The organism is Orbaceae bacterium lpD04, from assembly GCA_036251935.1.
Taxonomy (GTDB): domain Bacteria; phylum Pseudomonadota; class Gammaproteobacteria; order Enterobacterales; family Orbaceae; genus Orbus; species Orbus wheelerorum.
This window is the reverse complement of the sequence record CP133967.1, coordinates 230,686-346,028: the sequence shown is the minus strand read 5'-3', so window position 1 is coordinate 346,028 and position 115,343 is coordinate 230,686. Positions and strand designations below refer to the sequence as shown.

Sequence of the window (115,343 nt, the reverse complement as noted above, 5' to 3'; positions counted from 1 at the left end):
CTTTTGCCGCAGGGCAAAGCGGTCAGTTAGATATCGTACGTATACCTGCAGCCGTTGCAACTGACGCTCATGATATAAAAAATATGAAATTAATCGAACGCCAAAGCGTCGAAAATCGAGGTATTTCATTTCCTATCCCTCCAGCAGGTGAAAAAAATGCACAAGGTGCGCCTATCGGTAATGATGTCACATCCGATGTAGCTATTCGCCGGGCAATAAACTATGCAATTGATCGAAAATTATTATCAAAATCTATTTTAGAAGGATTTGCAATTCCTGCTTATACCGGGGTTGAAGGACTGCCGTGGAATAGCCCTGATTCAGCCTTCAAAGATGGCGATATTACAAAAGCAAAAGCGGTACTAGAACAAGCAGGTTGGTATTTAAACCAAAATGGCTTAAGAGAAAAAAACGGTAAAATTGCAAAATTGACATTGTGGTATGCAAGTGGTGATACAACTCGTCGGGATTTAGCTCAAGCGATTAAAGCGAGCTTAAAGCCAATTGGCATTGAAATGGATCTAAAATCAGGAAGTTGGGAAACGGTTGAGCGTTACATGCATGCAAACCCAACGTTATTTGGTTGGGGAAGCTTAGATCCGATGGAGCTAGTACATAACTACAGCAGCAAGGCGGCGGGGATTGGCTATTATAATCCTGGTTACTATAAAAATCCTCAGGTAGATGAAATACTTGAACAAGCACTGCGCCAAGCCGACCAAAAAATGGCGATACCACTATGGCAAAAAGTTGATTGGAATGGTAAGACTGGAACAGGAATTAAAGGCGATGCGGCCTGGGCTTGGTTAGTTAATGTGCAGCATATTTATTTATTAAATAATTGTGTTGAATTAGGTAAAAGCGCTCCAGAGATCCATGGTTCTTGGTCTGTATTAAATAATGTCGATGAATGGCGATGGACCTGTAAATAATGCAAACATCAATCAAGCTTATATTTCGGTTTATTTGTTCATTGGTGATAACCGCTGCTGGCGTTTTTATTTTGCTAAGCTATTCGCCAATCGATCCGATTAAAGCTTATATTGGTAGTGATTTAATGTATATCCCCCCAGAACAGTATCCTTTAATTGCTGCACGCTGGGGGCTTGATCAACCCTTATGGCTACAATTTTGGCGCTGGTTTTCGCAGTTACTGCAAGGCGACATGGGATATTCCATGATCTATAATGCACCAGTACTACAGGTAATATCAGGTAGGCTTATTCCATCCTTGGCACTCTTAGTCTCAGCATGGATCTTTTCTGGTATTGTTGGCTTTGGTATGGGGCTGATAGCTGGCCGTTATTTAAATTGTTGGCCTGATAAAATCATTTCACTTCTCGCTTATTTATTAGCCTCTACACCTGTATTTTGGATAGGTTTACTACTACTCTATTTATTTGCGGTATCATTGCAATGGGCACCCATTTGCTGTGCTTGGCCAATAGGTTTAGATGAGCAAACATCTGACTTATCACAAAAGTTACATCACCTGATATTACCAGTCATTGCGCTTGGTATATCAGGCGTTGGATCAATTGCGCTACATACTCGCTCAAAAATTGCCGAAGTGATGAATAGTGAATTTATTTACTACGCCAAAGCTCAAGGAGATAAAGGATGGGCAATGATTTTTTTTCATATCTTAAAACATGCCATCACTCCAGCAATATGTTTACAATTTGCATCCATTGGCGAACTAATTAGCGGCTCTTTACTTGCTGAAAAGGTTTTTGCCTATCCGGGACTTGGGCAAGCAACCATAGATGCTGGGCTTCGAGGTGATATACCATTATTGATGGCAATCGTTATGTTATGTGCGATAGTCATCTTTTTTAGCAACAACATCGCGAATATTATGCTTAAAAAGGTAAATAAAGGAGTGATTAGAGAATCATGACTTATAATCCTAACCGAGCATTCATCAAATTAATTATCTCACTATTTTGTCTTGTGATATTAGGAAGCTATGGTTTTTGGCTTTCTCACATCGATGTTACGCTCAATTTACTTGATAGGCGTCAAGGCCCATCACTAGGGCATTTGTTTGGCACTGATAACTTAGGCCGTGATTTATGGCAACTGGTGTTTCAAGGCCTAAGTACTAGCTTACAAATTGGTCTAATTGCATCACTATCAAGCGGCCTTATTGCGCTTATTATGACCGGCTTATCATCGTTTAATAAAGCGATGGACTACCTTGTTCGTGGCATTATTGACTCGTTATTAGCATTACCACATCTATTATTGTTGATACTCATTTGTTTCACGCTAGGGGGCGGCAAAGCAGGCGTGATTTGGGCGGTAGCATTAACTCATTGGCCAAAACTAACGCTGATATTACGTTCTGAGCTGCTAAGAGTACAACAGGCGGACTATATTATGTTATCACGCCGCATTGGTGATGGTGCTTTTTATCGGTGCTGGCACCACTATATACCAATGATTCTTTCACAATGGATTGTCGGTACGTTATTAATGTTCCCCCATGCGATTTTACACAGTGCTGCATTAAGTTTTCTGGGTTTTGGCCTATCGCCTCATGACGCATCATTAGGCATTTTATTATCTGATGCACTGCGTTATCTCAATACTGGGGCATGGTGGCTTGCCGTATTCCCTGGCCTTGCATTAATGGGACTTGTTTTATTGTTTGACCAATTTGCCAAAGCCATACAACAATTATCGCTGAAAGACTCATCGTCTTAATAATTGATATCGTATGGCATTGGCTAAATTAGAAAACACCACCACTAAACTTATCGGCGGTGGTTAGGCATAATATCTTGGTTAGGTATTAAAAATAACCATGATGCTAAAACAAATGGCATAGTCAATGTTGGAATACCAAAAGGCTTCAAAACAACATCTAAAGCGCCTTGCACAAAAACGGTAAAAATAATACCGATAACGGCATAAATTAATCCTCGCCAACTAGGTTTATTAAATGTCGAGCCTAATGCTATTGCTGTTAATACCGCACTAAAAGAATATAGCCCGGCATGAATACTTGCGATATCAGCTTTTAATAATGACGCGATGCTAAAAGCTAAAAGTGAACCTAATATAGCAAAAATGGCAGCCCAAATAGAGCTAACGGCTAAACCGATAGTAAATATAACGCCAACGATCACACTATTTAATAAAAAGACCTCTGATACCCCTCGAAATACCACAACAACAAGATCAATTGATGGATGATGGCCAATAGGCTCAATGTACTGATGAGGAAGTGTTGGCTCTGGTAAAGACACACCTTTAATACCTAAAAAACTGTAGCTCGCTAATAAAATGGTCCATGATACTAATACAAAAGGGGCGGTTAATGCCGATACTTTCCAACTTCTTAAAAAATCCATTAAAGAGATCGTTGCAATAACCGATACAATACTACCTAAAATAACCGATAACCACGTAAACGGTGTATTTTCTAAAAAAGCAGGAAGCGCAACACCAACTAAACAGCCATTATAACCATAAAGCCCTGAACGCAATGAATCTATATCTAATTTACTAATATAAGCGGTCAATGTCGCAATTACCGTCCCTAATAAGCAGCCAAAAGCAACCTCGGGTATTTTTTCAAGAAAAGCACCGGTAAAAATAGCAATAAAAAAGAGTAATCCTGTTAATGGGTTATTTTGAAACATAACTTGTGCACAGCCACGTAACGTTACATCAAAAAATTGTATAAAAATATTTTTATCAACGAATCGCGCCCAAGCAGACTTGTTTGTTATTGAGGTTTCCATCATTTGCTCCTTAAATACAAATGTAAATAGAGTCGTATTTAGGTGCGACACTATTAATTATTAAGAAATAAATTAACATTTATAAAAATTAAGTATTAACGTTGCAATCTTATTGCCCCTAACTTAGCGCCATAGAAATGGCTTTTGTAATGAGACCCCTTTTATTTCTTCGCGCGCTATTTGCCAAAAATATCTCACGGCATCTTTTACTTTTGGGCTATTAATCCCTAATACCTTAAAGATGATCCCAGCGTCATTAGGTAATTGCGTTGCACCAAAAGCAATGTCATTTGTGAGATCATAAATGGCATCTAGGCGTTCTAAAATAGGACTATGATATTTTTTCGGTGTTAATAAAATTACATTACCAAATGTATCAAACGCGCCCATAACGGCGGCTAGATTTAATTGATTTTTTTTGGGTTCTAAAATATATTTTTCGACAAATAACGCTTTATTAGAAGATGACTCAGCTCTAATGAGTGATGAAAAAATATCAAAACCAAATTGTTCATCAAGGTGATGATACTTACGACCGGACATAAGTATTTCAGAATAAATCATCGTAGCACTTGGGTGAATAGTAATGTGAGTATCGGTAATAAATCGTGAGTTACGGTGAGGAATTATTGGATCGGGTAAATATTCTAAATAGCCATTTTCCTCAACGATAATATTTTGAAATTGGGTCGCATAATTCGCTTCCATCATATGAACTTTGGTTGCAGATTGCGTTGTCACATGGGCACAAGCACCTTTTTCAACGATTAAATCAAGCGCCTGGCGATCACCTTGTAACAAGCTTCCAGAGGTTGAAATCATAGTTACGCAAGGTAATTGTGGCATGAATTCATCCCAATATAATGCTTTTTGTACTAGCGAAGGTACTCGGCGCTCCATTTCAACGAGTTCACTACGATATTCACCACTAGCAAACCTTAATTTTAAGTAACCACTTTTACCAATAGCGCCACTTTGCATTTGCTTAGGTTCATCTTGATAGTTTGCAAGTTCGGGGGCATCATCGCCTAATTTATGAGCCTTTAAGCGTGTTGGGGTATTTGCAATTTCAGCCCGTAATTTAGTCATGCTCAAGCCTTTGTTGCTTGATGAGTAAAAAGAAATTTATCCATTATCATATCAACGAGTTCAATAACTCCTTGGCCAGTTTTACAATTAGTCATAACGTATGGACGATCACCCCTAACTACTTTTGTATCATGTTCCATCACATCAAGGCTTGCGCCAACATAAGGAGCTAAATCGATTTTATTAATGACTAAAATATCAGCTTGTACTAATCCTGGGCCGTTCTTACGTGGAATTTTTTCACCTTCAGCAACATCAATAACATAGATGTAAAAATCAGCCAGTGCAGGGCTAAATGTTAACGTCAAATTATCCCCACCACTTTCAATCATAATTACGTCACTATCAGGGAAACGCGCCTCCATATCTTCAACGGCTGCGATATTCATACTCGGATCTTCACGAACGGCAGTATGAGGGCATGCGCCGGTTTCAACACCTAAAATCTTATCCTCATCTAAAATGCCTTTTAATGTTCGTTTTACTTGCTTAGCATCTTCAGTAGTGACTATATCATTAGTAATGATTAGTGGCTTGATCCCGCGTTCAATTAAGATTGGAGTAATTACTTCAATAATTGCTGTTTTACCTGAACCAACAGGCCCACCAATACCGATTCGAGTCATTTTTTTCATTATCTTTCCTCAAAAATGTTAGTTAAACCCTTAGTTCATAAATAAGCGAACAAATGATTTTGTATGTAGCGCAGCTAAAACATCAATCACCGGTACATAAGAAGCCATATGCTCAATATTACCACTTGCGGCAATGTCACAATATGTTTGAATATCATCATTTAATTCAAACAAAATTTGCTGCGTCTCGTAATGTGTAATTCTCATTAACCTCATTGCAGCGCTTAAAATTGTCATGGCGATCCCGTATTGATGCATCACAACCACATCTTGCTCCTCAATTCCTTGCTCAGCCATTACAATGGCTTGAGCTACTGGCTGAGTACCGGGCGATGAATCATTCTTTATTTGTGTAAGCCACCATGTAATTAGCTGACTTTCAAAAATATGTACTGAAATTTCGGCTAATTTTTTCCCCATCCGAGTCGTCATTAGGCGAGCTTCTTCATTAAGCTTGCGGTTATGCACCGCCCAGTCTATTTTCACTAATGCATCATGATCTTGAGCAGTTGCAGCGCGGTGCGCTGCAACAACGGCAATACAATCTGAATTTGCCGCAACGTTAAGAGATGTGGCAACAAATGATTTTAATGTATGTTTATCATGTACAATGCCCTTTTGGATCGCAGACTCAACACCATTTGAAAAAGTAAATGCCCCTATTGGTAAGGCTGAGTCACCAAATTGCATAATCTTAATTAGGTCAGATGCATTCATCGCATATTCCTTGCTCTTAGGATCTATCCGTTATTATGGGTATGCTTGTGTATATGGGTATGACCGTGTTTATGGTTATGAGGATGATCTTGGTCATGGCTGTGATTATGTGCCTGTTGATGAATATGCCCAATTTCGACATGGACATGTGTATCGGTATCCTCCGCACCGCCAAATAATAAGCGCGCCTCGGAGTGTGTCAACTTAGGTAAAATGCTTTCACCTTTGACAAAAGCGAACGTTTCATTTGCAAAACCATGTGTTCGCATTACCGACTCCATGACCTTTTCACTAACGGTTAACGGCACGTAAACACAATTATCTTTCAATACTGCTTTCCAGTGCTGATTACCTAATGCATGCCCAAGCTCAAAACTAATGCGAATTTGCTCGTCAGAATTTAAATTTTTAAGGTGCTGCAAATTAACCATCATGACATCACGTAAGGAAATTTGCACAACAATCATTTTATGGGTAGTTTCATCAAATAAAATAACATCACCATCAGAAAGAAGGATATTACGATCTAAAGCGATACCAATATCTAGCCCCTGTTCAGTATTTTTACGGCAACGACTTTTTTGGGCTTCTCGCTGGTCAAGGATCAACATATCAACTTGCGCATTTTTACTGATTTCTTGCCAAACAGCATCTTTTTTAATATTTCCAAGAATATGCTCAATAATGATCATTCTATTACCTTTTATGTTAATTCTACCTGCTTTTTAGCAGGTAGAAGTAGGACATTGAAAATACTTCATTCATCAACAATATTAACTAAAGAAATAACGTTGATTCATTGATGCCTCAACAATTGGCTGACATGTTGCATGCTCACCATTTACTTTTACGGCAAATGTTTCAGGATCAACTTCAATATTTGGCGTGTTACTATTGCGCACCAGATCGCGTTTACCAATTGCTCGGCAATTATTTACCGCAATAACTTGACGTTCTAAACCTGCTTTTTCTTTGATACCATCGTCTAATGCCACTTGAGAAACAAAGGTAACACTCGTATCATTGACTGTTTTACCCATCGCCCCAAACATCGGCCGATAGAAGACGGGTTGTGGCGTTGGTAATGATGCATTAGGATCTCCCATAGCAGCCCAGTTAATCATGCCACCTTTGATCACCATTTTTGGTTTAGCACCAAAAAAACGTGGCTCCCAAAGAACCAGATCAGCCATTTTACCTACCTCAATAGAGCCCAAGACATGACTTATACCTTGTGCAATAGCTGGGTTAATCGTGATTTTCGCAACATAGCGTAGAACGCGGAAATTATCATTGCCTGCAGCGTCTTCAGGTAACTTACCTCGAGCAGCTTTCATTGCGTTAGCTGTTTGCACAATACGTAGCCAGTTTTCGCCTACTCGCCCCATTGCTTGGGAGTCACTGGAAAACATCGAAATAGCGCCCATATCATGTAATACATTTTCTGCGGCAATTGTCTCAGGACGTACTCGGCTTTCAGCAAAAGAGACATCTGATGGCACATTAGGATTTAAATTATGGCATACCATAATCATATCAAATAATTCAGCTTGGCTATTAATACCAAATGGTAATGTTGGATTTGTCGAACTCGGTAAAACATTAGGCTGACTGACAACTTTTATAATATCCGGAGCATGGCCACCGCCCGCGCCTTCAGTATGGAAGGTATGAATCGTCCTGCCCTCAAAAGCCTCAATCGTATCTTCAACATATCCCCCTTCATTCAAGCTATCAGTATGGACCGCAACTTGAATATCAAATTCATCAGCAATGCGCAGTGCATGGCGAATGGCGTTACCTGTTGCGCCCCAGTCCTCATGAACCTTTAAACCGGCCGCGCCTGCAACTAACTGCTCAATTAAGGGCCCCCTAGCATAAGAGTTACCTTTACCTAAAAGCCCAACATTAATTGGTAAACCTTCAATGGCACGTAACATTGCACGCATATTCCATGGGCCAGCGGTTACTGTTGTACCATTTGTCCCATCTGTTGGCCCTATCCCGCCACCAAAAAAAGTGGTGACCCCATTTGATAATGCGGCATATGCCTGCTGTGGAGAAATTAAATGAATATGGCTATCAATGCCAGCCGCAGTTAGAATTAAATGTTCACCTGAAATGGCATCTGTTGCAACGCCAACAACCATACCGGGAGTAATATTATCTTGAAGGTTAGGGTTACCGCTTTTACCAACACCTACAATTTTGCCATCTTTGATCCCAACGTCAGCCTTAATTACACCTAAACATGCATCAACAATAGTGACATTTGTGATAACTAAATCAAGTACACCGTTATCGCTTGTTAAGGTATTATTTGCTCCCATACCATCACGTAAGGATTTACCACCACCATAAACCGATTCTTCCCCGTAACCACGTAAATCTTTTTCTATTTCAACATATAAATTAGTATCGCCTAGCCGAATTTTATCGCCGACGGTTGGACCGAATAAACCGTTATACTCTTGTCTGGAAATCTGTGGCATGATCTTTACCTTTAAAGTTAAGATGGTACACCGTCATATGTCATGACTGACAAATGACACAATGACTATTTTTTATGTTTAAAACCACGTGCAATTGCTTGATTGAGCGCAATTGTCTTTGCTGGGCGGTCAGTGGCTGCAACGTTATCGCCCGCCCACCCATCAATAAGGTTATTAAATCCATAAACAGTTTGCTTACCGCCATAAGGAATGAGTGAGACTTCAATTTCATCGCCGGGTTCAAAACGTATTGCGGTTGTCGAGGCGATATTTAAACGTTTACCATAAGCGGCAAAGCGATCAAATTCTAGAGCGTGATTAACTTCAAAGAAGTGAAAGTGGGAACCTATTTGTACTGGCCGATCGCCTGTATTGCGGACTTTAAGTTTGGTTTCAGATTTGTCGGTATTAAATTCAATTGGTGCATCAGCTAAAATAACGCCGCCTAATGGTATTGGTGCTTTTACATCAGTTTTCGTGTTACTCATATACTTCACCTCATTATCGATTTTATTTAATCGGATTATGAACGGTAACAAGCCGAGTGCCATCAGTAAAAATAGCCTCAACTTGCACATTTGGAATTAAATCATCAACCCCATCCATCACATCCTTTTTAGTTAAAACAGTAGAGGCTTTTTTCATAACATCTTCAACCGTGTCACCATCTCGAGCACCTTCTAATGCTGTTACGGTAATAATGGCGACGGCTTCAGGATAATTCAATTTCACACCGCGTGCGCGACGTCTTTCTGCCACATCTGCGAGAGTGTAAACCATTAATTTTTCAATTTCCCTTGGGGTTAATTGCATAACTCCTCCTCGATTGATAAAACAGGTATTCATCAATACCGACTAACATCCGCGAACATTTCTATTTTATTGTAACAAACTCTATAGCAAAAACAACACAGAACTATATATAAAGCATAAAATTAAAGATGGCAAAAATACAGTTAATCCCTTATAAAATCATATGGATGTGAATTTCAATTAAAATAAATAATAAGCTAACAACTTCGCATTAGTATCTATTTCATCGGTTATTATGACAAAATAAATGGATATTAAACAAACACTTTAAGGTTGACTTGCATTCTGTTTTTTAAGGTATTTTATACAAAAATACAATAGGGATGATTATTCATTTAACAAATTTAACGCATAAAAAAACCGGTATAACCGGTTTGTCCTATATTAATACGAGCTAAAATAAAATCCCAAAATATTAATTTAGCAATATTGATACTCAATTAAATAATATGATTTAAATGTGCTTTATAGCGTTCAATATCGTGTTCAACATTTGGGTTTTTAATCACATCAGTACATAAAAATGTCGGCAAGGCGGTTAACCCTAAAAATTCATTAGCCTTATGGAAGTGAAAGTAAACCATGTCAACGCCTTTACCTTCAAAAAACTGATCCGGCTCTGAAAATGCCTCAATAGGTGCATTCCAAGTTACGGATAACAGGTATTTTTTACCTTGTAATAACCCACCAGAACCATACTTTTTACTCGCATCAGAGCGAGTTCTACCATCACTAGCATAAAGGCGAGTATGTCCTTGGGTAAAGACCTCATCGATATATTTTTTCATAATCCAAGGCTCCCCCATCCACCAAGCGGGCATTTGATAAATAATAATATCAGCCCATTGATACTTTTGAACTTCTTGTTCAACATCATAGCCATTATCAATAATGGTAACTTTTACCTCATTACCTTTATTTGTAAGATATTGCTGAGCTATATCTGCTAATGTAGTATTTAAATGTCCCTCAGAATGGGCAAACGCTTTCATTGAATTTAAAATTAAAATACCACTCATAAGCAACCTCATAATTGTGTTAACTAAAACGAATAGGCTAAAATAGCTTACTTCTTAGACTTTTTAAGTAAAAGATAGATGAAAAGTAAGTATAACGACACTACCAATACCTATTTACATACTGGCCGGCTTATATCCATCTGCTTAACGGCCTTATTCATTTGCTCAATAATCTGCTGATGATTTTGGGCAATAAAAACTTTTCCGCCGGTCATATTTGCCACACAATCAATTCGATGCAGGCCGGCAATATCGATTATATTAATCTTTAATCTCGGTTTTTGTGCAGAAATAGAAAGAGCTAACGTACAAATATTATTATCTGAACAGTTATCTTCGCCATCACTAATGATTAAAATATAATCATCTTGATTTACACCATCAAGCATTGAACTTGCAATTTGTACCCCACTATATAATGGCGTGGCACTATTGTATTGTAGCGGCTCTAGTTTTGAAATTTTGTTCTTTAATACGCTTCGATTACTACTGCTATAAAATCCAGTTTTATCAGCATTTGGGCATTTATTTAATATAACTAAACCAATATCGACGTTAGATTGAATTTTATCAATACTTGATGCCGCTACTTTTTTACTTGATGACAACCGATTGGGTAAACGGGTCATTTTTTTATCATAGTCTGCAATTTGTTGCCGAGTTAAATAACTAAAGTCAGTATTTTGATAGCGTTCAATTTCGGCATTGGATTCAGCAAGGGTTAAATACATTGACGCAGAGTTATCAAAAATCAATACCATACGAGATGGATGCTTATTTTTAATTATTTCCTCTTTGGTAATACAATTTGGATCGTTATTAACAACCGGTACTTGAGGTTCAATTTGGGGGATCGGTTCAGGTTCAGGCTCTACTTTAGGTATAAATTCAGGTTCAATCACTGACTCAATAACCGGAACATCATCAATAAGCTCCAATTTTTTGGACTGTGGGCAAAACAGATACCAAAGTAGCCATAATAATCCTAACAATACCAGTGCTAACAGTGCAAAATGCCACCAACGCGAAAATAACTTAGCGCCATTGATAACGGTAGGTAATAATAAAGGCTGCTCAAAATCATAAATCACTACGGGATCATTATTAATGATGTAGATTGGATTATAATGAGTTGCGAGTCGAGGAAACCAATTGGATAATATATTTTTTTGTTCGGTACTGAGGGATGTTGATACCAATAATTGTTTAATTACTATATCGATATCATTCAACCGACTTTCTAATGTTAACTTGAGATCACGTAGCTGAGATTCATCAGTAATATTTTTTAATAGTGCCGGTTGACCTTCAAGTTTGGTATACCAACCTAATTGGTTAGAATCCTTTAATAACTTCGGCATTGCTAAAACAGATAATGTACGAGTCGATATATGAGGTTCCAACAGTTGCAAAAACTCAGTATATTCACTTAGCAATTTGTTTTTTTCTGCATTTTGCTGATCAAACGTCACACTCTGGATTCTTTGCATTTTGCTTCTCTATTACTGTTTATGCTTGCTTATCAGGATTATAACAATATCTGGCCATCACATTGATTCTACAAACTTAATGCTTTTTGTAATTTTTTTAACTTATTATTAAGCGAATCCAATTCAACTTGTTTTTCAATTTCAGAGCTAGAACTATTTTTTACTGTATTAAGTTGCTGATCAATATCTTTAATTTGCTGTTGTAAGTCATCTCGCCCGATCGCTTTTTGTTTTAGCTCATCAGTCAATTGCGTTAAGTTTTTTTGTAATCGATTTAAGTCGGCTTGCTTTTGCTTCACATTTGCTGACGAATCATTTTTTTGTTTTTCAATTTCTGCATATAGTGCTTTAAACTGGCTGTTTGTGGCTTGTTCATCGATTAATATTTGCGTTTTTTGATCAACACGTTCTTGATAGTGCCCCGAAAAATTACAGCTCATTTTATCCAAAATGCCTAAATTCTTATTAGTTGGATCACAAATTGTCGTATCAGTTGTCGTGCAACCAACCAAACTAAGACTAGAGATAAATAGTAAACTAATCATTTTTTTCATTATGCAATCCTTAATGCTGAGCGCTGTTGAGTAACAAGATTAATCTGTTTCTCTAATACGGTAATTTGTTTATTTAACTGAGTGATTTGTGCATCAAGTTTAGCAACATTAACTCCTGATCCTTTTTCTTTGGTAGAAATCGTACGCCAATCTTTTTCTGTCGTTTTCATATTCGCTAATTTTTCATTAAGATAAGAAATATTAGCATCAATACTTTTTAATTGTTGTTGAGCTTCATCGGTATTAAGCTTGTTTTCTGCAATTTGTTTGTCTAATATTTTTAACGTTGCTAAATTTTTATCAAGTACCTTTTTGGCACTATCACTAACGAGTTTTACTTGTGCAGTATTTGCCTTTACATCCTCGATATAGGCATTTAAACGCTGTTCTTCGTTAGCATATTGAGATCTTTTAGCATCTAAATAATAATTTCCGCCCATTGCAATACCACACGAAACGGCAGCTGCAACCAAACAAGCCGCAGGATTTTTTTGATTAATTAAATAGCACCCTATTCCACCAATACCTGCACCCATAGCACATGCCTGCCAGCCAGATTTACTAAAAAACTCTGCAGAGTTATTATTAGTTAATTCAGGATCAACAGAAGAGTTATTCATTGCTTGGCAGCCCGATAGTATTAATGCAAAACAAAATACTAATACCAGTGGCGCTTTTGCTACTATTTTGAAATTTTCTATCATAATTTACCCTATTATTTATTTTTTATATCATTACATTGCTGCAACCAAATACTGCGATCAACCTTACCTGTTTTAAAATAAGTATTAATATGCTTAATATGTAATTTTAAATAATCGGCGATATTCGCTTTGCCATTTTTATCTAATATGAAAGTTGTTGTGATCACTTGATCATCGATATTATTTTTGGCGTAGTTAGATGAAGTATTAACAATTGTATCTGCGTAATATTTTAAGATAAAATCACGAGCAGCTTCTGACTCCGCAACCGTCGATTTAAGATTATTTAATTTAGCTAAAGAACATATATTTGACTCATCAAGTGAATCGGCTTCAGCCATATCACAAATATCGCTAGTCATTAATGAGTACAAATTATTATTATACTCAAATTTACTCTGTAGATCAGATACGTTAGCACATAAAAAAGCACCTAACTGTAATGCAGATTGAATGGAGCGATCTCGCTGTTCATCACGAGCTTGGTTTGCACTACGAAGTAAGTTATTTAATTGATTTAACTCTTTCTTGGTTTTTTCATCATTGACTTTATCGGTGATTTTTTCTAATTCGCCAACCACATTATTATCATTGCCTGATGTATTACCTAGTGCTAGCCATTCTTTATCTAGCGCTTGAATTTGAGTATTAGATGCTATCACCTCGGATGTAAGTGCAAGACGAAAGCCTAAATCTTTGCTTTGATAAGCAAGCCCGGTATTACTATCATAATAAGGTTTTTCTAAACGTAGTGAAGAAGCCAGCTGAGATTCAGAGGTTAAATAACTTCCGCCTCTAACCGTCATTGCCCCTTGTTGCCCATGATAACGATCGAGTTTATTCATTTTGAAAGAATCAAACATCATTTCGCTAGCATTACCTAACATATCATGAAGCCCTAAAGGATTTGGTTCTAATCGTCCAATTAATTGTAATTTACCATTAGCAGATTTAGCGCCAGAAAACCAAGCATACTGTTCAATTGAGCCCTTTTGCATCGGAAATCGCTGTTCTCTAAATTCTGACTCACTCACATTTACGCCACCGCGAAGCGCATATTCCCACTCATTATTAGTAGGTAAGCGTAAATAGCCAGGAACCTGATTATAATGAGGTATCACTTTAGGATGATGTTTTAGTAGCCATTGTGTGTATTTATTTGAAAAACTCACAGCGTCAAACCAACTTATTCCAGTAATTGGCATCAAAAGAGATAATTTAGGTGTCGGGCACTTATCATTCATGACCGATTGATATTGCAATTGAGATATCTCATATTTACCTAATAAATAATAACGAGCATCGGTAGTATCAATAAAGCTACCAGCAATATAATTAGGTGTTGCATATTCAGCAAATCCAAGCTCTTTATTATCGTTACCGAGTATAATTTTAATATCATCAAGTGGTTTTGCAGTTGGGGTATATATTTTACGCATCACAAAGCTGCCGTCACAAGGCATTGGCAAAATGACATCATCAGCTAATGGCTTTGGATTAAAAAATTTAATGTCCCATGCGGCAGCATTTGCAACGTTGATGCATAAAATTAGAGCCGAATAAAAAACCGCACTTCGTTTTATTATTTTCTTAAACTTCTCGCAAGCTTTCTGCGGGTTCGATTTTAACTGCACGCACTCCTCCTATACCAACAACGAGTAACGAAATAAGTAATGTTGTAATAAAAGCAATACCAAAATGATATAGCTGTAATTGACTTACCATCGGTTGTGAAACGAGATTATCGCCTAATACGACATTGAAAGCATAATTACCTATCAAAAATAGTAAACATGAAATAATGAAGGCAATGCAGCTAAGTACTACCGATTGTATGATCAAAAAACCAATAATCGATAAAGGCCCCAAGCCAAGTAATCGCATAAATGCAATATCCTTACGCTTACGCTCTATATTAACCCAAAAAGTCCCGACAAAAGCTAAGATACATCCTAAAATCGATGTGACAGCAATAACACTAAAAATAAATCCTAAGACCCGATCGATAGCTTGCATGTTTTCAATGGCCGTAGCCTGCGTTCGCGTTTCAATATTTTGAGATCGAAGTTTAAATGCAAGGCTCGCAACATTTTCAAGTGATTTTGCATAAATTCTTGCTCTAGCAAAATCTGAGTGCTTTGGTGCTACCGTCTTTCCCGTACCTGTTAAAAAGGTATCACTAAGATAGCCATCATAAAAATCTTCTGTTGTAATTAATAAATCAAGGGAAACAAAAACGGCAGCGCGACTATAACGCTGCTCTGGTAGAATACCTATTACGGTTAGCGCTGTTAATCCCTTCTCAATTTTTCCATCTAATTGGCGAGTAATCACTAACTTGATAACGTCACCGACTTTAGCACTTAGCTTTTCAGCTGTAAGCCCACTAATAATGACTTGATCAGGCATAGTAATAGACGGTAGTCCCTTTGTGATTGGATCGCCGTTAGCTGTTGGGATCATTTCGGCATTATTAACAAATAAATTACGGCCTGCCATCAAATCCGCTTGTGTATTTAAAGAACGAGTTAGGGGGATCACAAATGCCGTTTCTGGCTGCGCTTGTATCCAAGTAAAGATCGCATCATTAAGCTGTAAATTACCTACAACTTTAATTTCAAGATTTTGAGGATCGTTCATCAACTGATGCCGTAACTGTGATACGACACCAAATTTTAGGCTAAATAGTAGTAATAATGGCGTGATAACAGAGATAATCAAAGCACAGATACAAAATGAGACTTTTTTATCATAATAAAGATCTTTGAGCGCCAATCGTATAATTAACAAATAAGAGAGTGAATGCTTAGTCATTATGACTCCCCTGCTCCTTAAGCGAAAATATTGCTTTTTGCTTATTTATTAATTGAGGCTCTAACACGGTTAACCCTTTTTGTTTTACTAGGTGTTGCTCATGAGTCACAATAATTGCGGCGATATTATCTATTTTGGCCTGCTCGATGATGAGATTAAATAAAAGATTTGCATTGTATGGGTCAAGAGCTGAAGTAGGTTCATCAGCTAATAATAACAATGGTTTATGAATAATTGCACGAATAAAAGAGGCTCTTTGCCTCTCACCAATTGATAGCTGTTTTGGATATTTGTTTAATAGATGTGCAATACCCAATTTTTCAATAAGAACCTGCAAACGCTGTTGATCCAACCGTTTCCGTAACAATTGTAATGGTAACAAAATATTATCTTTAACCGTTAAAAATGGCAGTAATCCACCCGTCTGTGGCACAAACCCAAAATAAGCGGCTCGAAGTTGAGCAAGCTTATCTTGCTGATTATGTTTGATAATATTTGCAATATCAATACTATTATCCGCAAAAGATAGCCGATAACTCGCAACTTGATCGGGTTTTAAAATCATGCCGATCATTTCAAGTAAAGTACTTTTACCGCAGCCACTATCCCCTTGTAAAACGACAATATTACCCAATTCAAGTGATAGTGAGGGTAGGCTAACTTGAAAATCAGTACTGCCCGCATGGCGCGATATACTCAGTTGCTCAATTGATAACATTTATGGCAACATCTCTAAAGGAACGGGATAAACATTTTCACGCGCATCGCTACCTTCTGACAACGAGATCCAACGATCAACATCCGCATTACATTTTTGATAATAACGAATTTTGCTATGCAAATTGCGGATAAATTTCTCTTGTTCAAGTCCGCTCATACTTTTCCATGACTCTTCATCAAGGCTCGTAACATCACTTCTATAAGGAATGTTATCTAAATATTCACCTAATAAACCCAGATCAGCAATTTTAGTTACATCTCCTGATTTTAACTTATTAGGATCTTGCCCCATGGCAGCTGCAATTGAACGTAACTGAGCAAACATATCATTTGAGGAGATTAATCCATCATTTGCAGCATTAGCGATTTTATTCACAATATCACTTAGATCACTTAGTTGCGATTTAGTTAGAAGAATTCGTGGTTCTGCAGTAGTGACACTTGGCTTAACAAAATCTTTATCACTGATCCAAGCTTTAAACACCGTTGGTGCTTTAGTGCCTTTTATAGAGCCTAAATAAGCCAATTGCATCGCTTTACCAAGTAATAGTGAATCTTGCACGATCACATCATCTTTAGCATTAAGTGCATTACCAATAGAAGATTCACCTTCATAGGCGAGTTTTACTTGGGCAGCTAGAGATTGCGCTAAGGTATCAACTTTTTTGCCAAAGTCTTGTACATTACCAGCATTAACTGGGTAATACAGTGATTTATTGATAAAGTCATTATAAGAAAGGTCTCTATATTGTTTCTGACCGATTTGATGATCCTTACTACCCGCATCTGTTTTTAGGTGTAATACATAAATAGCAACGCCTTTATGTTGAGCCTCTAAACGTAGCTGCGCTGAATCAAGTCCTGTACTTGAATATGGATCATCACCTGGTATAGCACTCGCATCAGTGACAAGAATGATATAACGTGCGCCAAAATTTTTCCAATTGATATCATTTAAGGCCATATCAATACCTGCGTAAGAATCCTCTGCAAAGTACGCTGAGGAAACTGAGGCTTGCTTTAATGACTCAGCACGTTTTTTAAAATCAGCACCATCAATCACGTCATTAGGATCAGCAAAGATTTTTGATACAAATTCTAACTTAGATGAAGCTTTTAAACTTGAGCGAAATGAGATTAAACCAAATTTAACTTGGTCTTGTAATCCGCCTTTCTCAATTTGTTCATAAACGCGTTGTACTGCATCCCGGCTACGATTAATATAAGGTTGCATCGAAATAGTTGAGTCAATTACAAATACAATAGCAGCTTTAAATGGCACCACTTGCTGAGTGTCATCATCTTGGTTTAGCAATTGACCTTTAGTTTGGCTGTTTTTCACCAGATTATCTTGTTTACTAACAGAGGCGACTTCAAGAATTCGCTGATAAAAACCTTGCCCATTCATAACTTCCTCACCGCTTAAAATCGGTAGCAAGTAGAAATTCTCTTTAAAATCGATATATTCTTTAGGTTCTTGAGCTAGTACTTCCTTTGTTTGCAGTTGTTTGGTCAATTTATTTCGAATCGGCTGTACGACCTTAGCGGGATCGTCTGATTCAATAATTGTATCAATGTCATTCTTATCTTTAAAAAATAGTAACGGATCACGATCAACGGGATTAGTAAAAACCAGTGTCATTTGCATATTCCAATCCACACTACAATTACTATCAATCCAGCCGACGGTTTTACCATAAGAGTCAGGACCGACACTTAACCATTCTTTATTTTTATCTATTTTACGCTCGTAAACATAATATCGAGAAAATGCAGGAATTTGACGCCCTTTCAAATCACTCGTTTTTGCCATAAGCTCGCAAGAAGGGGTACTTAATACACGCTGATAAAGTGTCGTTTTTCCCTCTTGCTTCAATGGCTCAGCTGCATATGCCTTGAAGCAAGGCCCCATCATACCAATAATCATCAAAATTGGCAGGCAAGAGAACTGTAACTTTTTCATGATTAGTAACCTTACTGTGCTTTTAGTTGCGTCAATCTTGTTTTAGCTAAATCACTATTGGGATCTAAGGCTAAAGCGGTTTCATACCAATAAATAGCGGTATCTTTATCGGTGACAAAGCAGCTATTTTTTTGATAGAATTTATCATCATATTCTTTAGCGTAAACTACTGCAATGTTTGCATTTTGCTGTGATTGATTTGCATATAATCGCTGAGCAATATTGCATTTATCTTGAGCTTTTGCCTCAAGAATTAACTTTAAAATCTGCTCGGTAGACGGCTTATCACGTAAGCAAGTTTGAATAAAATCCATCTCATTATTACCGAGCTGACTTAATGCACAACTACTTGTATCTACATCATCAGAAATACTTTTAGTCGGTTGTTCGCTGCGATTAAGTAATAAAAAAGCAACCAAAGCTGCAATAAGCAATATGGCAATAATTACGATCATAGCAATAATTCCTTTACCTTTTTTCTTACTTGGCTCAGGATTTGAAGTGTCAATTACGGGTGAGATAGGCTCGATGGCAGCGGTAGTCGCCTCTTCAGTAACAGCTTCAGTTGTTGGTTCAGCTACCTGTTCAATGATTGATTCAACTAGTGTCGGCTTTACCGCCACCTCTTCAATGGGTAAATCAATAGACACGGCACTTGATGGCAATACATTACCTTTAATGGTAATAACGCCTCGATCAGTAATTGTCGGATTATTACATTCGCGAATTTGCATCAAGAATTTGCAATTACCGCCAAGCGCTAATAATGAGTCGGTAAGCCAAGGACCAATTTGGCCCTCTAAGCGGTCATCATTGACGATAAGATCTGCGATAACATGCCAGCTAGTTTCAGGGCCCCACTGGTTACTTTGCGATAAGTAAAAATTATCTTGATTACGTTGGATCATAATTTCTACATCAGCGCTATGTTGCCATTTACTTGCTGAAAATTTAACTATACCAGGTTTATCTCCATTAAGTTCAATTCTTAATGCCATAATATCCTCAATTTATATCCATTTTGTTAATTTATACTTAGTTTGGTAAAGCTGCCGCGTTAAACTGCATCAAAATAGAGCCTAAGCGAGTATTTTGTTCCTGACTGATTTCTCTACCTGCACTATGTCCTACATTTTCTTGTGCTAGCTTCATAAAAGCGACGAACCAATCAAAAATATACTGCTGGGTATAAATTTTCGTTTTATCATCGAGTTTAGGTAACTGATGCGACATGCTGCCATGCTGCTCATTAAGAGGAACGCTTAATAATGATGAAAAAATTTTCTTACCTGAATTTACTCGGCTATCGGGAATATCGGTTACTTGACCTTGAATGAAGCCAAGCCAAGCGATAAAATCACTAATAATCATATGGATCGTACTGACTTGACGTGATTCAAGCTCATCACGCTTGCTGCCGGTATCTTCATTAGCTAAGATTTGCTTATTTAATGTTTCTTCAAGTTTTAAGCGATTTGCAGCAGTAATAAGTTCATCAATAATAAATGACATATTTTTTTGATCATAACCAAAAAATTGCACGACATGCTTACTTAAAATAATATTTCTTAAATGTTCCATCCACGCGGCAAATACGGCTTTTGCAAATTTGGACTCAGATTTTATTGCGATAGGTTTACTCTCGGTTGAAAGCTGATTATCGTTATTACCAAACAATGAAAAATCAGTATCAAAACCAAAATCATTACTTGTTGCTAAATTAGAGGCGTCGTTATCTGACTGAGGAGCATTTAACTCAGTATCAATATCACTCGATTGATAAAGTGCTCGGATAGTTTCATCGGGTAACTGAATTGTTTTTAAAAATTCTCCGAGTAATAGTGCTTTGGCTTGTAGGCCTTTAACTACAGTATCTATCATTTGATTTTTCTTATTGAGTTCCTCAGCACCTTCAGCTTGATACCATGTATCAAAGCGCAAGTTAACGATATAATTAATTTTATCATTAAGCTGCTCCATAATTCGCTGCTGTTTTAGCGAAGAGCTACATACCTCGGCTAAATAATCACTTAATCGCTCCATCCCACCATCATTTAGCTTTAACATGCCATCCCAAGCTTGAGCTGGATTGTCGATATAGTCATTTACATCAATATTGCCCGTGAACGTACTTTTCAATAATTCTAATTTACTTTGGTAGTTTGCATTTATTGCAAGCTCATTACCTGAATTAGCATCGACATCTAAAAATGGCACAGGAAAACCAGGTTTACGCACTAGATAAACATTCTTAAATCGCTGATTATTAGACCAATTTTCGAGCCAATCATAGCTACCAAATCGCTCAAGGATAGTTTGTTGCAATAACCCACCTTTACCCCAGCTATTATTTAAAATATCTTCAGTTAAGGATAACGATGCACCGATCCTTTTATCAAACATGGTAATTGCCCATAACAAACCAGGCTTTTTAGTTGCACGCTTTTCAGCTGTTTCACCTTGTGTGCGCTCAATCCATCGCTCAAGCACGGGGCCAACATCATTAACATCTGATTGCTTATCTGATGGCGTGCAAACAACAAGCACATTCATCTCTTGGCTATCTGTATATTTTTCAAATAAATAGGCAACTTTACCGCGCAACAATAATTGAGGGATCGGATTACCATCTTTGACATCTGATAAACTAAGTAGATTTAAGCGGCCACGATAACCAGGAAAGTCTAATAAATCAACATCTTCAAATGTTGCTACGCGAGTTTCATTAACGAGGGGGAAACTTAATTCAGCAGCTAAAAATGCCAATTGAGCCAATGAAATATCAACCACTTCATTATCTATATTGGTCGCACTATGCGGACATACTTGCACAGTTGAATCCTTTGGCGTATTCAATCTTTCGAGCATATCAACATTCATGATGCTATCTGCTTGAGATTTAATGCCATTTTTTTCAGTAACAAGAACGGTTATAGGTGCATAGACAATTTCAGCATTATGTAATTTAGCAAGCGTTGTTGCAAGCTCAATGTAAATTGCTGTGAGTTCAGGCAAAGCGCCCCATAAAACTGCAAACAATGTGGCGCGATCAGGTATCGATAAATAAGGTGCTAAACGAATCGTTTTTTCCCAATATCCCCCTTTTAGCCCCTCTAGTGCATTACCAAAGTTTTCCATGGCGTAGTCGTGTAAATCGACGACATCTTCTTCAAGTAAACCACCGGTATAACCGATTCCTTTCTTTTTTTCGAAAGTATTAAGTTCATTATTGAGCTGAGAAAAATCAATTTTTCTAACAATTTTTTGTTGGTCAAAATCTTTAAAATAAGAATTAATTAAAATTTTAGCAATTTCAATTTCTTGGAATAATTTTAGCTCCAATGGATAACCGGCAATACCCCCTTTAGCTGTTCGGCTAAAACGCGTCACAAGTCCCGTCGCTTCTTTACCGCCGCCAGGTGGATTGACATGTTTAATAAAATCGAGGACTTCACCATCAACACGCGTCTCTAAGTTACCATTGGCATCGGCAGCAAGTGCAGAAATTAAATATGATTTTCCAGCTTGAGATAAACCAAAAAAGCCTACTGCAACAGATTTTGTCGATACATCACCTAATCGTTTTGATACATTACGTAATCGGCGTAAGTCCAAAATGAGATTATCCGCTTCGCTATCGAGTCGCTTTGATGAGTGGCGCACATCACTTACCCAATCGATTGCTTGCGCCGCCGTACTATAAACTTGTTCCCAAGACTTAGGCAATTTTTCATTTATCATCATTTAATAATTCCACTATCAAGCCAATATTGCGCGCTGACTAAGCCAGAACTTAATATTGTATTTAAACTGAGTTTTACATCACTAAATTTATCACATGCTCGGCCATCAGAGGCATTTACCGATTTGATATAAAAATTTTCAGTTCCTTTCCGGTTATTTTTTATGCCGAGCGTCACATTCAAGACAATACCATCTGCACTAAGGCGTTTTGCAACATTATCATTTTCAATAGTTAAAATATAAATTGGTGATGCAGGCCACCTGGCAAGATCTAACTGCCTAAAGCCTAAGCGAGTTGTCCCTCTAATTTCAAATGAACTATCTGGGAAATCATAATCTTGGTTATCAAGATCGATATCTCGATAATAGACGTTTTCATTTTTAATCATGTTTAAGTTATCTAATAAACCGATGTATTTTACGGTTGAATACAAATCCATATTAGAAGAACGAAAATAGAAGTTAGGTAAACGTAAATTCTTACTTAAGAAACATAACATTGCACCAACGGCGGCAGTTGTTTTAGGATCATCGATACGTTCTTGTTTATGAAATGGATACCAACTACCAGTGCGATAACCATGTAGCGGTAAAATGCGTCCGACTGGAAGTGAAATACGTGAATTAAAATAACTTTGGATGCCAGGCAATCGCGACGGACGCCCTGTAAGTAGCAAGATATCGCATTGATAACAGCTAATAACTTCTGCTAATGCATCGAATGTTTTACAAATATTAAAGTGATCACCGCGAAGAAATAGATGATGGATACGTTTAAGATTAATATCTACAGTAATATCTAGAATAGAAAATTCAGGATTATGTAACGCACGACGAATCGGTTCATTAACAAAATTTAACACATTCTCAGTAATTTCATTATGACCTAATAACTCTTTAAAGGTGATATTAAACTGGTAATTATCACTTTTTAAAGGCTCATACTGCTCATAGTATTTTAATACCTGTAAACCAATTGGTATAAAAACTTGCAACGTTAATTGTTGACGTAAAACAGCATCTTGAATATTAAGTTGCTGCGATCCAATTATTCGAGATAACAGTGGATTTGGGTCGATTAAACCTAATTCTTTTAAGCCCTTTGATAACGAAGTAATCACCGTATCTTGTATCAAATCAAGCAATATGTCATCACCAGCAACTTTAAAACCATCACGAAAACGCTGAGTAGGGACAATATATGCATTACTACTGTTAAAATTGCCATTTTCGCCATAATCAAGTTCATAATCATTGATGACAAGATCTGTCGTACCACCGCCAATATCAACGCTGGCAATGGTTAATTTCTTTTTGTTTTCTTTATCAGGTCTAACAGTCGCAGCTAAAAACTCTTCTGGTCGGCCATTATAATTATTTTGTGTTTCATTAAATAGATAGACAACTTGCCCACACGTTGCTTCATCCCATTGAATAATCACTTGTGGAAAGTTAGGCCAAGCCTCTTTTAATCCATCAAGATTATTAAAATCGATATCTTTTTCAGTGCGATCCCAGCCTAAGCTTTTCCATACCAACCCGATAGCTTGATGCACACAGTTTTTAAATATCTCTTGCTCCGGTTTTGGCATAGCCGGTGGAATAGTGAGAATAATTGAGCGTAAATTACGCGGCGTTTTTGAATGCTCTAATTTATTACGTTGAGCAACACTATTGATTTGCATCAAGGCATGCATCAGCACTTCAGATAACATAAATGTCATCAATGAGCTACGTGAATACTTGGGATGAAATACTGACATTTTACGGTCATCATAATCATCTAATACATGCAGTGCTTGCCCATACTCATTAATTAGGCTAGAAAATGGCTCTGCTGTTGCAAATGGTTCATGATCACTTTTGACGTAGTGAGAATTAAAACGCCAACCTTGCTCATACTTTTCTTGATCCCATAAATAACGTTTAGGGCTAGATAACCCCGTTGCACCCTCATTACCTTCCCTACGACCCGCTAATCTGCTCGCCTCTTTACCTACTCGAACAATACTTGGCCAACGAAATGCATCAGGCCGGCCACTTTGTACGGAAAAATGCTCTTTACCAAAAAAGGTTTGCGCAAACTCAACACGACTTTCAAATGGATCTTTATAAACATATTCAGGCTGCGTTAGATCACGTATCTCTAATTCATAACGACGATTTAAACTGTCTTTATCTTGAATATGATCTTCAATCAAAATACCACAAGTTCTTGAGTTACCAACATCAAGAACCATATCAACTGGAATAGATGGCGTAATATCATTATTTTTATTAGAAATAACTTTAATCGTTGGAACACTAACTGATTGCCCAACTAAATCTAAAACATTAAGGTAATGAGCATAATAGGTTTTATTGGTAATACCATCAGTAACATCATCTTTATGCATTTTTAATCGAGAAGGCTCTGGTGCAAGTTCTTCGAAAAGGTCTTGTAACCAGCTCGAAATCCATTTTAATTCAAGATACCAGCTAATTTGATCACTACGATGAGCAAGTGCGAACACTGCTCCAGTACTCACATCATGATCAGTTGGCGCTAAGTAAGCCACATCCTTTGATTGGGTAAAAATTTTCGTATCAAATGCGATTGTAATTCGATGAGTATTACCATCAAGATCTTCACCCTCAGGGATCGCAACAATTCGCATACGACTCCAGTTGTGAGGACCTTGCTCAAAACGGTTTGGCGGCACAGCTTTAAGAACCGGGATCGGTAACCAGACACCATCGTATAATTTTAATGACTGCTCAACACTGATCTCTTGTGTTGGTTTAACTGCCGCACTTAAGTTATCTGGCACAAAATATTGGCCACTGTCAGGATCTTCAACAAGGCGCATCAGTGGACTACTCTCTGATGGGGCGATAAAACAGCCATTCATCTTATTGCGCCAGCTTCTTTCTTTCCAATCAATTTTAATTGCAAAATCAAGAAACTGAATACCACTATTCATGATAAGTGTTACTTCTTGACCATAATTTCGTAGTTCTGGAAGCATATAAAATTTACTCTCTCAATCCGTTACAATAGACCGATATCTATGTATTGTTTACATTATTAATCATCTGACTGCTGCTTCATAGTAATAGGAAATTTAGCCCCATCACCATAATAGCCTTGACAATTTGCCACATTATTTTGACCAGGTACACACTGAATCTTTGGTAACTGATAAGTACTATTATCATTACAAGTCGCATTGGTCGAGCTACTTATATCTAAATTACCTCTGGCAATACCACTACCAACATTACCAACACACTTGACGCCATCACCGCGCGAAATAGTAACAGTGCCATTACCTTGATCGAAATCATATTGTAAACGTAATGGCTTACCCGTTGTTTTATCTTGAATTCCGCCGCCGACATTCCACTTACCATTTAAAAACTGAGTAGAGCCTTGGTCGATGATATCAGGCGATAATGTCAATTTATTATCGGTTGGGGCTGCGTTATTTGTTTGACCATTTTCGCCATTTTCGCCATTTTCAGGGGAGCTTTGATCTAAATCTGGTGTAAGCGGATTATCGCTTTGCTCACTATTACCCTTTGGATCATTAAGTATTGGCGCTGCGACGGCTGGATTTGTATTGTCTGGTATTTGGCTTGAGTCTAGATTTTGACCCGTTAACGATGACTTACCACGACTTGTTAAAGTATTTGATGCATCAGCCTTCGTACCGACAATACCTTGATTTTTAGTGCCTTGCCCCGCAGTATTTATTCCTGGCTTATCATCAAGGTAGGAATTAACTTGAGTAATAGGCGCCGGTGGTATTTCAACAGGTTGCTTTTTAAACATGCAGCCGCGTAATAAAAATAGTAATAAAAGTAATAGCAGTAGAGCTAGTAATAACCAGCCCCAGCGTTTCCACCACGGTTTGCTTGCCGCAATAGTAATTGGAACGGCTGGCGATGTGATAGGGGGAATTTTGTTGGAATTAATATTTGTCGCTTCTAAGCAACTAAAAGACGATCCCGTTACTTGCGGCTGAGAAGATAAGAATCCCCAAAAGGTAATGACTGGGATCCCATTTACAATATAAACAAAATCAGCACTAGGAAAACGGATCGCAATAATTTTCTCACGTTCATCATTATTTGAACTTGCTTGTGGATTATAAACTAAACGGCTAAACAATAATTGATCGCCAGATAAGTTTATATTACTCACCATCTTTTGACCAAGGCTAATCACTTTCTGCTCAAATTCATGTAATTGCGCCAACGCTGCTTTTTTTTCATCATCACTAGCTGCAGACCAAGGAACAATATCATATTCACCATTTGGATTTTTAGACTCAAATGGCACATACCAATCAATAATATTTCCCTGATCATTACGCTGTGGAACGGCTAAATGATTGGCATATTGCTGACCAAGCTTCATTCTAAATGTTTCTCTAATTTGCGTTGCAAATAGATAAACAGCCTTGCCATCTTGACCTAAAGCTTGAAAATTTTTGATATCGCCACTTCTAAGTAATGTATTCGCCATGTTTTTCCAATAATTTATCCCTAAACTGAGCAATATTAGTTCATATCACGTCATTTTAACAGAAAAACATGAAAATCACTCACTAATTACCTAGATTCTTGCTCAGTTAATTTTGTTAGTTCAAGCCTATAATTTTTTTTTAAGCTTAAGAGGATAAATATATCAACTCACCCCTTATTACCTTTTTTATTTATCCATAAAGGCAATATTTGTTACTTTCATGCCCAAGATCACATTCACGTTTACTCATTCTCGATATAATTTGTAAAAATGAGGTTAACCCTAAACAATATTTAAGAATAACCAAGGAAAAAATATGAAAAAAACACTCCTCTCGATCGCTATTTTATCTAGCTTATTTTGTGGCTCTGCATTTGCCGAAAAAATGAGGATCTTAATTGTTAATGATGATGGCTGTGAGTCTATTGGCACAACATCGTTACAAGATAAATTAAACGCTAAAGGTTACGATGCTTGGATTGTTGCACCATCAATAAATCAAAGCGGCGTTGGCACAGCGGTCACATTTAAACCCGGCTATGAATTTGAAGTAAAAAAAATAGGTGAAAAGCGGTATTGTTTCCCTGGCACACCTTCTGATTCTGTCGATTTTGGTCTAACTGCATTAATGAAAGATAATCCACCTGATCTAGTTATTTCCGGCGTCAATGATGGTGGCAATACGGGCGGAGCGCAACTTAATTCAGGAACCGTGAGCGCCGCGGTAAGAGCTGTTCGCTCTGGTTACCCAGCTGTATCTGCAAGTATAGGCGCATCATTTACTAAATTGTCAGATGATCAAGGCGGCCTACTAAATGAAGCAAGCCAAAATGTAAAACGGTATTGGCCAGATTCGATAAACTACGTGGTTGAACTTGTTGATAAGATGCAGGTAAATAAAGATAAGAATAAACCGATTTTACCGCCAGGAACGGGCCTTGGGCTGAATTATCCCGCAGTCCCTAAAAACGAGATCAAAGGCATAAAATTTATTGAAAATGAACCGTTCCCTAAACCACAATATATCTTTGAAATTTTACCAAACGGTAATGCTGTCCAAAAAATCGATTTTACCTTAATGCAGCCTAGCGATGATAATACCGCAACAGCGTGGTTAAACCATAAATATATTATCTACAGCATCTTTAAAGGTAACTGGAATGATATGTCGACTCAAGCGGAATATGAGATGATTTTTAATCAAGATTAGTTTTTATAACTCAAAATAATCGTAATCCCTACCAAAATCAAGCTTACCGCTAATCAATTTTGGTAGGATTTTAAAATGCTGTTTAACCAAAGCCATTAATTGGCAATGCAGCTATTGCCATTAAAGGTCCATTTCATCACTTTTTCATTTTCGATCGTAAACGTGGTTTTACACCAATTGGAAACGATCATATCCGGCGTTCCGCCAACTACATTAGTATATATCATACCATTACGAACATTACTTACATAGACAGGGGGTGAGCCATATAATATTCGTTGGTCTGAATATCGATAAGATAGAAATTTTAAATTGCCCAATTCATAAGTACTATCAGGAATGCCCCACGATTCAATTAATTGTTGCTCACTTGCGCCAACCCAGCTATCTAATATTTTTTGATATTTAGCCGTTGTCGCACACCCTGCAAGTATTAGCATTAACATGCAAATAAACAATAATTTAATTCTCATAATAAGGCCTTCTCAGCTAGCTATTGTTAATGCCAAGTTAATTTAACTTGTATATAATCATACCGATAAAATTGATAAACACCATTATTATCCATCATCGATGATTAGCAGTTTGATGCCTATTTACCCATAAATAATGCTAAATTTTGTTAACTTTCGCCCTGTTAATATGCCTTTTCAATCAAAAACCAGCGCTATATTGAGCATCGTTAGCATAGAACAATTTATTACTCTTTTCGATATAAACAAATATAAAAATCAGCGTCGCAGATAAAATCAGTAAGCTCAATAAGTTTTTGTATTACCTCTTCATTCGCGCGCCATCCAAAGGGGGTCATTTTCAATAGATTAAGCCGCTGTTCGCAGTCAAGAGCCATCTGATAAGATAGCCGTTGTTGCTTTTGCAGGGTAAACCCGGTAATTTGTTCAATCGCCTCATTATGTAATTTTACATTAGGGTAAATCAATGCTTTAAGCTGCTCAAGATGATGAGGTGCTGGCGTTACAGTAATTAATATTCCGCTGCTTTTAATTACGCGCGCAAGCTCGGTATCTTGACATGGCGCATAAATACGCAGTGCACCATCTAGAGAATGATCGGTAAAAGGCAGACGATAGCTTGATGCGACACAAAAATGAGTCTCTTTATAACGTTTAGCCGCAGATCGAACGGCCCCTTTAGCAATATCTAAACCATAAACCATCAAGTCTGGACATGATGGTTTCAAGTACTGCATAATTCCGCCAGTGTAATAACCTTCACCACAGCCAATATCTAACAAAGCGGCTGTATTTATTGAGATATGTTGCTGAAACAGATCGTAAACGGCATCTCTTAATGGTTGATAATACCCCGCATCTAAAAAATGACGACGAGCTTGCATCATATCTTGGTTATCGCCAGGTTCTTTAGAATGTTTATGTTGAACTGGCATCAAATTAACATAATCATCTTTAGCGATATCAAACGAATGATTATTGATACAACGCCAAGTACGATGAGATAAGGCTAATGGTGTTTGGCATAGCGGACATTGGTAACTCATTATTCGGTCACTTAATTTGACAAATTTTTAGTGGTGTATACTAGCATAAATACTGATGAGTAAAAATCAGTGATATTCTTTGATTGTGCTGCTAATATTTTTGTGGCTAACGATAAAAATCTTAGTCGCTATCAAATTAAAATTCATAGCGTTATATACTTTTGCAATTCCATGTCGCCCCTTGCCATTGTCGATACAAAAAGTCACTAAAATCACTAATTCGCCGAGGTACTGGTTCTCTTTTCGCTCTAACAATATTAATTGGGGTTAATGGTTCTTGCCACTTTGGCAAGACTCGTATTAACCTTTTTGTTTTTAAGTCGTCGGCTATTGCCCATGTTTCTCTTAAAGCTATTCCAAGCCCCGCCGAGCACCAAGCATCAAGGACATAACCATTATCAGAGCATAGGTTACCAGTTACTTCAACAAGTATTGATTGTTGTTTATTATTAAGTTGCCATTGGTTATGAATAACTCCCGGATAACTAAAAATCAGGCAATTATGCTGACTTAATTGTGAGGGAAGTGTTGGTGTACCATATTTTTCAAGGTAGTGAGGAGAAGCGACCAAAATTCGGGAACTCGCGGCTACTTTTTTAGCAATAAGCCGGGAATCAGCTAAATGACCAATCCTTATAGCCAGATCAATGTCTTTATCATAGAGGTCTATAATATGGTCGGTCAGTTGTAGTTCAAATGCTACGTGTGGATTTTGCTGTCTAAATTTCGCGATGTCATAGGTAAGGTATTTACTTCCAAAAGCAATTGGTGCTGAAATTTTTATACTTCCAGTAAGTTCTTTGCTGCCAGCGTTAGCTACCTCATCAACCTCCTCTAACAAACTTATTGCAGTTCTCGCAAGCTCGACAATCGCTGTACCTTCATAAGTTATTTTAAGATTCCGAGTGTTTCGTTCAAAAAGCGTGCAATTAAGCGCTTTTTCAAGCCTTAGGATCTGTTTGCTTACTGTAGTTGGTGCAATATTTAAGTTTCTAGCTGCAATAGAAAAATTTTTGCAGTCTACAACTTTTAAAAAAACGACAAGGTCATCTAAGTTTTTTAAGTTCATTTATTCCATTTCATCATAAGTGTTTTTTGATTTTACCTATTTTATACCAAATAAAAAATATTTAAGCTACTGATTACTTTTTTATATATTTAGTGATGAGAATAGAAAAATGCCCTTTGTTATTTTTATTTTTTCTTTATGTACCTTTTCGATAGGATTTACCGAGTTTGTTACAATTGGTTTAGTTGCTAATATTGCTCAAGATTTAAATACTCCAGTCACTCATGCTGCAATGGCTGTAACTATTTATGCATTGGGTGTTGTTATCGGTGCACCCGTATTAACGGCATTGACCACTCACTGGTCACGCAAGCAAGTTTTAGTTATTGCTATGCTAATTTTTACTTTAGGAAATTTTGCTATCGTTTTTGTTGAGCAGTTAATGTTTTTATTAGTCGCGCGTTTTTTTTCAGGCCTTGCTCATGGCGTATTATTAGCGGTTACATCTGGAGTAGCAATAAGGTTGGTGCCTAATCAAAAAACAGGGAGCGCTCTTGCTTTAGTATTTGGTGGTTTGACGATAGCGATGTCAATAGGCGTCCCTATCGGGACGTGGCTTGGCACTTTGCTTACATGGCAAATGATTTTTTTAGTGATTGCAGGATTTAGTAGTATGGGGGTGCTTGGATTAGTTTTATTTATGCCAAGTAAGTTAGATGACTCAACAAAAATATCGATAACTCGCTCGGGTCATTTAAAAGTATTGTTGAATGTGAAATTATTAGCTGGTGCTAGTGTTACAATATTAGCTTATGCAGGATCTTTTACCCTTTATAGTTATATTTCGCCATTATTGCTAACCGTCACTATCATTAAACCTGACGAGTTAGGCATAATAATGTTAACTTATGGTATCGGCGCGACGATTGGTAACGTTTTAGGTGGATATTTTACGGATAAATGGGGGATTTATAAAGCAGTATTAGTTGTATTAATAATGCTGACCAGCATACTTGCATGTATCGGATTATTGCAATACGATTGGTTTTTGATGTTATTATTAACTGCATTATTAGGCTTAGCGACTTATGCAGCTATTCCGCCATTACAAGGACGCCTAATGAAATTAGCCGTTCTTTATGCTCCGCAATCTTTAGATGTGGTATCAGGAATGAATATTGCGTCTTTCAATACCGGCATAGTATTAGGTTCTATAGTAGGAGTATTTACGATTAATAACCTAGGAATAATTTACCTAGCTTGGGTCGGGATGGCAATCTCATTACTAGCGGTTTTCGCTTTATTGTGGCAATTTTATTCATTCAATCAGCCTTGTCGAAAAAGTAGGCAAATATCATCGCTATAATATAAACAAAGTTAAGCGTAACATTATTTACGATGATTCAAATAATTTACCAAACTCACTTTTTGTAAGGAATATGGAATAATGAATAAATATAAAGCAAAAATAGTTAGTAACTACATTACATTACAAAAAATAACAGAGACCGAAACCACCGCAATCCTAGCCATTTCATTAATAAACTACTGTAAAGATAGTTTCCAAATTAATAGTGATGGTTCATTGATTTACTACATCGATGAATATAGAACGCGAAGAAATAAGGGTAAGGAAGTCATAATATCAACAAATAAAGAAGAAAGCTCTGAAATGCTTAATTGCATCATTAATGCGCTTACAAGAAATGAACGACGAAAACGATTAAAACATATTTGCTACTTTTTGACTATTATTAGCATGACTTTATATTTAAGTAATATTATCTTTAATAAAAAACCAAGAGAAAAAATCCCAATTCAAGTTTATTCAACCAGAGTTGAGGGTGATAAGAAAATAATTTCTATTCAACCTTTAGAAAAATTAGATTCAAAATCGGAAGTACAAATACCAAATAAAAATAACGCCAATAATTAACGTTGAAACTACCTAAAAATGGAAAAAAAGAAGCTTCGAGACTTTTTTCAAACTCATCGCTCGATTGAATCGGCACTAGTACAATTAAATTGTAAGTGCTTTCCAGCCATCAAGTTTAAATACCAATCCTTTCCAATAACCATCTTCTTGCCAATTATCAGTTTTCAAATCAGTAATATCATCTTTACCTAAAATAAGTAAAAAATTTTCTTTTTCAGAAATCTCATTTGCATAAGGACTACCTAGAATAATTTGATACAAATTATTTAATTCATCTTTTATATGTTTATTTGTAAATTCATCAAGCTCTTGAGGAGGATAAGAAACTAATACTTTTAAATCAGCTTGGGTTATGAGTAAATGTGTAGTTTCTTGAAATAAACCACTAAAAAAGTCATTCTCATGCTCAAAAGCAACAACTAAATGACGTAGGAAAACTCCACCGTAACCACTTAGCCAATCCTCTTTTCGATATAATACACTATCAATACTATAAAAATCAGCATTATAACAAATAAGATCGAGTTCTTTTGAAACTTGAGTTATTAATGAATCATCCTTTTTAATAATGAGGTTAGTATAGTCTTTACGGCTATTCCAGCAAGAATATACATCTACAATATTCTTTTTAATGATGTTTAACCAAGCTTTATAAAAGCTATTAGCTGTAATTATTTTCATTTTGGCTATTTCAGGTTTTTAGAATTTAATTTGATATGTAATTATAATTTTAGTTAATCCATGTTTATTAAAAAACTGACGATGAGAAAAACTCTGTAGCAAATATTTTAGACATAAAAAAACCAGCTTTAAGCTGGTGTTCTTTATTTAAGATTGGTGCCCGGACGCGGAATCGAACCACGGACACGGGGATTTTCAATCCCCTGCTCTACCGACTGAGCTATCCGGGCAACAATGGAGCGTATTAAACACGATTCCCGATTGTTCGTCAATCCATTTTATTATTTATTTTATAAAAACCTTACTGATTGCTCGAAAAATAGATAATTTGCTCAAATTTAATAATTCTTTAACCATTTTATTGAAAAATAGTAACTCGGCCTCATTATATTATCTAAGCAATAATTTTTTACAAAAGGATAAAATTACATGCGTTGGTTATTTTTAGTGCTATTGTTTTTATATGTTTACATTGAAATTAGTCTTTTTGTTGCTGTAGCAAACTCGATTGGCGTTTTATTAGCACTAATTTGTATTATTGCAACCTCAGTCATTGGTTTATCATTAGTTAAATCACAAGGCTTAAAGAATTTAGCATTGATACAGCAAAAAATGGCTAATAATGAAAATCCAAATGATGAGTTAGTAAAAAGTGTTTCACTACTATTAGCAGGATTGTTATTATCAATTCCTGGCTTTTTTACTGATATCTTAGGGGCACTTTTATTACTATCGCCTATTCAACGTTTTTTAGTCAAACGAATTGTCCCGAAAATGAGCATAAAAACTTATCAATCAAATTCACCCAATAATAACCATAATAATGAGGTGATTGAAGGCCAATTCACTCATAAAAATGATGAATAAATAGCCGATTAAAAATTTTTTTTTGATTGCCACTCTTGAAGTGGCAAAAAGTACCCCCATCTATTTCGCACTACATCATAAAATGTAATCGTTTTATGTCTTTCCCTTAACTTATTGTGTATAAATTTAACTAAAAATTTATTGTAGGAGAATAATTAATGAAAATTCGTCCATTGCATGATCGTGTGATCATCAAACGTAAAGAAAGTGAATCAAAATCAGCTGGCGGGATTGTATTAACGGGATCTGCTGCAGGTAAATCTACTCGTGGTGAAGTCTTAGCTGTTGGGAATGGTCGTATTTTAGAAAATGGTCATGTACAACCATTAGATGTCAAAGTTGGGGATATTGTTATTTTCAATGAAGGTTATGGCGTTAAAACTGAAAAAATTGATAATGAAGACGTTTTGATCCTATCTGAAAGCGATATTTTAGCAATTGTTCAGGCATAATTAAGTTATTTAACAGAATAAAATACAGATTTTAGGAGAATTAAGAATGGCAGCTAAAGATGTTAAATTTGGTAGTGATGCTCGCGTAAAAATGCTTCGTGGTGTTAACGTGCTTGCTGATGCAGTTAAAGTAACCTTAGGCCCAAAAGGTCGTAATGTTGTTTTAGATAAATCATTTGGTTCACCAGTAATTACTAAAGATGGTGTATCGGTTGCTCGCGAAATCGAATTAGAAGATAAATTCGAAAATATGGGTGCACAGATGGTTAAAGAAGTTGCATCAAAAGCAAACGATGCTGCGGGTGATGGTACAACAACTGCAACTGTTCTTGCACAATCTATTGTTAATGAAGGCTTAAAAGCCGTTGCGGCTGGCATGAATCCGATGGATTTAAAACGTGGTATTGATAAAGCCGTTATTGCAGCAGTTGAAGAACTTAAAAAATTATCACAACCTTGCTCAGATTCAAAAGCGATTGCACAAGTTGGTACTATTTCAGCTAACTCTGACGAAACGGTTGGTACATTAATTGCTAAAGCAATGGAAAAAGTAGGCAAAGAAGGGGTTATCACTGTTGAAGATGGCACAGGCTTACAAGATGAGTTAGATGTTGTTGAAGGGATGCAATTTGATCGTGGTTATTTATCACCTTATTTCATCAATAAACCAGAAACAGCAACGGTTGAATTAGATAGCCCATTCATTTTACTTGTTGATAAGAAAATCTCTAATATCCGTGAATTATTACCGGTTCTTGAAGCGGTAGCTAAAGCGGGTAAATCACTATTAATCATCGCTGAAGATGTTGAAGGTGAGGCATTAGCAACATTAGTTGTTAATACAATGCGTGGTATTGTTAAAGTTGCAGCGGTTAAAGCACCTGGTTTTGGTGATCGCCGTAAAGCAATGTTACAAGATATTGCGATTTTAACTGCTGGTACAGTTATTTCTGAAGAGATCGGTCTTGAGCTTGAAAAAGCAACTCTTGAAGATTTAGGTCAAGCAAAACGTGTTGTTATCAATAAAGACAATACAACTATTATTGATGGTATTGGTGATCAATCACTTATTGAAGCTCGTGTTGCACAAATTCGTGGTCAAATTGAAGAGTCAACATCAGACTACGATAAAGAAAAACTTCAAGAACGCGTTGCTAAATTAGCTGGCGGCGTTGCGGTAATTAAAGTTGGCGCAGCAACTGAAGTTGAAATGAAAGAGAAAAAAGCACGCGTAGAAGATGCACTACATGCAACTCGCGCAGCCGTTGAAGAAGGTGTTGTTGCTGGTGGTGGTGTTGCATTAATCCGCGCAGCAAGCTCTATTGTTAACTTAAAAGGTGACAATGAAGATCAAAACGTAGGGATCAAAGTCGCTCTACGTGCAATGGAAGCGCCATTACGTCAAATCGTTGCTAACTGTGGTGAAGAATCATCTGTCGTTGCAAACTCAGTTAAAGCAGGTCAAGGTAACTACGGTTATAATGCTTCAACAGAAGAATACGGTGATATGATTGCAATGGGGATCTTAGATCCAACTAAAGTTACACGCAGTGCATTACAATACGCAGCATCAATTGCGGGTCTAATGATCACAACTGAATGTATGATTGCAGAATTACCAAAAGAAGATAAAGCCGACATGGGCGCAGCAGGTATGGGCGGCATGGGTGGTATGGGCGGAATGATGTAATTTAAGTTCCAACCCTTTATCTACAAAAAAACCGTAATATTGATTACGGTTTTTTTATTCGTTATTTTTTTGTTGTAAGGTATCAATATAGTGAAAAAATAGCTTGTGTTATAAAACTAGATGCTGATAAAGCGTCAAAATACCAATCGCAATGAGTACTAAACCACCAAGTAATTCTGCCTTTTTACCAATAAGACACCCGATTTTTTTACCTAATAAAATACCAATTGTTACCATTACGCAAGTAACAAAACCAATCATACCAGCTGCAAAAGCAATATTTACCGATGCCAAAGCAAGTCCAATACCAACAGCAAATGCATCAATACTCGTTGAAATAGCAGTTAAGATCAGCATAATAAGCGAACCACTTTGTGGCTCATCGGCTGCGCACTCTTCTTCTTTAAAACTATTATAGATCATGCGGACGCCTAAAAAGAGCATCAGTGCAAAAATAACCCAATGATCCCACCTTTCAACATATTGCACCGCAATATAACCGAGCACCCAACCAAGAGCTGGTGTGATAGCTTCGATGAAACCGAATAATAGCCCAACTTTGAACGCATCAATAAAACGAGGAACTTTAAGTGCAACACCTTTACAAACAGCAACAGCAAAGGCATCAGTCGACATGGCAAATGCCAATAATAATATAGCCCAAAAATTCATCATATTGTTCCAACTTTTATTGTTATCATTATTTTATTTACTAATAGCTAATAAATATCTCGCAATTTGTATGTCACCTTGTTGTCGATATATGTCAGCCGTAGTTATCACATCTTGCCGTTTATTGGCATTATATTGAAATAGAGATTTAAATGCTTCATTCGCTTGGGCGATATCGGTGTTTTGAATCGCGCAGTAGCCAAGCTGTTCAAGCCCATCCATCTTCCACTGTGGTCGATTAAGGCTAATTGCTATTTTGTATTGGCCTCGAGCCTCTTGATAATGCCCCATGCCACATAGAAAAGTGCCATAATGGATTCGGTACAAACCATTAGTTGGCTGCATTTTAACTATCGTTTGATAAATCACGTCAGCCTCTTGAAGCTCACCAACATGCTGATCAAATAACGCCATTCCAAGCATAACATTCGGGTTATTAGGCGAGTATTTATTCGCTAATGTAAGATTATAGTGTGCAAGTTTAATATCTTCATTCGATTTATCGGTTGAATCCTTCGCTTGTGCTAAATATCCCAAGCCCAATTTTAACCTTGCTAACGCGGCAAGCTCAGGATCAAACTCTTGTTGCTGCTCTGGCGTAAAGTGGCAGCTTGCTAAGCTAACAAGTGATAATAAGCATATTGCGACATATAATAGTGATTTAAACATAGTATTTATCTACTCATGTTATTGCCTGACATCAATAAACGATTGCGATAATGTTGATTTAACTAATTTAGTTCGTTTAGTTCTATCAAGCACATCGCCAGCTAGCTGTCCACAAGCTGCATCAATATCATCACCACGCGTTTTACGTACAATTACAGTGAAACCATATTCCATTAATGTTTTCATAAACCGATCAATACGGGTATTAGAACTTCGTGAATATGGCGCACCAGGAAATGGATTCCATGGAATTAAGTTAATCTTACATGGGGTATTTTTTAAAAACTGTGCAAGCTGATGCGCATGTTCAACGCCGTCATTAACCTGATTAAGTAGTACATACTCGATAGTTACTTTACCATGATTAGCATTAGATACCGCAAGGTAACGATGAATAGAATCACGCAAAGTCGCCATATTATATTTATCATTAATTGGCATAATTTGACTACGAATTTCATCATTTGGGGCATGTAGCGAAATAGCAAGTGCAACGTCGATCATGCCAGCCATTTTATCTAAAGCAGGTACAACACCTGACGTCGACAATGTGACGCGACGTTTTGATAATCCATAAGCAAAATCATCTAGCATAATTTCCATAGCTGGAACAACGTTAGATAAATTAAGCAGTGGTTCCCCCATTCCCATCATAACCACATTGGTAATTGGGCGGTCAATGAGTTTACCTGTAACACCAATAATTTTTGAGGCTCGCCATACTTGTCCTATAATTTCTGCAACACGCAAATTACGGTTAAATCCTTGCTGAGCCGTTGAACAAAATTTACATGCAAGTGCACACCCGACTTGTGAAGATACACATAAGGTTGCCCTATCACGCTCAGGAATATAAACGCATTCAATTAGCTGATTATTGCCAACATCTAATGCCCATTTAATCGTACCATCAGATGAGCGCTGCTCTTGCGCAACTTCTGGCGCTTTAATTTCAGCGATGGTTTTAAGTTTATCACGTAATGTTTTGTTAATATCAGTCATTAACTCAAAATCATCGTAACCAAAGTGATACATCCATTTCATGACTTGATCTGCACGAAACGGTTTCTCACCCATATTTTTAAAGAACTCTCTCAATTGTGGGCGAGTAAAATCCAATAAATTGACTTTATCTGATGAACTATCATTAGCTGATGGTAAATGACATGGCTCAAGTTGAGCATTATCTAAAGTATTTGTAGACATAAGGCCTCGTTTTTACACATTATGGCGAAAAAATATATGACAAAAATTGAGGAAGGATTATACTGTTTTACAATCCATCTGGCTAATAATATTCGAATAATTACGTCTTAGATCGCATGAAAAAATACAGTTTATTAATTTTAATGGTGTTACCGTTTATCACTATGGCAAATACAATCCCACTCGAAAAATTAATTGGTCAATTTAATGAAAAATTAGATCAAGAGTTTGTTGCACTTGATAGTACTGTACTGCCAGTCAATAAATCTGGTATGTATCTACAAAAAGAACCGACAGAGCAACTTATAAAAGCCTACCATGACTTTAAAAAGCAATATCCGAATAATCCATTTATTATTGTCAGTGCGACACGCAACTATAATTATCAAAATGGCATTTGGCAGCGTAAGTGGGACACCCTTTTTCCTAAGTTAAAAAATGAGCAAGATACAGCGAAAGATATTTTAAAATACTCATCAATGCCAGGAAGTTCAAGGCATCATTGGGGAACAGATGTTGATATTACAAGTGTCTCTTCAGACTATTTTCGCAGTACAAAGCAAGGGGAGATTTTATATCAATGGCTACTAGAAAACATGCCAAAATATGGATTTTGTCAGCCGTTTAGTGAGGGCCGAGAGGGTGGCTATAATCCCGAAGAGTGGCATTGGTCTTATAAACCAATTGCAAAAAACTATCTTCAGCAATATAAACATATCTTACAACAAGATGATAAAGCGATAATATCTAAATTAAATTTTGCTGGTCACAATAAAATTAAATTGAAGGCTCTATTGCAAGAATATGTACTTGATGTAAGTAAAGATTGTTATTAATATTTAAGCTCGCCAGTAAGGAAGCTTGATTGTCATAATTAAACCACCAGATGCTTTGTTACGCGCCTGTGTGGTACCATTATGCATAATGATGATCTTTCTTGCGATAGCAAGTCCTAAACCATACCCTTTGCCTAATTGAGGTGACTGGATGCGAACAAAAGGTTCAAATATACTCGATAATTTATGCTCTTCAACGCCCGGCCCATTATCGCTGACATCAATTTGTAAGTAGCGACCACTCTCTTTTAATACTAAATCAATTTGCTGCCCTGATTCAGAAAAACGGATCGCATTACGAATAATATTTTCAACTGCGCGGCGGATCTGCTCGGAATTACCTTTGATTATAGTATGGATCAAAGGGGCTGATGTGAAATTAATAATAATGCCCTGCGGGGTTGCTTCATATTTGGCATCATCAACAACCACGGTAATTAAGTCTTTAAGATCAAAATATTCATCAAGCGGAATACTGATTTCTGTTCGAGAGTAATTTAATATTTCACCAATTAGCGTATCTAAGCGTTGTGATTCGAGTTCAATACGCTGCAATGAATTATCAATGTTTTGTTTATTTTGTTGAGCAAGTCCAATCGCCAGTTGTAAACGAGCTAAAGGAGTTCGCAGCTCATGGGAAACATCATGCAATAACGCTTGTCGGTCGGAAATGAGAATATTGAGTTGTTCAACCATTGAGTCAAAATCTAGTGCTAACTCACTTAACTCATCATGGCGCTTTTTAAGCTTATCAAAAAGCCTTACTGATAGGTCGCCTTGTGATACCCGATAGAAACCTTCTCTTAGTAGCTTCATTGGGCGAGTTAAGTTCCAAGCTAAAAAGAGGCTGAAAAATAAACCACCAGCAATACCCATCAAAAACATCGGAACAGGCATATTAAATATAATACCTTTACCATAACTTTTATCATTGTCTTGGTAAGAAATTAAATATGTCAGCCCATCGGGCGCTATGGCTGTTTTTTGATAAATGAATGAGCTGTCATTCATTGTGTCAGACGTTAACGCTAGATGCTCATCTTGTGAATTAAATAATGTAATAAAAAAGCATCCGCGCTCAGGCTCAGATAAATGGGTGATAAAATTAGTCGCCTCTTGCTCACCTGATATTTGCACTAATTGTGCAATCATTTCAACTTTCGTCGGGATATGGTAATACGTTCGTGGTTCACGACTTTCAAGATAAAACGTAAATCCAATCCATGTGAGCTGAAAAGTGAGATAGAAAATCCCCCAGAAAATTATAAGGATTTTCCAAAACAGGCGTCGATTCATCAATGTCACTATCTAATTCTATAACCAACGGCTCTTATTGTCTCAATCGTTACAGCATCTTTGGTCAGCTGATGTAATTTTTGACGAATATTACTAATATGAACATCAACACTTCGATCATAAAGTTCCCTTGCTCGGCCTAAACCAACTTCAGAAAGTTCTTCTTTAGTTACAACTCGATCTTGATTCTTAACTAATAAAGCAAGCAAGTTGAATTCTGTTGATGTTAATTCAATGACGACATCATTCCAACGACACTGCCGCTGTGGGATATCAAGCACTAAATTATGTAGTTCATATTTTTTACTATTTGCTTCACCTTGACTTTGAGCAGCCTGCTCATCAACACGCCTTAATACTGCTCTTAATCGTGCTAGCAGCTCTCGTGGATAACAAGGTTTAGGAACATAATCATCGGCGCCTAACTCTAATCCTAATACTCGATCAATGTTATCACCTTTTGCTGTTAACATAATGACAGGAATATTAATCGCTTGGCGAATATTTTTTAGAACATCGATACCATTTATATCAGGTAGCATAATATCTAAAATTACCGCTTTAAATTTACCTGACAAAGCTTGATCAATACCTTCTTGTCCAGTGTAAACTGCCGTTACTTTAAAGCTCTCATTAGTCAAATATTCACTTAGCATTTGCGAAAGTTCAACATCATCATCAATCAGTAGAATATTAATCATAGTAATATAGAGAATAGTTGTGGATGATCTATATTATCAATAAGATGGGAAAAAAGTCAGTTCTTTTTACTAAAAAATTACACGAAATGCGTAATAATGATGAAAATTTAAATTAAATCAACAATTTATAATGGAAAATAAAATTTTAACAAATGAAAAAAGCCCCTTACCAAACGGCAAGGGGCTTCTTAATATTAAAAGTCTGGCGGTGACCTACTCTCACATGGGGTAACCCCCACACTACCATCGGCTTCACGGCGTTTCACTTCTGAGTTCGGCATGGATCAGGTGGGACCACCGCAACATTGCCGCCAGACATAACTCGTTTTCTCTTATATAACGATGAGTTAATCATAAATATAAATATTTCTATATAATAAAATATCTTTATACCCACTCTACATCATCACCATATACTCAATACAGTTCAAGCCGAAATTCTCTTTGAGATTTGAAACAACTCTAAGTTGTAAGGTTAAGACTCTCGGTTCATTAGTATCAGTTAGCTCAATGTATCGCTACACTTACACACCTGACCTATCTACGTCTTAGTCTCAAACGGACCTTACAGAGTAAACTCTGGGAGGACTCATCTCGGGGCTAGTTTCGTGCTTATATGCTTTCAGCACTTATCTATTCCGCACGTAGCTACCGGGCAATGCAATTGGCATTACAACCCGAACACCAGCGGTGCGTTCACTTCGGTCCTCTCGTACTAGAAGCAAACCCCCTCAATCCTCCTACGCCCATGGCAGATAGGGACCGAACTGTCTCACGACGTTCTAAACCCAGCTCGCGTACCACTTTAAACGGCGAACAGCCGTACCCTTGGGACCTACTTCAGCCCCAGGATGTGATGAGCCGACATCGAGGTGCCAAACACCGCCGTCGATATGAACTCTTGGGCGGTATCAGCCTGTTATCCCCGGAGTACCTTTTATCCGTTGAGCGATGGCCCTTCCATTCAGAACCACCGGATCACTATGACCTACTTTCGTACCTGCTCGAGCCGTCACTCTCGCAGTCAAGCTAGCTTATGCCATTGCACTAACCTCCTGATGTCCGACCAGGATTAGCTAACCTTCGTGCTCCTCCGTTACTCTTTGGGAGGAGACCGCCCCAGTCAAACTACCCACCAGACAGTGTCCGCAAGCCCGATTCAGGGCTCTACGTTAGAACATCAAACATTAAAGGGTGGTATTTCAAGGTCGACTCCATGCAGACTAGCGTCCACAATTCATTGTCTCCCACCTATCCTACACATTAAGGCTCAATGTTCACTGTCAAGCTATAGTAAAGGTTCACGGGGTCTTTCCGTCTTGCCACGGGTACACCGCATCTTCACGGCAAATTCAATTTCACTGAGTCTCGGGTGGAGACAGCCTGGCCATCATTACGCCATTCGTGCAGGTCGGAACTTACCCGACAAGGAATTTCGCTACCTTAGGACCGTTATAGTTACGGCCGCCGTTTACTGGGGCTTCGATCAAGAGCTTCTCATTACTGATAACCCCATCAATTAACCTTCCAGCACCGGGCAGGCGTCACACCGTATACGTCCACTTTCGTGTTTGCACAGTGCTGTGTTTTTATTAAACAGTTGCAGCCAGCTGGTATCTTCGACTGATTTCACCTACGTCCGCGCGGGATTTCAATTACCATCAGCGTGCCTTCTCCCGAAGTTACGGCACCATTTTGCCTAGTTCCTTCACCCGAGTTCTCTCAAGCGCCTGAGTATTCTCTACCTGACCACCTGTGTCGGTTTCGGGTACGATTAAATATGACCTGAAGCTTAGAGGCTTTTCCTGGAAGCAGGGCATCAATTACTTCAGCACCTTAGTGCCTCGTCATCACATCTCAGAGTTTTAGTGACCGGATTTGCCTAATCACACCCCTACATGCTTAACCCGGGCTCCTTGCGGACCTATCCCGGTAAACCTAGCCTTCTCCGTCACCCCATCGCAGTCACATTCAGTACGGGAATATTAACCCGTTTCCCATTAGCTACGCATCTCTGCCTCGCCTTAGGGGTCGACTCACCCTGCCCCGATTAACGTTGGACAGGAACCCTTGGTCTTCCGGCGTGCGGGCTTTTCACCCGCATTATCGTTACTTATGTCAGCATTCGCACTTCTGATACCTCCAGCAAACCTCACAGTTCACCTTCGACGGCTTACAGAACGCTCCCCTACCCAATATGTTATTCACACACTGCCGCAGCTTCGGTGCATAGTTTAGCCCCGTTACATCTTCCGCGCAGGCCGACTCGACTAGTGAGCTATTACGCTTTCTTTAAATGATGGCTGCTTCTAAGCCAACATCCTAGCTGTCTAAGCCTTCCCACTTCGTTTCCCACTTAACTATGACTTTGGGACCTTAGCTGGCGGTCTGGGTTGTTTCCCTCTTCACGACGAACGTTAGCACCCGCCGTGTGTCTCCCATGCTCAACTTGTCGGTATTCGGAGTTTGCATCGGGTTGGTAAGCCGGGATGGCCCCCTAGCCGAAACAGTGCTCTACCCCCAACAGTTATACATGAGGCGCTACCTAAATAGCTTTCGGGGAGAACCAGCTATCTCCCGGTTTGATTGGCCTTTCACCCCCAGCCACAGGTCATCCGCTAATTTTTCAACATTAGTCGGTTCGGTCCTCCAGTTAGTGTTAACCAACCTTCAACCTGCCCATGGCTAGATCACCGGGTTTCGGGTCTATACCCTGCAACTCATTCGCCCAGTTAAGACTCGGTTTCCCTACGGCTCCCCTATTCGGTTAACCTCGCTACAGAATATAAGTCGCTGACCCATTATACAAAAGGTACGCAGTCACACCATATAGATGCTCCCACTGATTGTACGTACACGGTTTCAGGTTCTATTTCACTCCCCTCGCCGGGGTTCTTTTCGCCTTTCCCTCACGGTACTAGTTCACTATCGGTCAATCAGGAGTATTTAGCCTTGGAGGATGGTCCCCCCATATTCAGACAGGATACCACGTGTCCCGCCCTACTCTTCAAGCTTCCACTTAATGCATATTCATGTACGGGACTATCACCCTCTGTCGTGCGACTTTCCAGACGCTTCCATTTACACACTAAGCTACCCGCTTTGGGCTCCTCCCATTTCGCTCGCCGCTACTTTGGGAATCTCGGTTGATTTCTTTTCCTCGGGGTACTGAGATGTTTCAGTTCTCCCGGTTTGCCTCCTTAACCTATTTTATTCAGTTAAGGATAGTATAGTTACCTATACTGGGTTTCCCCATTCGGATATCGACGGCTATAGCGCTTTTTACCAGCTCACCGTCGCTTTTCGCAGATTAACACGTCCTTCTTCGCCTCTGATTGCCTAGGCATCCACCGTGTACGCTTAATTTCTTAACCTTACAACTTACAGTTGTCTCAGTTTTCTCAATTTCGCTTTTTTTCTCTATCTTATCTAAAATATCAATCTAGATTTTCATCTACATCAAACTTCAAATAAAACGAGAACTCGTTTCTTTCAGCTTGTTCCATATTGTTAAAGAGCATTATTTATTAGAGCATATTTACATACCCTCATAAATAAGTAGCGAAATATCGCTTTATTTATTACTTCTAAACTTTAATACTGTCTCATCTCTGAAGTGGGCGCTATATTAGTATAGATTTTTTAATAACACAACTCTAATTTTGAAAAAAAATGAAAATATATTTCAATTGTTTTTATTTTATTCTAAATTTGATTACATCAAAATCAAATGGCTTGTTTCTGCAGTTTATTTGTTACTGATACAGGCTAAAAATCTAATATCAGTAACAAATAAAATAATTGAATACATCAAATAAAAATAGATTATCAATTAATTAATGACCGTTTTTTAATCAGTTAAATTACGAATAATTAAGCTTGTTATATCAAATTCTGCGATCTTAATTGACGAAGTACATTTGCCGTGTAAAGCATTTCACCTGGTGTACCTAATGAAATTCTGCTCCAGCGATCAGCTGGGGGAAAAGCTCGTCCAACAAAAATATGTTTATCTTGTAATAATTGCTGATACTGTGCGAGGTCAGTACCAATTTGGTGGAATATAAAGTTAGTTTGTGAAGGTAAATAATAAAATCCTAATTCATCTAACACTTGCTCCATTATTTGTCTAGAGGTATCAGTTGTTTGCTTAGAATATGCAAGAAAGTCAGCATCTTCCATTGAGGCTAATGCGGCACACACTCCGCAATAATTTAGCTTTTCACCAGCCACAAACTGCGAAATATTTTTGATATTATTAGGTGAAGCTAATACATAACCAACCCTTAAGCCCGCCATCGCATGGATTTTAGAAAAGGTTTTAAGTAAAACAATATTATCATAACCTTGTTCAATCAAAGTATCGACCGATTGAAAGTTAGGATCATTTACGAACTCAGCATACGCTTCATCTACAATAAATATAGTGTCTTTTGGTTTACTAGGAATCCATTCTATTATTTGCGCAGTTGGCGCAATCGTAGACGTTGGATTATTTGGATTAACTAAATAAACAATCGAACGGCCAGGATATTGATCAACAGCTGCTTTAAATGCGTCTATATCAAAAGCCCAATCTTTTAAACTTGGTATTTTAGTTATAGGAAGATTAAATATATTTGCAAACTGCTCACCATCACCATAAGTAAGCTCAGGAATAACAAATTGTGTATTTTCACCACTCCATGCTGCAATTGAGCTACGAATACCTTCAGATGATCCAGCTGTTAACAAAATATATTCAGGACTAAGATTATGATGTTTCGCTAATGATTGGCTAAGTAATGGTATTTCTGCTTTTGCATATCGGTTAGCTTTATTAACAGCAGAAATTGCCGCTTTTTGAGCATTTGGTGACATTCCTAATGCATTTTCATTAAAGTTCAAACGAACTGGATTTTCTAGACTCGGAGTTGCAATTGTATCAACTGCCGGTAAAACATTCGTGGTTTTTGATATTATTTCGCTACCGAATGCTTTAGGAAGAAATGAACTAATTGATATTCCTCCAATTGCAATGCCTGAATAAGTCAAAAAATTTCGACGTGATAATATTACTCTATTTTCAGTTTTTGAGATCATCTTAAAATCCTCTACTTATTAATGTCATAAAACATAGTATGGGAACAAATAGGTATATAGTTTTATGCAAAAATAATGCCAGTAGTGATATAAGATAAAATTAAAAAAATATTTTTTAAGCTAATAATTAATAGATAGATATTTATATGTGGGATAATCGACCGTGATTGATATAATTTGAAATGGTGCAAATAAGGTATTTTATGAAGCAATAATGAACTATTTTGATTCAAACTAATTTTAAAATGTATAGGATATAAAAAATTGAGGAACGAATTGTAGGATGGTAATGGTTAAAAATAATATTGAGTAATGGTGGAGCTAAGCGGGATCGAACCGCTGACCTCCTGCGTGCAAGGCAGGCGCTCTCCCAGCTGAGCTATAGCCCCATGTACTTTCACTTCATCTTATTTAGCTAATGTTGCTAAATTATCCAATTCGCTTAATCTAGCATCATCATAGCCAAATAACGCAAGGTCATAATTTAACAAAATTAATTTGAATTGGTGGGTCTGAGTGGACTTGAACCACCGACCTCACCCTTATCAGGGGTGCGCTCTAACCACCTGAGCTACAGACCCAATAAAGTGATATCTCTTTAAAAACAAACAATCTATGTGAACACTGTCAGGCACTTCGTAAGGAGGTGATCCAACCGCAGGTTCCCCTACGGTTACCTTGTTACGACTTCACCCCAGTCATGAACCACACCGTGGTAAACGCCCTCCCGAAGGTTAAGCTATCTACTTCTGGTGCAACCCACTCCCATGGTGTGACGGGCGGTGTGTACAAGGCCCGGGAACGTATTCACCGTGACATTCTGATTCACGATTACTAGCGATTCCGACTTCATGGAGTCGAGTTGCAGACTCCAATCCGGACTTAGACGTACTTTGTGAGGTCCGCTCCAGTTCGCACCTTCGCATCCCTTTGTATACGCCATTGTAGCACGTGTGTAGCCCTGGTCGTAAGGGCCATGATGACTTGACGTCGTCCCCACCTTCCTCCGCTTTATCAACGGCAGTCTCCTTTGAGTTCCCACCATTACGTGCTGGCAACAAAGGATAGGGGTTGCGCTCGTTGCGGGACTTAACCCAACATTTCACAACACGAGCTGACGACAGCCATGCAGCACCTGTCTCATAGCTCCCGAAGGCACTCTCTCATCTCTGAAAGATTCTATGGATGTCAAGACCAGGTAAGGTTCTTCGCGTTGCATCGAATTAAACCACATGCTCCACCGCTTGTGCGGGCCCCCGTCAATTCATTTGAGTTTTAACCTTGCGGCCGTACTCCCCAGGCGGTCGATTTAACGCGTTAGCTCCGGAGCCCAAGGGTCATGCCCCCAAACTCCAAATCGACATCGTTTACAGCGTGGACTACCAGGGTATCTAATCCTGTTTGCTCCCCACGCTTTCGCATCTCAGCGTCAGTATTTGTCCAGAAGGCCGCCTTCGCCACCGGTATTCCTCCACATCTCTACGCATTTCACCGCTACACGTGGAATTCTACCTTCCTCTACAATACTCTAGATAACCAGTTTTAAGTGCAATTCCCAGGTTGAGCCCGGGGCTTTCACACCTAACTTAATCATCCGCCTACATGCCCTTTACGCCCAGTCATTCCGATTAACGCTCGCACCCTCCGTATTACCGCGGCTGCTGGCACGGAGTTAGCCGGTGCTTCTTCTGTAATTAACGTCAATTAACTATCCTGTTAGAATAGTTACCTTCCTCATTACCGAAAGTACTTTACAACCCTAAGGCCTTCTTCATACACGCGGCATGGCTGCATCAGGGTTTCCCCCATTGTGCAATATTCCCCACTGCTGCCTCCCGTAGGAGTCTGGACCGTGTCTCAGTTCCAGTGTGGCTGGTCATCCTCTCAGACCAGCTAGAGATCGTCGCCTAGGTAGGCCTTTACCCTACCTACTAGCTAATCCCATATGGGTTCATCAAATGGCATGTGGCCCTAAGGTCCCACACTTTGGTCTCGCGACATTATACGGTATTAGCAGTCGTTTCCAACTGTTGTCCCCTTCCATTTGGCAGATCCCCATACATTACTCACCCGTCCGCCACTCGTCAGCAAGAGCAAGCTCTTCTGTTACCGTTCGACTTGCATGTGTTAAGCCTGCCGCCAGCGTTCAATCTGAGCCATGATCAAACTCTTCAATTTTAAAGTTTGATGCTCAATAACTGTTTCTGACATATTCAAATGAATCTTCAGTGTCACTTATCAAGACTTGATTTTTTTAAGTCCGTAGACTTTAATTTCTTCGTCCTGACAGTGCCCACACAGATTGTCTGTTCTTAATTTTTAAAGAGCTGACAGCGTGTTTCTTTTTGCTGTCTCAAGGGTTGCGTATACTACACATTTACTTTTAGGGCGTCAATATCTTATTTCGAAAATTTTTACTTTTTTATATTGATTGCTCATTTTTTATCTTATTAGGTAAATCTGCCAAACTATCAATAATCCAGTCAGCTTCTTTCTCAGCCGCTATTGTAACAGCGTCGCCAGTGCGTACAAGCACTGTTTTCTTCACGCCTGCATTTTTACCAGAAACAAGATCTGAAACACGATCACCAACCATATATGAATTAGCAATATCGATATCTAAATCTTTTTGAGCAGTAAAAATCATCCCGGGTTTTGGCTTACGGCATTCGCAATCGCTATCAATAGGATCATGAGGGCAATAATATACGCCATCAATTTCAACTCCTCTATCTATTAATGACCAATCCATCCACTGCGTCAATGTATCAAACTGTTCTTGAGAGAATATTTTTCTTGCAATACCTGATTGATTAGTTGTAATAACGAGTAAAAAACCCATTTTTTTTAACTCAGCCATAGCCTCTATAACGCCATCAATAAAATGGAAATCATCGATTTTATGCACATAATTATAATCAATATTAATTGTACCATCACGGTCGAGAAAGATTGCAGGTTTCATTTTTAGAACTCAATTTCAGTATTTGTTAAGCCGCTAGCATAATATCTATTGACTTAGATGTCTAGACGTCTTAACATTCTTAAATTAACATTTCGCTTGAATCTTTTTATGATAAGACTTGAAAATATTTTTAAAACATTCATTCATAATAAAAAACCTATTTATGCATTGAAAGACATCAATATTAATGTTCCCAAGGGTCAGATATATGGTGTTATAGGAAAATCTGGCGCAGGAAAGAGCACCCTCATTCGTTGCGTTAATTTATTAGAGAAACCAACAAGTGGTAAAGTGTTTATTGATAACCAAGAGTTAACACTGTTATCTAATAGGCAATTAATCCATGTTCGCCGGAAAATCAGTATGATTTTTCAGCACTTCAATTTACTTTCGTCAAGAACAGTATTTGAAAATATTGCCTTTCCTCTTGAATTGGAGCGAACACCTAAAAAGCAAATTAAAGCTAAAGTTAATGAACTTTTAGAATTAGTTGGTTTAACCGAAAAAGCAAATGTTTATCCAGCAAACTTATCTGGAGGGCAAAAACAACGAGTTGCTATAGCAAGAGCACTTGCCAATGACCCAAAAGTATTGTTATGCGATGAGGCAACAAGTGCTCTCGATCCTGAAACGACCCGTTCAATTCTTGAACTATTAAAAAATATTAATAAAAAATTAGGATTAACCATCCTGTTAATTACCCATGAAATGGACGTAGTGAAACAAATCTGTGATCAGGTAGCCGTTATCAGCGATGGACAATTAGTAGAACAAGCGCCAATTGGTGAAATGTTCTCAAATGCTAAAACTGATATTGCTAGGCAGTTTATCCAATCGACACTACATCTAAATATTCCAGATGACTATCGTCGTAAACTTTCGCCAATCCAAGAAGAGGGTTTATATCCATTATTGAGACTTGAATTTTCAGGCGTATGTGTTGACTCTCCACTATTATCACAAGCAGCGAAAGAGTTTAATATTGATAACAATATCATTAGTGCACAAATGGATTATGCGGGAGGCGCAAAATTTGGAATTATGCTAACAGAAATGATTGGCAGCCCAATTAATACCAAAAATGCGATTCAATTTTTACAAAATAATAATACAAAAGTAGAGGTTCTTGGTTATGTCTAGTTTTTTACCTGCTTTTAAACCGTTCGAAACCCTACTTCGTTTTTTATCACAATTCGATTTTTGGAATAGCTTTGTCACATTTTGTTCACAATTTAATGGTTTCAATGAAACTATGATTTTTAAAATGGCACAGGCAACCGATGATACTATCTATATGGTTATATTTTCCGGTTTTTGGGGAACAATTATTGGGCTACCTGTAGGGATAATGCTTTATACTACTAGAAAAGGTCAGATTTTAGATTGCTCAATTGCAAATAACATTCTATCTTTTGTTACTAATATCTTTAGATCAATACCTTTTATTATTTTAATTGTGTGGATTATCCCGTTCACCTATTTTGCAATGGATATTTTAACGGGCACCAAAAGCTTCTTAGGTAAACAAGCAGCAATCGTTCCGCTAAGTATTGGTGTTGCACCATTAATTGCACGAATGATCGAAAATGCATTACTTGATGTGCCAAAAGGATTAATTGAGGCCGCACGTTCGATGGGTGCAACCCCTTTCCAGATAATTAGAAAAGTATTACTACCCGAAGCTCTACCAGTCATCGTTAATAGTATGACGATCACTTTAATCACATTAACTGGATATATTGCAATGGCTGGTGCTGTTGGCGCCGGTGGACTAGGTCAGTTAGCTGTTCAATACGGCTATCAAGGCTATAAACCAGCTATTATGAATACAGTTTTAATCATCTTAATTATTCTAATTTTTATCATACAGTTTATCGGTAACCGAATCGTTAAACGAGTTACTCATCACTAAGCTTTCATGGAGAAAGATTATGACATTCAAAAAACTAGCTCTAATCACAACGTTGGCAAGCGCATTCTTCCTTACCGCTTGTGATAATAGTAACAAAAATGACGCTGATAGTGCAGCAAATACAACCTCTTCAATTAAAGTTGGCGTAATTTCTGGGCCAGAGCAAGATATTGCAGAAGTTGTTAAGCAACAAGCAAAAAAATTATATAATTTAGATGTCGACTTAGTCGTATTCAATGACTACGTAACACCAAACCAAGCACTTAATGATGGATTAATTGATGCTAATGCTTTCCAACATAAGCCTTATCTTGATCAACAAATGCAAGAACGTGGATACCAATTAGTTGTTGTAGGTAATTCTTTTGTTTACCCGATTGCAGCTTATAGCCACAAGCTAAAACCACTAACAGACGCAACAGCTAAAACTGATGGACTGATCGTTTCTTCACCTCGAGGCGAATCCTATTTTATTAAAGCCAATTCGACAGTTGCGATCCCAAATGATCCAACTAATCTAGGCAGAGCATTACTACTTTTACAAAAACAAGGTTTTATTACCGTAGATAAGTCAAAAGGATTATTACCAACAGTTGTTGATATTACAAGTAACCCATATAACTTAACTATTCTTGAGATTGAAGCGCCAATGCTTCCGCGCTCACTAGATGATGCACAAGTTGATTTTGCCATTATCAATAATGCCTTTGCTGGACAAGTTGATTTAACGCCTAGTCGTGATGGTATTTTTGTCGAAGATAAAGACTCCCCATATGTTAATATAATTGTTGCAAGAGAAAATAATAAAGATTCAGATAATATTGTTAATTTTGTTAAAGCTTATCAAACTGATGTTGTTGCTAAAAAAGCCAATGAAGTATTTAATGATGGCGCAATTAAGGGGTGGTAATATCCCTTTGGTTTAATTAAAAATAATCAAATGGCATTTAGCCATTTGATTTATTAATGAAAAATATGATTGATTTAAAAACAATAGGTATCATCCATTCACCATATCAAGAAAAATTTGGCGTGCCAAGGCAGCCAAACCTAGTTCCATTAGGCAAAGGTGAGCTGCTTTTACTCCCGCCCTTCAACCATCCTGACTGTGTTCGTGGTTTGGAACAATTCTCTCATTTATGGTTATTATTTATTTTCAATCATACCGCAGATCGTGGCTGGCAAAATATGGTCCGCCCCCCAAGACTTGGCGGTAATGAAAAGGTCGGTATATTTGCTAGTCGAACGACATTTAGACCAAGTCCTATTGGCATATCAGCAGTTGAATTACATGATATTGTAAATGATAAAGGGCAGATCATTTTAAAATTGGGCAGTGTTGATATCGTTGATCAAACACCAATTATTGATATAAAACCTTATATCCCATATAGCGACAGTTACCCTGACGCATTAGCAGGTTACGCTAGTCACAAGCCAGAAATAACTTTAATTGTTGAATTTACGGAAAAAGCTAATCAACAACTAAAATTAATGCCTGAATTAAAAGAACTAATTATACAAGTCGTAACACAAGATCCTAGGCCTGCTTATAAACGCAATTCAAACCAAAAACAAGAATTTGGCATAACATTAAATCAATTAAACATTCGCTTTTACGTTGAAAATGGCACCGCAACCATTTTAAATATTCATTAATACTATATAAAATGACTTATCAGTAGGTTACTGTACAAAAAACGGGCTTTTTATGGCTAAATTTAGATATTTATCAAAAATATGTAACTTACAATTTTACATTTAGTGCTCTTTAGTAAGCTTCTTTTTGTAAAATCATTTACACAAAAAATAAATAATCACACCTAATCAATAGGTTAATGAATACAAAACCAACCAGATTACAATTTGATGACAATTTTTATCATCAAATTGTTCGTTACTTATCATTTTAAAGGGTCTATCATGACAACACAAAGTTAGTTTTTTAGCTAACCATTTTATTTTGGAGAAAATCATGAAAAAAGTATTAATTACATTAGTAGCATGTGTTATTTCAGTTATGTCAGTTGCAAGTTATGCATCAAATAGCAATAAGATTGAATCAAACTTAACTCCTGAAGGAACTTTAGCACCCAATGCAGGTTCAAGTGCGATGGATCAATCGGCTATTGATGGTAAAGTTAAATTTACTGCACCAAACCTACTTGATAATCCACGAGTAAATAATAACTAATTATTTACGGCGATCAACTCGCTATTATATAGCGAGTTAATCCAGCAAAAATATATTCTGTTCGTATGTAACATACCTTAATAAGTCTATTAATCCCTAAAAATTCTTCCTTTCAACATATGTTGTTTTATACAAATATAATGCTATTTCCAAATAGCTAGTAAGCTCTTTAATTACTATCTGGCTACAATTAAATAACCCAATTTATGCATATCAATTTGATTTATTACAGCTCATATATAATCATTAAATTGAACACTACGCCAAATTGATGGATGTTGGTGAGGTGAAAACTACGCTAATTCTCAACAATGTTTGACAAAATATAAAATGATAAGTTAAGCCAAAAAGAATTTTTAAATTTATAGTTGTCTCGTAACTATAATACTGGGAGTGGATTTACGGTATTTGGAATTAATAATTTAAGAATTGGTGGAGCCAAGGGGGATCGAACCCCTGACCTCAACGCTGCCAGCGTTGCGCTCTCCCAGCTGAGCTATGGCCCCATTAAGATTAGTACTTGCGCATCATATGAAACTGAGCGATTGATGTCAAGACACAAACCAATATATTACCTACTTATTTACTTATATAGCTTAATAAGTAGGTATTTTATTAAAAACTAACGCATGATAGATGGTTGATCAGCACCTTCAGCTTCAATTTTTTGTGGAATAAAATGCTCACGCTTAACGCCCATTTTTAAAGACATATAAGCTGCAACATAAATAGATGAGAATGTCCCAAGCAATATACCGACACCTAATGTTTCAGAGAAACCTCTTAACATCGTACCACCAAAAATATAAAGAATAACCACAACGGCAAGTGTCGTTGCTGAAGTCATTAAGGTTCGACTTAGTGTCTGAGTTAATGAAATATTAATTACATCATATGGAGAAGCTCGGCGAATTTTACGGAAGTTTTCTCTAATGCGGTCAAAAACAACAATAGTATCGTTTAATGAATATCCAATAATAGATAACATCGCTGCAACTATAGTTAAATCAAGCTCACGATTAAATAACGATAAATAACCTGCCGTAATAATAACATCGTGCGCTAAAGCAACAACAGCACCGGTACCAAAACGCCATTCAAAACGGAAACCAATATAAATTAAAATTGAGATGAGTGCTGCGCAGATAGCTAAAATTCCGTCTTGTGCTAACTCAGAGCCAACCGTTGGCCCAACAAAAGCAACGCGCTTAATCTTCGCTTCAGAATCAATATCTTGATGCATTAAATCTGCAATTTTAGCGCCAACGACGCTATTGATCTTCTGAATTTCTTTTGCATCTGGCTCTTTGCCTGATTGAATCGATGTATCTTCAGTTATTACCGGTAAGCGAATGATAATATCACGACTGCCACCATAGTTTTGTACAACTGGCTCACCATACCCGGCTTGCTTTAAGCTCGCTCTGATATCATCAAGCGCAACCGATTTACTTAATGTAATTTCAATTGTCGTTCCACCTGTAAAATCTTGACCAAGATTGAATCCTTTTACAAAAATAATAACTAAAGATGCAACAACTAATACCATTGAAATAACAAATGCAATAAAACCAAAACGAAGAAAGTCAATAACTCGCCTACCATGGTTTAACGACTCGACACTAACTTGGGCCTCTTGGCCATTATTCTTTGTTAATTGTGAACTTGCCATCATAAACTCCTAAATTGATAGCTTATTAACACGGCGTCCACCGTATATTAAGTTAGCTAGGGCTCTTGTTCCAACAATTGAGGTAAACATTGATGTCAAAATACCAATACCCAATGTAATTGCGAAGCCTTTTATGGAACCGGTACCTACCGCATACAAGATAACTGCGGTTATTAAGGTTGTGATATTGGCATCAAAGATACTACTCCAAGCACCAGCATATCCTTCACTAATGGCATGTTGAATACCCCTACCATTACGGAGTTCCTCTTTTATTCGCTCATTGATAAGCACATTTGCATCGACTGCCATACCGACAGTTAACACAATGCCCGCTATTCCTGGCATACTAAGTGTCGCACCTGGTAACAAAGACATTATACCAACAATAAGAATTAAGTTAGCAACGAGTGCGATACTTGCAAAAACACCAAACAAGCGGTAAACAATTAGCATGAATGCAACCGAAATTAAAAGCCCCCATACACAAGACTCTAGACCTTTAGTAATATTTTCTTCACCCATTGAAGGTCCAACAGTTAACTCTTCAATAATCTGAATTGGTGCAATTAAAGCCCCTGCACGTAATAGTAATGATAATTGTTTGGCCTCATCAACACTATTGATACCTGTTACTTGAAAACGGTCACTGAAAATACCTTGTATCGTTGCTACATTGATGACTTCTTCTTGTTTTTCTAAAACTGGTTTACCATCTTTATCAACTTTGCCAGAATCTTTATACTCAACAAACAGTGTTGCCATCGGCTTATAACGATTTGCTTGAGTAAATGCCAGCATTTTCTTACCACCATCACTATCGAGTGAAATCGATACTTCTGGTTGGCCATATTCATTTAATCTAAAAGAAGAATCAGTAATATGATCGCCAGTTAATACGACATTATTATATAATAAGACTGGCCTGCCATCTTGTGCATATTTGATCTCAGAGCCGTATGGCGCTTTAACCTTTCCAGAAACGATGTCATTAAGATTATATGAGTTAGAATCGTTTACTTGTCTAAATTCAAGAGTTGCAGTAGCACCCAAAATTTGTTTAGCTAACGCGGTATCTTGAATACCTGGCAATTCAACAATAATTCTATCAGCACCTTGTCTTTGAACAATCGGCTCAGCAACACCTAATTGATTAACTCGATTTCTTAAGATAGTTGTGTTTTGAGCAACTGCATCTGTTCTTGCTTGCTGTAATTTGCTGTCACTAATAGCAACAATCAATTGTTTATCACCTTGTGAAACAATATCATAATCCACTAATTGGTTAATTTTTGAAATTGCAGCATTTCGTGCATCATTATTATCAAAAGAAATGATGATTTGTTGATCACTATTTTTATTTAGTAAAGTATAGTTGATTTTACTAGAATTGAAGTCTGACTTTAATGTATTAATAGCTTGGTCAAGTAGCTTTTCTAACGCTGTTGACATGTCGACTTCCATTAAAAAATGGACGCCGCCGCGTAAATCTAATCCCAGCTTCATTGGCTCTGCACCAATAGAGCTTAACCATGCAGGTGTTGCTGAAGCTAAATTTAATGCTACAACATATTTATCACCTAATTCTTCAGCAATAAGCTCCTTAGCTTTTAGCTGAGTATCATTATTCGCAACTCGAATTAAAATAGAATTATTCTCAAATACAATTGATTTAGTCTCTATTTCTTTTTCACTTAAAAGCATTTGTACCTGTTTTTGAGTATTTACGGTAACGTCATTGCCCCTAGAACCAGAAATCTGAATTGCAGGATCTTCTCCGTAAATATTAGGAAGTGCATAAAGTAGGCCGACGAAAATTACGACGACCAAAATAATATACTTCCACAAAGGATAGCGATTTAACACGGCATATTCTCTTGCGGTTTATTTAATTTACAACACAATGAAATTATAATGACTTCATTGTTCCTTTAGGAAGAACTGAAGTAATAAAGTCACGTTTAATAACAACTTCAGTAGTATCATTAAGTTCGATTGAAACATAACCATTTTCACTTATTTTTGCTACTCGGCCAATCAAACCACCGTTAGTTAATACTTCGTCGCCTTTAGCAATCGAAGACATCAGTTCGCGATGTGATTTTGCTCTTTTTTGTTGTGGTCGCATAATCATAAAATAGAAAAACAAACCAAATACAACGAGCATGATTGGTAGAAAATAAGGATTAGTCTCGCTTGCTTCCCCTGCATCTGCGTAAGCTTTAGTAATAAAAAAGTCCATACTTTTCCTCTTAAATCAATTAATGGTTAATAAAATTGGTGATCAATAATACACGAGAAACGAAATTATAGCACACTAATTTAAAATAAAGATCCTATTGTCATGCCTACTTATTGTGGCATCAAATATTGTGCAACACTAACGAGATTAAATAACCATCTAGGATAGATCCCACATAATAAAATCAATAATGCGGAAAGAATAATTAATACTTCATTAATACTAATATTTCTAGTTTTGATTGTAATTGAGCCTGGTTGTTTTTTGATGAGTTTTTGATCATCAGACTTAATATAAAGATTAATAACTAAGCGTAAATAAAAATATAAACCAAAAGCACTCCCTAAAACAATTACACCGACTAATAACCAAAACTCGGCGGTTACTGCTAATAATATCAAAGAAAAACGACCAATAAATCCAACAGTTAAAGGAACTCCGGCCAAAGATAATAGACCAATGCCCATAGCTAAAGCCATAATAGGTTTGCGCCAAAATAATCCACGTAAATCAATATCATTATCTTGATCTTCTTTTTCGCTTGATTTAGATTCCAAGCTAATTACACCTAATACACAAATATTAGCCAAGATATAACCTATCAAATAAATGCCAATCGTTTCAAGTGCTAAAACTTGGTACTGTACCGCAATCAAAGCAATTAATAGATAGCCAAAATGTGTAATTGAAGAATAGGCGAGTAACCTCTTAAGGTTATGTTGACTGATAGCAAATATATTGCCCCAAATGATGGAACAAAATGCCATAATAACCATGATGGTACGAATGGTCTCATTATTTACAATCGGTGCAAGCAAAAATAATCTTGCCACCGCACAAAAAACAGCAACCTTACCAACCGTTGTCAGCAATAATGCAATACAAGCTGGTGCGCCTTGAAAAACATCCGGTAGCCATAATTGAAATGGTACTAATGATAATTTAAAACCAATACCCACCAACATTAAACAAACACCAAGTAACAAAAGTAAGCTTGGTGAAGATAGGGTTGATAGCTGAAAACTAAGCCCACTAAATGTTAGCTCGCCTGTTGCTGCATAATAAAATGCAATACCTAACAATAAAAATGTCGTTGAGATAACAGAAAGCACCATATATTTTATTGATGCTTCTAAAGCATATTGTTGGGTATATTGATAACCAATTAATCCGACAAACGGAATAGATAGCAACTCAATACCGATAAAGAGTGAAATTAAGTGGCTAGAATAGATTAGTGTCGTCGCGCCTAAAGCTGAAAACAACAGCATTAAATAAAATAGGCTATGGCTTGTTTTTTGATCATTATAAAACCACCTAAAAGATAATGTTGAAACAATAATCGATAAAAATAGAACTAAACTGGTATACAAAGCGCCGTAGCCATCACTTGTAAATAGTGCAGTGACATAAGTTGCTTTCCAAAATGATTCGGTAGGCTTATCAAGCTCAACATTATTAGCTGACGGCGAATCTTGTTGTTCAGTTGAGAACAGTGGTTGAGGGTAAATTTGCAGCTCATAATCTTTCATTTTAGGCGATGCAAGCGCCTGCACTGCAATTTGTGCACTATTTTGATTATCCGAGTTAGCAATAATTTTATACCCAATAAAGGAGGATGACATAAATGCTACCCCTAAACATACAATAGTAAATATTGCTGAAAATCGGGTACTAACATGAAATATAAAAAGTAAAAATAATGAAACAATAATCGCCAAGCCCAATATCAGGATTGGCAATAAATAGATAAACTCAGATATCGTAATCGCCATCATGATAATTAAACATCCCCTTCAATGAGATTAGTTTGTGCACTACTAAAAATGTGTTGTATTTTATTTACTGCAGGATAAGACATATCAAGAACCCATTGAGGATATAAACCAATAAAAAATAATATAATCAAGATTGTAATTAATAAGCATAGATCTTTAGGCGAAATTGCTTTTTTATCGGGTAACGAATGATTAGTTGCACCATAAAAAATAGGATGCATGCGGATAATAATTGAAACAGCCAGTAAAATTAAGCCTATTATTAATAAAATAACAATATAAGCTGCACTATCAAAGCTACCAATTAGAGCCATAAAATTACCAACAAAATTAGCTGTGCCTGGCACGCCTAATACTGCAAATATAAAGAACAGTGTTAATGTTGATAAGTATTTAACATGTGCTTTTAACCCTAAAAATTGACTGATGTTTCGAGTTGAATATCTCTCAGCTAGCAGCCCACTAATAATAAACAAACCAACAATAACCAAACTTACTGAAATAATTTGTAAAATAATGCCTTGATAAGCAAGTAAAGAAGCACTATAAACAACAGCGGTCATAAAACTCATTAATGCGATGTGTGCATAAGCGATTAATCGTTTAATATCGCTTTGGCTAAAGCATAAAAAGGCACAATAAAAAAGAGTAAGTAAACTTAAGCCCCACATTAATGGGCTAATTGTTAATGATGCATTAGGGAAAAGAGGTATAACAAATCTTAACAATCCATAAATAGCTGTATTAACTAATAATCCGCTTATCATAATTGAGCCCGTGGTTGAAGACTCTATATGGGCATCAATAAACCAACTATGGAATGGAACCAAAGGAATACGAATAATAAAAGCGGCAAGGAAGCCTAGCATTAATAAGAATTCTACATAACTTGAAATCGGTGTTTTAGTTAAAATATAATAATCAAATGTCCATTGATTTGTTAACTGCCAGTTAGTTAGCGCTAATGAAATAATAGAAAGCAACATCAACAAACTGCTTATTTGTGTATAAATGAGAAACTTACTTGCACCATTAATTGTTAATTGTGCGCTAGAGTCACGTCGTCCCCATAGTGTAATAAGAAAATAAACCGGAATAGCTATCGCTTCCCATAGGAAAAACCATAAAAATAAGTCCATTGCCATAAACGACATCATTACTGCCGATGTCATAAATAATAAGCAGAAATAAAATAGCCCTGAACTACTCGGTGTTTCTTTACGAGAATATAAGATTGCAATAATAACAATAATGGTGATTAGCAGGCTCATCAAAATAGATAAACCATCTAAAATTAAATGAAATCTGATCCCAAGCAATGGGATCCATTCCAAATCAATAGATATAAACCAATCTTGACCTTGATAAAAGGCGGCTAAAGCATTGAAGCCCAAAAGACAAATAATGATTAGTGTGATAAACATTGTTAATAATGCAACCCAGCTAGCACCATAACAACATAGCTCATAATTTAATTTATTTAATAAACGAGAGCGTTTACTATAACTAATTAGGCATTGTTCAGTTCGAGTAAAAGATCGATGTAAATAAGCATCAGCTATCCATCCAACTAATCCACCTAATAATGGTAAAAAAACAAGCAAAAATAACACAGATAAGCCATCCAATAATAGATTAAATTAAAATAAGTAATAATAGTATGATTATGCTGCCACCAACTATTGACATCATATACCAGCGTAATCGTCCATTTTCTAAGAACTCAATTTGGAAGTTTATTTTTCTTATTCCCCATGTAACTAATTGATTCCATCTTGAAAGTGGATCTTTTTTAACTAATTCAATTAAATATAGACAAGGGCGAACGAATAGAAATTGCAATAATTGGTCAAAGCGCCATTTGCTTTGCCATAATTTAAAGACCATTCGACCGATAGGTGTATTTGCAATTTCGCTAATTTCAGAATTAGAGTCAAAAAATAAAATACAAGCAATCAAAATACCAAGAATTGTAACTGCAGCTAACAATAGCTGTAATATTAATTGATTCTCAGTATCTAAATTAAAAGCAGGGATAATTCCTTGTATCGGTAACGGAATATAAATAAATACAGCGGTAGACATAACAGCCAGAATAACTAAAGGCACATAACTTAATTTAGATACAACGGAAAAATGAGTTAATTTTTGTTTATGGTGAAAAACAGTAAAAATTAATCTTAATATACTTAATGTTGATAATAATATTCCGACCAAAGCAATCGTGCCTAATCCCATTTTATTATTCATCATTAGCCCCCAAATAATGTCGCCTTTAGTATAAAAAGCTGACATAACCCAAGGCATTGCGCACAATGATGCGGCCGAAAGTAAAAATGCGATATAAAGGATCGGATAGCGATGATATAAGCCACCTAGCTTATAAATATTTTGCTCACCATTACACACTTTAATTAAGATAGAACTCGATAAGAGTAATAAAGCACTTGTCACACTATAACTAATCATGAAGTTAAGCGAAAGAATCCAGTTTTGTATTGAAAAGACAAAGAAAATATAACTGATTTGACCTAAGTTGATATAGGTAACGAGGCTTTTAATATCATTTTGTACTAATGAAATGCAACTAGAAAAAATGAGTGCTACCGCCGAAATAACACCCATGATTACAAAAATATCACTAGACATCATAAATAACGGATTTAGTCGTAAAACGAAATATCCACTTGATGTTACCATTGTGATTGATTGCAATAGTGTTATAACGGGCATTGGAGCAAGGGCTGTTTCACTAAAACTGGTATGAAAAGGAAATAATCCTGCTTTCCCCATAACACCGATAAATAACGTTATTGAGATCCAAAATACAATTTCAGATTCGACTGCTAAATTTTGATTAGCAAGCGTTAAAATTTCATGAATATTTAATGTATTTAGCTCATTATAGATCAATAAAATACCTAATAATAAAAAAGCATCTGAAACACACATAACAATAAATGCTTTAATTACCGATAGACTAATTTTACGTTTCTGATAATAGATCCCCATCAATAAATAGCTGCTAATACTAACCCCTTGCCAACCGACAAAAAGTACAAATAAATTATCGGCCAATATCAACAAAAATAAGCTAGATATCAGTAAATTACTATAAGCAAAAAACGTATAGATATCATTGGATGATTTTAAATAACAAGCTGAAAAGAAATAAATAATCAGACTAAAGAAAGAGATAATAATTAAGAATACTAGCGATAGGCCATCTAGTTGAAGCGAAATAGATATTTTAGTTGTACCAACAGTGAACCATTCCCATAAAAAGCGAGAATAAATTAAAGAGGTATCTGGAATAATATTTGCTTGATAATCAATAAAAACAAATGCCATCAATAAACACAATAATATGATTGTGCTAATACCAATAACAATAATACTTTCTTTGCGGATATTACGACCTAAACATACCAACACTATAAAAGAAAGTAGTGGAATAATAATGGTTAAATAAAGTAAGTTCATCCTTTCATTTCACTCAATGCATCAATATTAACGGTTTTCCTGCGATGAAATATTTTCACCAATAACGCAAGCCCAATACAAGATTCCGCCAACGCGGTACTTAGCGCTAAAGTAGAAATAATTTGCCCATCAGCTAGCTGCCAATATGCTCCTGCCGCAACAAGCGCAATCACAGCACCATTAATCATGACCATCAAGCTTAATAATAAAAAAAGGAAATTTCGGCGAGTCAGTGCGCCAAACAAACCGATAACAAATAATGTTGTAGCAAAAATTAAACTATGCATTAGTGGGATCATTTTCTTCTCCACGATGAGGATCATTTTCGGGCAATAAATTCGATGCGTTATTATTAATATATAAACGATGGATAAAATGGTAGGTGATAACCAATGTACAAAGTAATAATAATACAGCTAATTCGATAACTAAAATATAAGGGCCAAACAGTAGATCGGTTATATTCATATTATCGATATGATTAGCTGGCAAAGCGGAATAATCCGTGCTCAAAATACCATAAATCAATGTAACAAATAATACAAAGACTAGAATTAACGGGCCCAACCAAATTTTAGGACTAATTCCTCGTTTGTTCTGCTCAACAGCGTCTTTACGAAGATTTATTAAAGAAAGAACAGAAAGGAAGGTTAATGAAACTGCGCCAACAAAAAGAACTAGAACCAAAGCAGCAGAAAAATACGCATCCATGATAAAAAATACAACCGCAGTTGCTAACAGGGAAATGACAAAATATAAAAGTGCGCTCATTGATTGAGTGCTTGTAATTACTTTAATACTTGCTAAAACAGTAATAATCGCAGCAATATAAAAAATAGAAACCATCTACTTATCCAAATTGTTATCTTATATTTAAATCAGCTAATATGAAAAATTAATCATAATCAAGCATCCCCTGATTATCAACAGCCAAGTGATGAATATTTAGGTAAATTAAATAATGATTGAATTTATTAACTTATTTTTATGCTTATCAAACGAAAAGTCTAGTTAATTTATCATTACAAGCTCTTAAGTGCTAATGAGAGATGTAATTATTTGCTATTTTATAATCTTATTAGACAATAAAAAAATATTATTAACCTCAATTACTTATTGCTGTTGAAGCTTTGTCATAACTAAAAATAGTAACATATATCTCGATATAAATTTTTATAATTTAATTTTGCTATAGCATTATTATAAAGTATCACAAGATATCATTCGAGACTAAGCAAAATTTAAACGTAAGTATATATTGCACTTAAGTTAGATATATAAATAGTCTCTTTAACTTATTTTTAACAAAAATTAACTATAAATTTTAGATCGGCAAGATGTGAATTGAAGTTCTTATTCTCGAGTTATAAATCATAAGGATCCCCATGAAAACTGCTTACTCATTAATGACAAATAATGTCAATATGCTTGGTACTCTATTAGGTGATGCCATACAACGCGCTGCGGGTAAAGAAACACTAGAACAAGTTGAAAATATTAGGCAGCTAGCGAAGCTTAGCCAGCAAGGTGATAATAACGCCCATGATAAACTACTTAATTTAGTTAGAAATTTAAGTAATGAAGAGCTACTACCAATAGCAAGAGCTTTCAATCAGTTCCTAAATTTAGCAAATACTGCGGCAGATCATTACGGTATATCACCTCATGGTGAAGCGGCAAGTAGTCCCTTGAAACTAACAGAATTATTTAACACATTAAAATCACAAAATATCAATGAAGATGAGATTGGTAAGGCAATTGGGAAACTCTCTATTGAGCTCGTTTTAACCGCGCACCCAACCGAAATAAATCGTAGAACGCTAATTAATACTTATACATCAATAAATTCCTGCTTAGCACAACTCGATCATGACGATTTAGCCGATTATGAAAAAGATCGCATCATGCGCAGGCTACGTCAACTAGTCTGTCAAGCTTGGTATACCGACGAAATTCGTAAGAATCGTCCAACTCCACTTGATGAAGCTAAATGGGGATTTTCGGTAATTGAAGATAGCCTATGGCAAGGTGTGCCTCTTTTTTTAAGGGAGTTTAATGATCAGCTTGTTGATGCTTTTGATAAGCAGCTGCCCGTTGAACATGCACCAATAAAATTTACCTCATGGATGGGCGGAGATCGCGATGGAAACCCAAATGTGACAGCAAACATAACAGCAAAAGTAATGTTACAAGCTAGGCTTAAAGCCATTGATTTATTTTTAGCGGATATCCAAGTGCTTGTTCGTGAATTATCAATGTCAGAATGTACTGACGAAGTTTTGCAGTATTTAGATGCCAACCAAGAATATGCCGAACCATATCGAATGGTTATGAAAATGTTGCGTACAAAATTAGTAAGTACTCACTTTTACCTAACATCATTGTTAAACGAAGAAGAATTACCTGCTCCAACTGATGTTTTGATAAAAAATGAGCAACTATGGCAGCCGCTTTATGCTTGTTACAACTCATTAATAGCATGTGGTATGTCAACAATTGCTCATGGACCACTGTTAGATACTTTGCGTCGTATAAAAAGTTTCGGTCTACAACTCACCCGCTTAGATATAAGGCAAGATAGTGCTTTACACACAGAGGCGCTTAATGCCTTAACGCAAGAGTTAAATATTGGTAGTTATGCCGATTGGTCCGAAGATGAAAAACAACAATTTTTATTATCAGAACTCGCCTCAAATCGTCCTTTATTACCTTACCTGTGGCAACCAGATGAATCAGTTAAAGAAGTATTTGATACTTGCAAAGTGATCGCCAAAGCCGGTGAAGAATCGATCGCAGCTTACGTCATTTCGATGGCAAAAAAACCTTCTGATATTCTTGCCGTATATCTATTATTAAAATCCACTAATTGTAAAAAGAATATTCCTGTCGTACCACTTTTTGAAACCCTTGATGATCTTAATAATGCCAAGCCAGTTATGCAAAAATTACTTGATATTGCTTGGTATAAAAACAAAATAGCAGGTAAACAAATGGTGATGATCGGTTATTCTGACTCAGCTAAAGATGCAGGAACGCTTGCGGCATCATGGGCACAGTATCGCTCACAAGAGGAACTCGTTAAACTTTTTGCCGAAAATGATATTGAACTTACTCTATTTCATGGGCGAGGTGGTACTATCGGCCGTGGAGGTGCTCCGGCTCATGCGGCATTGTTATCTCAACCGCCAGGTTCTTTAAAGGGAGGGCTTAGAGTAACAGAGCAAGGCGAAATGATCAGATTTAAGTTAGGCCTACCAGAGGTTGCACTTAGTAGCTTAATGCTCTATGCATCAGCGATATTACAAGCAAACTTATTACCACCACCAAATCCAAAACAAGCATGGCGCGAAATTATGGATGAAATGTCTGAAACATCTTGTAAATGCTATCGACACTATATTCGCGAAGAGCCACAATTTGTTTCTTATTTCCGAGCAGTAACACCGGAAATTGAGCTAGCACGTTTACCTCTAGGTTCACGTCCTCAAAAACGCAAAAGTGGTGGTGGAATTGAGAGTTTACGCGCGATCCCTTGGATTTTTGCTTGGACACAAAACCGCTTAATGTTGCCATCTTGGCTTGGTGCAGGAGCAGCTTTACAGCTCGCAATGACAAATGGCAAAGAATCATTACTAAAAGAGATGTACCATAATTGGCCATTTTTTAATACTAGGCTAGGTATGTTAGAAATGGTTTATGCTAAAGCGGATACAAATATATATCAACACTATGAAAAACGTTTAGTTCAACAGCCTATGTGGTATTTAGGTGATGAACTATGTCAAATGTTAAAAAAAGATATTGAAACGGTCCTACAAATTACTGATGATGATAGTTTAATGGCAGATTTACCTTGGATAGCTGAGTCAGTAGCACTAAGGAATAGTTATATTGAGCCGCTTAATTTATTACAGATAGAACTACTTGAGCGATCACGTAGAAATCATGACGAAGATTCGACGGTAGAACAGGCTCTTATGATAACAATATCCGGAATTGCGGCAGGGATGCGTAACTCTGGTTAAACAGCGGATAAAATTGGCACAAAAGTGCCAATTTTTATGTTCACTCAGCATATTCATCTATTTTCAATAATTCAGCAAGATTATCCTTAGCATCTTCATCCTCTTGTTCGGCAGCTTTTGTAAACCAATAAATAGCGCGTTCTTTATTCTGGGCAATTCCAATTCCATCTAAATACTTAATTGCTAGGTTATATTGAGCATCTACACTTCCTTGCTCTGCGGCCTTTTTATACCACTCAACTGCTTTTACTGAGTCTTGAACAACCCCGCATCCTACATCATACATAACACCTATACTATATTGAGCATCAACATTACCGGCCTTTGCGGCCTGAGTAAACCAATAAGCAGCTTTTTCATTATCAGGCTTGGTTCCTGTACCTGTCGCGTACATAATCCCAAGATTATACATGGCTGGAATATAGCCACGCTGTGCTGATTCAGTATAAAAGTAAATCGCGGCAAGATAATCTTGCGTTATTCCCTCACCTTTTTCCGACATAATAGCTAAATAATATAATGCTTCAATATTATTATCTTTAGCTGCTCGGCTAAACCAATTTGCAGCATTTACCTTATCTTCACTAACTCCGTCACCAAAAAAATAGATTAAGCCAATATTAAGATTGGCATCTGAAACACCTTGTTCTCCAGCTTTTTTGAACCACTCAATTGCGCTCAAGATATTCCTTTTTGTGCCCAGACCATTTTGATAAGTTAATGCTAAATTATATTGTCCCAAAGCGAGATTCTGATCAGCGGCTTTTTTATAATATTCAAATGCTTTCGCTAAATTATGCTCGACACCTAAACCATCGGCATAAAGATTAGCAAGATTATTTTGCGCTTTAGCCATTCCCTGAACAGCGGCTTTTTTATACCAAAATGCCGCTTTAACATAATTAATATCAACCCCGAGCCCTTGTTGATAAATATTAGCTAAAGAATATTGTGCATCAGCTTCACCTTGCTCTGCCGCAGCAAGCAATGATGGGATTAGGGCAGAAGGATCTTTAATTACAATTCCTGTAAATGTGTCATCTGCTATAGATGATTGAGCATAAACACTATGTCCAAAAGCGACAAAACATATAAATGAGGCAAATAGGTGCATTCGCTTCATTACATCTCCCTATTATTAATATCAAAATGATTAATATAAAACCGATAATCGTTAATTATACATAAATGTTAAAATGGATAATAGTATTATTGTCGCACCTTTGCTATCAAACGATTTTTCACCACAAGGCAGGAATAAAATTTATTCGCTAATTTACTTATTTTTTACAGTAATTTTAGCCAATAGGCTTAAATGATCTTACTTTTTATCTGGATTCAGTAACAACAAAGCATTACAATATGATTCGCTAAAATCACGGATTTAAAGCCGCTTCCATTTTAACAATTAAAAATAGCTGAGTTATTGATGAGCAAAAAATTACATATCAAAACTTGGGGCTGTCAAATGAATGAGTATGACTCATCAAAAATGGCAGATCTCCTAGGTTCAACACATGGGTTAACTTTAACAGATAACCCAGAAGAAGCAGATATACTACTACTTAATACTTGTTCTATTCGAGAAAAAGCACAAGAAAAAGTATTTCACCAGCTTGGCCGTTGGAAAAATCTAAAAAAATACAATCCTAATATAATTATTGGCGTTGGTGGCTGCGTAGCTTCACAAGAAGGCGAACATATCCGTAAACGCGCACCATTTGTTGATATTATTTTTGGCCCACAAACATTTCATCGCCTGCCTGAGATGATTAATCAAGTTAGCGATAATGAGAATACTCATATTGTTGATGTTAGCTTTCCCGAAATAGAAAAATTCGATCGCCTAGCTGAGCCTCGCAGCGAAGGACCAACAGCATTTGTCTCTATTATGGAAGGATGTAATAAGTATTGTACTTATTGTGTCGTACCATATACTCGTGGTGAAGAGGTTAGCCGTCCTTGTGATGATGTAATTTATGAAATTGCACAACTTGCAGCGCAAGGCGTGCGCGAAGTTAACTTACTTGGGCAAAACGTTAATGCTTATCGGGGCCCAACATTTGACGGAAATATTTGCACATTTGCCGAGCTACTACGTTTAGTTGCAAGCATTGATGGAATTGATCGCATTCGGTTCACAACAAGTCATCCAATTGAATTCACTGATGACATCGTTGATGTTTATCGAGATACGCCTGAATTAGTCAGTTTTCTACATTTACCGGTGCAAAGCGGATCAGATCGAATATTAAATTTAATGAAGCGCACGCATACTGCGTTAGAATATAAATCTATCATTCGTAAATTACGTAAAGTTCGTCCTGAAATTCAAATTAGTTCCGATTTTATCGTTGGTTTTCCTGGTGAAACGGCTGAAGATTTCGCCGATACAATGAAATTAATCGCAGATGTTAATTTTGACTTAAGTTATAGTTTTGTTTACTCAGCAAGGCCTGGAACGCCGGCAGCAGATATGGAAGACAATGTATCTGAAGATGAAAAGAAACAACGCCTTTATTTGCTTCAACAACGAATTAATCAACAAGCAATGGAATATAGTCGTCGTATGCTTGGCACCGTACAACGTGTTTTAGTTGAAGGGCCATCAAAGAAAGATCTGATGGAGTTAACGGGTAGAACTGAAAATAACCGCATTGTAAACTTTGAAGGTAGAGCGGACATGATCGGTAAATTTGTCGATATAGAAATAACTGATTCTTATACAAATTCACTAAGAGGTAATGTTATCCGCACCGAAGATGAAATGGATTTACGCATTGATTCTTCACCAGAATTAATTATTGCTAAAAAGCAGCAAGAAGACGACTTAGGTGTGAAAATCTATAAACCATAGTACGCGTAAAATAACGAGTAATAAAAAAGAATATTTTGAGCTCAAGATATTATCTAAAAAGCACTCCGTATTCTAGAATTTAATGATACAGAGTGCTTTAAAAAAATGGATACACGCTATCAAAATAGAATCTTCAATTGTTGTGAAATAAATGCCAGAAGTTTATAACATAATAAATTGAAATCAGCTGAGATTATCTTATTAACGATTTTCCTCGCTAATAAAAACATATGAAGGATGTTGCAGTGAATATTATTACTAAAAACATTACGTTAGAGCCTGCAGATAATCACCGCTTAAATAGTCTGTGTGGTCCATATAATAATAATATTAAACAACTTGAAAAACGTTTAGGTATTGAAATTAACCACCGTAGTAATCAATTCAGCTTAATTGGTGATGAGATTTGCATACAAGCAGCAGATAACATACTACAATCACTCTATAAACAGACATTAAATAAACAACAAATTGTAGCGATTGACGCTGAACAAATTCATTTAGCCATTAAAGAAAGTGGCGCCCTTGAAAAAGCAGCAGAACATTTACCCGCTCATGCTCTGTTAGGTAGTGGTAAATTGGTGATGATTAAAACTAAACGCGGGATCATTAAACCAAGAACGCCAAATCAAGCAACATATATTGCCAATGTCATGGATTATGATATTACTTTTGGCATTGGGCCTGCAGGCACAGGTAAAACATACTTAGCGGTTGCAGCCGCAGTTGATGCACTTGAAAAGCAGCAAATAAGACGAATATTGCTTACTCGCCCAGCCGTTGAAGCAGGAGAAAAACTTGGCTTCTTACCCGGTGATTTAAGCCAAAAAGTCGATCCTTATTTAAGACCACTTTATGATGCACTATTTGAAATGTTAGGATTCGAAAAAGTTGAAAAACTGATTGAAAAAAGTGTTATTGAAGTCGCTCCACTTGCTTATATGCGAGGCCGAACACTAAATGATGCTTTTATTATCCTAGATGAGAGTCAAAATACCACTATCGAACAAATGAAAATGTTTTTGACTCGTATCGGTTTTAATTCTAAAGCCGTTATCACTGGCGATATCACTCAAATTGATTTGCCCCGTAATCAAAAATCAGGTCTTAAACATGCTATCGAAGTATTAAATCAAGTTGAAGATATTAGCTTTAACTTTTTTCATAGTGAAGATGTAGTTAGGCATCCTGTCGTTGCAAGAATCGTTAATGCTTACGAGCAATGGGAACACGCAGAGCAACAACGTAAGGCTGAAAAAAAGCGCCTAAATGAAGTAAATATTAATCAGGAGTAACAAGTTATACAACAGCAAAATTGGCGGAATCGAACGAAAATTCGAGATCATAGCGCAGAAACTAATTTATTCTTACGCCGAACCTTAATAGCGTTTGCTATGGTTTTAGTTATGGTGACTATTTTGCTCATTACGCTTGCTCACCTACAAATATTTAGTTTCGGTTATTACAATACCAAGTCTAATAATAACCGTATCGAAATCATATCTATTCCACCTAATCGCGGGATTATCTATGATCGCAACGGAATACCGCTTGCGATTAACAATACCATTTATCAATTAAATATTATTCCCGATAAAATCAGTAATCTTGAAGAACAGTTAAATCAATTAAAAACGCTTGTAAATCTAACCGATGAAGATATCGAAAATTTTCAAAAAGAACGACGTAGCTATAAAGCTCACCGCGCAGTTCCACTAAAAGACAACCTGACAGAAGATGAAATTGCCCGCTTTGTCGTTAACCAACACCTTTTTCCTTTTATTAATATTACCGGTAATCAGCACCGTTATTATCCTTATGGTAGTGCCTTAACACATGTTTTGGGTTACGTATCTAAAATCAATAATCAAGATAAAATTAATTTAGAAGAAACAAATAAACTTAGTGATTATGTTGGAACACTCAACATCGGTAAAATTGGTATCGAACGTTTTTATGAAGACCTACTGCATGGAACTCCGGGTTATGAGGAAGTTGAGGTAAATAATCGGGGGAAAATCGTTCGTCAATTAAATCGTAATCCGCCACAAGCTGGTGAAGACATCTATTTAACTATCGACCTGAACTTACAACTTTATATAGAAAAACTGCTTAACGGTAGAAAAGCCGCTGTCGTTGCAATTAATCCTAACAATGGTGAGGTTTTAGCATTAGTTTCAAGTCCAAGTTACGATCCAAATTTATTTGTGGGTGGCATTTCATCTGCAAAATATACTGCCTTATTAGAAGATCCCGATAAACCTTTATTTAATCGAGCAATGCTAGGAACTTATCCACCGGCATCAACTGTTAAACCCTTTATTGCCGTATCAGCATTAAGTGAAGGCGTTATTACACCAAAAACTATCGTCAACGATCCGGGATATTGGCAGCTACCAGGAACCGAAAAACGTTTCCGTGATTGGTTACGTTGGGGACATGGTAAGGTCGATGTAACAAAAGCTATTGAAGAGTCAGTGGATACTTACTTCTATCAAGTTGCTTATGATTTAGGTATTGATAGACTGCATTTTTGGATGAGTAAATTTGGTTATGGTGAACGAACGGGCATTGATATCTCACCGACAGAAGAGAGTCGCGGTATCATGCCAAGTAGAGAATGGAAAAAAACTCGCTATAAACAGTCTTGGTTACAAGGAGATACCATTCCGGTTGGAATAGGACAAGGCTACTGGACGGTAACGCCCTTACAAATGGCAAAAGCATTAACAATTTTGATTAATAATGGCAAAAATTATGTTCCTCATTTATTAAAACAAAAACGGAGTAATATGCCAGATAGTGATCCACTATCTCTTACTTCCGAGCCTATCATTCAAGACTCAAATTTAGAAAAACTCGTTGATAATAAAAATTGGCAAATTGCAAAAGATGGTATGTATCGAGTGATGTTTGGTAGCCGAGGAACTGCAAGAAAAATCTATGCGGGTTCACCTTATAAGGCCGCTGGAAAATCGGGAACAGCGCAAGTATATGGGCTAAAATCTGACGAAGTATACAATGCAAATAATATTGCTGAACACTTACGTGATCACGCTTTATTTATTGCATTTGCGCCATATGAAAAACCAACTATAGCCATATCACTTGTATTAGAAAATGCTGGTGGAGGTAGTGCAAATGGTGGGGCAATGGCTAAACGCATTTTAGATTATTACTTACTTGGTGATGAATCAACAAAGATTTCAGAATCGACTTTAGATATGAATCAGGGAGACTAATAATGAATAGCAAAAAAATCCCGGTTTGGACACGCTTACATATTGATCCTTTATTTTTATTTTTTACTTTATTACTACTTGCTTATAGCGTCTACATTATCTGGAGTGCGAGCGGGCAAGATATTGCAATGGTAGAAAGAAAAGTGATGCAAATACTATTGGGGCTTGCAATTATGCTCATTCTTGCGCAGTTCCCACCACGCTTTTATGAAAAGTGGGCACCTTATCTTTACATTGCATGTATCATCGTGTTGGTTATTGTTGACGTATTTGGTTACACAAGTAAAGGCGCTCAGCGCTGGTTAAACCTTGGCTTTATACGCTTTCAGCCTTCTGAAATCGCTAAAATTGCCGTGCCTCTTATGGTGGCAAAATTTATTCACCAAGAAGGTTGCCCACCATCATTTAAAACAACACTACAAACATTAGCAATAATCGCAATCCCAACATTACTCGTTGCAATGCAGCCCGACCTTGGTACAGCAATTTTAATTGCCATGTCCGGAATTTTTATTATTTTCCTAGCGGGAATTAGCTGGAAATTTATCACTGCGGCAATCTTGTCAATTGGCGCTTTCATCCCTGTTATGTGGTATTTTCTCATGCATGATTATCAACGTGAGCGAGTGCTTACATTATTCAATCCTGAGCGTGACCCATTAGGAAAAGGCTATCACATATTACAATCAAAAACCGCTATCGGTTCGGGTGGATTATGGGGAAAAGGTTGGCTTGAAGGTACACAATCTCAATTAGAGTTTATTCCTGAACGGCATACTGACTTCATTTTCTCAGTGATCGCCGAAGAATTTGGTTTTATTGGTGCAATAGTATTATTAATTCTATTTTTATGTCTTATTAGTCGAGGGCTAATAATTGCCTCTCAAGCACAAAGTACTTTTGGTCGAGTTTTAATTGGCGGGCTAACATTAGTACTCTTTATTTATATATTTATTAATATCGGAATGGTCAGTGGTATATTGCCAGTTGTTGGTGTACCATTACCATTAATTAGTTATGGGGGCTCCTCCTTAGTTGTACTTATGGCGGGTTTTGGCATTATTATGTCAATTCACACTCATCGCAATATGTTATCTAAAAACATATAGTTTTACTTTCTCTATAAATAATCAGGTTTGCTACAATGAAAAAACAGTTATCTCTTAAATTAAAATGTTCAATGGTATTACTTGCTCTATCAATAAGCACTGCAAATGCCGATATCAATTTTCCAATACCTGACGCACCTAAAATCGAAGCTGAGGCGTATATCTTAATTGATGCTAATTCTGGAGAAATCTTAGCTGAATATAATGCAGATACAAGGCGTGATCCAGCAAGTTTAACTAAAATGATGACGAGCTATGTTATTGGTGAAGCGATCAAGTCAAATCGAATTAATGAAAATGATATTGTCACCGTTAGCAAAGATGCTTGGGCAACAGGCAATCCTATTTTAAAAGGCTCATCACTGATGTTTTTAAAACCAGGTGATAAGGTATCGGTTGCAAATCTAAACAGAGGGATCATAATTCAATCTGGTAATGATGCTTGTATTGCAATGGCTGAATATGTTGCAGGTAGCCAAGATTCATTTGTAAACCTTATGAATAACTACGCAGAGCAGCTTGGGCTAACTAACTCACATTTTGAAACAGTGCATGGTTTAGACGCTGCTGGACAATATACAACAGCAAGAGATATGGCATTTTTAGGTAGAGCACTAATTAAAAACTTACCTTTAGAATATTCTATTTATAAACAAAAAGAATTTACCTTTAATAACATTAAACAAAATAATCGAAATGGCCTTTTATGGGATACTTCACTTAATGTCGATGGCATAAAAACTGGGCATACCAACGCTGCTGGTTATAACCTAGTTGGCTCTGCTGTTGAAGGTAATACGCGTTTAATCTCAGCGGTTTTAGGTGGTCGAACATTTAAAGGCCGGGAAGAAGAGAGTAAAAAATTACTGACTTGGGGATTTAGATTCTTTGAAACAGCGACGCCACTAAAAGCAAATACAGCGCTGGTTACTGAAAAAATCTGGTATGGCGATAATAATACCGTTCAACTTGGTGCATTAGATGATATCAATATTACGGTACCTCGAGGCCAAGCGGCTAATTTAAAAATAACAAAGCAACTTAATGATGCATACCTAACAGCGCCAATAGCAAAAGGGGTTGAAGTTGGTAAAATGCAATTTATTTTAGATGATAAAGTCATTGCAGAAAAACCATTAGTAACATTACAAAAAGTTGAAGAAACAGGCTTCTTTGGGAGTATTTGGGATTATATCAAACTCAAATTTCACCAATGGTTTTAATGATTAATTTTATGAGTATAAATCATTAATCAGGCGGAATTTATCCCGTCTGATTTTCTCACTCTCTTGACAAAAGAATTATTGTCTCCATATATAAGCCTATACATCTAAAAACTTAAAGAGAATATTATGCAACCAACTAAGTTAAACGAATTATTGGAGTTTCCTTGCTCCTTTACTTATAAAGTAATGGGAGAAGCTAAACCTGAATTGGTTGATAAGGTAATAACCGTAATTCAGCGCCATGCACCAGGGGATTACACACCATCAATAAAACCAAGTAGCAAAGGTAATTACCATTCAATTTCGGTAACTATCAATGCAACTCATATTGAACAAGTTGAAAACCTATATCGCGAACTTGGCGACATTGATATTGTTAGAATGGTTTTATAAATAGTAACCACAAAATAAAAAAGGAAGACACAGGTCTTCCTTTTTCGTTAAAATATTGTTGTAACATACTATTATGGTGTAAAAAAAGCGATATTTCTATCGCTTCTTTATATCATTAATTAACAAAATTATTTCTTGTATGCATCATTATGAACACCAACTGCAGCGCGACCAGATGGATCATTAAGATTTCTAAATGACTCATCCCATTCAATCGCTTTCGCTGTTGAACAAGCAACAGATGGCCCACCAGGAACACTTTGTGCAGCGCTTTCTAATGGGAACAGTTCATCAAAAATTTCACGGTACATATACCCTTCTTTAGTTGAAGGCGTATTATAAGGGAAACGGAATTTAGCATTCTCTAATTGCTGATCGGTCACTTTTTTCTCAGCAACTTCTTTTAATGTATCAATCCAACTATAGCCAACACCATCAGAGAATTGCTCTTTTTGACGCCAAACAACAGATGCTGGTAAATAAGACTCAAAGGCTTCACGAACGATATGTTTTTCCATTTTACCGTTACTGCCACACATTTTATCTTTAGGATTAATGCGCATTGCAATATCTAAGAATTTTTTATCTAAGAATGGAACGCGAGCTTCAACGCCCCAAGCGGACATTGCTTTATTCGCTCTAGCACAATCATACATATGCAAAGCAGCTAATTTACGAACCGTTTCTTCATGAAACTCTTTGGCATTCGGCGCTTTATGGAAATAAAGATAACCACCAAATACTTCATCAGCGCCTTCACCTGAAAGTACCATCTTAATGCCCATTGCTTTAATTTTACGAGCCATTAAATACATTGGTGTTGAAGCACGGATTGTTGTCACATCGTAAGTTTCAATATAATAAATAACATCACGGATCGCATCGACACCCTCTTGGATAGTAAAATTGATTTCATGATGAACTGTACCTAAATGATCAGCCACCGCTTGTGCTGCTTTCAAATCTGGAGCGCCTTTCAATCCAACAGCAAATGAATGCAATTGTGGCCACCATGCTTCAGATTTTTCATGATCTTCAACACGTCTAGCTGCAAATTTTTTGGTAATTGCCGATATAACGGAAGAATCAAGGCCACCTGAAAGTAAAACACCATAAGGTACATCAGACATTAAATGACTTCTAACTGATTCCTCAAGGCCTTCACGTACTAAATTTATATCCGTTACATTATCTTTAACATTATCATAATCCATCCAGTCACGCTGATAATAAGATTTAATCTTACCTTCAGTGCTTGATAGATAGCTGCCTGGTGGGAATGCTTCTAATGTTTTACAAACAGGAACGAGCGCTTTCATCTCTGATGCAACATACAAAGTACCGTTCTCATCATGCCCTGTGTATAGTGGAATAATACCAATATGGTCACGACCGATAAAATAGCTATTATTATTTATATCATAAAGAACAAAAGCGAACATACCTTCTAGTTCATCTAAGCAATTAATACCTTTTTCTTGGTATAGTGCTAGAATTACTTCACAATCTGAACCTGTTTGAAATTCATAACGATCTTTATATTGATTTCGAATTTCTTGATGATTATAGATCTCGCCATTCACCGCTAAAACTAGCGTTTTATCTTTATTATAAAGAGGTTGTGCGCCAGTATTAACATCTACAATTGATAGACGTTCATGAACAAGAATTGCTTTATCAGAAGCAAAAATACCAGACCAGTCAGGACCACGATGACGCATTAAACTTGATAGTTCTAATGCTTTAGTTCGTAGCTGCTTCGGATCTGATTTAATATCAAGAATACCAAGAATCGAACACATTAAGTTTCTCCAATAAATATCACTTAAGTAATAATTTTATATTTTTAAATATAACAGTAAACATGCAAAATACATACCAAAAATGCAGCATAAAAGGAAATCTAAGTTACTTTTATTCATTTTTGGGCACCAAAAATAACTTTAGGTGCAATTTTGCAAAATCATAAACTTGTTTTTTATAACATATGTGATATAGATCACAAAAACAAGTGGAAATCATCAATTATAGCCATTTGTCCTTTATAAAAAATCAGCGATAACGCTGATTTTATTATTAATGCACTAAATTAATGCGGCTCGCACATAAAAAAGACTCGTTTGCCCATTTACTGATCTGCTCTCGCCTCGATATAATCAAGAGCCTTCTCAATTCTTGCTAAAGCTCGCTTTTTACCGACAGCATGAATTGTTGCATCAACAGACGGCGATTGCCCTATTCCGGTTACTGCGACACGAAGTGGCATACCAACTTTTCCCATACCTAAGCCAAGTTCGTCGGCAGCGCCTTGAATTGCTTGGTGAATAATGTCTATTTGCCAATCAAAATCAGCAATAGCACTTAATTTTTGCTTAACGAATTCTAATGGCTCTTTAGCAACTAGGCGCAAATGTTTTTTCGCTGCGTCAGCATCAAATTGTGCAAAATCTTGATAGCAATAAGCACAAGATTCAGCCATCTCTTTTAATGTCTTACTTCTTTCACCATATAATTTAACAATTGTAATTAGATCTGGTCCATTACTTAGATCATAACCTTGTTTATTCATATGCCATAATAAATGCTGAGCAACATAGTCAGCATCTAAATGATTAATATAATGGTGGTTTAACCAAAGTAATTTTTCAGTATTAAATGCGCTCGCTGAGCGACTTACGGCATCAAGCGTAAAAAATTCAATCATCTCTGGTCTAGAAAATATTTCCTGATCGCCATGAGACCAACCTAATCGAACTAAATAATTTAATAGTGCTTCAGGCAAATAGCCATCATCACGATATTGCATTACACCTACCGCACCATGACGTTTAGATAATTTTTGCCCATCATCACCTAAAATCATCGATACATGACCATATTGTGGTAATGGTGCATCGAGTGCTTTTAAGATATTAATCTGGCGTGGTGTATTATTGATATGGTCTTCACCGCGAATAACGTGCGTAATTTCCATATCCCAATCATCAACAACTACACAGAAATTATAGGTTGGAGAACCATCAGTACGACGAATAATTAAATCATCTAATTCTTTATTGGCAATTTCGATTGGGCCACGAATCAAATCATCAAATACCACGACACCATCAATTGGGTTGGCAAAACGCACAACGTGAGGTTCATTTGCACTACGGGATTTTTGAACTTCATCACAGCGGCAATGCCCATCATAACGAGCTTTTTCACCATTGGCCATTTGTTCTTCTCGTAATTTTTCGAGTCGCTCTTTAGAACAATAACAACGATAAGCCGTACCTTTAACAAGCATTTGGTCAATCACTTGATTATAACGATCAAAACGCTTGGTTTGATAATAAGGACCTTCATCCCACGAAAGATCTAACCAATTCATGCCTTGCATAATAGCATCGATAGCTTCAGGGGTAGATCGCTCTAAATCGGTATCTTCAATACGTAAAACAAATGTTCCTTGTGCATGACGAGCATACAACCAAGAGTAAAGTGCGGTGCGTGCACCACCAACATGCAAATAACCCGTTGGACTTGGGGCAAAGCGTGTTTTAATTTTCATAAAATAATTCCTACGGCATAATGTAATGCTGGCTATTTTAGCATGCTCAAGATATTGAGCAATAAAGTCTATAAACAAAATAGGGAAATGCATATTGCGATTTCCCTATGAAAAAAAGAGGTAATTGAGTTAGTATTCAGCTTTTATCGATTGCAAATCTGGCTTGCGCTCAAATTGCTTCACAGCATAAGAACATACCGGAATGACTTTACGGCCTTCTTGCTTCATTTGCTCAATAACCAAATCAAATAAGCGATCAGCAATACCTTGTCCACGATAATTAATATTAACATAAGTATGATCTATCGATACTTTATCATTACCAATTCGCGTATAAGTTATCTCACCAATATCTTCACCACCATCAGGGCTAGGAACATAAAAGCGGTTTTCATCTTCTAAAAATTGCATACAATCCCCCTTATAATCAACTACAACCAGTCACTACATCGCTAAGTGTTAAAATAAACGTTTAGCCGTATTATAAAGATCAAGATCAAATGGACGCTTCATGTTATTAAGCGCATCCATAATATCGTGATGAACTAACTTACCATTTTGAATACCAATACTACGACCACCTTGTCCTTGTATTAATAATTCTACCGCATAAGCACCCATTCTTGAGCCTAATATACGATCATAAGGTACTGGCGAGCCACCACGCTGAACATGACCTAACACGGTAGCTCTTGTTTCATGTTGCACTGCAACTTCAATATCTTTAGCTAACGCATTAACATCTAACATATGCTCAGCAACAGCAACAATTGCATGCTTTTTACCTTTAGCAAAGCCCTGTTTGATTTCTTGAATCAAGTCTTCTTTGGTATAAGCAACTTCAGGAATAATCATAAATTCACAGCCACCAGCAACGGCAGCATTTAATGTTAAATCACCACAGCCACGGCCCATAATTTCAATAACCGATATGCGATGATGAGATGAACAAGTATCACGTAAGCGGTCAATTGCCTCTACCGCCGTTTGTAACGCGGTAAAATATCCAATCGTATAATCTGTTCCACGAATATCATTATCAATCGTGCCAGGTAGGCCAATACAAGGAAATCCTTCTTCAGTTAAACGCACCGCTCCCATATAAGAGCCATCACCACCGATCACAACTAAAGCATCAATACCATTTGCCTTTAAGTTTTCAATCGCTTTTGCTCGGGTTTCTTTTTCTTTAAAAGCAGGGAAACGAGCCGAACCTAAAAATGTCCCGCCTCGAGTAATAATGTCAGATACGCTATAACGATGAAGCTGCTTGATTCGGTTTTCATATAGACCTAAATAACCATCTTCAATACCATATATTTCTATCCCTTCGGTTAAAGCCGTTCTAACTACACCACGGATAGCAGCATTCATACCAGGCGCATCTCCGCCACTCGTTAAGACACCGATTTTTTTTATCATACAAAATAACCTCAATTATTAGATTTTTTACTATTATAGAGACTTAACTTCTCGCCCTCAATAGGCTAAAAATGCAAATTACTTAAAACTTATCTCTCAATTTAGATTTCTCTTTTACTACAATAGATATAGGATCTTGATGAATAATAACTTCTGCTGGATGATATTGTTGTGCAATAAGTTCCTCAATTTTATCGGCAATCGCGTGAGCTTCAAGTAACGGCATATTGTCATCGAGTTCAATGTGCAGTTGTACAAATGTCATAGGCCCTGAGCGGCGCGTTTTTAAATCATGTACACCATGAACTCCGGTAAAAGAAGAGGCAACGGCTAAAATATGTTCATTATCAGCATCAGGTAATGCTTTATCTAGTAAATCTTGAATTGCATCAAATGCAATTTTTAAGGCATTAAAGAGTATATAACAGCTAATTAGTAACGCAAAAATAGCATCAGCATAGATAATACCACACCAACTTAAAACTAAAGCGATAATTACAGCACAGTTCATTAACAGATCAGATGAATAATGTAACATATCAGCTTTAATTGCTTGGCTATCAGTAATTTTAATTATATGTCGTTGATAAAGCACCAAGCTTAGGGTCAAAATAACGGAAACAGATGAGATGATAATACCTAATAAAGGATAATCAATTGGCGTCGGACGGCTCAATAATTTCACGCTATTAAGCAATAAAAAAGCGATGGAACCAAGGATAAAAGCGCTTTGAGCCAATGCAGCTAACGATTCGGCTTTACCATGACCAAAGCGATGATTTTCATCTGCTGGCTTTAAGGAATAACGGATCAAAATGAAATTCATACCTGATGCAAGTAAATCCATCGAAGAATCAAATAATGATGCTAATAAGCTTATCGAACCAGTCATCCACCAAGCAAATAGCTTGATTGCAATTAAGATTAAAGCGAAAATAACTGCAAAGCAGGTTGCTTTTTTAACTAGTTTTTCATAAGAAAAGCTCATATTTACTCACATAAAGCTATCAAAAGACAGCTTGAATATTAACATAATTCATTTATTTTATTGAGGAATATATAATTTTATTTTCTAATAGAATATTATATATATAATACCGATAAATATAATTAGTGAAAATTATAACGTAGTTAAAATATAAAGATAATAAATATTACCTAGCAGGGACAAGGATGAATAAGAAATTACTATTAGTTGATGATGATCTTGAAATAACGGCCTTATTAAAAGAACTTCTAGAATTAGAATGTTTTGTTGTTGAAATAGCACATAACGGTACTGAGGCCCTAACAAAATTTAATGATACTTTCGATTTGATATTGCTCGATATTATGATGCCAGGGGTTAACGGTTTAACTGTCCTCACTCAGCTCAGAACAAAACATACCGTACCAATCATATTACTTACCGCAAAAGATAATGAATTAGATAAAATTATTGGCCTTGAGCTCGGCGCGGATGATTATATTATTAAACCGTTCAATGATAGGGAGCTAATTGCTAGAATTAGAGCGACCTTAAGAAGAAAGTATTGGGATATATCGCCATTACACAATGGAGATCCCACTCCGGTAGAGTACAATATTGATGGTTTGAAAGTAAATGTCAGGCAGCAAGCGGCTTATTTTGAGAATAAATATATTGATCTAACTGGTACAGAATTTCAAATTCTACTCAAACTACTCGAACAACCCAGTAAAATCATTTCTCGCGACACGTTAAGTGAATCAGTATTAGGAAAAGAATTTTTGCCTTTTGCTCGCTCAATCGATGTGCATGTATCAAACCTACGTAAAAAGTTGCCTACTCGTAAAGATAAACTACCATGGATAAAAACACTACGCTCAAAAGGATATTTATTTGTTACAAATAATGAGCCAACATGAGAGTTTATTACTAGATAGGAAATAAATAATGTGGATCTTTGATAGATTAACTTTAAGAATATTTGCAATATTCTTAATTACGGTGGCTTTTTTCCTAGCAATTATTGTAATAATACCTGATTTTGATGCCAGAAATTTAACCTATCTATCAGATCAGGAAAAACAAACGGGAATCAAATTAGCCAAGTCAATCGAGCATGATCTAGTCAAAGTTCCCAAAAATAGCTTTCGTTGGTGGATGCGCTTTATGGTTGTTATGGATAATTTGCAGCCAGCTGGCCAGCGACTTTATATCATAACCCCGAATGATCAAATAATCACATCTGATACCAGCAATATAGATCTTATCCGTAACTTTAGTGAATTAATCAATAAAACCGATACACCAGCAAAAAAAATCTATGATGCCAATGATATTATTGGCCCATTTGGCATAACGTATAATCATGAAATATACCGCTTATATATTATGCAAATAGCAAGCAATCCCCAATCACCTTTTTTAGATCTTATTTTTGACCACCCTTTTTTATTACTAGCAGTAACAATGCTTGCAAGTTCACCCTTTCTATTATGGTTAGCCTGGAGCCTTGCAAAGCCAGCAAGGCGATTAAAAAAAGCGGCTGAACAAGTTGCTAGAGGAAATTTTACCCAGTGGCCAGAACTTGAAAAATTTGGTTCATCTGAATTTAAAGCAACAGGTGCAAGCTTTAATCATATGCTGCGTGAACTTAAACGTATGCAAGATATACAGCAGCGTTTATTATCAGATATCTCTCATGAATTAAGAACACCATTAACTCGCTTACAACTTGCCGTCGCTTTATCAAAAAGAAAATATGGTGAAACGAAAGAAACTGAGCGAATCGAACTTGAAGGAAAAAAGCTCGATGTCATGATTGGCGAACTACTTTTGCTTGCAAGGCAACAACATACAAATAATGAAAGCCAAATTCCCTACCAAATTAATAAATTATGTAAACACTTACTTGATAACGCAACTTTTGAAGCTGAGCAATTAAATAAATCATTTACGCTCACATCTAAATTACCAGAACAATGGATTTTATGTTATCCACAAGCCTTATGTAGTGCACTAGAAAACGTTATTCGTAATGCTTTTCGCTATTCTTATCACCTTGTTGAAGTCAATTTTAAAATAATAAATAATCAATTGCTCGTAACAATTGATGATGATGGGCATGGCGTTGCCGAAAATGAGTTAACGCAGATTTTTCGCCCTTTTTATCGTACGTGTGAAGCGCGAGATCGCGAATCAGGCGGAACAGGTTTAGGGCTTGCAATTGTAGCGAATGCCGTAAAACAAGATAATGGTGAAGTATATGCTGAAAAAAGCCACCTTGGCGGACTAAGAATTGTGATAAAATTACCACTTTATAACAAGCAATAAGAGAAATTAGCGTGTTAAACGTAGTACTTTTTGAACCTGAAATTCCGGCTAATACTGGTAATATTATTCGATTGTGTGCTAATGCAGGATTTAAATTACACATCATTGAGCCAATGGGTTTTTTTTGGGATGACAAAAAACTTAGGCGAGCAGGTCTAGATTATCATGAATTTGTTGAAACGAAACGCTATCATAATTTTAGCGAATTTTTAGTCAGTAATCAGTTAATACTGGCACAAACTAATCGTTTATACGCAATGACAACTAAAGGTTCAAAGCCTCATAGTGAAGTTAACTATAAAATGGATGATTACTTACTGTTTGGCCCAGAAACGAGAGGCTTACCACCGGAAATACTTGACCCATTACCAATCACACAACGGATCCGCATCCCAATGCTTGCCAATAGTCGTAGCATGAATTTATCTAATTCGGTTGCTGTTGCAATTTATGAATCATGGCGGCAACTTAATTACCAAGGCGCGAACTTATAGTAAAAAAAACCGCAAATATTGAGGGCACTTCAAATTGCGGTTTTTTTATTGAAAACTGGGTTTACTTCACGCGCGATACATATTCACCTGAGCGAGTATCGACTTTTAGTACTTCACCAATTTGAATAAACAGTGGAACACGAACAACAGCGCCAGTTGATAGCGTAGCAGGTTTACCACCCGTACCCGCTGTATCACCTTTTAGGCCTGGATCGGTTTCAATCACTTCTAACTCAACAAAATTAGGTGGCGTTACGGAAATTGGTTGCTCATTCCACAATGTTAAAATACATTCAGCTTGTTCAACTAACCATTTTGCATTATCACCAACTGCTTTAGCATCAGCAGATAATTGCTCAAACGACTCATTATTCATAAAATGCCAAAACTCACCGTCGGTATATAGATAAGTTAAGTTCATATCCATAACGTCAGCAGACTCAACCGTATCGCCTGATTTAAAAGTTTTATCGACAGTTTTACCTGACAGTAATTTTTTAATTTTTACGCGGTTAATTGCCTGACCTTTACCTGGTTTGTAAAATTCATTTTCAACTATTGCGCAAGGCTCACCATCTTGCATTATTTTAAGACCGGCTTTAAACTCACTAGTACTATAAGATGCCATACAAGCTCCAAAAATTCTGAATATCAAAAAATGAGCCACATTATACAACAAAATTACTCGCAGCCAAATAAAGAAGCATGGATTTATGATCTTGGCCAAGTTATTACGGACTTAAACGATCTATTTAGTCAATTATCGATAGATATCGCAACGATTTCGCCTACAGTATTAGCGGCTAAAAAGCAGTTTCCCCTACGTGTACCAACTAGTTTTATTAGTAGAATGGAGCAAGGCAATTTAAATGATCCCCTTTTACGTCAAATTCTATGCGATGAAAAAGAGATGAATATTGTTGATGGCTATAGTTCAGATCCATTAGATGAACAAAATAATGTCATTCCAGGATTACTGCATAAATACCATAATCGTGCTCTTTTGATAACTAAAACACATTGTGCAATTAATTGCCGTTACTGTTTTCGTCGTCATTTCCCTTATCAGAAAAACCAAGGGAACAAATCAAATTTAACTAAGGCATTAGACTATATTGCAGCTCATTTAGAGCTTAATGAAATTATATTATCTGGCGGTGATCCGCTAATGGCGAAAGATCATGAACTAAGTTGGTTAATTAAACAGCTTGAAGGTATTGCTCATATTAAGCGATTGCGTATTCATAGCCGTTTAGCCATTGTGATCCCAAATAGGATCACCGACCAATTATCTAAGATATTTGCTCAAAGCCGCTTAAATATCATTTTAGTAACTCATATTAATCACCCAAATGAAATTGATCAGTCAGTTATTGATGCTATGCATAAACTTAAGTGTAATAACGTCACACTACTAAACCAGAGCGTACTACTAAAAGATATTAACGATGATGCACAGATCCTTGCTAATTTAAGTAATAAATTATTTACAGCAGGTATATTGCCTTATTACTTACATGCTTTAGATAAAGTTCAAGGTGCGGCGCACTTTTTTGTAGATGATAACGTAGCGCAATCCATCATGCGCGAGCTTGCCACACAAGTGTCTGGCTACTTAGTACCAAAATTAGCACGAGAAGTGGGGGGAGAAAAAAATAAACGATTAATTCCTTATTAAAGAAGGATTCAAATTCGTTAAAATATTGTTGTAAGATATTATTATAGTGAAATTTTTATGTTTCTTACTCATAATCCATACAAATATTTAGCCTGCTGCCAAAAAAGTGATGGCACCAGGCTTATCGAATATCGCACTATATGCTTTTCGTAAATTTTGTCATCATATTTAAATGCGCTAAATGATAATTAATCAACAGTCAAATCACGCGTATTTAAATCATATGGCGTTAGCTGATAAACATAATAATTAAGCCAATTACTAAATAATAAATAAGCATGGCTACGCCACGTTGCATGAGCTACTTGTTTTGGATCATTATCGGGAAAATAGTTTTGCGGAATATCAGGATTTAATCCTGCATGTAAATCACGAAAATACTCATTAGCCAGTGTAAATGAATCATATTCAGGGTGCCCGGTTACAAATGCCATGCGCTTATCTTTAGTTGCCATCAAGTAAGCACCCGTAATGTTTGATTCAGCTAGAATCACTAGATCGGTTTTTTGACGAATAATCTCACTTGGAAAATTTGCATAACGTGAATGGGGCGCTAAAAAAGAGTCATCAAAGCCGCGAGTTAAAATGGCCTTTGGATCAGTAATATTATGTTGATAAACGCCAGATAATTTATGCTCACGCGTCAGTTTTGGTAAACCATACAAAATATTTAATGCCGCTTGAACGGCCCAACACACAAATAGTGTTGATGTAACATGTTCTTTTGCCCATTCAATGATTTGAGTTAACTGTTGCCAATATACAACATCATCAAATTGCACTTTACCAAGCGGTGCTCCTGTAATAATTAATCCATCAAAATTTTGGTCTTTAATATTTTCAAAATCACGATAAAAGCTATCTAAATGCTCAGTAGGTGTATTTTTTGATTCTCGTTGATCAATACGCAATAACTGAATATCAACTTGAAGTGCTGAGTTTGATAATAATCGCAAAAACTGATTTTCGGTTTCTATCTTTTTGGGCATTAAATTCAAAAAAAGGACTTTTAATGGCCGAATTTCCTGACTTTTGGCACGACTAGCTGGCATGATAAAAATGTTTTCATTGCGAAGTACATCAACTGCCGGCAATGTGTCTGGAATACAAATAGGCATAATAAGCTCCTAAGATAATTACTTTATCCATTTATACGTTTAGACGTCTAGAAATCCAAATATACTGTTTTTTAAATAATTTGTCGAGTAGTTAATTAATGATTAGCCAAGGCTAAGATGCCCTTTGTCGATATATCAAGCAGCATTTAATGAACAGTTATTTTTATCTTGTTTAAATTCAAATGGTAATAAAAATTAATAATAAAAAAATAGTCTCTTATTCATTTTTTTATCAATAAACCCGCAATAGCCATAAGGGAATTAAAAACAAATTAAAAACAGAAAAGTATTAAGCGTTCCACAATCAATATAACTATTTCTAGTTACCTTATCGGTATCAATTAGAATGCATACAGCATTATGTTAATAATGTTCCAACTATTTGTTTTATAAAAAAGTTTTTTAACTATAAGAGGTTTTTATGCCTAAACAAAAAAGTTATGTGCGTTTTCATGTGGCTATATTGATGCTATTTGCTACCGTAATAAATTATTTGGACAGAACGGTAATGTCAGCTGCTGCACCAATGATTGAAAAAGATTTACATATTTCACCACAAGCAATGGGCTGGATCATGTCAGCGTTTTTTTTAAGTTATGCCTGTTGCCAAATTCCTGCAGGATTTTTAGCTGATAGGTTTGGTCAACGTAAAACATTGGCAGGTTCAGTAGCATGGTGGTCAATTGCAACAGCTGCAACGGCGCTAGCAACGTCTCCTGCTGGATTTATCTTTGCACGAGTTTTTATGGGCGTTGGTGAAGCTGCTGCCTATCCTTGTAATGGCGGCGTCACAGCAAAATGGTTTCCAGATAGAGAAAGAGGCCGAGTTACCGCACTATTTGACAGCGGTTCACGTTTTGGTACCGCATTTGCAATGCCTCTTGTGGTATGGATTATTAGCCAATGGGGCTGGCACGCTGCGTTTTTTATCTGTGGTGGGTTAGGGCTTGCTTGGGTTGTTTGGTGGTTAATTGTTTATCAAGACCCCGAAAAACACCCAACTATCAGCACCGCAGAACTTAAATATATTCGTGATGGACAAGTTAAAAAAGAAGGAATTGATAAAGTTCAACCGATGAAATGGTATCAATTACTTAAATATCGTAATGTTATTGCCATGTGTATTGGATTTTTCATGTTGAACTATGCCGTTTATTTCTTTATTACTTGGTTTCCAACCTACTTGATGAAAGAACGCGGCCTAAGCTTAACTGAAATGGGCTTTGTTGCGATGCTTCCGCCATTATGTGGCGTAATTGGTCAATGGATTGGTGGCTGGTTACTGGACTTTGTTTATATCAAAACCAATAATCTTAATATCGCGCGAAAAATTAACTTAGTGGGTGGAATGTTAGTTGCAACACTAATTACTTTTGCAGGATTAGTCGATTCAATCACTATTATGATGGTCTTACTTTGTGCATCTTATGTTGGGCTTGCTTTTGCTGGCTCTGCAATTTGGTGCCTACCTGCTGATATTGCGCCAAGAAACATGACTTCAGTTCTTGGTGGGATCCAAAATACAGTATCAAATTGTGGCGGCTTTTTAGGGCCAATTGTAACGGGCTATATTATTGGTGCTACGGGTTCTTTCATGTATGCACTTATGGTATCTGGCGCGGCTTGTTTAATCGGCGCATTAGTTTACCTATTTATGTTAAAAGATATTAAACCAATTATGCCAACTAACTCGTAACGTAATGAGATGAATAGATGTAATTAAAACATCTATTCATCTTGCAAAGAAAATGCACTATCATGCTTTAATGGATAATATAAAAAAATATCCAACTAAAATTTTATATTGGAAGTTAATCTATGAGTCGAAACCAAACATTACGCCAAAATACGATTAATCAATTTATTGATTGTATCAATAACCATATTATTACCTTTCCACTCCCTTCTATTTCTATTTTAAGCGATACGTTTAATGTCAGTAGAACCACTATTCGCGCTGTATTAAATTATTTATTAGAAATGGGGGTATTATCAAATCACGATAATCAATATCAATTATTACGTAAACCAAATGATAAAGATAAAATTAACGTCATTTTTGAAAAACGAATAATACAAGATGAGAGATTTGAGCAGTATTTTTATCACTTAATTAATAGCCACAAATTATTACCCGGTGATAAATTTAGCGAAATTCAATTAGCTAAAGACGCGAATGTCAGCCCAATTATCGTTAGGGAATTTTTATTACGCTTTTTGCATTATGGCTTAATCAATAATTATCGTAAAGGAGAATGGCAGCTCATTGTTTTTGAAAAAAATTATGCAGAAAAACTTTATGAATTTCGCAGTATTTTAGAAATATTTGCGCTGCGTTCATTTATGGCACAGCCCAATAATCATATTAATTGGACTAAAGCGAAAGAATTGCTTCAACGGCATAAAAACCTACAACAAAATATCAATAATGATTATTCGATTTTTTCAACGCTTGACCGAGATTTTCATCAACTCATTCTATCTTGCAATGATAATCCTTTTTTTGTGCAATCATTCGACTTAATCTCCGTCATCTTTCATTACCATTATCAGTGGGATAATAGCGATTTAAAAGAGCGTAATAGCGTTGCAGTAAGCGAACACATAACAGTTTTAAATGCGATCTTGCAAAAAGATGAAACTAAAGCGATTGCGGCACTATGCAAACATCTTGCTACAGCAAAAACATCGATGCAAGACTCAATTGATCGTTCACTTAAAATTAAAAACAGATAAAAAACAAAAAACTTAAAGCTCAGGCACGAAATATAAAATAATTTAAAGAACCTTTTTACCGCTACTATATAGTTCTCTTTACTAACAATTACACCATGTAATATAAAGAGAGCTTTTTATTATGAATAAACTACTTAATCGTCAGAATTTCCCTGGTCCTGCTTATCCTGAAAAAATTTTGCAGTTTGGTGAAGGTAACTTTTTAAGAGCTTTCGTTGATTGGATTATTGATAACCTTAATGAAAAAACAAATTTTAATAGCGGCATCACAATTGTTCGACCAATCGATACCAAGCAGCCAAAATTAAATGAACAAGATGGATTATATACAACTGTCATCCGAGGCATCAATGAAAAGGGTGTTGCGGTTGCTGAGCCTAAAATCATTTACTCAGTTAATCGCGAAATTTCTGTTTATCAGGAGTTTAATGAGTATCTAAAATGCGCTGAAAATCCTGAATTAGAGTTTATCTTTTCAAATACGACTGAAGCAGGAATTACTTTCAGTGATAAAGATAAATTCACCGATACCCCACCAACCACATTTCCAGCTAAATTAACCGTTTTCCTTTATCATCGTTTTAAACATTTTAATGGTCAAAAAAAGCAAGGTTTAATTATTATTCCTTGTGAATTAATCGATTATAACGGCGAAAAATTAAAAGAATATGTGATCAAATATGCCAAATTATGGAATTTAGATCCCCATTTTATTAACTGGCTTAACGATGCCAATACATTTTGTTCAACACTCGTTGATCGTATTGTTACGGGTTATCCAAAAGATGAAGCGGCTAAACTTGAGCAAGAACTCGGTTATCAAGACAAATTTCTAGATACTGCTGAATATTTTTACCTCTTTGTAATTCAAGGCCCGAATTGGATCAGAGATAAACTTAAACTCAATGACGTCGATATGAATATCTTAGTTGTTGATGATATCAAGCCTTATAAAGAGCGCAAGGTTGGTATATTAAACGGCGCACATACTGCGATGGTGCCGGTCGCATACCTTGCTGGGATCCGAACTGTTGGCGATGCAATGGCAAACCAAAAAGTCGAAAACTTTGTTAAAAATTTATTAAATAAAGAAGTGATCCCAACATTATCTTTAGATAAAAATGAGCTAAATCAATTTGCTAGTGATGTATTAAATCGTTTCAAAAATCCGTTTATTAAACATGAGCTAATCGCAATTTCATTAAATTCATTAACCAAGTTTAAAACGCGGTTACTACCACAATTGTTAACCTATAGCCAAAAATTTAACCAGCCACCAAAATATATCACTTTCGCATTATCAGCGTTAATTGCGTTTTATCATGGTCAATACCATGGTGAAAAGATCCCTTTAACCGATGATAAACATCTATTAGACCGTTTTGATACTTGGCGACCTTTGTATCAAAGTGATGTCAGAAAATTAGTCTCAAATGTGTTAGGAATGACAGATCATTGGGAAAAAGATCTAAATACTATCCCAGAACTTACCGACCTTGTAACAAATAACCTTAAAGCGATTTTAACCAATGACATCAAAACCGTCATTCCACAGAATTAATTATTTAGGAGCAAAACATTATGTCAAACATGAAATATGTTGTTATCCCAGAACCGGGGAAAGTTGAAATAAAAGAAATGGAAAAACCCGTTTTGCAAAAGGGTGAAGCAATTTTAAAAGTGATTTATGGCGGCATTTGTGGTTCCGATATGGGCACCTATAAAGGCACATTCCTTTACGCTAGTTACCCACGTATTCCAGGCCATGAGTTTTCGGCTGAAGTCGTTGAAGTTGGTGAAAATGATCTGGGCATTAAAAAAGGTATGGTTGTAACGGCCAATCCTTATTTTAACTGTGGCAAATGTTATTCATGCCGTCGCGGATTTGTTAACTGCTGCACAAGCAATCAAACACTTGGTGCACAGCGTGATGGTATTTTTCGTCAATATTACAGCATGCCACTTGAACGTATTTATGATGGTAAAGGTTTAGATGCGTTAACGCTTTCAATGATCGAACCATTTTGTATTAGTTACCACTCCGTGCAACGAACAGCCGTAAAAGAAGGCGATAAAGTATTAGTTGTGGGGGCAGGCCCAATTGGCTTATTTGCAGTGATGGCAGCTAAGTTAAAAGGTGCTGAGGTTTATGTAAGTGATATGATGCCAAATCGCTTAGAAAAAGCGTTAGAAATTGGCGCATCTGGCGTTATTCGTACCGATAAAGAAGACTTTGCCCAGCGCGTAAAAGAAATTACTAATGGCGACGGCTTTGATGTGTGTATTGAATGCGTTGGTTTACCACAAACGTTCCAAAACTGCATTGACGCGGCAGCATTTAGAGGACGTATTGGATTAGTTGGTGTTGGTAAGCAAAAACTTGATTTTGCCTTTACCCAAATCCAGACCAAAGAACTCGATATTTCAGGTTCCCGTAATGCACTTAAAGCAGACTTCATTGAGCTAATTGATTTAGTCAAAACCGGTAAATGTGATGTTAAAAGTATTATTACCGATATTTATGAATTAAATGATGCAGAAAAGGCATTTAAAGAGATGGCTGAAGATCCAGCAAGCCGCTTAAAATCAGTCATCAAAATCGGGTAATTAGTACATGAAGGCAACGGTAGACAATCGCTGCCTTTACTTATCAATATTGGAGCGATAGCGCATGAAAAATATCATCAAAATAAACGAAAACGATAATGTGGTTATCGCTCTCGAAAATATAAATAAAGGTGATAATTTAGAAATTGGTAACATTAGCATTAATGTAACAGAAGATATTCCTTCTGGGCATAAGATTGCGATTAATCCAATCGATCAAAATCAAAATATTATTAAATATGGTTTTCCTATCGGGCATGCAACGTCGGCAATACACATTGGCCAGCATGTACATACCCATAATGTAAAAACGAACCTTGGGGAACTAAACGAATATCAATATCTACCGACACCAATGCAAGTCGATAGCGAATTTTTAGATCGTGATATTGAAATATACCGCCGCGATAATGGCGATGTGGGGATCCGTAATGATCTATGGATCATTCCAACCGTCGGCTGCGTTAATGGGATAGCGCAGCAAATATGTAAAAAATTTATCGCCCAACTCGCGAAACAAGGTGAAGATTTTGAAAGTGTCTATGTGCTTACCCATCCTTATGGCTGCTCTCAGTTAGGGCAAGACCATAAAAATACCCGTACCATTTTACAAGATATGGTTAAACATCCTAACGCGGGCGGCGTTTTAGTTATCGGGCTTGGCTGCGAAAATAATCAACTCAATGCCTTTCGTGAAACACTCGGTAATTATAATCGTGATCGCGTTAGTTTTATGACCTTACAAGATGAAGCTGATGAAATTAATACCGGTTTAAATCACCTTAATGAACTTTATCAACAAATGAAAGCCGATCGACGCGTTACAGGTAAACTTAGCGAACTAAAATTTGGTTTAGAGTGCGGTGGATCTGATGGGCTATCGGGTATTACGGCGAACCCATTATTAGGGCAATTTTCTGATTATGTTATCAGCCATGGCGGTACTAGCGTATTAACTGAAGTTCCTGAAATGTTTGGTGCAGAAAAGATTTTAATGTCTCACTGCATTGATAAGGTAACCTTCGATAAAACGGTTGATATGGTTAATGATTTTAAACGCTATTTTATGCAATATAATCAACCAATTTATGAAAATCCATCACCCGGCAATAAAGCTGGCGGCATTACAACGTTAGAAGATAAATCACTAGGTTGTACTCAAAAAGCGGGAAATAGCCAAGTTGTTGATGTGCTCGCCTATGGTGAGCGCTTAACCAAAGTAGGGCTTAATTTACTGTCAGCACCAGGAAATGATGCGGTTGCAACAAGTGCATTAATTGCTGCCGGTTGTCATATGGTTTTATTCTCGACAGGGCGAGGCACGCCTTATGGCGGCTTTGTGCCAACGGTAAAACTGGCAACCAATACACCACTTGCACTAAAAAAACCCACTTGGATCGATTTTAATGCTGGGCAATTGGTGAATGGTGTTTCTATGCACGAGTTACTAAGGCAATTTATTGATCTTATTGTCGATATTGCCAATGGCAAGCAAAGTTGTAATGAAAAAAATGAGTTTAAAGAATTGGCTATTTTTAAGAATGGCGTAACAGAGTAGTATCGCTTTTTTATTAAGCCATAAGTCCTAAAAAACTTTCGTTCAAAACTTATCGTACTATATGTTTTTAATGTAAAACCAATAACAAGATAATAAACGATATTAGGATAAATTAAATAGATAAAAAAACCGATAGCCTTTTATGACAAATGACTATCGGTTTTATCATCACAAAGATTATTAAAATTAAAAACGCAGTTGAGCACCAAACATCAAACCAAGGTTGCGATAGCTATGATCACCTTTTTGATAGCCTAAATTCACCCAAATATTGGTATTTTTATACAGTGTACTTTCAATACCCGTTTTGATTTCAGCAATATTACGCGCCCCTGATTGGTATACGCGATCATTATTCATCTTAATTGAAAACGGTTTACTATTATATAACCAGTTAGTTTCAACAAAGATCTGACCACCAAAATCAGGCGTGGCTTTATTCGAGTCAAGTACAGCCCTTAACCCTAATCTTGTTTGTAAATTATTACCATAGCCACTTATTTTTGAACCATTTGATTCCGTATGATCATCCGCATCAACGCCCATCCAAGTCATTTGTCCTTGAGGTTGTAGCCATAAGTTATAATGCTTGGCCGCTGCAGCTAGGAAAGTATAACCACTTTCGAGTGAAGCATTAACGCCGTTCAAATCATATTTCTCGGTATCTAAATCTTGACCATTAACGGAGCCATCTAAATCATTCCACATGATCCAGCTATCAATATATGCTCCCGTTTTATTCTCATCATTTTGGTACCACGTACCATAAACACCCACGCTGTAACCATCAATTTTTCCTGATGAGTGATAACCTTTAAGGCTTGCATCGACATCATTTGAGCTTCGTCCATACCCACCCATAAGACCTAAATGCAAGCGATCAGTGTTATTTGATGACCATGTGGCAATATCACCCCCGAGTTGGGTAACTGTCCAATTATTTTTAACATCAAATTGACTACCAACACCAAACTTATTATTGCTATATTGGTAACGTAACCACATGCTGGTTGTTTTACGCTCTCCAGTTGCGAAATCAATGTAGGTGGTTTCACCTTGGCGATCATGTAGACGTAAATTGAACATACTGTTTGCTGCAACAAGATTTGCTAGATATGAACCTGCTTCTGGACGTAATACATCTTCACTTGGCGTTGGCGTTGGAGTTGGGTCAGGATCTGGGGTTGGATCTGGATCTATCGTTTCGTCAAATTTCGAAGTTAAATACCAATTACTTGCGTTAGCACCATTAGCCCCTTTGACTAAAGAATAATCGTAAGCTCCCGCAACAATGCGTCCATTTTGCTCAAAAGTCCCGGCAGAATTACCGTTTACATCAATAATTTCAATGCCATTAATCGTTTCAGCACCAAGTCCACCAATGTTATTTACCTGTACATAAGTATTACCCGAAGTATCACCATTAATAATTAATTTATCAACCGGGGAATTGTCGCCAGCAAGCTGACCATTCATAATAATAAGGCCATCATTGCCGACATAGTTACCACTAACAGTTAAGGTATGAGGTGTCGTGGAATTAGACATAAATTCAATCGTAGAATGATCATTGGTTAAATTGGTTAAATTTGAATCAGCATCAAATTGCCAAATTGAACTATTACTTAACGTCATATTAGCAGCGGCTGAATCCGCAGTTTGTACTTTCCCAATAACTGATGAGTTACCATCAACTAGCAAGTTGACAGTTGTAACACCTTGATCCCATTTTGGCGACTCATTACCTGTAACGATATAGTTTTGTACATCCATTAAGCCTGAGTTACCTTGCAACAAGCTATTATCACTTAATTTAACATCTAGCTTACCGCCTTGTGTTGCTATGCCATAGCCCTGCTCCGATGTAATATTTGACTTGACTAAACTCACCGTTGAGCCACTTATGACATTATTATTTTCAGCCGTTCCAACAAGCATATGAATACCATCAGCCGCTAAGCCATGGGTTAGAATCGAACCATAATTTAAAAATACATTGCCGGCATATTGAACCAATGCACCATGAGCACCATCACCGAGCGTTTCAACTTTCGCCGTATTATATATATAGGTATTACCATAATCGTAACTATAAACACCAACAGAATTCGTTCCTTGGGTTGTTACCTGACTGGTATCTAAATAGACATTAGCACCACTGAGTGACCATACGCCATAAGCATTATTACCAAATGTATTAACAGTAGAACGACTGTTAAAGTAGACATTATTATTGTTAGAGTTTGAGTTAGGATTAGATATTGCAACAATACCAACACTTCCAGCACCATTGGTAATAATATGCGAGTTATCCCAAGAAGAGTTCGCTCCGAAATAACCGCCTATTGTTAGTTGCTCGCTATAAATCCCGTAAGCCTTTTTGCCAGATGTTTGCACAGTTACGTTTTTAATATCGGCTTTAGTTTGTATTGATGTGCTATATTCAGTGTTTGCACCGCCAAGATCAAAACCATAGGCACCATCATTAACGGTAGAAATCGTTCCGTTAGCGATCTTAAGCTGCGCTCCCATAGTAGCTGAAACACCGTAGCGGCCCGCGGTAATATCAAAACCATCAACATAAGTAGTATTGATTGCGCCATTTCTTGATACACTGCCATTTAAGTTTAAACCATCACGACCGGCATTAATTTTAATCATAGTGTTAGTCGCAGTTAAATCAACTAATGCAGATCCAGTGCTTGATAATCCATCGCTATCTGACGTAATGGTTAGATCATGACCGACGAACTTAGATAAATCACCAGTTACGTTTGAATCATGCCCGATCCCTTGCACATCAATGCCTTTACAGCTTGTTTTAGTACAACTAATGGTCGTATTCTCAGCCGTTGCTTTCGCGCCAAACAACACAGATAGTGAGCCACCTATCGTACTATTTGTAATCGCCGCTTCGGTGCCATTGTTCTCAACACGGATATCATCGTTGAAACTTTCGTTGAGGCCTTCTAGCTTATCATATAAATGGTTAGGCTGTTTATCATTGATATAAAGGGTTTCAGCTTGAACGACATAGGTGCTCATTGATGCTATTGCGGCTAATAATAAGCGGCAGATTAATGATTTTTTTAAATATGAGGAATTGTGCACTTGTAGTACCTTCTTAAAATAAAAATGGTCAATGGAAGTGAAGAGTAATTGTTATACTTTAAACCACAAAATTTTATGCATGGTATAGCCAAATTTGATTTAAATCAAGATTGCTTTCGAGTATAAAAGTAAAGAAATGGCAAGTAAAATAAATTTGCATTAGGTTCAAAACGTAAATCTGTTTATTCGAACTTATTTGCCTATTTTCACGTGTAAAGTTATTGTCTTTTCATTTTAAATAGAGAAAATACATCTATTTTATAATCTTAAATATTACTAAAATATTTTGATACAATCCGTTATCATAAATCTAAATAAAATAAATAGAGAAATAGCTATGCGCATACTTGTTGTTGAAGATGAAAAGTCTATTTTGACAGTCTTAGCTAAACGCTTATCTCAAGAAGGGTATAGTGTTGATATGGCTTCTGATGGCCAAGAGGCTTTAGGCTATATCGAAATGGGGATTTACGATTGTATTGTCATGGATGTCATGTTACCCATTCAAGATGGCCTAACTGTGCTTAAGCAGATGCGTAAAAAGCATAACAAAACGCCAGTACTCCTTTTAACTGCAAAAGACGGCATTGGCGATAAAGTCCTTGGCCTTGATGCGGGCGCTGATGATTACTTAGTTAAACCATTTATCTATGATGAACTTTCTGCCCGTATAAGGGCCTTGCTACGCCGCAATAGTGAGCAACTATCAACTGTATTACAATTTGCCGATTTAACCTTAGATTTAACAACTAGAGCAGTTACACGCAATGGTAAGCACATTGAACTTTCCGCAAAAGGATTCACTATTTTAAGCTATTTTTTACATAACCCAAATAGAGTATTAACGCGCGATCAAATCATTGATCATGTCTGGAATTTTGACTATGACAATGACTCAAATGTTATTGATGTCTATATTGGTTATTTACGCCGTAAAATTGATGATGGCTTTGATAATAAACTGCTCCATACCGTGCGCGGTGTTGGCTATGTATTACGAGATTATAATGAAAAAAATTAGTATTCGAACACGAATAACCTTATGGTATACCTTAATGCTAATGATTTTTTTAGCCATCGGGGTAACCGGCTCATATAATGCCATGTATGACATATTACTTGAACAACACCGAGTCGGTATGCAAAAAGGCGCTAATAATCTAGCACGCTTAATTACTCGTGCTGATAATAGTGCTCAATTAGCTGTGCTTGAAAGGAAAATGCTACCGAAAGATATCTACTTTGTCTTTTTTAATAGTCAAAATCAAGTTAAGGCTGGTCAATATGAAACTTGGATGACTGAAATTCCCAAACAGTTAGAACAAATACGCACTGTCGAGCGCGACGGCCAATACTGGTTCATTTATGATAATCCTATAAATGAAAACGCCAATGGGATCAGTTGGTTTAGAACAACAATAGAAACCACTCCCACTTTTCAAGCGTTAAAATCAATGCGTGAAAAAGGGATTATTTCCATTATTCCTTGTTTATTATTAGCAGCTTTAGGTGGCTTTTTTATTACTCGCTGGGGGCTAAAACCGATTAAAAAGATCGCGAAAACAGCCAAAGAAATCGGTGATGGAGACTTATCTAAACGCATTGAGCTTATTGCCGCAAAAGATGAAATAGGTGAGCTACTCACTGAATTTAATCATATGGCAGATAATGTACAAAGTGTTATTGAAAGAGAAAAACAGTTTAGCTCAGATGCATCACACGAAATTAGAACACCAATATCAGTTATTATTACCAATGCAGAATATGCGATAGAAAGTAAAGATTTACAAGTTTGTACGCAAACCTTAGCGCTGATTATTAATAAAAGTAGGCATATGCAGCAAATGCTGTCTCAGCTAATGATCCTTGCACGAGGTAATGAACAAGCCCAAGCGATGGAACTTGAAAACCTTGATATTAGTAATATTATTAGTGATATTGCCGAAGAACGAACGCCGAGAGCAAAAGAAAAAAATATAACCATTCACGTTGAATCTGAAAAAGAAGTTATCGTAAATGCAGATCTCATGTTGCTTTCAAGAATGATAACCAACTTGATTGATAATGCCGTTCAATATGGCACTGAAGATGGCTATATCAATATTGATATTTATAAAGATAAGCCAGCACAAAATGCGGTTATTCTAATTGTTGATAATGGTATCGGTATTGCGCAAAGCGATCTCCCTTTTATTTTTAACCGTTTTTATCGCTCTGACAAATCACGTTCTCAATCAGGTTCTGGATTAGGATTATCTTTTGTTGATTTTATTGTAAAATTGCATAAAGGAAGCATTGCCGTTGATAGTCATTTAGGCAAGGGAACATGCTTTAAAATCGAATTACCATTGGCGAAAAATCCTATTTAACGGCTAAAAAGGCCACGCTAAATACTACCGATGCTAAGCAAATATTTACTTAACATCGGTCAAGCAATGATTAGTGACTTGCAATATTGTGATAGCGACCAGCCATCGCTTTAAATACCATATTTTCATCTTTGATTAATTGGTAATGCTCATTAATTAAATTAATCTTAGATGAATTAACGGTATTAATACTATCTAAATAATCTTTAAATTCACTTTTACCACTTTGATAACGTTTATCGTATAACTGCATTATTTTAACGTTAGCCGTAAATTGTTGCTGAGAGTTATCAAGTATAATTCGATTATTATTATAAGCTTGATAATAATAGGCAACTTCGTTTAATGCGGTATTAATACTATTTTCAAAATTAAGCTGAGCCGTTTGATAATCCGTTTCTGAAATATGAATATTATTACTTACGCGATCCCAATCTAAAAAAGGTAAGCTAATTGAGATACTGCCTAATAAGACCGGAAAATCAAACGTATTACCAATATTATTATCCGATGAGTTAATTGCCGTTTTTAGTGTAATTGCCGGATACCAGCTTTTATTTTGTGCTGCTAAATCTTTAAATGCCGCCTCTAATCGTAACTCGCTCGCTTTTAGATCTGGGCGATTAGCCAGTACAGATAATGGAATATCTAAATCAACAGCCAATGGTTTTATCATCGTCATATCGGGATAATTAAGATTAAGCTTATCACTTGGTTTTAAGTTTAATAAATTGCGTAATGTCTGTTCGTTCTCTTTTAACTGTGTTTGATAAGTTAATAAACTATTTTCATCACTTTTAATTGACTGCACAATTTGCAGCAAATCGAGTTCATCTGTTTTACCTTTATAATATTTAGCACTCGTTACATTGTTCATCTGTTGATAGTTAGTTAAGCTACTTTGTGTTGCAGTGATCGCCGCATTTAAATAAGCTAAATTATAATACACATCAATAATGCTATTAATTAATGTTAAACGTACATTATCAACATCAAATTGTGAGGCTTGATACTTAGCAACATTTGCATCGGCTGAATCATGTAATTTTTGCAAAACATCAAGCTCATAACTTAAGCTTAACTCTCCTGAAAAACTACGATTCTTATTAAAACTATCGTGCTTATAGGTATTACGGCTAGTTGTCGCACCTAAATCACCAGATAATGTTGGATATAAATCAACTTTACTTAAATTAGCTTCATACATTGCTTTTTGCATCGTAAGTAAGCTTTGTGCTAAATCAATATTATTTGCAAGTCCCTGCTCGATTAACTTATCTAATTGCGGATCTTGATAAGCTTGCCACCATTTTTGGTCAACAAGGTAATCATTAGCCACTTGCGGCGTATAGCTTAATTGCGAAGTAAGTGAATTTTGCTGATATGAGCTATTACTACAACCAACAAGTATAAATGAGCACAGTAATACTAATTTGGTGATGGCATTTATTTGCATTTTCATTACTCCCTTGTTAATGCTTCAATTGGATTAAGTTTAGCGGCATTTTTTGCAGGCATAAAACCGAAAACTACCCCAATTAGCATCGAGAATACAATGGATAACACCATAATATTGGTCGAGAAAGAGAGCGTAACCACATCCGCTAAAAAAATCCCTAGCACAAGCCCAATTAAACCAGAGAATATCAATCCCAATACACCGCCAATCATACAAATTAACACAGCTTCTATTAAAAATTGCTGCATGATATCAGCTTGCTTGGCGCCAATTGCCATACGCAATCCAATTTCTTTAGTTCGCTCAGTAACGGATACCAGCATAATATTCATTACCCCAATACCACCAACAATTAATGAAATTAATGCAATACCTGATACTAATATTGTCATCGTACTTGTTGTACTTTCTATCGTTTTTTTGATGCTATCAGAGTTAATTGTAAAAAAATCTTTACTACCATGGCGCTGAGTTAATACTTGAATAATATTCTCTTCAGCTTGCTGTGAACTCACGTTGTCAGCAACTTTTACCGTAATCGAACTGATATATTTCCCACCCGTTACTTTATTCATCACAGTTGTATAAGGCGTCCATAACGTTAAGGTATCGGAGGACATGCCTACAGTTGTGAGTTTTTGTGCAACGCCAATAATTTTTAACGGTTTTTTATTAAAAATAATCATTTTCCCTATTGGATTTTCACCATTAGAAAATAGCTTATTTTTTACATTTTGATCAATAACCACGACAGAGGCATTATCTTTAACATCTTGTGGACTAAAAATGCGTCCTGATTCAATTTTAATACCTTTAACATCAAAATACTGTTCACCAACGCCATTAAGCTGTGCGCTAACAGATTCATTAGCAAATGTAATTGTGCCACTAGTCGAGCTATTTGGAGTGGTACTATCAATATAGTTTTGTTGTGTTAAATAGTTTGCATCACCAACGGTTAGTGTTTTTATCTTATTAGAGCGCATATCACCAAAATTCTTACCGGGTAAAATATCAATCGTATTTGTTCCCATCGAATTAATATTTTCCATAATCGTTTTTGTTGAGCCTTGCCCGAGTGCAACAACGGTCACAACAGAAGCAATACCAATAATAATACCTAACATTGTTAAAAGTGAGCGCATTTTATGTGATAAAATCGCTTGAATAGACATTTTAAACGATTCACATAGCATATATTTATAGTGCGAAAACACATTGCGAGTAGTGGTTTTTGTTGGAGTTAAAGATTGGCAAATATCTTCATTTTGACGGTGATCGGCAATAATTATTCCATCTTTAATTTCAATAACTCGGCTTGCATAATTAGCGATATTTTTATCGTGTGTCACTAAAATAATCGTGTGACCTTTACGGTGTAAATCCATGATGATTTCCATCACGTTTTCACCGCTTTTAGAATCAAGTGCACCGGTTGGTTCATCAGCTAAAATGATCTCGCCACCATTCATTAAAGCTCGCGCAATACTAACTCTTTGCTGTTGACCACCTGAAAGCTCATTTGGCTTATTATCTAATTTTTCACCTAATCCTAAATCGCCTAATAATGATTGGGCTCTCGCTCTGCGCTCAGTAATATTAGTGCCATTATAAATAGCGGGTAGCGCAACATTTTCTAAAGCACTTAAATTTCCTAATAAATTGTAGCGTTGAAAAATAAAACCAAACGTTTTAGAGCGCAGCTCGGCTAGCTGGTTATTATTCATTTGGCTTGTCTCAACACCATTGATCTGATAAGAACCCGATGAAGGCGTATCAAGACAACCGAGTATATTCATTAATGTCGATTTACCTGAACCTGACTGACCGATGATCGCGACAAAATCACCCTTTTCAATAGTCAAATCAATACTTTTTAGCGCATAGACTTGGTTGTCTTTATTACCAAAAAGTTTGTTAATTTGACTGATCTTAATAATATCCATTACTTACTCCTAATTGGCCATTATTTTTATTAAATCGACAATAGCCATATTATTCTCACTAAACATAAGCAAAATGCGTTACATCATTCTTCCGGGGCGCTGCATCGAGTTAACTGAGCTATTAATTTGTTGATCACTCATTTGCGATTGTACGACGAACTCACCTTCATTTAGCCCACTTGTTACTTCGATATTGATACCATCAGATAATCCTGTCGTAATTTGCTTTTCAACCACTTTGTCATTATTTTCAAGAATTCTAACGTAGGTTTTACCATTATGTTCTGATAACGTTGACATTGGGATCGTCAATACATCCTCTTTATAGGCTATTTTGATCATATCTTGCGTTGTCATACCAATACGTAGTTTCCCTTCAGTGTTAGGAACTTCAAGTCGGCCATAATAGTAAATAGCAGCATCAGAACTTCCGCCTTGCACATACGTTCCATTCGTTAAGGTCGTAAGGCCAGGATCAATCGCTTTTAATGTTGTGGTAAATACTTCGTTTGATGATGAAAGTACGGAATATGTCACCGTCATTCCCGGCGCTATTTTATTAATATCGCCTTCTGATATTTCCATTAATATTTTCATTTCAGTTAGATCCGCAATTTGCACTATCGTTGGCGTAGACATTGCAGCGTTAACCGTTTGTCCTTCTTCAACTGGTACTGAAACAACGGTACCATCAAGAGGAGAAAGAATTTTGGTATAACCCAAATTAACCTTAGCGGTATTTAATGATATCTGGGTTTGTGAGATTAATGATTTAAGCTCAACCACGCTTGATTTGGCTGTAGCATAAGTACTTTGTGAATCTTCTAGGCTAGCTTTAGATGTTGCTTTTTGTGCATAAAGAGTAACTTCACGATCATACTGCGACTTTGCAACAGCAAGTTGAACTTCAGCTGCTTCATATTGTGCTTGATAGCTTTCAAGTTTAGCTTGCTCGGTATTATAAGTATTTTGCTGAGTCGTTGAATCTATTTGGGCAATTAAATCACCTTTTTTAATTGTTTGCCCTAATTTTACATAAAGCGTTTCAATTTGACCTGAAACTTGTGAACCAACAGTCACTAGCTGAATTGGTGCAACTTCACCTGTGGCACTAACCTCTTGGTTAATATTGCCTTTACTTACAGGAACCGTAATGTAATGGATCTGATCGGATGTTTTAAATACCAAAAAATAAAATGCTATACCAACAATTAGTACGCAAATGGAAATAATAACTTTCAAATTATATTTCATAAATCACCTTAACTTAAATTAACTTACTTATTCAAATTTAAGCTCACTATAACTAATGGGTATGAAAGCTACATGAAAAATAAATGAAGGAAATTTCATGTTCTATTTCATTAAGTAAATTGAAGGTGTAATAAGGAGATTAGGGTAATATATTGAGTTACCCTTTAATTTAGACTTGCGATGTTAGTTAAAAGGCTTATTTAATATATTTCTTACTGGGGCAAAGCTCTTACGATAAATTTGATTCACACCATGTTGTGAGATTGCATCGATATGAGCTTTAGTTGGGTAACCTTTATGCTTAGCTAGGCCATACTGAGGGTAAATTTTATCGAGCTCTTGCATCTCTCTATCACGAGTGACTTTAGCTAAAATAGATGCTGCACCAATTTCTTGTACAAGGCTATCGCCCTTTACAACTGTTTGAGCTGTGATCCCAAAATCAGGTGCTCGATTACCATCAACTAACACAAAATCAGGTTTAATCGATAATCCCGCAACCGCTCTTTGCATAGCTAGCATCGTTGCATGCAAAATATTTAGCTGATCAATTTCCAAAACACTTGCTCTTGCAATACTCCATGATAATGCTTGCTCTTTTATAATATCAAATAAGTATTCACGTTTTTTTTCGGTTAACTTCTTTGAATCTGCAAGTCCTGTTATCGGTTTATTGGGATCTAAAATAACAGCGGCAGTAACAACATCACCACATAATGGCCCTCGGCCAACCTCATCAACGCCCGCGATTAGTCCTACATTACAAGGATAGGTAAATATCATGGCTTGACTCCAATTAGCGCTAAAACCGCATTAGCTGCCTGTTGATCTGCATTACAACGAATTTGCTGATGTAATGATAAAAATGTTGCCTTTAATAAGGTGTTATCATTTTTTAATAACCTAATAATTTGCTCAGCAATGTTTTGTGGAGTGCAGTCATCTTGTAGCAATTCAGGCACGATTTCTTTACCTGCTAAAATATTGGGTAATGATACATAAGGTGTTTTAACCAGTTTTTTAGCCAACCAAAATGTAAACGGCTTCATTTTATAACCGACAACCATTGGGCATTTAGCAAGCATACATTCTAATGCTACCGTTCCTGATGCAAGAATTGCTGCATCACTTGCAATCATTGCTTCTCTTGCATGTCCGTCCAATAATTGGATAGATAACGCTGGCGCAACTTGAGCTTTAATTGCTTCAAATTCCTGTCTTCTCTTTTGATTAGCTAAAGGGACAATAATATGTAAATCAGGAATAGCTTGACTAATTAATTGTGCAGCTTGTAAAAATGGCGCAGAAAGTAATGTCACTTCCGCATGCCGACTCCCTGGTAATAAAGAAAGAACTGTCATACCCTGAGGAATATTTAGCTGCGATCTCATATTGTTTTTATCGGGTGATAAAGCAATATCATCTGCCATTTTATGACCAATAAAGCGGCAAGGTACCTCATACTTATCATAAAAGGCTTTTTCAAAAGGCAAAAATGTTAAAATTAAATCGGTATTACGCTTGATCTTAAAGACTCGTTTTTGTTTCCATGCCCAAACTGAAGGACTAACATAATGAATCGTTTTTATATTCGCTTGTTTTAACTTTCCTTCTAAAGAAAGGTTAAAATCGGGAGCATCAATACCAATAAATAAGTCGGGTTTTAACGTTTTAATCCGCTTGGTTATATCTTTACGAATTGATAATATGCGGCGTAATTTACCCAATACTTCAACAATTCCCATCACTGATAATTCATCCATTTGGTACCATGCTTCACAGCCTTCAGATTGCATTTTAGGCCCTGCAATACCAACAAATCGGATATTTGAATAACTGGCACGTAAAGCACGAATCAGACCCGCCCCTAAAATATCGCCAGACGTTTCGCCAGCAACTATCGCAATTGTTAAACAGCGTTGATGATTATCATTCATAATGAGTTGAGTTAGTTGAATTAAATATAATAGAGAAAAGATGTATCGCTTTGCGATACATCATCATGACTAACGAATAATACCACGAGTTGAGCGTGATAAGAAATCAAGAAATAGCTTAGCTTCTGGGTTTTGCTCAGCAATAAGAATAATTTGTTCTTTTGCTTCATCTAAAGATAATCCGTTACGGTATAAAGCCTTATAGCTGTTACGAATAGCATGTAAAGCCTCTTTACTAAACCCTCGACGTTTAAGTCCTTCAAGGTTAACGCCATGAGGCGTTGCATGATTTCCTTGAGCAATCACATAAGGAGGTACATCTTGAGCGACGCCCGAACAGCCACCGACCATAACATGAGCACCAATAACACAAAATTGATGCACCGCCGTCATACCGCCGATAATGACAAAATCATCAAGTTCAACGTGCCCGGCAAGAGTTGCATTATTAGCTAAAATGCAGCGATCGCCAACTTGGCAATCATGAGCAACGTGGGCATTAATCATTAATAGATTATCATTACCAACACGAGTAACGTTTTTACCTTGAACCGTACCACGGTGAATAGTCACACTTTCGCGGATACGATTACGATCGCCGATTTCGGTGCGAGTCGGCTCACCTTGATATTTTAGATCTTGATTAACCTCACCAATTGAAGCAAATTGATAGATTTGGTTATCCTGACCTATTTTGGTGTGGCCATTAATTACAACATGAGACTTTAGCTCAGTTCCTTCGCCAATTTCAACGTCTTTACCAACATAACAAAATGGACCAATTTTAACATTAGCATGAATCACAGCACCATCTTCAATAATTGAGCTTGGGTGAATTACAGCCGACTTATCAATTGCCATAAATATTCCTTAATATCGTGATTCAGTTATCAACTTATTTGCGAGCACACATCATTTCAGCTTCACACACAAGTTTACCATCAACCGTTGCAATACCATGGAATAATGCAATACCTCTTCGCTCTTTAATGTAGGTAACATCAAGAATCATTTGATCGCCAGGAACAACAGGGCGTTTAAATCTTGCTTTGTCTACCGAAGCAAAATAATAAAGTTGGCCAGGTGTTAATTCTTCAATACTTTTAAATGCTAAAATACCCGTTGCTTGAGCCATTGCTTCTAAAATTAATACACCAGGGAAAACCGGTTTATTAGGAAAGTGACCCTGAAAAAAAGGCTCGTTGACCGAAACATTTTTAATCGCTCTTAATGTTTTGCCTTTTTCGTAACTCACAACGCGATCAACCATTAAAAATGGGAAACGATGCGGTAATAAACGAATTATTTCATCAATATCAAGAGAATTTAATTCAGTGCTCAAAATAGTCATCCTTATTTACGAATATAAATATATCTGCTATATATTATAGCTTATGTTAGCGCTTGGGGGAATCGTCTGAGCTTATTATTTACGGTATAACTTCAATAATGAATGATAAAATTATCAGGAATTTGTAAATTACGTACTATTATCAGTATATTTGTATATACTAAGCTAGTCGAAAATTTTTTTTGTAGTGACACAAGATATTCATATATGGAGAGTTAAGAATGAAATCATTATTCAAAATGACATTAATTAGCAGTGTAATTGTTCTGGCACTAGCGGGCTGTGATGATAAGAAAGAAAATTCAACCGCGCAGCAACAAGCCGCTGCAACGCAAGATACAAGTCAAACCGTTAAAATTGAAGTAGATGCCACAAAAGAAGCTTATGCTGTTGGTGCGTCATTAGCTAGTGATTTAAAAAATAATCTTGAAAAAGGTCAATTAGAATTAGACAATTCTCAAATTATTAAAGGGTTTAGTGAAGCATTTGACGGTAAATCACAATATACCCCAGAACAAATCCAATACATTTTAAATGAGCTAACTCAGCGTTTACAAAAAGAAGCTCAAACAAAATTTGACGAGAAAAAATCAGCAAGCATTGCAGCTGGCGATAAATTCCGTGAAGATTTTGCAAAACAACCTGGCGTGAAAAAAACTGAGTCTGGGTTACTGTATGAAATTGTTGATGCAGGAAAAGGTAAACACCCAACAGAGACTGATAGTGTTATTGTTCACTATACTGGAACATTAGTTGATGGTAAGAAGTTTGATAGCTCTTATGATCGTAACGAACCAAGCAAGTTCCCATTAAATGCGGTAATTAAAGGTTGGGCTGAAGGTATCGAATTAATCGGTACTGGTGGTAAAATTAAACTCGTTGTTCCACCTGAATTAGCTTATGGTGATCAAGAAATCCCAGCATTTGGTGAAGATAACCCTGGGATCCCACCAGCATCAACACTTGTGTTTGAAGTAGAATTACTTGGTATTGATGGAGTTGATCAAGCTGCACCACAAGCAGCTCCGGCACCAGCATCAAAGACAAAACCAACTAAATAATATTTAGTGAATATTAGCGTATTAAATTATACGATTATTATTATGGGTCCCGCTTATGGGACCCAAGCTTCATTTTGTGCCTACCAATTTTGTTTATCACTTCTAAATTCTAACCATCAACTGCAATCTATTTTTTTCTATGCCGATGGAACGTATAATGCCAATAACTTTACAAATCCTGCCAATGACGAATTTGACATCGTTAATGCATGGCAAAAACTTGCTCAAAAGTATCAACTCAAACTTTCGGTATGTATCGCGGCGGCGCAAAGACGTGGGATTGTAAATGAGGAATTAAACCATAATATTGCTGCGGGTTTTGAATTAGTTGGCCTTGGTGAACTAAGTGAAAAAGTGTCACAAAGCGATAGAGTTATTCAATTTTAAGCAAATAATATAGAGAAAAAGTTGAAAAAAATTGCAATTATTTTTGACCAAGCTCCACATGGTAATGCTAAAGGACGCGAAACACTAGATCTGGTTTTAGCGCTATCTGATATTAATCAAATATCGGTATTTTTTATCAATGAAGGTATTTTTCATCTACTTAAAGATCAACAGCCAGATAAAATTCTGATGCGAGATTATATTGCAACCTTTGGCATGCTAGAGCTTTACGATATCAATGATATTTACGTCTGTAACGAATCTCTAACCAAATACAATTTAGCCACACAACCATTAATTATTGATGCAAAGCCAGCTACCAAGCAAACCATTGCAAGTTTGTTGGTAACTTATGACACAATTATAAAGTCTTAAGATTAACTTTGCTGACTAAACCATTCATCAAGCTTAGCTTTAAGCTGATCTAAACCTGTTCGTTTTAACGATGAAAGCATTGCAACTGTAATGTCACCTTGAAATGGTAAAATTGCTTCTTTAACCATATTCAATTGTTTTTTTTGCGCGCCAGAAGCTAACTTATCGGCTTTAGTCAATAGTAGCATCACAGGAAGGTTTGATTGTACGGCCCAATCAATCATCTGCTGATCGAGATCCTTAAGTGGATGACGAATATCCATTAAGATAACTAAACCCTTCAAGCTTTCACGTTTTTGCAAATATTCGGCTAATGATTTTTGCCATTTACGTTTAACGTCTTCTGGTACTTGAGCAAATCCATAGCCTGGTAAATCAACTAGACGGCAATTAGGCTCAACTTCAAATAAGTTAATCAACTGAGTTCGACCAGGTGTTTTACTTGTCCTCGCCAAATTTTTTTGATTAGTTAAAAAATTTAGTGCACTTGATTTACCAGCATTAGATCGCCCGGCAAACGCAATTTCAACGCCGGTATCTGACGGTAAATGCGTGATATCCGGTGCACTGGTAACAAAATATGTTTTAGCGTAATTCAGTGGAGTAAATGACATTAAACCCCACCTTTAATTTGATTATTTAGATTCATTTTGAGCCTTTAATAGATCTCTAATTTCAGATAAAAGTACTTCTTCTTTCGATGGTGCTGGTGGCGCTGCGGGCTTATCAACTTTTTGTTGTTCATCAGTCGCACGTAACTTATTGATAAATTTTATCGCAATAAAGATTGCCATTGCAACAATGATGAAATCAATCACATTTTGGATAAATAAGCCATAATTAAGTACTGTTGCCGGCACACCATCATGTGCATCTTTTAATACAATAGCAAAATCAGTAAAATTAATACCACCAATAAGCAGTCCCAACGGCGGCATGATTATATCGCCGACAAATGATGACACGATTTTACCAAATGCACCACCAATAATAATACCAACAGCCATATCAACAACATTACCTTTTACCGCAAACTCACGAAATTCTTTTAAAAAACTCATATTACGTCTCCTTCATAGGTAGCTATGTATTAAATTAAAATAGGTAAAGCAATTAAATGATAATAACAAAATAGAGATTTAACTTTATGCTAATGTATATAATTTTAATACAAAAATATAGTTAAATTAATTAATTACATAAATTAATATAGACATATTTAAGCTTGAATTAGAAGGTAAAGGTTGTGATTAACAACCTTTGTTATTGATTGGCGCTAATAAGCAGAAATAACTTTTTTTACTGCACTAGCAAAACGTGCCATGCCTTCTTTAATCTCTTGATCAGAAATAACTAGCGATGGAGTAAATCTTAATACACTCGTGCCAGCATTAAGGATCATCACCTTAAATTGCGTTGCTGTATTTAAAAAATCACGAGCTTTTCCCTGATATTTAGTATTTAGCTCGGCACCTAATAACAATCCTTTACCTTTATATTGTGAAAAAAGATCAAATTGCTGGTTAATTTTCTCAAGCTCTGCAATAAATAGTGCTCTTTTCGCATAAATGCCAGCAAGAACTTCATCAGAATTAATGGTATCAAATGCTGCGCAGCCTACCGCACAAGCTAACGGATTACCGCCGTAAGTGGTACCATGAACGCCGGGATGCATAACAGATGAAACCGCTTCAGTTGTTAACATAGCACTAATTGGAAATCCGCCCCCAAGGGCTTTAGCGGAAGTTAAAATATCAGGCGTGACGCCATATTGTTCGTAGGTAAATAGCGTTCCCGTTCGCCCCATGCCACACTGCACTTCATCAAAAATAAGTAAGGCGTTAAACTCATCACATAGTGCACGCACGCCTGTTAAAAATTCTGGCGTTGCACAAGTTAATCCACCTTCACCTTGTACAGGTTCAAGGATAACTGCGCAAGTGTGATCATCAATAATTGCTTTAACTGCATCAAGATCATTAAATGGCACATGCACAATATCAGCGGGTTTCGGGCCAAAGCCATCTGAATATTTAGCTTGTCCGCCAACTGAAACAGTAAAAAAAGTTCTACCATGAAACGAGTGAGTAAAAGAGATAATCTTAGTTTTATATGGGCTATATTTTTCAATGGCATAGTGCCTTGCCAGCTTGAGTGCGGCCTCATTGGCCTCTGCACCAGAATTGGCAAAAAATACCCGATCAGCAAAAGTATGATCAATTAGTTTTTTAGCTAACTGTAATGCTGGTTCATTTGTAAATACATTACTAACATGCCATAACTTTTCGCTTTGTTCATGCAATGCTTTTACAAGATTTGGATGGCAATGTCCTAATGCATTAACCGCTATGCCACCAGCAAAATCAATATATTCCTCACCATCTTGATCCCAAACTCGGCTACCCTTGCCTTTAACCGGAATAAACTGCGCTGGCGCATAAACAGGAAGAATCACTTTATCAAAAATATCTCGAGTAATTAAATGGTTATTTTTATAAGTCATATTAATAGTCCTAATAATAACGATTAAATAATTGATGATAGTTTAGCCTAAATTTACCTCATGTAAATAATTATTCAATTATTTTGAATATAAATTCAATTTATTGGGTTCTCTATCAAGTAAATTTAGTATCAATGATTGCACCTGCGCCATAGCGTATTATAATGCCATAGCTTAATCGTCTACATTATATTAATAATATGAACTCACAACAAACATCACTCTTATCAGTATCGCTAACTATTTTAATGGCAATGGCTGTTGGTATTTCTGTCGCTAGTAACTATTACGCACAGCCACTTTTATACTCAATCACCCAAGATCTACATATTTCGATGGATAACTCCGGCATTATTGTGACTACCGCACAATTTAGTTATGCCTTAGGTTTATTATTTGTCGCGCCATTAGGGGATAAAATTGAGCGGAAAAAATTAATTATTATTTTGATGCTATTAACCACATCAGGGCTAATTATTAGCGCATTAGCTTATTCTCAACTCATGCTAATTATTGGCACAGCGATAGCTGGGATATTTTCAGCCGTTGCACAAGTTCTTATTCCTTTTTCGGCAACGTTGGCACAGCCAAATCAACGGGGTAAAGTTGTTGGGATTTTAATGAGCGGCATGCTACTTGGGATTTTATTAGGTCGAACTTTTGCTGGTGCCATATCAACAATGGTAGATTGGCGCATGGTTTATTGGGCGGCGGCAGGGATCATGTGCTTTACAACGCTACTGCTATGTTGCGCATTGCCTCGCTATTCAAATAAAAGTACCATTAATTACTGGAAGCTCATTTTCTCCATTTTTGGCCTATTTTATCAAGAGCGGGTATTACGCATTCGTGCCTTAATTGGCGGCATTGCATTTGCGCTATTTTCCTTACTCTGGACGCCATTAGCCTTTTTATTAAGTAGCGAGCCTTATCACTTTACCGATATGATTATTGGTTTATTTGGCTTAGCCGGCGCTGCTGGAGCAATGGGCTCACCAATTGTCGGTAAACTGTCTGATAAAGGTAAAGGCGTGCTAGTAACGTCGATTGGCTTAATATTATTATTGTTATCTTGGGTACCACTTTCCCTTGCACAGTTATCGATCATTGCATTAGTCATTGGCGTAATTTTAATTGATTTTGCCGTACAAGTTACCCACGTTTCTTGCTTGAATGCGATTTATCAAGGACAAGCTGAAATTAGGACGCGAATGAACGCAGGCTATATGCTAAGCTATTTTACTGGTGGTATGCTTGGCTCATTTAGCTCGACTTATCTTTTCGCACATTATGGCTGGTTAGCGGTAGTTATTGCGGGTAGTTCTTTAGCTGCGCTAGGCATACTGATTTGGATTTTTTATTTAAAAACAAATCATCCCAAGTAGCCTATCATGATGCTTAATCGCTAAGCTTGACAGCGCTTTATTCCAGAATATAATCTGGCTGTTAACTAAGGTTTAAAAATGAATTTAATCACTATGAAAAATACTTTAAATGATGATGAGTTATGCCGTTCGTTGATACAACGACTCTCTAATGTATTTCCAGATTTAATCATAAAAGGCGGAGCAGAAGAACCTTTTTATGAAGCACCAAAAGGTGATGCTAAGGCAATTCTCTATTTTAGAAGTAACTACCCAAGAAGCTTATTACATGAACTTTGTCACTATTGTTTATCGGGTGAAAAACGTAGGCAGCTTGATGATTTTGGTTACTGGTATTACCCTTGTGGTAGAACGGCAGATGAGCAACTACTTTTTGAACAAGTAGAAGCAAGGCCACAAGGACTTGAGAAATTAATGTGCGAGATAGTCGGTATTACATTTATCCCTAGTTTAGATGATTTTTCAGGTAGACCTGCTTCCGAAGATTTTTTAAGCCGCCTTAATCAAACGTATGAAGAGATGCGATTAACGCCGCCACCAACAGCAAAAAAAGCGTTAACTGCTTTAGCTGATATCGCAATTTCTACCCAACAGTAATAGAAACTAAAAGCATATATTAAATATCAGTACGTCAATTCACTAGCTAACGATTTTAATCACTCAGTTAGTAAGCAATTGACGATTTCGCTCTATTTTAAATAAAGATCATAATAAATTCGCAGCAACTATAGACCGAACTAATTTATTCATTACAATATATGCAATCAATCGTCATTTTATTTAATGGAAACAATAATGGCACAATATGTTTTTACCATGCATAGAGTAGGGAAAATTGTCCCGCCTAAGCGTTATATTCTTAAAAATATCTCTTTAAGTTTTTTCCACGGCGCGAAAATTGGCGTACTCGGTTTAAATGGTTCGGGTAAATCAACGCTATTAAAAATTATGGCAGGGCTTGATACTGAAATAGAAGGTGAAGCTCAGCCACAAGCAGGGCTAAAAATTGGTTATCTACCACAGGAGCCAAAATTAAACCCAGATCAAACCGTACGTGAAGCCGTTGAAGAAGCCGTTGGTGAAGCAAAACATGCTTTGACTCGCCTTGATGAAGTCTATGCAGCTTATGCTGATCCTGATGCCGACTTTGATAAATTAGCGAAAGAACAAGCAGAACTTGAAGCAATTATTCAAACCCACGATGCTCATAATATTAATATTCAATTAGAGCGCGCAGCTGACGCACTACGTTTACCTGACTGGGATACTAAAATTGGTGTCTTATCGGGTGGTGAACGTCGCCGCGTGGCATTATGTCGTTTATTACTTGAAAAACCCGATATGTTACTTCTTGACGAACCAACCAACCATTTAGATGCAGAATCTGTTGCTTGGCTTGAGCGCTTCTTACATGATTATGAAGGCACCGTTGTTGCGGTAACCCATGACCGTTACTTCTTAGATAACGTTGCGGGCTGGATTTTAGAGCTTGACCGCGGTGAAGGTATTCCATGGGAAGGTAACTACTCATCATGGCTTGAACAAAAAGATCAGCGCTTAGCACAAGAAGCATCGACAGAGTCAGTGCGCCGTAAATCGATCGAAAAAGAACTTGAGTGGGTACGTCAAAATCCTAAAGGGCGCCAAGCGAAAAGTAAGGCTCGCCTTGCTCGTTTTGATGAACTTAATAGTAGTGACTATCAAAAACGTAACGAAACCAATGAACTCTTTATTCCAACTGGACAAAGGCTGGGTGATAAAGTTATTGAGATTGATAATTTGACCAAATCCTATGGTGATA

General features: G+C 36.6%; 97 protein-coding genes, 4 tRNA genes and 3 rRNA genes (2 of these 104 only partly in view). 39 read left to right on the top strand and 65 right to left on the bottom strand.

All coding sequences use genetic code 11. From position 1 onward, the window contains the following. The 3 genes in view from RHO14_01550 to RHO14_01540 are tightly spaced (each overlapping or abutting the next) and all read left to right on the top strand, a layout consistent with a single transcriptional unit that may run on beyond the window. On the top strand, positions 1-932 hold the 3' portion of the coding sequence (locus tag RHO14_01550) for an ABC transporter substrate-binding protein (protein WVD71495.1). 658 nt of this gene lie to the left of the window's left edge; only the last 932 of its 1,590 coding nucleotides appear in the window; the start codon falls outside the window, past its left edge; it ends in the stop codon at positions 930-932. After that, the gene (locus RHO14_01545; protein WVD71494.1) at positions 932-1,900 is read left to right on the top strand and encodes an ABC transporter permease; all 969 of its coding nucleotides are present in this window, start codon (positions 932-934) and stop codon (positions 1,898-1,900) included. Before RHO14_01550 ends, RHO14_01545 begins: the two co-directional genes overlap by 1 nt. Then, the gene (locus RHO14_01540; protein WVD71493.1) at positions 1,897-2,709 is read left to right on the top strand and encodes an ABC transporter permease; all 813 of its coding nucleotides are present in this window, start codon (positions 1,897-1,899) and stop codon (positions 2,707-2,709) included. The genes RHO14_01545 and RHO14_01540 overlap by 4 nt, the downstream gene beginning before the upstream one ends. A 50-nt stretch (positions 2,710-2,759) precedes the next feature. Here RHO14_01540 and yut read toward each other — a convergent pair whose 3' ends face one another. From yut to RHO14_01440, 20 genes are all read right to left on the bottom strand, one after another. Next, a complete protein-coding gene (yut, locus tag RHO14_01535; GenBank protein WVD71492.1) occupies positions 2,760-3,755 on the bottom strand; it encodes an urea transporter in 996 nt (331 codons plus the stop codon). Between the two features lie 120 nt (positions 3,756-3,875). Then, positions 3,876-4,841: an urease accessory protein UreD gene (locus tag RHO14_01530; protein WVD71491.1), complete on the bottom strand. Its 966-nt coding sequence runs from the start codon at positions 4,839-4,841 to the stop codon at positions 3,876-3,878. Between the two features lie 2 nt (positions 4,842-4,843). Next, positions 4,844-5,476 carry an urease accessory protein UreG gene (ureG, locus tag RHO14_01525; GenBank protein ID WVD71490.1) on the bottom strand — a complete coding sequence of 211 codons (633 nt, stop codon included), beginning with the start codon at positions 5,474-5,476 and terminating at the stop codon, positions 4,844-4,846. Between the two features lie 30 nt (positions 5,477-5,506). Beyond that, a complete protein-coding gene (locus RHO14_01520) occupies positions 5,507-6,193 on the bottom strand; it encodes an urease accessory protein UreF (GenBank protein ID WVD71489.1) in 687 nt (228 codons plus the stop codon). 23 nt (positions 6,194-6,216) lie between these two features. Continuing rightward, entirely contained in the window at positions 6,217-6,885 is a 669-nt protein-coding gene (locus RHO14_01515; protein ID WVD71488.1) for a hypothetical protein, read from the bottom strand. Positions 6,886-6,966: 81 nt separating this feature from the next. Continuing rightward, a complete protein-coding gene (locus RHO14_01510; protein WVD71487.1) occupies positions 6,967-8,685 on the bottom strand; it encodes an urease subunit alpha in 1,719 nt (572 codons plus the stop codon). 65 nt (positions 8,686-8,750) lie between these two features. Next, entirely contained in the window at positions 8,751-9,173 is a 423-nt protein-coding gene (locus RHO14_01505; protein WVD71486.1) for an urease subunit beta, read from the bottom strand. A 22-nt stretch (positions 9,174-9,195) separates the two neighbouring features. Continuing rightward, complete coding sequence (locus RHO14_01500) at positions 9,196-9,498, bottom strand: urease subunit gamma (protein ID WVD71485.1); 303 nt, start codon at positions 9,496-9,498, stop codon at positions 9,196-9,198. 440 nt (positions 9,499-9,938) lie between these two features. Next, positions 9,939-10,517: an NAD(P)H-dependent oxidoreductase gene (locus RHO14_01495; GenBank protein WVD71484.1), complete on the bottom strand. Its 579-nt coding sequence runs from the start codon at positions 10,515-10,517 to the stop codon at positions 9,939-9,941. 110 nt (positions 10,518-10,627) lie between these two features. Beyond that, positions 10,628-12,007, bottom strand: a complete 1,380-nt coding sequence (locus tag RHO14_01490; GenBank protein WVD71483.1) for a hypothetical protein — start codon at positions 12,005-12,007, stop codon at positions 10,628-10,630. A 68-nt stretch (positions 12,008-12,075) separates the two neighbouring features. Further along, the gene (locus RHO14_01485; protein WVD71482.1) at positions 12,076-12,561 is read right to left on the bottom strand and encodes a hypothetical protein; all 486 of its coding nucleotides are present in this window, start codon (positions 12,559-12,561) and stop codon (positions 12,076-12,078) included. Next, a complete protein-coding gene (locus tag RHO14_01480; protein ID WVD71481.1) occupies positions 12,561-13,265 on the bottom strand; it encodes a hypothetical protein in 705 nt (234 codons plus the stop codon). Before RHO14_01480 ends, RHO14_01485 begins: the two co-directional genes overlap by 1 nt. 11 nt (positions 13,266-13,276) lie before the next feature. Next, a complete protein-coding gene (locus RHO14_01475) occupies positions 13,277-14,899 on the bottom strand; it encodes an SUMF1/EgtB/PvdO family nonheme iron enzyme (protein ID WVD71480.1) in 1,623 nt (540 codons plus the stop codon). Continuing rightward, positions 14,856-16,079, bottom strand: a complete 1,224-nt coding sequence (locus RHO14_01470) for an FtsX-like permease family protein (protein WVD71479.1) — start codon at positions 16,077-16,079, stop codon at positions 14,856-14,858. Before RHO14_01470 ends, RHO14_01475 begins: the two co-directional genes overlap by 44 nt. Then, the gene (locus tag RHO14_01465) at positions 16,072-16,797 is read right to left on the bottom strand and encodes an ATP-binding cassette domain-containing protein (GenBank protein WVD71478.1); all 726 of its coding nucleotides are present in this window, start codon (positions 16,795-16,797) and stop codon (positions 16,072-16,074) included. Before RHO14_01465 ends, RHO14_01470 begins: the two co-directional genes overlap by 8 nt. Beyond that, positions 16,798-18,762, bottom strand: coding sequence for a vWA domain-containing protein (locus RHO14_01460; GenBank protein ID WVD71477.1), 1,965 nt, complete (start codon positions 18,760-18,762; stop codon positions 16,798-16,800). Between the two features lie 11 nt (positions 18,763-18,773). Beyond that, complete coding sequence (locus RHO14_01455) at positions 18,774-19,760, bottom strand: hypothetical protein (protein WVD71476.1); 987 nt, start codon at positions 19,758-19,760, stop codon at positions 18,774-18,776. Positions 19,761-19,797: 37 nt separating this feature from the next. Beyond that, on the bottom strand, positions 19,798-22,506 hold the full coding sequence (locus tag RHO14_01450) for a virulence factor SrfC family protein (GenBank protein ID WVD71475.1): 2,709 nt from the start codon (positions 22,504-22,506) through the stop codon (positions 19,798-19,800). After that, the gene (locus RHO14_01445; GenBank protein WVD71474.1) at positions 22,503-25,514 is read right to left on the bottom strand and encodes a virulence factor SrfB; all 3,012 of its coding nucleotides are present in this window, start codon (positions 25,512-25,514) and stop codon (positions 22,503-22,505) included. Before RHO14_01445 ends, RHO14_01450 begins: the two co-directional genes overlap by 4 nt. Positions 25,515-25,573: 59 nt before the next feature. After that, positions 25,574-27,016 carry an SrfA family protein gene (locus RHO14_01440; protein WVD71473.1) on the bottom strand — a complete coding sequence of 481 codons (1,443 nt, stop codon included), beginning with the start codon at positions 27,014-27,016 and terminating at the stop codon, positions 25,574-25,576. 316 nt (positions 27,017-27,332) lie between these two features. Here RHO14_01440 and RHO14_01435 point away from each other — a divergent pair, with 316 nt between their 5' ends. Beyond that, positions 27,333-28,226, top strand: coding sequence for a 5'/3'-nucleotidase SurE (locus RHO14_01435; protein WVD71472.1), 894 nt, complete (start codon positions 27,333-27,335; stop codon positions 28,224-28,226). Positions 28,227-28,321: 95 nt separating this feature from the next. Here the strand turns inward: RHO14_01435 and RHO14_01430 are convergent, their stop codons facing one another. From RHO14_01430 to RHO14_01420, 3 genes are all read right to left on the bottom strand, one after another. After that, positions 28,322-28,699, bottom strand: a complete 378-nt coding sequence (locus RHO14_01430; protein ID WVD71471.1) for a hypothetical protein — start codon at positions 28,697-28,699, stop codon at positions 28,322-28,324. A 227-nt stretch (positions 28,700-28,926) separates the two neighbouring features. Beyond that, on the bottom strand, positions 28,927-29,745 hold the full coding sequence (gene rlmA, locus RHO14_01425) for a 23S rRNA (guanine(745)-N(1))-methyltransferase (protein WVD71470.1): 819 nt from the start codon (positions 29,743-29,745) through the stop codon (positions 28,927-28,929). 151 nt (positions 29,746-29,896) lie between these two features. Beyond that, on the bottom strand, positions 29,897-30,814 hold the full coding sequence (locus RHO14_01420; protein ID WVD71469.1) for a LysR family transcriptional regulator: 918 nt from the start codon (positions 30,812-30,814) through the stop codon (positions 29,897-29,899). Positions 30,815-30,923: 109 nt separating this feature from the next. Here RHO14_01420 and RHO14_01415 point away from each other — a divergent pair, with 109 nt between their 5' ends. Both RHO14_01415 and RHO14_01410 read left to right on the top strand, forming a co-directional pair. Beyond that, positions 30,924-32,120, top strand: coding sequence for an MFS transporter (locus RHO14_01415; GenBank protein WVD71468.1), 1,197 nt, complete (start codon positions 30,924-30,926; stop codon positions 32,118-32,120). 81 nt (positions 32,121-32,201) lie between these two features. Then, on the top strand, positions 32,202-32,690 hold the full coding sequence (locus RHO14_01410) for a hypothetical protein (protein ID WVD71467.1): 489 nt from the start codon (positions 32,202-32,204) through the stop codon (positions 32,688-32,690). 84 nt (positions 32,691-32,774) lie between these two features. Here RHO14_01410 and RHO14_01405 read toward each other — a convergent pair whose 3' ends face one another. Next, positions 32,775-33,371, bottom strand: coding sequence for a hypothetical protein (locus RHO14_01405; protein ID WVD71466.1), 597 nt, complete (start codon positions 33,369-33,371; stop codon positions 32,775-32,777). A gap of 154 nt (positions 33,372-33,525) precedes the next feature. After that, positions 33,526-33,601: transfer RNA gene (locus RHO14_01400), tRNA-Phe, on the bottom strand. 199 nt (positions 33,602-33,800) lie between these two features. Here RHO14_01400 and RHO14_01395 point away from each other — a divergent pair. From RHO14_01395 to groL, 3 genes are all read left to right on the top strand, one after another. After that, on the top strand, positions 33,801-34,238 hold the full coding sequence (locus RHO14_01395; GenBank protein WVD71465.1) for an FxsA family protein: 438 nt from the start codon (positions 33,801-33,803) through the stop codon (positions 34,236-34,238). A gap of 158 nt (positions 34,239-34,396) precedes the next feature. Next, positions 34,397-34,690 (top strand): co-chaperone GroES, encoded by a 294-nt coding sequence (locus tag RHO14_01390; protein ID WVD71464.1) that lies wholly within the window; start codon positions 34,397-34,399, stop codon positions 34,688-34,690. Between the two features lie 46 nt (positions 34,691-34,736). Further along, positions 34,737-36,380 (top strand): chaperonin GroEL, encoded by a 1,644-nt coding sequence (gene groL, locus RHO14_01385; GenBank protein WVD71463.1) that lies wholly within the window; start codon positions 34,737-34,739, stop codon positions 36,378-36,380. Between the two features lie 108 nt (positions 36,381-36,488). On the opposite strand, the gene RHO14_01380 is transcribed toward groL, so the two are convergent. Genes RHO14_01380 through RHO14_01370 form a run of 3 tightly spaced genes read right to left on the bottom strand, consistent with a single transcriptional unit; the run spans position 36,489 to position 38,927 of the window. After that, on the bottom strand, positions 36,489-37,055 hold the full coding sequence (locus RHO14_01380) for a manganese efflux pump MntP family protein (protein WVD71462.1): 567 nt from the start codon (positions 37,053-37,055) through the stop codon (positions 36,489-36,491). 30 nt (positions 37,056-37,085) lie between these two features. Beyond that, entirely contained in the window at positions 37,086-37,721 is a 636-nt protein-coding gene (locus RHO14_01375) for a hypothetical protein (protein ID WVD71461.1), read from the bottom strand. 18 nt (positions 37,722-37,739) lie between these two features. Continuing rightward, positions 37,740-38,927 (bottom strand): bifunctional tRNA (adenosine(37)-C2)-methyltransferase TrmG/ribosomal RNA large subunit methyltransferase RlmN, encoded by a 1,188-nt coding sequence (locus RHO14_01370; GenBank protein ID WVD71460.1) that lies wholly within the window; start codon positions 38,925-38,927, stop codon positions 37,740-37,742. 116 nt (positions 38,928-39,043) lie between these two features. Between RHO14_01370 and RHO14_01365 the strand changes: the two genes are divergently transcribed. Continuing rightward, on the top strand, positions 39,044-39,763 hold the full coding sequence (locus RHO14_01365; GenBank protein ID WVD71459.1) for a M15 family metallopeptidase: 720 nt from the start codon (positions 39,044-39,046) through the stop codon (positions 39,761-39,763). A gap of 3 nt (positions 39,764-39,766) precedes the next feature. On the opposite strand, the gene RHO14_01360 is transcribed toward RHO14_01365, so the two are convergent. The 9 genes from RHO14_01360 to gmhB form a co-directional block, all read right to left on the bottom strand. Beyond that, the gene (locus RHO14_01360) at positions 39,767-41,059 is read right to left on the bottom strand and encodes an ATP-binding protein (GenBank protein ID WVD71458.1); all 1,293 of its coding nucleotides are present in this window, start codon (positions 41,057-41,059) and stop codon (positions 39,767-39,769) included. An 8-nt stretch (positions 41,060-41,067) separates the two neighbouring features. Beyond that, positions 41,068-41,760, bottom strand: coding sequence for a response regulator transcription factor (locus RHO14_01355; GenBank protein WVD71457.1), 693 nt, complete (start codon positions 41,758-41,760; stop codon positions 41,068-41,070). Positions 41,761-41,960: 200 nt separating this feature from the next. Next, a 5S ribosomal RNA gene (gene rrf, locus RHO14_01350) occupies positions 41,961-42,076 on the bottom strand. Positions 42,077-42,231: 155 nt separating this feature from the next. Next, positions 42,232-45,134, bottom strand: a 23S ribosomal RNA gene (locus tag RHO14_01345). A gap of 508 nt (positions 45,135-45,642) precedes the next feature. Next, positions 45,643-46,842 carry an aminotransferase class I/II-fold pyridoxal phosphate-dependent enzyme gene (locus RHO14_01340; GenBank protein WVD71456.1) on the bottom strand — a complete coding sequence of 400 codons (1,200 nt, stop codon included), beginning with the start codon at positions 46,840-46,842 and terminating at the stop codon, positions 45,643-45,645. A gap of 313 nt (positions 46,843-47,155) precedes the next feature. Next, positions 47,156-47,231 (bottom strand) — tRNA-Ala (locus tag RHO14_01335). A gap of 115 nt (positions 47,232-47,346) precedes the next feature. Continuing rightward, positions 47,347-47,423: transfer RNA gene (locus RHO14_01330), tRNA-Ile, on the bottom strand. Positions 47,424-47,481: 58 nt separating this feature from the next. After that, positions 47,482-49,020: ribosomal RNA gene (locus RHO14_01325) — 16S ribosomal RNA — on the bottom strand. Between the two features lie 244 nt (positions 49,021-49,264). After that, on the bottom strand, positions 49,265-49,807 hold the full coding sequence (gene gmhB, locus RHO14_01320; GenBank protein ID WVD71455.1) for a D-glycero-beta-D-manno-heptose 1,7-bisphosphate 7-phosphatase: 543 nt from the start codon (positions 49,805-49,807) through the stop codon (positions 49,265-49,267). A 108-nt stretch (positions 49,808-49,915) separates the two neighbouring features. Here gmhB and metN point away from each other — a divergent pair, with 108 nt between their 5' ends. The 5 genes from metN to RHO14_01295 all read left to right on the top strand — a co-directional run bounded on the left by metN (position 49,916) and on the right by RHO14_01295 (position 53,913). Further along, on the top strand, positions 49,916-50,947 hold the full coding sequence (gene metN / locus RHO14_01315) for a methionine ABC transporter ATP-binding protein MetN (GenBank protein WVD71454.1): 1,032 nt from the start codon (positions 49,916-49,918) through the stop codon (positions 50,945-50,947). Beyond that, positions 50,940-51,719, top strand: coding sequence for a methionine ABC transporter permease MetI (metI, locus tag RHO14_01310; protein ID WVD71453.1), 780 nt, complete (start codon positions 50,940-50,942; stop codon positions 51,717-51,719). The genes metN and metI overlap by 8 nt, the downstream gene beginning before the upstream one ends. A gap of 19 nt (positions 51,720-51,738) precedes the next feature. Further along, a complete protein-coding gene (gene metQ, locus RHO14_01305) occupies positions 51,739-52,629 on the top strand; it encodes a methionine ABC transporter substrate-binding lipoprotein MetQ (GenBank protein ID WVD71452.1) in 891 nt (296 codons plus the stop codon). 56 nt (positions 52,630-52,685) lie between these two features. Next, on the top strand, positions 52,686-53,378 hold the full coding sequence (gene tsaA / locus RHO14_01300; protein WVD71451.1) for a tRNA (N6-threonylcarbamoyladenosine(37)-N6)-methyltransferase TrmO: 693 nt from the start codon (positions 52,686-52,688) through the stop codon (positions 53,376-53,378). A 316-nt stretch (positions 53,379-53,694) separates the two neighbouring features. Next, entirely contained in the window at positions 53,695-53,913 is a 219-nt protein-coding gene (locus RHO14_01295) for a hypothetical protein (GenBank protein WVD71450.1), read from the top strand. 430 nt (positions 53,914-54,343) lie between these two features. On the opposite strand, the gene RHO14_01290 is transcribed toward RHO14_01295, so the two are convergent. The 9 genes from RHO14_01290 to RHO14_01250 all read right to left on the bottom strand — a co-directional run bounded on the left by RHO14_01290 (position 54,344) and on the right by RHO14_01250 (position 63,934). Then, positions 54,344-54,419 (bottom strand) — tRNA-Ala (locus RHO14_01290). Between the two features lie 116 nt (positions 54,420-54,535). Then, entirely contained in the window at positions 54,536-55,588 is a 1,053-nt protein-coding gene (secF, locus tag RHO14_01285) for a protein translocase subunit SecF (GenBank protein WVD71449.1), read from the bottom strand. A gap of 6 nt (positions 55,589-55,594) precedes the next feature. Beyond that, a complete protein-coding gene (gene secD, locus RHO14_01280; protein ID WVD71448.1) occupies positions 55,595-57,451 on the bottom strand; it encodes a protein translocase subunit SecD in 1,857 nt (618 codons plus the stop codon). A gap of 43 nt (positions 57,452-57,494) precedes the next feature. Continuing rightward, on the bottom strand, positions 57,495-57,827 hold the full coding sequence (yajC, locus tag RHO14_01275) for a preprotein translocase subunit YajC (GenBank protein ID WVD71447.1): 333 nt from the start codon (positions 57,825-57,827) through the stop codon (positions 57,495-57,497). Positions 57,828-57,937: 110 nt separating this feature from the next. Further along, on the bottom strand, positions 57,938-59,605 hold the full coding sequence (locus RHO14_01270) for an NADH-quinone oxidoreductase subunit N (protein WVD71446.1): 1,668 nt from the start codon (positions 59,603-59,605) through the stop codon (positions 57,938-57,940). A gap of 5 nt (positions 59,606-59,610) precedes the next feature. After that, the gene (locus RHO14_01265; protein ID WVD71445.1) at positions 59,611-61,218 is read right to left on the bottom strand and encodes an NADH-quinone oxidoreductase subunit M; all 1,608 of its coding nucleotides are present in this window, start codon (positions 61,216-61,218) and stop codon (positions 59,611-59,613) included. 22 nt (positions 61,219-61,240) lie between these two features. After that, positions 61,241-63,088: a proton-conducting transporter membrane subunit gene (locus RHO14_01260; protein ID WVD71444.1), complete on the bottom strand. Its 1,848-nt coding sequence runs from the start codon at positions 63,086-63,088 to the stop codon at positions 61,241-61,243. Further along, complete coding sequence (gene nuoK / locus RHO14_01255) at positions 63,085-63,387, bottom strand: NADH-quinone oxidoreductase subunit NuoK (protein WVD71443.1); 303 nt, start codon at positions 63,385-63,387, stop codon at positions 63,085-63,087. The genes RHO14_01260 and nuoK overlap by 4 nt, the downstream gene beginning before the upstream one ends. Further along, on the bottom strand, positions 63,368-63,934 hold the full coding sequence (locus RHO14_01250; protein WVD71442.1) for an NADH-quinone oxidoreductase subunit J: 567 nt from the start codon (positions 63,932-63,934) through the stop codon (positions 63,368-63,370). Before RHO14_01250 ends, nuoK begins: the two co-directional genes overlap by 20 nt. A 539-nt stretch (positions 63,935-64,473) precedes the next feature. Between RHO14_01250 and ppc the strand changes: the two genes are divergently transcribed. Continuing rightward, the gene (gene ppc / locus RHO14_01245) at positions 64,474-67,113 is read left to right on the top strand and encodes a phosphoenolpyruvate carboxylase (protein WVD71441.1); all 2,640 of its coding nucleotides are present in this window, start codon (positions 64,474-64,476) and stop codon (positions 67,111-67,113) included. A gap of 40 nt (positions 67,114-67,153) precedes the next feature. On the opposite strand, the gene RHO14_01240 is transcribed toward ppc, so the two are convergent. Continuing rightward, positions 67,154-68,236 (bottom strand): tetratricopeptide repeat protein, encoded by a 1,083-nt coding sequence (locus tag RHO14_01240; protein WVD71440.1) that lies wholly within the window; start codon positions 68,234-68,236, stop codon positions 67,154-67,156. A gap of 306 nt (positions 68,237-68,542) precedes the next feature. Here RHO14_01240 and miaB point away from each other — a divergent pair, with 306 nt between their 5' ends. The 6 genes from miaB (at position 68,543) to ybeD (ending at position 75,940) form a co-directional block, all read left to right on the top strand. Beyond that, positions 68,543-69,970, top strand: a complete 1,428-nt coding sequence (gene miaB, locus RHO14_01235; protein ID WVD71439.1) for a tRNA (N6-isopentenyl adenosine(37)-C2)-methylthiotransferase MiaB — start codon at positions 68,543-68,545, stop codon at positions 69,968-69,970. Between the two features lie 245 nt (positions 69,971-70,215). After that, positions 70,216-71,265, top strand: a complete 1,050-nt coding sequence (locus RHO14_01230; protein ID WVD71438.1) for a PhoH family protein — start codon at positions 70,216-70,218, stop codon at positions 71,263-71,265. A 6-nt stretch (positions 71,266-71,271) separates the two neighbouring features. Then, the gene (mrdA, locus tag RHO14_01225) at positions 71,272-73,212 is read left to right on the top strand and encodes a penicillin-binding protein 2 (protein ID WVD72485.1); all 1,941 of its coding nucleotides are present in this window, start codon (positions 71,272-71,274) and stop codon (positions 73,210-73,212) included. Between the two features lie 2 nt (positions 73,213-73,214). Beyond that, on the top strand, positions 73,215-74,321 hold the full coding sequence (gene mrdB, locus RHO14_01220; GenBank protein ID WVD71437.1) for a peptidoglycan glycosyltransferase MrdB: 1,107 nt from the start codon (positions 73,215-73,217) through the stop codon (positions 74,319-74,321). A 35-nt stretch (positions 74,322-74,356) separates the two neighbouring features. Then, a complete protein-coding gene (locus tag RHO14_01215) occupies positions 74,357-75,544 on the top strand; it encodes a serine hydrolase (GenBank protein ID WVD71436.1) in 1,188 nt (395 codons plus the stop codon). Positions 75,545-75,673: 129 nt separating this feature from the next. Further along, on the top strand, positions 75,674-75,940 hold the full coding sequence (ybeD, locus tag RHO14_01210; GenBank protein ID WVD71435.1) for a DUF493 family protein YbeD: 267 nt from the start codon (positions 75,674-75,676) through the stop codon (positions 75,938-75,940). Positions 75,941-76,068: 128 nt separating this feature from the next. Here ybeD and asnB read toward each other — a convergent pair whose 3' ends face one another. From asnB to RHO14_01185, 5 genes are all read right to left on the bottom strand, one after another. Beyond that, positions 76,069-77,742: an asparagine synthase B gene (gene asnB, locus RHO14_01205; GenBank protein WVD71434.1), complete on the bottom strand. Its 1,674-nt coding sequence runs from the start codon at positions 77,740-77,742 to the stop codon at positions 76,069-76,071. Between the two features lie 326 nt (positions 77,743-78,068). Further along, entirely contained in the window at positions 78,069-79,493 is a 1,425-nt protein-coding gene (gene gltX / locus RHO14_01200) for a glutamate--tRNA ligase (protein ID WVD71433.1), read from the bottom strand. Between the two features lie 129 nt (positions 79,494-79,622). Further along, complete coding sequence (locus RHO14_01195) at positions 79,623-79,904, bottom strand: GNAT family N-acetyltransferase (protein ID WVD71432.1); 282 nt, start codon at positions 79,902-79,904, stop codon at positions 79,623-79,625. A gap of 48 nt (positions 79,905-79,952) precedes the next feature. After that, positions 79,953-80,915: a 6-phosphofructokinase gene (pfkA, locus tag RHO14_01190; protein ID WVD71431.1), complete on the bottom strand. Its 963-nt coding sequence runs from the start codon at positions 80,913-80,915 to the stop codon at positions 79,953-79,955. An 82-nt stretch (positions 80,916-80,997) separates the two neighbouring features. Then, the gene (locus RHO14_01185) at positions 80,998-81,903 is read right to left on the bottom strand and encodes a cation diffusion facilitator family transporter (protein ID WVD71430.1); all 906 of its coding nucleotides are present in this window, start codon (positions 81,901-81,903) and stop codon (positions 80,998-81,000) included. Between the two features lie 185 nt (positions 81,904-82,088). Between RHO14_01185 and RHO14_01180 the strand changes: the two genes are divergently transcribed. From RHO14_01180 to trmL, 3 genes are read left to right on the top strand one after another with little or no spacing between them, the layout of a single operon-like run. After that, entirely contained in the window at positions 82,089-82,802 is a 714-nt protein-coding gene (locus RHO14_01180) for a response regulator (protein ID WVD71429.1), read from the top strand. A gap of 34 nt (positions 82,803-82,836) precedes the next feature. Beyond that, on the top strand, positions 82,837-84,213 hold the full coding sequence (cpxA, locus tag RHO14_01175) for an envelope stress sensor histidine kinase CpxA (protein ID WVD72484.1): 1,377 nt from the start codon (positions 82,837-82,839) through the stop codon (positions 84,211-84,213). An 11-nt stretch (positions 84,214-84,224) separates the two neighbouring features. Continuing rightward, positions 84,225-84,707: a tRNA (uridine(34)/cytosine(34)/5-carboxymethylaminomethyluridine(34)-2'-O)-methyltransferase TrmL gene (gene trmL, locus RHO14_01170; protein WVD71428.1), complete on the top strand. Its 483-nt coding sequence runs from the start codon at positions 84,225-84,227 to the stop codon at positions 84,705-84,707. Positions 84,708-84,768: 61 nt separating this feature from the next. Here the strand turns inward: trmL and efp are convergent, their stop codons facing one another. Beyond that, positions 84,769-85,335 carry an elongation factor P gene (efp, locus tag RHO14_01165; GenBank protein WVD71427.1) on the bottom strand — a complete coding sequence of 189 codons (567 nt, stop codon included), beginning with the start codon at positions 85,333-85,335 and terminating at the stop codon, positions 84,769-84,771. 30 nt (positions 85,336-85,365) lie between these two features. Between efp and epmB the strand changes: the two genes are divergently transcribed. Then, on the top strand, positions 85,366-86,385 hold the full coding sequence (epmB, locus tag RHO14_01160) for an EF-P beta-lysylation protein EpmB (protein WVD71426.1): 1,020 nt from the start codon (positions 85,366-85,368) through the stop codon (positions 86,383-86,385). A 188-nt stretch (positions 86,386-86,573) separates the two neighbouring features. Here epmB and metA read toward each other — a convergent pair whose 3' ends face one another. Beyond that, positions 86,574-87,503 carry a homoserine O-succinyltransferase gene (metA, locus tag RHO14_01155; GenBank protein ID WVD71425.1) on the bottom strand — a complete coding sequence of 310 codons (930 nt, stop codon included), beginning with the start codon at positions 87,501-87,503 and terminating at the stop codon, positions 86,574-86,576. Between the two features lie 421 nt (positions 87,504-87,924). On the opposite strand from metA, the gene RHO14_01150 reads away from it, so the two are divergent. From RHO14_01150 to RHO14_01130, 5 genes are all read left to right on the top strand, one after another. Then, positions 87,925-89,199, top strand: a complete 1,275-nt coding sequence (locus RHO14_01150; GenBank protein ID WVD71424.1) for an MFS transporter — start codon at positions 87,925-87,927, stop codon at positions 89,197-89,199. A 122-nt stretch (positions 89,200-89,321) separates the two neighbouring features. After that, positions 89,322-90,239: a GntR family transcriptional regulator gene (locus tag RHO14_01145; protein ID WVD71423.1), complete on the top strand. Its 918-nt coding sequence runs from the start codon at positions 89,322-89,324 to the stop codon at positions 90,237-90,239. A 121-nt stretch (positions 90,240-90,360) separates the two neighbouring features. Continuing rightward, a complete protein-coding gene (locus RHO14_01140; protein ID WVD71422.1) occupies positions 90,361-91,800 on the top strand; it encodes a tagaturonate reductase in 1,440 nt (479 codons plus the stop codon). Between the two features lie 20 nt (positions 91,801-91,820). Further along, positions 91,821-92,846 (top strand): zinc-binding alcohol dehydrogenase family protein, encoded by a 1,026-nt coding sequence (locus RHO14_01135; GenBank protein ID WVD71421.1) that lies wholly within the window; start codon positions 91,821-91,823, stop codon positions 92,844-92,846. A gap of 64 nt (positions 92,847-92,910) precedes the next feature. After that, the gene (locus tag RHO14_01130) at positions 92,911-94,404 is read left to right on the top strand and encodes an altronate dehydratase family protein (GenBank protein ID WVD71420.1); all 1,494 of its coding nucleotides are present in this window, start codon (positions 92,911-92,913) and stop codon (positions 94,402-94,404) included. A 186-nt stretch (positions 94,405-94,590) separates the two neighbouring features. On the opposite strand, the gene RHO14_01125 is transcribed toward RHO14_01130, so the two are convergent. Then, positions 94,591-97,515, bottom strand: a complete 2,925-nt coding sequence (locus tag RHO14_01125) for an autotransporter outer membrane beta-barrel domain-containing protein (protein WVD71419.1) — start codon at positions 97,513-97,515, stop codon at positions 94,591-94,593. Positions 97,516-97,852: 337 nt separating this feature from the next. On the opposite strand from RHO14_01125, the gene RHO14_01120 reads away from it, so the two are divergent. Both RHO14_01120 and RHO14_01115 read left to right on the top strand, forming a co-directional pair. Then, entirely contained in the window at positions 97,853-98,536 is a 684-nt protein-coding gene (locus tag RHO14_01120; GenBank protein WVD71418.1) for a response regulator transcription factor, read from the top strand. Beyond that, complete coding sequence (locus RHO14_01115) at positions 98,523-99,884, top strand: HAMP domain-containing sensor histidine kinase (GenBank protein ID WVD71417.1); 1,362 nt, start codon at positions 98,523-98,525, stop codon at positions 99,882-99,884. The genes RHO14_01120 and RHO14_01115 overlap by 14 nt, the downstream gene beginning before the upstream one ends. 70 nt (positions 99,885-99,954) lie before the next feature. Here the strand turns inward: RHO14_01115 and RHO14_01110 are convergent, their stop codons facing one another. The 7 genes from RHO14_01110 to fabZ form a co-directional block, all read right to left on the bottom strand. Continuing rightward, positions 99,955-101,346 carry a TolC family protein gene (locus RHO14_01110; protein ID WVD71416.1) on the bottom strand — a complete coding sequence of 464 codons (1,392 nt, stop codon included), beginning with the start codon at positions 101,344-101,346 and terminating at the stop codon, positions 99,955-99,957. Beyond that, on the bottom strand, positions 101,346-103,289 hold the full coding sequence (locus tag RHO14_01105; GenBank protein ID WVD71415.1) for a MacB family efflux pump subunit: 1,944 nt from the start codon (positions 103,287-103,289) through the stop codon (positions 101,346-101,348). Before RHO14_01105 ends, RHO14_01110 begins: the two co-directional genes overlap by 1 nt. 78 nt (positions 103,290-103,367) lie before the next feature. Then, on the bottom strand, positions 103,368-104,543 hold the full coding sequence (locus RHO14_01100) for an efflux RND transporter periplasmic adaptor subunit (GenBank protein ID WVD71414.1): 1,176 nt from the start codon (positions 104,541-104,543) through the stop codon (positions 103,368-103,370). A 183-nt stretch (positions 104,544-104,726) separates the two neighbouring features. After that, positions 104,727-105,326, bottom strand: coding sequence for a ribonuclease HII (gene rnhB / locus RHO14_01095; GenBank protein WVD71413.1), 600 nt, complete (start codon positions 105,324-105,326; stop codon positions 104,727-104,729). Beyond that, the gene (lpxB, locus tag RHO14_01090; GenBank protein ID WVD71412.1) at positions 105,323-106,480 is read right to left on the bottom strand and encodes a lipid-A-disaccharide synthase; all 1,158 of its coding nucleotides are present in this window, start codon (positions 106,478-106,480) and stop codon (positions 105,323-105,325) included. Before lpxB ends, rnhB begins: the two co-directional genes overlap by 4 nt. Positions 106,481-106,549: 69 nt before the next feature. Beyond that, positions 106,550-107,341 carry an acyl-ACP--UDP-N-acetylglucosamine O-acyltransferase gene (gene lpxA / locus RHO14_01085; GenBank protein WVD71411.1) on the bottom strand — a complete coding sequence of 264 codons (792 nt, stop codon included), beginning with the start codon at positions 107,339-107,341 and terminating at the stop codon, positions 106,550-106,552. A gap of 34 nt (positions 107,342-107,375) precedes the next feature. Then, entirely contained in the window at positions 107,376-107,822 is a 447-nt protein-coding gene (gene fabZ, locus RHO14_01080) for a 3-hydroxyacyl-ACP dehydratase FabZ (protein WVD71410.1), read from the bottom strand. Between the two features lie 230 nt (positions 107,823-108,052). Here fabZ and fkpA point away from each other — a divergent pair, with 230 nt between their 5' ends. From fkpA to tusC, 3 genes are read left to right on the top strand one after another with little or no spacing between them, the layout of a single operon-like run. After that, complete coding sequence (gene fkpA / locus RHO14_01075; protein ID WVD71409.1) at positions 108,053-108,892, top strand: FKBP-type peptidyl-prolyl cis-trans isomerase; 840 nt, start codon at positions 108,053-108,055, stop codon at positions 108,890-108,892. Between the two features lie 6 nt (positions 108,893-108,898). Next, on the top strand, positions 108,899-109,279 hold the full coding sequence (tusD, locus tag RHO14_01070) for a sulfurtransferase complex subunit TusD (protein WVD71408.1): 381 nt from the start codon (positions 108,899-108,901) through the stop codon (positions 109,277-109,279). 21 nt (positions 109,280-109,300) lie between these two features. After that, positions 109,301-109,654 carry a sulfurtransferase complex subunit TusC gene (gene tusC, locus RHO14_01065; GenBank protein ID WVD71407.1) on the top strand — a complete coding sequence of 118 codons (354 nt, stop codon included), beginning with the start codon at positions 109,301-109,303 and terminating at the stop codon, positions 109,652-109,654. Between the two features lie 2 nt (positions 109,655-109,656). On the opposite strand, the gene yihA is transcribed toward tusC, so the two are convergent. From yihA to RHO14_01050, 3 genes are all read right to left on the bottom strand, one after another. Beyond that, positions 109,657-110,268 (bottom strand): ribosome biogenesis GTP-binding protein YihA/YsxC, encoded by a 612-nt coding sequence (gene yihA, locus RHO14_01060; GenBank protein WVD71406.1) that lies wholly within the window; start codon positions 110,266-110,268, stop codon positions 109,657-109,659. Between the two features lie 21 nt (positions 110,269-110,289). Beyond that, the gene (gene mscL, locus RHO14_01055) at positions 110,290-110,715 is read right to left on the bottom strand and encodes a large-conductance mechanosensitive channel protein MscL (protein WVD71405.1); all 426 of its coding nucleotides are present in this window, start codon (positions 110,713-110,715) and stop codon (positions 110,290-110,292) included. A gap of 215 nt (positions 110,716-110,930) precedes the next feature. Then, positions 110,931-112,157, bottom strand: coding sequence for an aspartate aminotransferase family protein (locus tag RHO14_01050; GenBank protein ID WVD71404.1), 1,227 nt, complete (start codon positions 112,155-112,157; stop codon positions 110,931-110,933). Positions 112,158-112,357: 200 nt separating this feature from the next. Between RHO14_01050 and RHO14_01045 the strand changes: the two genes are divergently transcribed. The 3 genes from RHO14_01045 to ettA form a co-directional block, all read left to right on the top strand. Next, positions 112,358-113,542 carry an MFS transporter gene (locus RHO14_01045; protein WVD71403.1) on the top strand — a complete coding sequence of 395 codons (1,185 nt, stop codon included), beginning with the start codon at positions 112,358-112,360 and terminating at the stop codon, positions 113,540-113,542. 78 nt (positions 113,543-113,620) lie between these two features. Then, positions 113,621-114,139: an elongation factor P hydroxylase gene (locus RHO14_01040; protein WVD71402.1), complete on the top strand. Its 519-nt coding sequence runs from the start codon at positions 113,621-113,623 to the stop codon at positions 114,137-114,139. A 198-nt stretch (positions 114,140-114,337) separates the two neighbouring features. Beyond that, positions 114,338-115,343 carry the 5' portion of an energy-dependent translational throttle protein EttA gene (gene ettA / locus RHO14_01035; protein WVD71401.1) on the top strand. 662 nt of this gene lie beyond the right edge of the window, so the window shows 1,006 of its 1,668 coding nt (coding positions 1-1,006); its start codon is at positions 114,338-114,340; the stop codon falls past the right edge of the window.

What these genes read in the sequence shown, in the direction of transcription:
- RHO14_01545 (WVD71494.1), top strand. Translation starts at nt 932, where the DNA reads ATGCAAACATCAATCAAGCTTATATTTCGGTTTATTTGTTCATTGGTG.
- RHO14_01540 (WVD71493.1), top strand. Translation starts at nt 1,897, where the DNA reads ATGACTTATAATCCTAACCGAGCATTCATCAAATTAATTATCTCACTA.
- yut (WVD71492.1), bottom strand. Translation starts at nt 3,755, where the DNA reads ATGATGGAAACCTCAATAACAAACAAGTCTGCTTGGGCGCGATTCGTT.
- RHO14_01530 (WVD71491.1), bottom strand. Translation starts at nt 4,841, where the DNA reads ATGACTAAATTACGGGCTGAAATTGCAAATACCCCAACACGCTTAAAG.
- ureG (WVD71490.1), bottom strand. Translation starts at nt 5,476, where the DNA reads ATGAAAAAAATGACTCGAATCGGTATTGGTGGGCCTGTTGGTTCAGGT.
- RHO14_01520 (WVD71489.1), bottom strand. Translation starts at nt 6,193, where the DNA reads ATGAATGCATCTGACCTAATTAAGATTATGCAATTTGGTGACTCAGCC.
- RHO14_01515 (WVD71488.1), bottom strand. Translation starts at nt 6,885, where the DNA reads ATGATCATTATTGAGCATATTCTTGGAAATATTAAAAAAGATGCTGTT.
- RHO14_01510 (WVD71487.1), bottom strand. Translation starts at nt 8,685, where the DNA reads ATGCCACAGATTTCCAGACAAGAGTATAACGGTTTATTCGGTCCAACC.
- RHO14_01505 (WVD71486.1), bottom strand. Translation starts at nt 9,173, where the DNA reads ATGAGTAACACGAAAACTGATGTAAAAGCACCAATACCATTAGGCGGC.
- RHO14_01500 (WVD71485.1), bottom strand. Translation starts at nt 9,498, where the DNA reads ATGCAATTAACCCCAAGGGAAATTGAAAAATTAATGGTTTACACTCTC.
- RHO14_01495 (WVD71484.1), bottom strand. Translation starts at nt 10,517, where the DNA reads ATGAGTGGTATTTTAATTTTAAATTCAATGAAAGCGTTTGCCCATTCT.
- RHO14_01490 (WVD71483.1), bottom strand. Translation starts at nt 12,007, where the DNA reads ATGCAAAGAATCCAGAGTGTGACGTTTGATCAGCAAAATGCAGAAAAA.
- RHO14_01485 (WVD71482.1), bottom strand. Translation starts at nt 12,561, where the DNA reads ATGAAAAAAATGATTAGTTTACTATTTATCTCTAGTCTTAGTTTGGTT.
- RHO14_01480 (WVD71481.1), bottom strand. Translation starts at nt 13,265, where the DNA reads ATGATAGAAAATTTCAAAATAGTAGCAAAAGCGCCACTGGTATTAGTA.
- RHO14_01470 (WVD71479.1), bottom strand. Translation starts at nt 16,079, where the DNA reads ATGACTAAGCATTCACTCTCTTATTTGTTAATTATACGATTGGCGCTC.
- RHO14_01465 (WVD71478.1), bottom strand. Translation starts at nt 16,797, where the DNA reads ATGTTATCAATTGAGCAACTGAGTATATCGCGCCATGCGGGCAGTACT.
- RHO14_01460 (WVD71477.1), bottom strand. Translation starts at nt 18,762, where the DNA reads ATGAAAAAGTTACAGTTCTCTTGCCTGCCAATTTTGATGATTATTGGT.
- RHO14_01455 (WVD71476.1), bottom strand. Translation starts at nt 19,760, where the DNA reads ATGGCATTAAGAATTGAACTTAATGGAGATAAACCTGGTATAGTTAAA.
- RHO14_01450 (WVD71475.1), bottom strand. Translation starts at nt 22,506, where the DNA reads ATGATGATAAATGAAAAATTGCCTAAGTCTTGGGAACAAGTTTATAGT.
- RHO14_01445 (WVD71474.1), bottom strand. Translation starts at nt 25,514, where the DNA reads ATGCTTCCAGAACTACGAAATTATGGTCAAGAAGTAACACTTATCATG.
- RHO14_01440 (WVD71473.1), bottom strand. Translation starts at nt 27,016, where the DNA reads ATGGCGAATACATTACTTAGAAGTGGCGATATCAAAAATTTTCAAGCT.
- RHO14_01435 (WVD71472.1), top strand. Translation starts at nt 27,333, where the DNA reads ATGAAAAAAACACTCCTCTCGATCGCTATTTTATCTAGCTTATTTTGT.
- RHO14_01430 (WVD71471.1), bottom strand. Translation starts at nt 28,699, where the DNA reads ATGAGAATTAAATTATTGTTTATTTGCATGTTAATGCTAATACTTGCA.
- rlmA (WVD71470.1), bottom strand. Translation starts at nt 29,745, where the DNA reads ATGAGTTACCAATGTCCGCTATGCCAAACACCATTAGCCTTATCTCAT.
- RHO14_01420 (WVD71469.1), bottom strand. Translation starts at nt 30,814, where the DNA reads ATGAACTTAAAAAACTTAGATGACCTTGTCGTTTTTTTAAAAGTTGTA.
- RHO14_01415 (WVD71468.1), top strand. Translation starts at nt 30,924, where the DNA reads ATGCCCTTTGTTATTTTTATTTTTTCTTTATGTACCTTTTCGATAGGA.
- RHO14_01410 (WVD71467.1), top strand. Translation starts at nt 32,202, where the DNA reads ATGAATAAATATAAAGCAAAAATAGTTAGTAACTACATTACATTACAA.
- RHO14_01405 (WVD71466.1), bottom strand. Translation starts at nt 33,371, where the DNA reads ATGAAAATAATTACAGCTAATAGCTTTTATAAAGCTTGGTTAAACATC.
- RHO14_01395 (WVD71465.1), top strand. Translation starts at nt 33,801, where the DNA reads ATGCGTTGGTTATTTTTAGTGCTATTGTTTTTATATGTTTACATTGAA.
- RHO14_01390 (WVD71464.1), top strand. Translation starts at nt 34,397, where the DNA reads ATGAAAATTCGTCCATTGCATGATCGTGTGATCATCAAACGTAAAGAA.
- groL (WVD71463.1), top strand. Translation starts at nt 34,737, where the DNA reads ATGGCAGCTAAAGATGTTAAATTTGGTAGTGATGCTCGCGTAAAAATG.
- RHO14_01380 (WVD71462.1), bottom strand. Translation starts at nt 37,055, where the DNA reads ATGATGAATTTTTGGGCTATATTATTATTGGCATTTGCCATGTCGACT.
- RHO14_01375 (WVD71461.1), bottom strand. Translation starts at nt 37,721, where the DNA reads ATGTTTAAATCACTATTATATGTCGCAATATGCTTATTATCACTTGTT.
- RHO14_01370 (WVD71460.1), bottom strand. Translation starts at nt 38,927, where the DNA reads ATGTCTACAAATACTTTAGATAATGCTCAACTTGAGCCATGTCATTTA.
- RHO14_01365 (WVD71459.1), top strand. Translation starts at nt 39,044, where the DNA reads ATGAAAAAATACAGTTTATTAATTTTAATGGTGTTACCGTTTATCACT.
- RHO14_01360 (WVD71458.1), bottom strand. Translation starts at nt 41,059, where the DNA reads ATGAATCGACGCCTGTTTTGGAAAATCCTTATAATTTTCTGGGGGATT.
- RHO14_01355 (WVD71457.1), bottom strand. Translation starts at nt 41,760, where the DNA reads ATGATTAATATTCTACTGATTGATGATGATGTTGAACTTTCGCAAATG.
- RHO14_01340 (WVD71456.1), bottom strand. Translation starts at nt 46,842, where the DNA reads ATGATCTCAAAAACTGAAAATAGAGTAATATTATCACGTCGAAATTTT.
- gmhB (WVD71455.1), bottom strand. Translation starts at nt 49,807, where the DNA reads ATGAAACCTGCAATCTTTCTCGACCGTGATGGTACAATTAATATTGAT.
- metN (WVD71454.1), top strand. Translation starts at nt 49,916, where the DNA reads ATGATAAGACTTGAAAATATTTTTAAAACATTCATTCATAATAAAAAA.
- metI (WVD71453.1), top strand. Translation starts at nt 50,940, where the DNA reads ATGTCTAGTTTTTTACCTGCTTTTAAACCGTTCGAAACCCTACTTCGT.
- metQ (WVD71452.1), top strand. Translation starts at nt 51,739, where the DNA reads ATGACATTCAAAAAACTAGCTCTAATCACAACGTTGGCAAGCGCATTC.
- tsaA (WVD71451.1), top strand. Translation starts at nt 52,686, where the DNA reads ATGAAAAATATGATTGATTTAAAAACAATAGGTATCATCCATTCACCA.
- RHO14_01295 (WVD71450.1), top strand. Translation starts at nt 53,695, where the DNA reads ATGAAAAAAGTATTAATTACATTAGTAGCATGTGTTATTTCAGTTATG.
- secF (WVD71449.1), bottom strand. Translation starts at nt 55,588, where the DNA reads ATGATGGCAAGTTCACAATTAACAAAGAATAATGGCCAAGAGGCCCAA.
- yajC (WVD71447.1), bottom strand. Translation starts at nt 57,827, where the DNA reads ATGGACTTTTTTATTACTAAAGCTTACGCAGATGCAGGGGAAGCAAGC.
- RHO14_01270 (WVD71446.1), bottom strand. Translation starts at nt 59,605, where the DNA reads ATGATGGCGATTACGATATCTGAGTTTATCTATTTATTGCCAATCCTG.
- RHO14_01260 (WVD71444.1), bottom strand. Translation starts at nt 63,088, where the DNA reads ATGAACTTACTTTATTTAACCATTATTATTCCACTACTTTCTTTTATA.
- nuoK (WVD71443.1), bottom strand. Translation starts at nt 63,387, where the DNA reads ATGATCCCACTAATGCATAGTTTAATTTTTGCTACAACATTATTTGTT.
- RHO14_01250 (WVD71442.1), bottom strand. Translation starts at nt 63,934, where the DNA reads ATGGTTTCTATTTTTTATATTGCTGCGATTATTACTGTTTTAGCAAGT.
- ppc (WVD71441.1), top strand. Translation starts at nt 64,474, where the DNA reads ATGAAAACTGCTTACTCATTAATGACAAATAATGTCAATATGCTTGGT.
- RHO14_01240 (WVD71440.1), bottom strand. Translation starts at nt 68,236, where the DNA reads ATGAAGCGAATGCACCTATTTGCCTCATTTATATGTTTTGTCGCTTTT.
- miaB (WVD71439.1), top strand. Translation starts at nt 68,543, where the DNA reads ATGAGCAAAAAATTACATATCAAAACTTGGGGCTGTCAAATGAATGAG.
- mrdB (WVD71437.1), top strand. Translation starts at nt 73,215, where the DNA reads ATGAATAGCAAAAAAATCCCGGTTTGGACACGCTTACATATTGATCCT.
- RHO14_01215 (WVD71436.1), top strand. Translation starts at nt 74,357, where the DNA reads ATGAAAAAACAGTTATCTCTTAAATTAAAATGTTCAATGGTATTACTT.
- ybeD (WVD71435.1), top strand. Translation starts at nt 75,674, where the DNA reads ATGCAACCAACTAAGTTAAACGAATTATTGGAGTTTCCTTGCTCCTTT.
- asnB (WVD71434.1), bottom strand. Translation starts at nt 77,742, where the DNA reads ATGTGTTCGATTCTTGGTATTCTTGATATTAAATCAGATCCGAAGCAG.
- gltX (WVD71433.1), bottom strand. Translation starts at nt 79,493, where the DNA reads ATGAAAATTAAAACACGCTTTGCCCCAAGTCCAACGGGTTATTTGCAT.
- RHO14_01195 (WVD71432.1), bottom strand. Translation starts at nt 79,904, where the DNA reads ATGCAATTTTTAGAAGATGAAAACCGCTTTTATGTTCCTAGCCCTGAT.
- pfkA (WVD71431.1), bottom strand. Translation starts at nt 80,915, where the DNA reads ATGATAAAAAAAATCGGTGTCTTAACGAGTGGCGGAGATGCGCCTGGT.
- RHO14_01185 (WVD71430.1), bottom strand. Translation starts at nt 81,903, where the DNA reads ATGAGCTTTTCTTATGAAAAACTAGTTAAAAAAGCAACCTGCTTTGCA.
- RHO14_01180 (WVD71429.1), top strand. Translation starts at nt 82,089, where the DNA reads ATGAATAAGAAATTACTATTAGTTGATGATGATCTTGAAATAACGGCC.
- efp (WVD71427.1), bottom strand. Translation starts at nt 85,335, where the DNA reads ATGGCATCTTATAGTACTAGTGAGTTTAAAGCCGGTCTTAAAATAATG.
- epmB (WVD71426.1), top strand. Translation starts at nt 85,366, where the DNA reads ATGAGCCACATTATACAACAAAATTACTCGCAGCCAAATAAAGAAGCA.
- metA (WVD71425.1), bottom strand. Translation starts at nt 87,503, where the DNA reads ATGCCTATTTGTATTCCAGACACATTGCCGGCAGTTGATGTACTTCGC.
- RHO14_01150 (WVD71424.1), top strand. Translation starts at nt 87,925, where the DNA reads ATGCCTAAACAAAAAAGTTATGTGCGTTTTCATGTGGCTATATTGATG.
- RHO14_01145 (WVD71423.1), top strand. Translation starts at nt 89,322, where the DNA reads ATGAGTCGAAACCAAACATTACGCCAAAATACGATTAATCAATTTATT.
- RHO14_01140 (WVD71422.1), top strand. Translation starts at nt 90,361, where the DNA reads ATGAATAAACTACTTAATCGTCAGAATTTCCCTGGTCCTGCTTATCCT.
- RHO14_01135 (WVD71421.1), top strand. Translation starts at nt 91,821, where the DNA reads ATGTCAAACATGAAATATGTTGTTATCCCAGAACCGGGGAAAGTTGAA.
- RHO14_01130 (WVD71420.1), top strand. Translation starts at nt 92,911, where the DNA reads ATGAAAAATATCATCAAAATAAACGAAAACGATAATGTGGTTATCGCT.
- RHO14_01120 (WVD71418.1), top strand. Translation starts at nt 97,853, where the DNA reads ATGCGCATACTTGTTGTTGAAGATGAAAAGTCTATTTTGACAGTCTTA.
- RHO14_01115 (WVD71417.1), top strand. Translation starts at nt 98,523, where the DNA reads ATGAAAAAAATTAGTATTCGAACACGAATAACCTTATGGTATACCTTA.
- RHO14_01110 (WVD71416.1), bottom strand. Translation starts at nt 101,346, where the DNA reads ATGAAAATGCAAATAAATGCCATCACCAAATTAGTATTACTGTGCTCA.
- RHO14_01105 (WVD71415.1), bottom strand. Translation starts at nt 103,289, where the DNA reads ATGGATATTATTAAGATCAGTCAAATTAACAAACTTTTTGGTAATAAA.
- RHO14_01100 (WVD71414.1), bottom strand. Translation starts at nt 104,543, where the DNA reads ATGAAATATAATTTGAAAGTTATTATTTCCATTTGCGTACTAATTGTT.
- rnhB (WVD71413.1), bottom strand. Translation starts at nt 105,326, where the DNA reads ATGATATTTACCTATCCTTGTAATGTAGGACTAATCGCGGGCGTTGAT.
- lpxB (WVD71412.1), bottom strand. Translation starts at nt 106,480, where the DNA reads ATGAATGATAATCATCAACGCTGTTTAACAATTGCGATAGTTGCTGGC.
- lpxA (WVD71411.1), bottom strand. Translation starts at nt 107,341, where the DNA reads ATGGCAATTGATAAGTCGGCTGTAATTCACCCAAGCTCAATTATTGAA.
- fkpA (WVD71409.1), top strand. Translation starts at nt 108,053, where the DNA reads ATGAAATCATTATTCAAAATGACATTAATTAGCAGTGTAATTGTTCTG.
- yihA (WVD71406.1), bottom strand. Translation starts at nt 110,268, where the DNA reads ATGTCATTTACTCCACTGAATTACGCTAAAACATATTTTGTTACCAGT.
- mscL (WVD71405.1), bottom strand. Translation starts at nt 110,715, where the DNA reads ATGAGTTTTTTAAAAGAATTTCGTGAGTTTGCGGTAAAAGGTAATGTT.
- RHO14_01050 (WVD71404.1), bottom strand. Translation starts at nt 112,157, where the DNA reads ATGACTTATAAAAATAACCATTTAATTACTCGAGATATTTTTGATAAA.
- RHO14_01045 (WVD71403.1), top strand. Translation starts at nt 112,358, where the DNA reads ATGAACTCACAACAAACATCACTCTTATCAGTATCGCTAACTATTTTA.
- RHO14_01040 (WVD71402.1), top strand. Translation starts at nt 113,621, where the DNA reads ATGAATTTAATCACTATGAAAAATACTTTAAATGATGATGAGTTATGC.